Genomic DNA, 115,343 nt, shown 5'->3' on the forward strand with positions numbered 1-115,343 from the left:
CGTTTCGCGGCCGCTGTTCGCTGGGCAACGTCATCATCGCACCGAAAGCCCGCTCCAGAGGAGTAGGGCGCTTCATGATCACCACCATGATGGGGATTGCGTTCGACAAGCACGAGGCGAGTGAAATGATCGCGTCCTGCTACAACCACAACGTCCCGGGCTTGCTGTTCTATCCGCGAATGGGGTTTCGTCCTTTCCACATCGAAGAAAAGCGCGACAAGCGTGGCGAGCGTGTTGCGCTGATTCACCTGCGGCTGTCCGGCACCGACGCAAAAGAGAACATGCAAGACACACAAGAGTAAGTTTTCGAGCGGGGCACGCACGACTCTTTTAAAGGAGCGGGCGTGCCTTGCGAGCGCGGTAACCATTTTATGTTCAACCGTTCGTCGGTCTTTATTCCTTCCTTTCACGTGCCTTTTATACGCTGCGGTTCACGCCGAGTCCCATTCTGTTGAAGAACATGAGGGTGAATCGTTTTTTCTGTGGGGGCACTCAATAAGAAACCGCGTTAAAAGGGTGATCGATATTCAAGTATGGAAGTTGCCTGAAGTGCAGCGCGCAGTGTATAACGGGTTTAAGCATCAAGTGAGTGGCGACGGATAATTGGCGGGCTGGCGCGGGCCGTTTTTAAAAAGTCATCAACAATAAAAATTATCAAAAATTTGTCACTGTCGGGACATGCTTACACACATAAGGAGATAAAGAGATGATCGCGAGTGGACTGTCCGAGTTAGAACTCAGAAGCATCGTTGAACGTGCGTTCCTGCCGTTACGCTGCACCTGCACGATTGCCAATGATCAGATGAACGTGCAGATAAGCGACCCGGTATCGGGGCGTACCCAGCGCCAGATGAATCTGCCGCTCAGCCGTATCAATACGGTTCGGGACATCTCGGCACTGGTGGCCGAGTTACGCGAAGAACCGGTAATGCCCCGTGTGGCGAAAGCGTATTACAGCGCTGCCTGATACTGCTGCACCCCGCTGATGCCCTGGCATCACGTTACCTGGCCCTGATCATCGCTGATCGGGGCCTTGTCGTTTCTAAGGGCCGCTTTATCGACCGCATTCGGCGCAGGCAGAGAGGCTAGGCGGGTCTTCATGAACGCGAACCTCTGGTGGCGCAGAACCGCTTTATGCTCGTCAAATTAACAGCGTCGAAAGAATGCTGTTTTTAGCGCGGACTATAAAAAATAAGTTGAACGCATTGAATGCGTTAATGTCAGCGAAAACTGCTTTTTTGAAGGGGCATTCAACGATTAAACGATACAAGGTCATTCAAATCATCAGGTTATAAAGTGTTTCAAGCCATTGTCGCCGTCCGCAGCCCATTTGACACCCCCGATTTTCTTTGCAACTATTCAGTTGCCCGACTTATTTTGTAACGCATTGTCACTCTTTTCAGGCTGATAAAAGCGTTGTCTTAAAAAGGGCGGTAGCATGACGCCTTCTTCCTGTCAGGTCTGAACATTGGGCCTGTGTCTGTTGTACCTATTGTAATTTTTTGTGAAGAACACCTTCTCTAACCATGTCGTCTCATGGGCGCCGTGAATGAGCGCGTGTGTAGTGTGCTGCATGTGTTTCGCCTCGAATCGTGCAGGGACGCTGGTTCGCCTTATCAATCAGGTATTCGACATCCAGAACATCTGGACTGCACCCACGTATGAAAATGACGATGGAGCATCATTATGTTTGATAACTGTATGGAAACAGCCTGCGGTTGCGTGGTGGGAGGTGCCGGGCTCGCGGGCATGGGCTTTTTGTTCTACGCCCTGAAGAGCGGCGCGATGCCCGGGCTCGCTGCCAAAGGACTGATTGTCATTGATGCAAGCGACCAGCCCGGGGCGGGTGCGCTGGGAGATTACCGGATTACTGCCAACTCGGTAGGCGATGTATTCATCGACTGCCTTCGTGATCCGGCATTGCGCGAGGTGTTCGAACCCCTCGAGTACTCGGCAGCCTATTGGCGCATCAAGGCGCAGGCACAGAGCGCGCCACAGCTGTCGGATGTGGGCCTGCTCATGGCCGAGGCAGCCAGGCTGGTGCTGGACCACATCGTGCAACGTTATGGCGTAGAAGTATGGTCCGGCACGCGCCTTGATGAGGTGATTTGCGAGGGCGACGAGTTCTGTCTGCACGTTGACAGCGTGTACGGCAAAAGAAGCGTGCGCTGCCAGACGCTGGTACTCAACCTGGGCGGGCGCCAGGATCCACAACACCTGATCGATGATCTTGCCCGGCAAGGTCTGACGCTGCCGGACACCTGCACTAACCAGAGCGCTGACCGCTTGTTGCGCATGAACGCGGTGCAGTTACGCGAAGTATTTGCCCCGGCGCTGGCCGATAACGGGCGTATCACCATCGTCGGGGGATCTCACAGCGCTTTCTCGATGCTTGAGAATCTGGCGGATGCACTGGAGTTTGCTGGCTTGCAAGAACTGTCACTGGTTCACCGGAGCAGTATCAGGCTGTTTTACGAAAGTGCTGAACTGGCGCACGCAGCCGGCTACGCATTCGACGCGCAACTTGACGTCTGTCCGGTTTCAGGTCGGATCAACCGTTCCGGAGGCTTGCGTTACCGTGCCCTGGAGATCGGGCGCGAAGCGCTGCAAAGCGGCCGCGTAGGCAAAACCGGCGTGCACGTGCAGATGGTGCAGACACTGGGCGGACGCCCCGATGAACACGAGCAGGCACGACTTGTCCTGGCTGACTCGACTGTGATCGTGCAGTGCTCTGGTTATCAGCCCGTGTTGCCCAGACTGAAGGATGCCGATGGCAACCTTGTCAGCTTGCGCGAGGCCAAGGGGGGACTCGACTCGGACGCTGGCGGCTGCCCGTTCGACCAGCACGGTCGTCGAATCAAGGGCCTGCATCTTTTCGGTCTGGGCGCCGGACTGGGCGTCGACCCGCAATTGGGCAGCGAACCCGCCTTCGACGGCCGGATATATGGCGTCTGGCAGTTTCATCATGATGCCAGCCGAGTGGTACTGGAGGCGGTCACGCGCAGGCTTGCTCATCAACCTGTAGCTGCCGAGACGTTCATTTCGGAGGGGTTCATGCAGGCAGCTTTAGGCCTTCAGGCCGGTTAGGCCGGTGCAGCAGAGAAGCGCAGAATGGCGGCCATAAAAAACGGCGTCCCAGGGACGCCGTACGGCCGGTCTGCCAATAAACGGCAGATCAGCATTGAATAAGGGGGTGGTGCGGGAATTATTGTGGGTCCTGGTTGGGAGCCAGTTCTGCCTGGATACGTTTGTAGATTTCTTCACGATGCACTGAAACATTTTTAGGTGCATTGATGCCCAGGCGGACTTGAAGCCCTTGAACGCCAAGAATCGTGACGGTGATCTCGTCACCGATGTTTATGCTTTCGCCTACTTTGCGAGTGAGTATCAACATAATCTTTTCCTTGATGGCCTCTTGAAAACGCCTCTCTCAAGAGGCTGGCGTTTGCCTTTGCGTGGTGATTGTTGCCGAGTGCATCCAAATGCATCCGTCTTATGACGTCGCACAGGTGAATTAAATTCCCTCGGTTCATTTTCTTGTCATCGAGATTTGCATCCCGGATACGACGAGTGCGCCAATTCTGCCCGTTTCGACGTGAAAATGCCCGTATTTACTGGCGTCATATAAAAAGTAACGTCAGCCGCTGCACCCTTCAGGGTCGTCATCGTCTCGGTCGACGGTGCTGCTCAAATCATTTCGATATGAGTACAAGCGTAGGCACGACTTCACCAGATTGCCCGGGCTTTCTGAAAATTCAAATGAAAGTGGCGAACGAGTGTGTAGGAAGGGGCTGCGGATCACCGTAGTGTCCATGCTGATGCGGTGTATTGCGGGGGGGCTGGTAAGGGTGATGCACAGGTGTGAGGCGGGGCCAGGCGTTCGCGGGCTGCAGCTCCCGCGAAGGCCTGGTCCGGGGTTTACACCGCCATCGACAACAGCATGATGAAAATCAGGCCGACGACCGAGAGGATGGTTTCCATCACTGTCCAGGTCTTGAAGGTCTCGGCAACGGTCATGTTGAAGTACTGCTTCACCAGCCAGAACCCGGCGTCGTTGACGTGCGACAGGATCAACGAACCGGCACCGGTTGCCAGCACCAGCAGTTCGCGATTGACGCCTGGAATCAGGCCGACCACCGGCGCTACGATGCCGGCACCGGTAATGGTTGCCACCGTCGCCGAACCGGTTGCGATGCGGATGACCGCCGCTACCAGCCAGGCCAGCATGATCGGGTTGATCTGCGCCTGCACAGCCATGTGCCCGATCACGTCACCGACGCCACTGGCCACCAGCATCTGCTTGAAGCCACCGCCTGCGCCCACGATCAGCACGATTGCCGCCACCGGAGCGAGACTCTGGTCCAGCAGCTTCATGATCTTGCTGCGGTCAAACCCGCGCGCGGCACCAAAGGTGTAGAACGCCAGCAACAGCGCGGCAAGCAGGGCGGTGATCGGGTGACCGATCAGATCCATCCAGATGCGGAACATGTTGTTTTCCGGCAATACCACGTCGGCCAAGGTCTTGAGCAGCATCAGGAAGACTGGCAGCAGGATGGTCACCAGCGTGATGCCGAAGCCTGGCAGGTTGTCAGTGCTCGACTCCTTGGCAATCTGGTCCATCAGTTCCTTGGACGGCGTACCGGGGATACTTTTGGAAATCCAGTTACCGAAGATCGGGCCAGCGATGATGGCGGTTGGCAGAGCAACGATCAGTCCGTAGAAAATGGTCTTGCCGATGTCTGCACCGAAGATGCCGATGGCCAGCAACGGACCCGGATGCGGTGGAACCAGACCGTGCACGGCTGACAGGCCTGCCAGCAGCGGAATGCCGATCTTCACGATGGGCACGCCGGTGCGTCGCGCGACAATGAACACCAGCGGTATCAGCAGGACAAAACCGATCTCGAAGAACAACGGGATGCCCACCAGGAAGGCAGAGAACATCATTGCCCAGTGCACTTTCTGCTTGCCGAAGGTGCGTATCAGCGTTTGCGCAATCTGGTCTGCGCCGCCCGAGTCGGCCATCAGCTTGCCGAGCATCGTGCCCAGGCCAAGGATGATACCGACGAAGCCCAGTACGCCACCGAAGCCGTCCTGGAAGGATTTCATGACTTTTTCGACCGGCATTCCCGAGGTCAGGCCAAGAAAGCCTGCCGCCAGGGTCAGCGCGACGAAAGGGTGCACCTTGAAGGTGGTGATCAGCAGCACCAGGCCGACGATGGTCACCAAGGCATCGACGAGCAGGAACGTCTCATGGGTCATACCGAACATGGGTGTCTCTCCGGTTTATTGTTTTAAGGAACTGTTAACAGCGCCGACTTCAATCGTGTGTGCGCAAGACAGCGCTGTCTTTTGCACTCACACCTTTATCAGGCGTGAGAGCCTTTCCACCATGCTGCGGCTTGTTTGCCGATGACATCGATAGGCTGGGACGCGTCCACGATCAATGTCAGCGGTTCGCCATAGGGCGGTTCGAGGGTCGCGAACTGGCTGTCCACCAAGCTGGCGGGCATGAAGTGCCCAGGCCGGTGCGAGCAGCGTTCGCTGGCGAGTTCCTTGCTGAGTTCCAGAAAAACGAAACCCAGGCCAGGCACCGCATCACGCAGGCGCTGGCGATAAATGAGCTTGAGCGAGGAGCAGGTCAGCACCGGGTGTTCACCGTTGGCGAGGGCGGCAGCCATCTCTTCGCCCAGGCGGGTCAGCCAGCCGGCACGGTCTTCGTCGTTGAGGGGGGTTCCGGCGCTCATCTTTTCGATGTTGGCCGGTGGATGGAACGCGTCGCCTTCGATCAGACGGCCGCCGCTGTTCAGGGCAATCTCGGCACCCACGGCGCTTTTGCCGCAGCCAGACACACCCATCACCACAAGGGCGGAAATAGCAGTATTCGCAGTTGTCACAGTAGGCACCTCATCTGGAGACAGCGCTGTCTTCTTTCGGGTGGACATGAGTCCCAGCCCGGGCTGTTCCAGTTATTTGTCGTTGTTTTGGGCTCATCAATAAGCATGGGAGGCTGTTCTCCGCGGGACCCGAACCGGGCAACCCCTGTGAAACCAGCGATAAAGCATTGTCACGTTCCATGAGACAGCGCTACCTTATGGGGCAATCGACACATTTGGCAACCCTTATGTTAGTTGGCAACGCATGATACGCATTGGTTCCCGCTCTACCGGTCGCCCCACGCTCAATGAAGTGGCGAAGCTGGCTGGTGTCTCTCCGATCACTGCCTCGCGTGCGTTACGCGGTATCAGCACCGTGGCGCCTGAACTTGTGGAAAAGGTCCGTGCTGCGGCGCAGGGCCTGGGTTATGTAGCCAACCCGGCCGCCAGGGCACTGGCTTCTTCCTGCAGTCAGACCGTCGTGGTACTGGTGCCGTCACTGTCCAACCAGTTGTTCATCGAGACGCTGGAAGCCATTCAGGACGTGTTGCGCGTGCGGGGCCTGGACGTGGTCATCGGCAACTACCATTACTCACCTGACGAGGAAGAGAAGCTGCTGCGCAACCATCTGGTCAATCGCCCGCGCGGTATTCTGCTGACCGGTTTCGACCACACGGCAGCGTCTCGCCAGATGCTTGAAACCAGTGGCATACCCTGCGTGCACATGATGGAACTCGACACCCGCCTGGGCGCCTATTGCGTCGGGTTCTCGCAACAACAGGCCGGTGCTGAAGCCGCGCGTCACCTGCTCGGGCGTGGCCGCCGTCGGCTGGCGTACATGGCCGCCCAACTCGACCCTCGTGTACTGCAACGTGGCGCCGGGTTCCGTCGGGTGCTGGAAGACGCCGGGCTGTTCGACCCCGCGTTGCAGGTCTCGACACGCCAGGCCTCGTCGATCGGTCTGGGCGGGGAGTTGTTTGCGCGCCTGCTTGACCAGCATCCGGATGTCGACGGGGTATTTTTCTGTAACGACGACCTGGCACAAGGCGCCGCGCTGGAGGCCTTGCGCCTGGGCGTCACGATTCCCGAACGAGTCTCTCTGGTGGGCTTCAACGACCTGCCGGGGTCCGCGCACATGGTGCCGCGCCTGACCTCGATACGCACGCCCAGAGAAGAAGTCGGGCAGCGCGCTGCTCAGGTATTGCTGGGCCTGCTTGACGGGGTCACCCAGCAGCCTCTGGTGGATCTCGGCTTTGAGCTGGTGGTGCGGGAAAGCTCTTGAGGATTTTCCCCGGCCAATTCTCGCGAGCCTTCTCCGGGTCATTGCGCTGACCAATGGTAATGGCGCTCTGCGGGCTCGATGCCTTCGGGCTGGAGTGCCCGACCGCGCTGTCCTGCACTGCCAGCGATACCCTCATTCGAACGGTTCCGGCACATTTTGACTGTCATTTCTGACAGTACCCATCCCCCCGTGTTGAGTATTCAATGACCCTATGTTTTTGGCTCGGAGCGGCATAAGTGTCTTGGCCGCATCGTTGGATGACGGGGATATATCTTCTTATCTATTCCCCGTTCTGGCGGTCTTACAAGACCTATTGAAGGATCAGAGAAATGCAAAAAAAAGCATCTCAGAACGTTAGAGCCTTGACGCATATCGCTGACCCCGTCGGTTCGGGTGTGCCCTTGGACATCGCGTGGCTGACCGGCATTATCCCCCTGGGCTTTGTACCCGCACAGATCGCTATCAGCCCTGATGAAACCACGTTGTATGTCGCCCATGAAAGTGGCCGGGAAGTCAGCGTGGTCGACATCGCCAGTGCCAGCGTAACGGGCGCCATCAAGCGGGCAGGGGCCGGCGCGATTACCCTGAGCCCCGATGGTAAAAGGCTTTACACCATTGGCCAGAAAAGGTGCTACGTGGTCGATACGCGACTGCGCGAAGTGATCAGGATACTCCCGGCAGCCAACGTCAACAGGATCCTGTGCAGTGCCGATGGCCGTTTTATCTGCCTGTCCTTTCAGAATGCGCTCGGCGGTTTGATTCGTCTGATCGAGACCGAGAATTACACGGTCGAAAACGAGTTCGATCTGGGCGCCCTGACCAACGCATCGCTGGCCCTCGGGATCAGTCCGTTGAACGACAGGTTTTACGCGACCATGCTGGTTGATCGCACCGCGCCTACCGATGTTCTTGCGATCAGCAAGGTCGATTACCTGCAGCATGACATTACCGGGTTTTCCGACCCACGTTCGATGGCCTTCAGTTCCGATGGCGCCTGGCTGTATGTCGGCGGCATCGACGAGGTCTACATCGTCGATGCCGCGACCAATAAAACCTTCTATCGGGAAAAAATCGGCACGCAGGGTTACCCGGTGAAAGTCATCGGCGTGACACCGGATGACCGCTATGTCTACGCAATCTACACCTGTAATTACGACGTTTACCGGATCGATACGGTGAAGGGCATCGCCACCTGCATTGCCTACTTTCCGTCGGTAGGCGGCGCTGTACTCAACAAGACCGGCACGTATATCTATTCCAGCCATCCGGACATGAGCTGGATCTCGATCTACCGGCTATGAAGACTCCTGCAGTGGCCTGGCTTGCGTGTGACCAGCCGGGCCGCCCGTCAGTCGGCGTCAAGTGCTGCGACACCGGCCTTGGCGACCTGAGCATCCTGTTCGGCTTTCACGCCTGAAACCCCCAGCGCACCGATTACATGGCCGTCGACGATGACCGGCACACCGCCTTCCAGGGAAGTCAGCAGCGGAGCACTCAGGAATGCAGTGCGCCCGCCATTGACCATCTCTTCGTAACCCTTGGACTCACGTTTGCCGAGTGCCGAGGTGCGGGCTTTTTCGATCGCGATGTAGCTGCTGATCGGTGCGGCGTCGTCCAGTCTCTCGAATGCCAGCAGATGGCCGCCGTCATCAACGACGGCGATGGACACGGCCCAGGCATTGGCCCGTGCTTCATCGCGTGCGGCACCGAGCATCAGGCTGATTTCGGTCTGGGTCAGGACGGCTTTGATCTTCATGGGGTTCTCCGGAGCAGTGATTATTGAATAGGGTTCAGTGTGATTCAGGCGTGCCAAGCGCTGCATCGATCAGTTCGATCCAGTGCCGCACTGGCGTTCGGCCGGCGCTGGCCAGATGGGTCTGACAGCCGATATTAGCGGTGGCAATCACCTGCGGTTTGCCGCTCTCCAGTGCGTTCATGCGGTTGTCGCGCAGTTGACGGGCGATGGCAGGCTGGGTGATGGAGTAGGTGCCTGCAGAGCCGCAGCATAAATGACCGTCCGGCACTGTGGTCAGATTGAAGCCTAGACGAGTCAGGACACGCTCGACTTCGCCGCCGAGTTTTTGCGCGTGTTGCAGCGTACACGGGCAGTGAAACGCCAGGCGCTGATCGGTCTTGATGCCGAGGGTTTCCAGCGGTTCGTCGCGCAGCAGTTCGACCAGATCCTTGGTTCGCGCGCTGATCTGCCCGGCCTTGTCGGCATAGGCTGGATCATGGCGCAGCAGGTGGCCGTAATCCTTGACGAAGGCCCCGCAGCCGCTGGCCGTCTGGATCAGGCTTTCAACACTGCCCTGCAACGCGGGCCACCACGCGTCGATGTTGCGCCGTGCCCGGTCCAGCCCTGCCTCCTGTGCATTGAGGTGATAATCCACGGCGCCGCAGCAACCCGCCTGTCTGACCGCCGTAATGCCGATGCCCAGACGATCCAGCACCCGCGCCGTAGCGCTATTGGTGTTGGGCGACAGGCCCGGTTGAACGCAACCTTCCAGGAGCAGCACCTGGCGCACATGACCGGTGTGCGGACGAAGTCCGGCAGGATGGACCGTCTCCGGCAGCTTGGTGGCCAGGGTTTGTGGCAGCAACGGCCTGAACTTCAGGCCCATGCCGGTCAGGGATTTGAACAGCCCGGGGTGGGGGATGACGCGACGCAAGCCTTCACGCAGCACGCGTTCTGCGAGTGGCCGCGGCACCAGGGCCTCAACCGCCGCGCGGCCGATGTCCAGCAGGTTGTGGTAATCCACCCCGGACGGGCAGGTGGTCTCGCAGTTACGACAGCTCAGGCAGCGGTCCAGATGCACACGGGTTTTCTCGGTGACCGGCTGACCTTCGAGCACCTGCTTGATCAGGTAGATCCTGCCGCGTGGACCGTCCAGCTCATCACCCAGCAATTGATAGGTCGGGCACGTGGCGTTACAGAAACCGCAATGCACACAACTGCGCAGGATACGTTCGGCTTCTTCGGCGCACGGCAGGGTTCTGGCGTGTTCACTCAATGTGGTCTGCATGTTTCAAAGCTCCGCGTACAGTCGGCCGGGGTTGAAAATCCCCTGCGGGTCGAGTCGGGTCTTGAGTGCCTGATGGTAGCGCAGCACAGGTGCGGCCAACGGTTCAAACGGGCTGTCGACGACGCCCTGGCTGTAGCAGGTCGCATGGCCGCCAACCGCCATAGTGATCGCTCTAATGGTTTGTCCGTCAGCATCCGACTTGAGCCAGCGTTGCGCGCCACCCCAGTCGATCAACTGCTCGCCCGGCAGATCCGGCAGGCGGCTGTCAGCAGGTACACAGAGCCGCCACAGCGGCCGAGGGTCATCGAAGAAGGGCAGGCGGTGCGCATTCAACTGTTGCCAGTACGCGGCATCGAGCAGCTCGCCGCCGAGCCGGTCCCGGGCTGCGGCCACTGAACCTTCACCGCCTTCCAGGCGCAGACGCAGTACGTGGCCATCATGGCTGGCCGCGCTGATCGGTATCGGTTGCTGACCCCACTCGGCAAGGCGCGCCAAGGCCAGCGCGCTGTCCATTTCCAGTGCGATGCTGCTGCACAGACGTGGTTTGGGCAGCACCTTGAGCGACACCTCGGTCAGCAGCCCCAGGCAGCCGAAACTGCCTGCCATCAGGCGTGAAACGTCATAACCTGCAACGTTCTTCATGACTTCTCCGCCGAAACGCAGGTGTTTGCCAAGACCGGTGATGACCCGTGTGCCCAGCACGAAATCACGCACCGACCCACTCCACGGACGGCGCGGTCCCGAGAGCCCCGCAGCGACCATGCCGCCGAGCGTTGCCGCGCCGAAGTCCGGCGGTTCGCAAGGCAGCATCTGACCTGCGGCATCCAGCGTCTGTATCAGCTCGTTCAATGGCGTACCGGCGCGCGCCGTGATCACCAGTTCTGTCGGGTCATAACTGACGATGCCTCGGTGCTCGCGGGTATCGAGTATTTCGCCAGCCGTTTCACGACCGAGAGAAGTCTTGCTGTTGCCGCCCTGAATACGTAACGGCCGGTTGTCGCGGAGCGCCTGATCGACCCGCTGGAGCAGTGCCTGGCTGACGTCGTTGTCCATCGTGCTCATCAGAAGCGCTCCAGGTCGGGGAACGGCAATTGCCCGGCATGTATGTGCATGGCGCCAAATTCCGCGCAGCGATGCAGCGTCGGGATGTTTTTGCCAGGGTTGAGCAGACCGCTGGCGTCGAACGCCGCCTTGATGGCATGGAAGAAGGTCAGCTCGTCGCTATTGAACTGGGCACACATCTGATTGATCTTCTCGCGACCGACACCGTGCTCGCCAGTAATGCTGCCGCCGACCTTGACGCACAGCTCGAGGATTTTGCCGCCCAGTGCCTCGGCGCGCTCCAGCTCACCCGGTTGATTGGCATCGAACAGGATCAGCGGATGCATGTTGCCGTCACCCGCATGAAACACGTTGGCGACGCGCAAGCCGTATTGCTCGGATAGCTCCCTGATGCTGCGCAACACTCCCGGCAACTCACGGCGCGGGATGGTCCCGTCCATGCAGTAGTAATCCGGCGACAGGCGACCCACGGCCGGGAAAGCGTTCTTGCGCCCGGCCCAGAAGCGGACCCGCTCGGCTTCATCCTTCGCCTGGCGCACTTGGGTAGCGCCCGCCAGTGTCAATACCTCGCTGACCCGTTCGCAATCGGCGTGCACGTCGGCTTCGACGCCGTCCAGTTCACAGAGCAGAATGGCTTCGGCATCGACCGGGTAACCTGCGTGAATGAAATCCTCGGCGGCACGAATCGCCAGATTGTCCATCATCTCAAGTCCGCCGGGGATAATGCCCGCGGCGATGATATCGGCCACCGCGCGTCCGGCCTTTTCCACTGAATCGAACGCCGCCAGCAGCACCTTGGCCACTTGCGGTCTGGGTAGCAGCTTGACCGTGACTTCGGTAATGACGCCGAGCATGCCTTCGGAGCCGGTGAACAGTGCCAGCAGGTCGAAGCCCGGCGAGTCCAGCGTGTCGCTGCCCAGTGTCATCGGCTCGCCTTCCACGGTCAGGATCTCGACCTTGAGCAGGTTATGCACGGTCAGCCCGTACTTGAGGCAATGCACGCCGCCGGCATTTTCCGCCACATTGCCGCCGATGGAGCATGCAATTTGCGAGGACGGGTCCGGCGCGTAATACAGGCCGTGGGGCGCTGCCGCCTGAGAAATGGCCAGATTGCGCACGCCGGGCTGAACCCGCGCCAGGCGCGCCGAAGGGTCGATATCGAGGATCTGATTGAAGCGTGCCATGACCAGCAGCACGCCTTTTTCCAGCGGCAGCGCGCCACCCGACAGCCCGGTGCCCGCCCCACGAGCGACCACCGGTACGCGACGTGCGTGGCACAGCCTGAGCAGCGTCTGTACTTCTTCCACATGCCGCGGTAATGCCACCAGCATCGGTGTGCTGCGATAGGCCGACAATCCGTCGCACTCGTAAGGCCGCAGTTCTTCGGGCCGATGCAGGATGTCCAGGTCGGGCAACTGCTGTTGCAGCGCCTGCAACAGTTGTTGCTTGTCGACGGCGGGCAGCACGCCATCGATGCGTTCGTCGTAAAGGATATTCATCAAGCCACCCTGGGTTGTTTTTATCGGGTTAATGCATCCTAGCTCATTCGCTACGAAGCTTGAGTTGACAGCGAAGGTCTGATCACGCAATTTACGCATTACGTAATGCGGTTACGAAAATAAAAACACGCACCCATGCGTCAGGCAGGCGACTCCCGTGGACCTATTCACTTATTACCGCTCGACCTCCAGTTACCGTGTGCGTATTGCGCTGGCCCTCAAGGGGCTGGATTACACGGCGGTTCCGGTCAACCTGGCGCTTGAGGGCGGCGAGCAAAACAAACCTGATTGCACGGACTTGAACCCGCAGGGCAGGGTGCCTGCACTGCGGCTGGACGATGGAGTGGTCATCACTCAGTCACTGGCGATCATCGAATACCTGGAGGAGCGTTATCCGCAACCTGCGTTACTGGCGCAGGAGGCTGTGATGCGGGCTCGACAGCGTGCCGTGGCGGCGCTTATCGGCTGTGACATCCAGCCCTTGCACAACGTTTCGGCGCTTGACCGGTTGCGCACGCTTGGTCACGACGAGGCCGCTGTCGTGGCCTGGACCAGGCATTGGATCGGCCAAGGCTTGCAGGCCGTCGAGCAGTTGATCGGGGACCAGGGTTTCTGTTTTGGCTCGAGCCCCGGCCTCGCGGATATTTACCTGTTACCGCAGTTGTACGCAGCCCATCGTTACCACGTTGACCTGACTGCATTTGCGCGTATTCAGCGGGTCGAGCACCTGGCCATGCAGCACCCGGCCTTTCAGCAGGCACATCCTGATGCACAATCCGACAAGCCGGAGTAGGCTGCCTTCATGAAGATTCTTGGTCTGCAACTGATATTCGGTGATTTTCTCGCACGCAGCGTGCGAGGGATTCCGTGTGCGCCGCCCGCAGGACAGTGATTGCCAGGGTTACCCACTCTCACTTTCCTGCAAGGAGCCAGTCATGGCTGATCTTTACGAAAATCCAATGGGCCTGATGGGCTTTGAATTCATCGAGTTCGCGTCACCGACGCCCAACAGCCTTGAGCCCGTGTTTCAGATGATGGGCTTCACCAAAGTCGCAACGCACCGCTCCAAGGACGTGTCCCTGTTTCGTCAGGGCGCGATCAACCTGATCCTCAACAACGAGCCGCACAGCCTGGCATCGTACTTTGCCGCCGAGCATGGTCCTTCGGTATGCGGCATGGCGTTCCGCGTGAAAGATGCGCAGAAGGCTTATAACCGGGCACTCGAACTGGGTGCACAACCGCTGGAAATCGCTACCGGGCCCATGGAGTTGCGCCTGCCCGCGATCAAGGGCATCGGTGGCGCGCCGTTATACCTGATTGATCGCTTCGGCGAGGGCACGTCGATTTACGATATTGATTTCAATTTCATCGAAGGCGTCGATCGCCACCCGGTCGGTGCCGGTCTGAAATTCATCGATCACCTGACCCACAACGTGTACCGCGGGCGCATGGCGTATTGGGCCGGTTTCTATGAAAAGCTGTTCAATTTTCGCGAGCTGCGTTACTTCGACATCAAGGGCGAATACACCGGCCTGACCTCCAAAGCCATGACCGCCCCGGACGGCATGATCCGCATTCCGCTCAACGAAGAGTCGTCCAAGGGGGCGGGGCAGATTGAAGAGTTCCTGATGCAGTTCAATGGCGAAGGCATCCAGCATGTAGCGTTCTTTACCGATGACCTGATCAAGACCTGGGACGCGCTGAAAGCAACCGGCATGCGCTTCATGACTGCGCCACCGGACACCTACTACGAGATGCTGCAAGGCCGCCTGCCCGATCACGGTGAGCCGGAGGCCGAGCTCAAGTCACGCGGCATTCTGCTCGATGGCTCTTCCGAAGGGGGCGAGCGTCGCTTGCTGTTGCAGATATTCTCCGCCACGCTGATGGGCCCGGTGTTTTTCGAATTCATTCAGCGCAAGGGCGACGACGGGTTTGGCGAAGGCAACTTCAAGGCGCTGTTCGAATCCATCGAACGCGACCAGATCCAGCGTGGTGTACTGACGCCGGATTGAGCGATAACCGGAAGTGCCCGCCTTGCGCGATCAGACGAGCCTGCTCAGGCTCGTTCTGAGTCATTTGTGCTTGAGCACGTCAGCCTGCCGATTGTGAGACGAGATATAACGCTCGGTAAATTCATGCGCCGGCATGGGACGACCATACAGATAGCCCTGACCCTCGTCGCACACATAATGACGCATCAGACTTTCCTGCTCGCGGGTCTCTATGCCTTCTGCCGTGACCTGGAGATTGAAGCCGTTCGCCAGCCTGATAACGGCCTCGATGATAACTTCGTCTTTTTTGCTGCGCTCAACGCCACTTACGAATGAGCGGTCGATTTTCAGCCGTGTCACCGGATAGTCTTTCAGCAGGCTCAGGGACGCATAGCCGGTACCGAAATCGTCGAATGCAATGCCCACTCCCAATGAGCGAAGGTGGCGCAGCGGTTCCATGATGCGCTGTTCGTTTCGCAGGATGATGTTTTCCGTGATCTCCAGCTCAAGAGCGTGTGCTGGCAAGGAAAAGTCTTCAAGCGCACTTTCAACCATTTCCGCAAAGTCACGCATGCGAAACTGCGCGGCGAACAGGTTGACGCCGATGCGGAATTCGTCACAGCCGGTATTTCTCCATTGCGCTGCCTGCTCACAGGCTGAACGCAGGATCCATTCGCCCACCGGCACCGCAAGAAGACCTGCTTCCAGTGCAGGTAGAAAAACCGCCGGGGACACCACGCCCAGTGTCGGATGGTTCCAGCGAATAAGGGCTTCGGCTCCAGTAATACGACCGTCCGCAAGGCGTACCTGAGGCTGATAGTACAGCTCGAACTCTTTGTTGGCCCACGCCTGACGCATCGATGAGCTGAGCGCGCCTCTTCTTGACGCGGTCTGTCGATGCTCGGAGGTGAAGGTGCGAACAAGGGAACGTCCGTCAGACTTGGCCTGGTAGAGCGCCAGATCCGCATTGCCGAGCATTTGCTCCTCGTCGTAGTCGCAGCCGGACCTTACGGAGACGCCGATGCTGGCGCCGATGTAGATTGAATTGTCTTCAAACTCAATCGGTTCCTCGATGACCGCGATGAGCTCCAGGCCCAGCCTGGTCGCGTTGTCAGGGTCTGCCGTGTCTGACAGGAACACGACAAACTCATCGCCGCCCAGACGCGCGACCATATGGCTGGCCGGGACGTTTTCGCGAAGACGAAGAGAGGTCACCTGGAGCACAAAATCCCCCGCAGCGTGGCCCAGCGTGTCGTTGACGTCCTTGAAGCCGTCCAGGTCGATCAGCAGGATGGCCGCCGAAAGCTGTGCGCCGCACGCTTCCTTGATCCGCCTTTTGAGCGTCGATCGATTGGCAAGGCCGGTCAGATGATCGTATTCAGCCGCATGCTTGAGTAATTTGTCCGCCTCGACACGCTGGGTGATGTCACGAATGATCGCTCCGAATTGTGGCTCGCCGGCATACGTCCATTGTGAGAGCGAGAGCTCGATGGGGATTGTATGACCGTCGCGATGGATGGCCGTCAGGTTGATGGATTTTCCGATAATGGAGGCCGGGCCGCCTGCAGACACCCTCGACAGACCTGCATGATGTCTGGAGCGCATTTCGGGCGGAATAATGATATCGAGAGGCTTTCCCATGGCGTCCTCGGATCGATGCCCGAAAATGAGCTCGGCCGAATTGTTCCATGAGATGATCCGGTTTTTGCTGTCCGAGCAGATGATCGCGTCGGGTGAGGTCGAGGTGATATTCATGAAGCGGGCGTGGCTGTCTTCATTCTCGAGCTCGAGCCGACGCAATTCCATTCTTTCGATGACCATGACCGCCAGGTCCTGAAGAATCAGTTGGTCTCGCTCCGAGAAGGTCTCCCGAGGTTTATTGTCGATCAGGCACAGGCTGCCCAACACATGACCGCTGGGGGTTATCAGTGGCGCCCCGGCATAAAAGCGAATATAGGGAGCGCCTACCACCAGAGCGTTTGAGCGGAACCTCTCATCCTGCAATGCATCAGGCACCAGAAAAACGTTACGGCCCATCAGCGCAAAATTACAGAATGAGACGTCGCGGCCCGTTTCGCAGACATCGAGGCCAACGCGCGCCTTGAAGAATTGCCGGTCGCGATGAACCAGAGAAATCAGAACAATGGGCGCGTCGAAAATCCGCGATGCCATTTGCACGATCTGATCGTATTCATGCTCAGGTGGGGTATCCATCAACGAAAAAGCATTCAAAATCCGAATACGCTCTTCGTCGTCATCGCCGACTGGGTAAGTACTCATTTGAGGTCATCGATATAAGCTGATCGCGCCTGAAACGCGAAGCGATCGATGTACAATGCCGCTGTGCCGGCATCGGTGAAGACACCCTGCCAACACGCGCTTGCGCCATGCCGGAAAAGCAAAGTTTGATACATTGCAGCACCTCTCACAGTAGTGTATCGGTAGCTGTCTCTAGCAGCTTAGAAGCTGTATCGTCAAAAAACCGAATACCTGTAATGACTTCTTGAGCAACTAGCCTGCGGGGCATTCATTCAACTAAGCCCCGCGTGACCTCGGTGTAACAACGTGTTCGGGTGAGTGGCGCTAAGGTATGGAAACTGCATGGCGGGGTTCACTGCCAATTTGATGACAACCCTATGAAACGGCTTTCCTTTATTTCGACGAGGCTTACACCTTCGGCGCTCAGCAAAGCGTTGATCGGCTTCATTGCCCTGGTCTGTCTATCGCTGACCCTGGCTACCGTCTGGCAGATGAACCAGTCGAAGCTCGAGCGCGCGGCCACCGCCAGGATTGCGGTGTCCAATATCGTGCTTGCCGCTGAGCAGCAGGCTCAAGACACCCTGCAACAGGCTGACAATACGCTGCGTGACCTTGTCGAGCGTGTGGAACAGGACGGGGTCGCAGGCCAGCAGCAAAGCCGCTTGACCAGGCTGATGGCTCAAGACCTGATAAACGTCAAAGGGCTTCAGGGGCTGTTCATCTACGATGCTCAGGGCAACTGGGTCGCCAATTCCTTTGCCAATGGCGTGCACACCAGAAACAACGAAGACCGCGATTACTTCATTTACCATCGCGATAACCCTGACCCGTCCATTCATGTAGGGTCTATCGTAGAAAGCCGTAATACCGGGGACATGGTCATCCCGGTCAGTCGGCGTATCAATGCTGCGGATGGCAGTTTTGCTGGCGTTGCACTGGCCACCGTACCGGTGGCTTATTTCCAGGCGTTTTTCCAGCGCATGGATGTAGACGACAAGGGGGTAATCTTTCTCGCTCTGAGCAATGGCGACCTGCTGGCGCGACGCCCCACATTAACCGCACTGATGACCACCAATGTCGCCAAGGGCGATATCTTCACTCGCTATCTGCCCTACAGCGACAGCGGCACCGCGGTGATCAACTCCGTGGTGGACGGGGTGGAAAGGATCTACGCCTATCGGCGGGTGTCCGGGTTGCCGATCGTCGCCGCTGCAGGCGTCTCCTGTCAGCATGTGTTCGCGCCCTGGTGGGCTTATGCACACCGGTCCATGACCATCACCGGCATCATTATCCTTGCGCTGGTTTTGCTTGGCGTCCTGCTGTACCGGCAAATCCAGCAGTTGATCAATGCGGAAGGTGAACTGAACATCGCCAGGAACGAGCTGGAGATCATCGCTCACACGGACAGCCTCACGCACCTGGCCAATCGACGCTGCTTCGATGCGGCCTTGCAGCAGGAGTGGGGGCGGGCGAGCCGGAATACTGCAACTATCGCGATCATTCTGCTGGATATTGACTGGTTCAAACAATACAACGACACCTACGGTCATCTGCAGGGAGACGACTGCCTGAAGCAAGTGGCTGGGCTCATAGGCAACAGTCTTGACCGGGCTGGGGATATCGCGGCACGTTACGGCGGCGAAGAGTTTGTCATTCTGCTGCCTGAAACCGACCTGGCAGGGGCGCTGAAGATCGCGGAAAAAATCAGATCATCCGTTGAAACCACTCGTATAGAGCACTCGGCCAGCCCGCTGGGTAAACTGACCATCAGCTCGGGCGTGGTGTCGATCAACGCAGCAGAGAAGGATGGACATACCGCCGCGTTGGCGGAAGCGGATCGGCTGCTTTACCTGGCCAAAACCAAAGGGCGTAACCGCGTCGAAGGTCGGCTGATTCACGGCTGGCATGGAGCGAGCCATTTCGCCAGGGTATCAACCGCCTCTTCCTGAGTCAGTCTGACGGACGGCTACCGCCCATACGCTCGCTGATGGCCTGCGCCGTTTGCAAAAGCCGCCTGGCCGCCAGATTCTGCGTCTCGTCGTTCAACACCGATCCCGGCCCGACCACGGTGATCACCCCCACCAGCTTGTCACCCATGGCGAACAGCGGTGACGAGGCTGCATTGATACCCGGCATCAGCAGGCCCTGAATCTGGTGCACGCCGGTGGTACGAATCTGCTCGACATGCTGCTCGACCTCACGCAGCTGGCCGGTGCTCAGCAACGGCACTTCCTGCTCGCGAAGCGCAGCGGTTTCGCGCCCGTTCAGAAAACTGTCGAACACCAGGCCGGTGGACGAGCCAAGCAGCGGCAGCACCGAGCCGATCTGCGTGACCAGCGTCACCGCACCCATCGAGGGCTCGACATACACCACGGTCGGCCCCTTGTTGCCCCATACCGCCAGAAAACAGGTCTGATTCAACTCGTCGCGCAGGCTGGCCAGCCAGGGGGCCGATACCTTCAGGACATCCAGCTTGCCGAGCGAGGCCAGCCCGACCTGCAACGCCTCGCGTCCCAGCCCATAGTGATTGTTGACGGCATCCTGTTCGGCAAAGCCACTGGCAATCAGCGCCTGCAGATAACGATGGACCTTGCTGGCGGGCATGCCCAGGTGTTCGGCCAGTCTCGACAGGGACGTGGCAGGGGAGAGTTCGGCGAGCGCCTTGAGCACGCCCAGCCCGACTTCGGCGGCCTGGACCTTCTGCTGGCGTCCGCCTGCGGGGCTTTCGGTTTGCTGGGTCATGGGATGTTGTGCGCCGATCGGGAAAGGCAGCTTTATAGCTTGACCGGCTGGCAAACTCAAATTACGTTATGCGTAATCTGTTTACGTTAAATGATGTTTCCTCGTGTCTGTGTCCGACCCCACAACAACAAGAGGTCCAGATGGCTATCCACTCCAGTTCCGACGCACTGCTTTATCAGTCGGGCTTTGGCAACCAGTTCAGCAGCGAGGCGCTGCCTGGTGCCTTGCCGATTGGTCAGAACTCGCCGCAGAAGCATCCGCTGGGCCTGTATGCCGAGCAGTTCTCGGGCACCGCATTTACGGTTGCGCGCAGCGAAGCCCGACGTACCTGGCTGTATCGGATCAGCCCATCGGCAGCCCATCCGCGTTACCAGCGCATGGATCTGCAGATCGCCGGTCGGGAGCAGGGGCCGATCAACCCCAACCGGTTGCGCTGGAATGCCTTCGATATCCCGACAGAGCCGACCGATTTCATCGACGGCCTCATCCCTCTCGCCAGCACCTCGGCGGCGGAGCAGGCCGAGGGCGTCAGCGTTTACCTGTACACCGCCAACATCTCCATGCAGCGAGCTTTCTTTAGCGCGGATGGCGAATGGCTGGTGGTGCCCCAGCAGGGCCGGCTCAGAGTCGTCACCGAATTGGGCCTGCTGGACATCGAACCCCTGGAAATCGCCGTCCTGCCGCGAGGTTTGAAGTTCAGCGTGCACCTGCTCGATAGCAGCGCCCGCGGATACCTCTGCGAGAATCACGGCTGCGCCCTGCGCCTCCCGGAACTGGGCCCGATCGGCAGCAACGGGCTGGCCAACGCACGTGATTTTCTGACCCCGGTCGCCTGGTTCGAAGACAGTCGCCAGCCAATGCAACTGGTGCAGAAGTTCCTCGGTGAGCTGTGGTCGACGCAACTGGAGCACTCACCGTTTGACGTGGTGGGCTGGCACGGCAACAACGTTCCCTACAAGTACGATCTGCGGCGTTTCAACACCCTCGGTACCGTCAGCTACGATCATCCGGACCCGTCGATTTTCACCGTGCTGACCTCACCGGGGGCTATTCACGGCCAGGCCAATATCGATTTCGTGATCTTTCCGCCGCGCTGGATGGTGGCGGAAAACACCTTCCGCCCGCCGTGGTTCCACCGAAACCTGATGAACGAGTTCATGGGCCTGATCGACGGCGCGTACGATGCCAAGGCCGAAGGCTTCATGCCCGGTGGCGCTTCGCTGCACAACTGCATGAGCGCGCACGGCCCCGATAATGTCACCGCCGAAAAGGCTATTGCCGCCGAGCTGAAACCGCACAGGATCGACAACACCATGGCCTTCATGTTCGAGACCGGCAAGGTCTTGCGCCCCAGTCGTCACGCGCTCGACTGCCCGCAACTGCAAACCGATTACGATGCCTGCTGGAAGGACATGGCCAGAACGTTTACCAGGGAGCCACGCTGATGAATACCGCGTTCAAGCGTCGTAGCTGGGTCGAATCTGCCAACGGGCATGCCGATTTCCCTTTGCAGAACCTGCCATTGGGCGTGTTCAGTCACGGCCAGACCGGCCCGCGTGGCGGAGTGGCGATAGGCAACAGGATTTTCGATCTGCACGCGGCAACAGAATCCGGGGTGTTTCAGGGACAGGCCGCCGACGTTGCCGACGTTGCCAGCCGCGACCAGCTCAATGATTTTCTTGCGCTGGGTGCCGCAGCGCGTCAGGCATTGCGCACCGCCTTGTTGCAGTTGCTCGATGAAGACAGCCCGCAGCGCGACAGGCTGCAGGGTATGGCCGGTTTGTTGCTGCCGATGAGCGAGTGCACGTTGCACATGCCCGCTCGGGTAGGTGATTACTCGGACTTCTACGTCGGTATTCATCATGCGCTGAATGTCGGCAAGCTGTTCCGCCCGGACAACCCGCTGCTGCCTAACTACAAATACGTGCCGATCGGCTATCACGGCAGAGCGTCGACCTTGTGTCCCTCGGGTACGGCTGTGCGGCGCCCCAGCGGACAAACCCTGGCGGCAGGTCAGGAGTCGCCCGTTTTCGGTCCCTGCCAACGCCTCGATTACGAACTGGAACTAGGGGTCTGGATCGGGCCGGGAAATGTCCAGGGCGAGGCCATCGGGATCGATCGGGCCGCCGAGCACATTGCCGGGTTCTGCCTGCTCAACGACTGGTCGGCGCGTGACATACAGGCATGGGAGTACCAGCCACTGGGGCCATTTCTGTCGAAGAGCTTCGCCACCACGATTTCGCCCTGGGTGGTGACTGCCGAAGCCCTTGAACCGTTTCGTCGCGCCCAACCGCCGCGTCCGGACGGCGATCCGCAACCGTTGGCCTATCTGCTGGATGACCACGATCAGCAGGGTGGGGCGCTGGATATCGAGCTGGAAGTGCTGCTGCTGACTGCACGGATGAAAGCCGACGGGCTGGCGCCTCACCGGCTGGGTCTGAGCAACTCGCTGAACATGTACTGGACAGTGGCGCAGATGGTCGCGCATCACAGCGTCAACGGCTGCAGGTTGCAGCCGGGTGACCTGCTCGGCACCGGTACGTTGTCCGGTCCCGGAGAAGGTCAGTACGGCAGCCTGCTGGAGATGACCGCCGGCGGCAAACAACCGGTGACCCTACCCAACGGCGAAGTACGGATGTTCCTGCAAAGTGGCGACGAGGTGATTCTGCGTGCCCGTTGTCATCGCGACGGGTATGCCTCGATTGGCTTTGGTGAGTGTCGGGGCGTTGTGCTCGACTGAGAATACCGTGCTCGGCTCCTGCAACGTCAGCGGGTTATTTCGTACCAGCCAAGAAACATGTTCAGCGTCGATTCGACCACCGTGTGCTGCTCCTCGGGGGTAAGCAAGGCCGCACTGAACGTTACCTGCGGCCAGAACGCGAATGACTTGAGCAATGCATGCATCTGCGTCGCGGCAAAGGCCGGGTCGACCGGTTTCAGACGGCCATCCTTCTGCGCGGCGCGAATCCAGGCACTGAAGGTTTCTTCTCGTTCATTGATACGCGCCATCCACACCTGAGCCCGCTCGGGGGAGTGAATGGTCGCGCCGACCACCACGCGGGCCAGGTCGAGAAAATGGCTGTTGGTCAGGTTGCGCATCTTGCCCCAGAGCAATTCCCGTAACTGCTCGCGCAAGCCGATCTGTGGATGAAAAACCACTTCGGCCTGCGGTGGGGCGCAGCTCCAGAGGCGCTGCAGCATCTCGGCGAACAGTTCTTCCTTGCTGGGGAAGTGGTTATACACCGTACGTTTGGAAACCTCGGCCCGCGCGGCGATCCGGTCCATGCTGGTGATCTCGAAGCCACGATCGCCGAATTCGGCGATAGCCGCCTGGACGATGGATTCGCGTTTCTGATCGGTGAGGCGCATGGGTTCGGTCATAGGTTCGCTTCAAACGTGCGTTTAGAGAAAATTACACTCAGCAGTTTACTTGTCGCCGAGGATCATGCAAGCTTAAAACTACACCGTGTAGTGTAAAACACTGTTACATATTTTCCCTCGGACATCCTGCAACAGGATCACGTACGAAGTATGCACGGCTGGAGCCTCAACCTGCCCCCAGGAGTCAGCGAACCATGGCCTCGACACATCAGAAAAAGGACTCTTCTACACTGCCTGTCTTGTCCCGTCACGAAGGGCGATACCGCAATCACGCCACCATGAAGCCGTCGAGTCTGCTTCGCACGCTCGGTATTTTCTGGGATCAGGCGTTCAACAAACCCAAGGACACACGCCCGGCAGGCGAAATTCCGGTACAGCCGCTGTCGCGTCAGCAATTGCTGGCGGCACCGAACAACACGGTGTATCGCCTGGGGCATTCGACCGTTCTGCTCAAACTGCGCGATCAGTTCTGGCTTACCGACCCCGTGTTTGCCGAACGTGCCTCGCCCGTGCAGTGGGCGGGCCCGCAGCGCTTTCATCAGCCGCCGATCAACCTCGAAGAGTTGCCGCCGATCAAGGCGGTGATTCTTTCGCACAACCATTACGACCACCTGGATCGTATGGCTATCAAGGCGCTGACCGACAAGACCGAGCACTTTCTGGCACCGCTTGGCGTGGGTGATACGTTGATCGAATGGGGCGTGCCTGCGCACAAGGTGCGTCAGCTGGACTGGTGGCAGTCCACCGAAGTGGCGGGCATCGAGTTCGTCGCCACGCCTTCGCAGCATTTCTCGGGGCGTACGCTGCTCGACAGCAACCGCACGCTGTGGGCGTCGTGGGTGATGATCGATGGCGATCAGCGGATTTTCTTCAGTGGCGACAGCGGTTACTTCGATGGCTTCAAGACCATCGGCGAGCAATATGGGCCGTTTGACCTGACCCTGATGGAAACCGGCGCCTACAACGTCGAGTGGCCTGATGTGCACATGCAGCCCGAGCAGACGCTGCAGGCGCATCTGGACCTGCGCGGTCGCTGGTTGTTGCCGATCCACAACGGCACCTTCGACCTGTCGATGCATGCCTGGCACGAGCCGTTCGATCGCATTCTGGCCCTGGCCTGGGAGCAGAATGTCTTGATCACCACGCCGATGATGGGCCAGCCGTTTTATGTGCAGTACCCGTGTCGGGGTCTGACCTGGTGGTTGGGCGTGGATGAGGTGGTTGAGTCTGAAACCGCACAGACGGAGGGCGCAGAACCCTGCAACTGCCGTCGTCAGAACGCCTGAAAACCAACTCTGGTAACGATGAACTGATTTTTAAATAGCAGGGCCCAGATTTTGATTTGTCACCTGAGCACACGCCCGGCCTAATCGTGACCCTCGACAGGGAGGGTGAAGGTATGCAGATGCGTGGCTCGGTGGTTCAGAATATGGGGTTAATGATCAGTGTCATACTGGTGGCGCTCAACTTGCGTCCGTCGATGGCCGCTGTCGGTCCATTGTTGGTGGCGATTCGGCTGGACGTCCCGCTGGGTTTCGGGACGGCGTCGTTGCTGACCATGCTGCCGGTCATGGCCATGGGACTGGCAATGTTTTTCGGCATGGGCATCGCTCGCTACCTGGGGTCGTATCGCAGCATCATGCTTTCACTGGCGCTTATCGGTCTGGCAACCCTGACGCGTCTGTTTGTGGATTCTGCTGCCGAACTGATTTTCAGCGCTGTGTTGGCGGGGCTGGGTATTGCCTTGATTCAGGCGCTGATGCCCGCGTTGATCAAATCGCGCTTCAAAGCCAACGTCTCCTTGTGCATGGGCTTGTATGTGACTGCGATCATGGGCGGGGCCGCGCTGGCCGCTTCATTCAGCCCCGTGGTGATGGGTAGCAGTGGCAGTTGGCGCTTCGGCCTGGCGGTCTGGTCACTACTGGCTCTTCTGGCAATGTGCTTCTGGTTTGCCCAGCGGCGCGTATTGCGCTCCGATGCGTCAACCACTGCAGGGCTCCGGCAGACTTTCTTCCACACGCCTCGGGCCTGGATGCTGGGGGTTTTCTTCGGCCTCGGCACTGCGTCCTATACCTGCGTGTTGGCCTGGCTGGCCCCGTATTATTTGGAGAACGGCTGGAGTGAGCAGAGTGCAGGGCTGCTGCTGGGTTTTCTGACCCTGATGGAGGTCGTATCGGGTCTGCTGGTGCCGGTGCTGGCCAACCGCAGTCGCGATAAGCGCGTGGCGCTGGTTGTGCTGCTGCTGTTGATGATGACCGGCTTTGCCGGGCTGATTCTGATGCCGCAGCAGTTGGGACTGCTGTGGGCATGCCTGCTGGGGTTGGGGATTGGCGGTCTTTTTCCGATGAGCCTGATCGTGTCCATGGATCATTTCGATGACCCACAGCAGGCGGGCAGCCTGACGGCATTCGTGCAAGGCGTGGGTTATCTGATCGCCAGCCTGTCGCCGCTGCTTGCCGGAGTGATTCGTGACCTGACGGGCAGCTTTGCGGGTGCATGGTGTTCACTGATGGCGTTGGTCGCGGTCATGCTGTTGATGGTGGTGCGACTCGACCCCCGGCGTTATGCTGATCATCTGCGCGACGCACTCGACGAACCTGTCATCACTGGCAGATAGGCGGCATGATCGCATTTTGATGCTATCTTGTGCGCGTTGACCTGACCGCCTGGTCACAGCGCCAGCGAGATACCTTGATGCTTAACAGTAATGCCCTGAGAAAGCTGGACATGCAGGACCTGATGGTCTTTGTCTCGGTGTATGAGCAGCGCAACCTGACCCTGGTCGCGGAAGCGTTGCATGTCAGCCAGTCGACGGTCAGTTACTGCCTGAAAAAGCTGCGGGCGAACTTCGAGGACGACCTTTTCATCTGCACCCGCAACGGCATGCGCCCGACCCGCAAGGCATTGGCCATGCACGACCATGTGCAGCAGATTCTCCGCTCGGTCAATCATGTGCCATGACGGCCTCGATCTGTTCGACCCGACTCGCACACAAACGACCTTCACGGTCTGTGCGCCGGAGTATTTCGAGCTGCTGGTATTGCCGCATTTGATGCGTGACTTCGCTGCCGCTGGTTTCTCGGTGACGGTCAATGTGCAAAAACTTGAGAAGCAGTTGCCTGCCGAGCAGTTGAACGACGGTCGTTTTGACCTCGCCCTGTGCTTCGGGCCTGGCTTTCACCGAGTCCCGGACAGTCTGATTTCGCAGGTGTTGATGGAGGATGATCTGGTTTGCGTCATGGACTCCAGGTTCGCGCCGCTCAGCGCCCTGATCGACATTCAAACCTTCGTCCAGCATCGTCATGTCTACCCGACGCCGTGGACGTCCGACACCAACATGGTGGATGGCTGGCTGCAGCGACAGGGTCTGGAGCGCAACATTGTCGCGCGGGCCAACAGCTATCGGGCGGCCTTGCAATTGCTGGAAGGCACCGATTTCATGCTGGTTCTGCCACGGCGTATTCAGACGCTGCTGGGTAATGAACCGTGGATTTCCGTATTCGAACTGCCACCTGACCTGCCTGGCTTCAGCCTGGACATGCTGTGGAGCGCCCAGGCGGATCGAGACGAAGCCAGCGGCTGGCTGCGTGAACAAGTCGTGAAGGTGTGTGCCGAACGCGGCTTGCTCTGACGGGTTGTCAGTTGCCTGACTTGTCTTTCTGCGGGTCGGGTGAGGTGGCAGGTCGGGCCTGTTCGCCCTGCTGATTGAGCTGTTTGTTCTTCTCGCCCACCTTGCCGGCGTTTTCCGGTTTGTGATCGAGGTCTTCGCGTTTGGATTCATCTGCCATGACCGTATTCCTTTTTGTCGGGGGGTGTGGTTATTGGTCAGTGTGGCGGGTGCAAGATTCGATTTAAATGACGCGCGGTTCATTGCCCGGTGCTGTTAGCGTCGGACGCTGAACCGCGCACATCAATCAGCTCAACAGAGTGATCAAGTCTTTGGCCGCCTGCGCAGAGCTGGCCGGGTTCTGGCCAGTTACCAGCTTGCCATCGGTCAGCACGTAGACGCCCCAGTCGTCGCCCTTGGAATAGTCACCGCCCAGTTGCTTGAGCGTGTCTTCGACCAGAAAAGGCACGACATTGGTCAGGCCGACCGCTTCTTCTTCACTGTTGGTGAAGCCTGTAACACGGCGGTCCTTGACCAGCGGCTGGCCGTCCGGCGACTTTACGTGACGCAATACGCCAGGTGCGTGGCAGACCATCCCGTGTGGCTTGTCTGCCTTGGCAAAGGCCTCGATCAGCGCGATGGAGTCCTTGTCTTCAGCCAGGTCCCACAGCGGGCCGTGACCGCCCGGGTAGAACACGGCATCGAAATCGGCCGCATTGACGCCAGACAGAAGGCCCGTATTGGCGAGCGCTTTTTGCGCATCGGCATCTTTGGAGAAGCGCTTGGTGTCGTCGGTCTGAGCGTCAGGCTCATCGCTTTTCGGGTCCAGCGGTGGTTGACCGCCTTTCGGAGAGACCAGCGTAACGTCGGCACCGGCCTCTTTGAACGCGTAATACGGCGCGACGAACTCTTCGAGCCAGAAACCGGTTTTCTTGCCGGTGTCGCCCAGTTGGTCATGGGATGTCAAAACCATCAGGATTTTCATGTGCATGCTCGTCTTCGAAGGGGTGAGAGGGTGTAGACAGGCAAAAACCTCAAGTGTTGTGAGAATTTTTTACCACCGGAACGAGCAGGGCCGGATGTCGACACAATGACGTGCGTCGACATCCGGCCCTGTTTCACCGCTGCGTTTAAAAACGTCGGATGAGGATCATTGCTCCTTGGTCAGATCCACCAGCGGTTCTTTGCGCACTTCGGTCTCGCGACCGTCCTGAATGTGCTTGACCTGCCCAAGGGCTTTGTCGACAGCACCTTTGTCAGCCAGCAGACTGTAGCTGATCTGGAACTGGCGTTGCTCTTTCGGCGCAATGGTTGGCACCAGATTCAGCGGGCGCTGGAAGCGGCGGTTGTAGGAGAAGCTGGTCCCCGGTTCCAGTCCGGTGACGTAGCCCTGGCCTTTGGTGTCGGTGTTCTTCCACAGCGAGAACACCGGCAACTGCTTGGTATTGAAACCGACCGACACGCCCAGGCTGCCAGCCTTGTTGTGCAGCACGGTCAGCGTGTCACCCTTGGCATCGCCGTAGGGCACGATGTTGTAGACCGTCTCGTCGTAATCCGGCGTCGGTGCGCGGTAGGTCTGCCAGTCGCCCAGGTCACCCTTGGCTTTTTCATTGAACGGCGAGACCTGCTTGACCGGCGCTTCGAAACGCGCCCCCTGTTCGAGGAACGGCGTGCTGAAGTTGCTGTGGTACAGCGCCTGGTATTCTTTCGGATAGTCGCCATTGTTGGTCAGCGTATCGTTGAGCGAAAAGCTCGTGCTGCCTGGCTCGGTGACCAGTTCGGTCTGCACCGAGAAGTCGACCTTCTTGAACGCCTGCTCCTTCAATTCACCTTTGAGGCGGATCGCGTAGGGCGGTTTTTCGTCGATCTGCAGTGTCACCTTGCTCGCCGGAATGTTGGCCGCACGGCCGTGCAGGGTCAGCAGCTCGCCGTTGTCCATGCCTGGGTGGCCCACCCACTCATAGCCGCAGCGGGTCACTAACTCGTTGAAACCTTCCAGCCAGCCCAGGCCGCCGCGGCCATTGAGCTCGATGAAGGCCGGATTGACCACGTCCTTGACCGGAGAATCCCAGCCCATGCGCACATCGCCGACTGATGCCTGCAGCACGTTCATGCCACGGGTCGGGACGACTGACAGCTTCATCGTGCCATTATCGATATCGATAATGCTCACGCCTTCCTGACGACCGCCATGCAGCGTACGCATCGTGACAGTGAACGGCTTGTCGGTCTTCACGCCCAGCTGCTGACTGGTGATCTGCTGATTCTGCGCAGCCTTGTCGGTGTCGAGCAGCACATAATCCCAGGCAAACACACTGGAAGCGGCTGTAAGAGCGCCGAGGCCTACGAGCAGAGGAAGGGATTTCATGGTGATGGTCCTTCTGTAATTATTGGAATTATGGTGTTGCATACCGTCTGAACAGCTATTTAACGCCGAGTTAAACGATTCAGCAATGGGCAGAGTCCAGGCACAGCGCTTTTAACCACGATGGCACTGACGACGCAGAGTGCGACGTCAGTGACAGGGCGAAGGAACCCAACGAAGTCGGGCCGCAAGCAGGAGCGGGGACGTTGCTCACGTTGGTCCCTCAAAGTGAGTCGCCGAGGGGCGAAAAGGTGACCTGAGTCAAACCTCAATCCACCTGACAAAGAAAAACTGCTGTGTGACGCACAGCGTCACGAACTGCATTCACACGCGGAGCGTGAGGAACGAGAATCGGAGTCGAACCTGAATCCACCTGATACCACAGCCCCCTTCGTGAACAAGTTTGCTCCCACGGCCTCCGGCCAGCATCAAAAGCAGATTTGTGTATAACGATGAGCGCGGACGATGAGGAACGAGAGGTGCCTCGCCGAGTATAGCCAGGCACGTTAATCACCGGTCATCGAGATTCAGGTGACTGCCCCCGAACCTGATCGAGCCCAAGCCGCTCGGCTGCCGCCTCACCCAGCAACCGCTCGATCTGCGCATGCTCCCAACCGCTGAGCAAACTCACCGGATCAGTGCGCAGCCAGCTTTCGAACGAGCCTTCCCGACCCAGCGGACAGCGACATGCCCGACAGCGGGTCGGGCTGCCCTCGGTGACTTCCAGCGTCAGCAACCAGCCGTCAATCTCGACCTGTTGCAGCCCGAAGCCGGAGGATGTGCCGATAAGCTTCAGCGACCGAGTACCCATCGCAGCATCCCGCAGTTGCTGATACACCTCACGAGTCGTCAGAGCTTTCACAGGCGTCACTCAAATCCATTTTGCTGAGTAAAGCACGATTCCGAATCGTGCCGGTTAAAGCAGACGCTTCAAAACGTCGACGGCGCACCAAACAGGCTTTCGATCTCGGGCCGGGTCTGGTTGATCGCACCCAACTGACGGATCAGTTCGGCCTGCCTGCTGCCGCGCACACCGGCAGTGGTCATCAGCGCATCGCGCACGTAGGTGTAGACGCCGCTGACACCGAACGGCGTGATGTAGCGAACATGCTTGCTGATGCCTTGGGTGATCGTCTTGAAATGCTCGCTGGCGTAATAGGTTCTGCGCGTCCAGGCCGATTCGAACACCAACTCCATCATGACGATATTCAGGCGCGACTCTTCGACCTCATGATTAACGTCCGGCGCAGGCGGCGCAGGCTTGGCGTTATCGTAGGGTTGCGCAAGGTGCAGGCGCAGTTTCAGTACAGCCTCGGAACCGGCCATGTCACGGGCGAGCTGCTCAATGGCTTTGCGGGCTGCGGGCAGATCATCGCCGGCGAGATGAAAGTGCAGATGCATCTTGTCCAGTGTGGCGGTTTCGTTGGGGATCGGGTCAGGCAGGCGATCCACCAGGGTGCTGGAGCCATCCGGTACGTCGTAGGCGATGGTTTCTTCGAACATATTCTGCTCGTCGGAGAACAGCAGGGCGCTGGCATCCTTGAATTGTTTCTGCGCATCGGCGGACAGAAAGCCGATCTCCACACCACCATCCAGCACGTAGCCCGGTAATGCCTTAACGTCTTCGATGACTGGCCAAAGGTGGCCGTCCTTTTCGCGCGTCAGGTGATGCTGAACGTACCAGCCCAGGCCCTCAAGCCTGGCGCACAGCGGGCCATGAACGTCGCGCCAGTAGGTCGCGAACAGTTCATGGGGAACACCCGTCTTGCGCAGTACGGTGGTGTAGGAGTTGATGACGATGTTTTCATCGCGAGCGGCGTGATTGCCGGAAAAATGGCTGGCGGATACTGCTGAGTCAGGCATGAGAGCTCTCTGTCATGAAGATATTTCTCTCAGGCGTCTCGTCGTAGAAGTAAGTTCAAGGAAAGTTACCGGCGGACACCTTCTTGTGCCGCAATGCACGGCGAGACGAACAGGTAACCCCGGTAGGCGCCGGCCAGAGTACGTACCGCCACGACCGACCACATCAGTGCCAGCAGCGCAACGAGCCACGTGCCAAACACATCGAAGAAGCCCAGATGCAGGTTAGCGCCGAGTTTGAGCGTCGCCACTGCATACACGCCGAGCGGGAAGGTGAACGCCCACCAGCCCAGGTTGAAGCCGATGCCCTGTTTCACGTAGCGCGCCGTAATCAGCACGGCCAGCGCCATCCACCACAGACCCAGCCCCCAGAACAGCATACCGACCACCATACCGATGCCTGCTGCTACCGTGCCGATGGATGCGAGGCCGTGGGCGGCGAAGATGGCCGGGGCGTCGCTGCCCATCACCAGCATGCCTAGTGCGCCTGTACCGATGGGCCCGAGTGCCAGCCAACTGGAGGCGGCCATGCTTTCGTGGGGCAGTTTGTGCAACGCAAGGCGCAACAGCAGAATCACCAGAATGCTCAACGCCACGGGCACCGAGTAGGCCCACAGTACGTAGCTGGTGATCAGCACGGTGAACTGCGAGTCAGCGGTCGCAAGATGCGTTGTCAGCGATCCCCCACAGGCCGCTGCAACTTCGGCCGCCACCACCGGTAACAGCCAGACCGCGGTCATCTTCTCGATGCTGTGCTCTTGACGGGTGAACATCATGAAAGGGATCAGCACCCCACACGCCAGGGCCATCGCCACGTCCAGCCACCACAAGGCTTCGGCAACCGGAACAATGGCACTGCCCCAGCGCGCCGGGCCGAACACCAGCAGACCGTTGATGAGGGTGGCCAGGCCCATGGGAATGGTGCCGAAGAACATCGACACGGTGGAGTGCCCGAAGACCTGACGCGCCTCATGGAAAAACAGCAACCAGCGGCTGGCGTACATCACGCTGAACAGCGTGAACAGGGCGATGTTCAGGAACCACAGCGCTTCGCCCAACGCACGCAGCGGGGCAGGGCTACCCGGCAGTTGCGCCAGCGCCAGCGACAGAATGCCGGTGCCCATGGTCACGGCGAACCAGTTGGGGGTGAATTGCCGAATCGCCTCCAGCGGGCTGTTCAGCGCTGTGAAGGGGGCGTTGCCCTTGATGAGGATTGCGAGTCTGCTCATGGCAGTCTCCTGCGGGTGATTTCGGGATGTGCCATCAGTCTACGGATCGACAGTCAATCTTCTAAACGGGTAATCTCTCTCATCGTTACCTGTTTTTCAGGTAGATCTACCCGGCGAGAGAGACGGCCTTGAGAATCAACCTGCGGCAATTACAGATTTTTTGCGCGATCACCCGCTGTGGCAGCACCACCAGCGCAGGCAGCGCTCTAGCACTGTCCCAATCAGCCACCAGCGCAGCATTAAACGAGCTTGAAAGCGCGCTGGGTACGCGTTTGTTCGACCGGGTTGGCAAACGCCTGGTTCTGAATGACAGCGGCCAGACGTTGCTGCCGCGTGCCATGAAAATGCTGGAAAACGCCCAGCAGATCGAGGACAGCTTTCTATTGCCCGACGCGGCGTTGAAGGCTCGGCTGCGCATCGGCAGTAGCAGCACCATCGGCAATTACGTCGTGCCACAGATCGTCGGAGCATTGCGCAGCTCGACGCCTCAACTGCGAATCGATGTGGACATCGGCAACAGCGCGCTGATCGCGCGCAAGGTTGCGCAGTTTGAAATAGACATGGGGCTCATCGAGGCACCCTGTCATCTGCCGGAGTTGATCGCCGAGCCGTGGCTGGTCGATGAAATGGTCATCGTCGCCGGCTGCGCCCATCCGCTGGCCGAGCAGGAATACGTGTCACTGGGCGAACTGCAGGGCGCGGAGTGGCTGCTGCGTGAGCAGGGTTCGGGGACGCGCGAAGAGGTCGAACACTTGCTGCTCAGGCATTTGCATGACCTGCAGGACATGCGTCAGGTAGGCAGTTCGGAAGCGATTATGCGCACCCTCGCGCAAGGCATTGGCATCAGTTGCCTGTCCCGTCGTGTGGTCGCCGACCTGCTGGCGGGCGGGCAGTTGCGCACGCTCGCCAGCCCGTTGCCGCCGCTCAATCGCCGGTTCTTCATGATCAGGCATCGCGACAAGTTCATCTCGCCGAGCCTGGAGCGCTTCAGGGAGGCCTGCCGCCAGGCTGCCGATCAGGCTGACACGTTACGCCATGGCTTGAGCCACAACGCCAGCCCGACCAGCAGCAGCGCGCCGTAAACACAGCTCAGGCCCAGTTGCAGCCAGGTGTCGTGCAATGGATGCAGCAACAGGGCGGCGATAGCCATCAGCAGGCTGGCCAGTAACCAGTGGCTGCGCCACGGCAAGACATGCAGCAACGACTGGCGACGCATCAGCAGCACGCCGGTGACCAGCGCGCCGCCCAGCGCGGCGAGGGCAATGCCGGTCAGGCCGAAGGCAAAGGGCAGTGCGCCGAGCAGCAGTGCATTGCACAGGCTGCCCACTAGCTCGCAGTTGAGCGGCAGGCGCGTGTCGCCAGCGGCGTAGGCATAGCGCGCCAGCAAGGCATTCCAGGCACCGAACATCAGCGGCACGGCAAACCAGGCGAGCAGTTCCGGCAGCGGCCCGCCCTGGGTCTGGTTGGGCAGCAGCAGGGCCACCAGCACCCCGGCTGCACCGATCAGGCCGGCCACTGCCGGCAAGGTCAGCAAGGTCGCGCTGCCCAGCCCGCGCTTGAGCAACGACAGGCGCTGATCGCCGGCACTGCCGCTCATCAGGCCGAGCAGCACCTGATTCAGGCTCATCAAGGCAATCAACGGCAGGTTGATCAGTTTGCGCGCCAGGTTGACCCAGGTCACCGCGCCTTCGCCGAGCAGCGAAGCCACCATGCGCTCCAGCAGGGCAAGTCCCTGGCTGGCCAGGTTGCTACTCAGCAGCGGGCCGATACGCTGCAACAGCTCACGCATTGCGCCCGCTTCCGATTGCCACTGCCAGGGCCGCCAGCCCGAACGATACAAGGCGGGCAACAGCACACCCGGCATCAGCACGCTACCCAGCACGCACGCGCTGGTCAGCCCGGTCGACGTCGAGGCATGGCTGAATGTGGCGAGGTAGATGACCGGCGGCAGGTTGAACAGCAGCGAGCCGAGCCCGGCCAGCACGAAGCGCGAGCGAGCCTGTAGCGGTACGCAAAACAGCGCATGCAGCATGAAGCCCGGAGCGCACCATGCCAGCCAGCGCAAGCCACTGGCAGCCTGCGTGTAGCCATCGGCGTCCAGCCCCGGACCGATCAGCCGCACCAGTCCCTCTGCGCTCAACAGCAGAACGACGCTCACCGCCAGCCCGGTCAGTAACAGACGCGGTGCCATGCCTCCCAGCCAGCGCCGTTGCCGTTCAACGCTGCGCTGCTGATAAAGGGGCAGGGCAGCGGCGCTGAGCAAGCCCGCGGCCAGTGACATGCGCAGCGCCTCGGGCAGGAACATCGAAACCAGAAACGCGTCGCTCTGACCTCCGGCACCCCAGGCCGCCACCAGCAGCCATTCGCGGGCAAATCCGGCAGCCAGACCGGTAAGGGTGGCCAGTGTCAGCCAAAGTGTCGAACCCAGCATCGTCTGTGCTTCTGATCAGTGAAACAAGGTGAACAGGCCTTTGCCGCCCACCTTGTACTTGAGGCCGCGAGCGCGCTCGCCCTTGATCTCTGCGTTCGGGCCACTGACGATGGCGTAGGGCGGAACCGGTTTGGAGACCACGCTGTTACCGCCCACCACGGCACCTTCGCCGATGTCGGCGCCGAACGAGAGCAGCGCGCGGCTGCAGATCCATGCGTAGTCGCCGATGAACACCGGTCCGCCTACCGCCCAGAATTCGGGTTCGTTGAGATCGTGTCCGCCGGCGATGATCAGCACATGTGAAGCGATGGTGACGTGATCGCCGATCACCAGTCCACCGCGTGCGTCCAGTTGGCAGTGCCAGCCCACCGTGCTGTCATTGCCGATGCGCAGGCTGTCGACGCCGAGCACCTCGGTATTGCGCCAGACGGTCGAGCCCTTGCCGATCTTCGCGCCGCCGATGCGCAACCACAGCAGGCGCAGGGTGTGGCTGGGGATCTTGCAGATGAGGATGTTGTAAGCCTGCTCCCAAGTCCGCAACATGCGGTCGCGCAGGGTCGGCCAGTTGATCCCGTACAGCGGAATAAGCGCGCCTTTGGTTTCGCTGGCCAGCAGCTTGTAGAAGCGTCGCGCCAGCGGGTGTTCGATTCTCGGCTCGATATTCAGATAGCAGATGAACGACAGGGTGCGTTCCTTGATCCGCGTTTCAAAGCACACTTCGTTGTCCAGCATCCACTGATAGGCGGCTTCCAGCTCTTCGAGCGGCACCGCCATCTTGCGCGCGTAATCGGGCAGTGCCTCTCTGAGATTATGAGAATGCAGCATGCGGTGTTTCATGAGGAGGCTCCCGGCTCGGGTGAGGCGTCAAGGTGTCTGGATGTCATGTCGGGCCTGGCGCGCAGGCGTCTGGTTTCGTGCAGGCTGATGCCGAGCAAGAGCCAGAACAACGCAACCAGCACACTGGTGAAGCTGAAGTAATGGTCGAACAGACCGCTGAACAACGCAGCCAGTACACCGGTGGTGCAGCCCAGCGCAATGGCGTTTTCGCGAGTCAGCACGACCCGGCCGCTTCCGGGACGCACTTCCTTCCACCAACTGAGGGTGATAGCGATGAACAGCAGCATGCCGGGTATGCCGATCTTGTAGATGAAGTTCAGCCACAGGTTGGAAATGCCGAATTCTGTGTAGCCCAGCACCGGTGGGTCGGTCTTGAAACCGATGCCGAACGGGAAGGTGGCCACTGCGTCGGGGAAATGGCTGTATTCCAGGAAGCGAATCGCGGTACTGGCATCGTCATTGCTGAACAGCCCCATCAGCCGGTCTTGCAGGGGCGGGTAGAACATCAGCAGAAGAATGCCGGCCACCATGCCACCCATCAACAGCCGTCCCAGATGCGGAATACGTCGCCGGGCCATCAGCAGCATCACTGCGATCAGGCTCAACAGCGCGCCGCGTGAGCCGGTCAGCAACAGGCCGACCACGCCAAGGGCCGCCACCGCAAGGCCCAGCCTGCGGGCCGTGCCGCTGCGCGTCATGCCGAAGCAGAAGGCCAGCGGCAGTAGCATCGCCAGCGCACCCCCCGCCACGTTGGGGTGCATCCACGGCGAACCCATGCGGCTGGCGAACGAAAGCAGGCTCTCGCTCAACACGTCGGCACCGCTGTAGCCCAGGCTGCCGAGGATCGGAATGATTGCAGTGGCCGAGCCTTTGGTGACGTAGACCCCGATCGACAGCACCAGCAACAACAGCGTCCCGCCGAGCAGCGCGATGACTGCGTTTTCCAGCGTTTTGAGGTCGGTCAGCAGACGGGGCACCAGAAACAGGATCGACAGGTTGAACAGCCAGCGGACCCAGTTGATCGGGCCGTTGCCCTCGGCGATGACGGTCAACTGGCCGACCAGAAACGGAAACGCACTGAACAGCATCAATGCCACCAGCAGCCGTTCGGGGCGCAGCATATGGGGCACACGGTGGCGTTCCTGAAAGACTGCATGCAGCAGATAGCTGGCCCAGGTCAGCATGATCAGCGCTTCGGAGACCGTGGTGCGAATGCCGATCTGAATCGTCGAGTAGGGCAGGAAGGTTCCGATCAGGCAGAACAGCAGCAGCCCGCGTACCGGCCGGCGGATGATCGTGGCAACCGCCACGATACCGATTGCCGCCGCCACCACGAAGGGCGCCGGCAGCATCCAGATCATTACGCCGAACAGCAGGCTGAACAGCAGCCCCAAGGGCAAGGCCAGTGGCATCAGCGCAATTCCTCCAGCGCCACGTGCACGCGTTCGCAAAAGGCTTTCAACTGGTAGCGCTGCGTCCAGTCTGTGGCAATCGCCGGATCCTCTTCAGGCGCCTGCGACAGGGTCCCCATCAACCTGATCAGGTTACCGCTGTCGACCGGCGAAAAGCGTGGACTGTCGGGCGGTGCGACTTCGTCCAGCGAGGAGCCCGAGGCCACTGCAACCGGTGTGCCGCTGTTCAGTGCTTCAATCACCGGCAGCCCGAAACCTTCACTTTTGGAGGGTTGCCAGAGCCGTTCGGCATTTTTGTAGACGGCGTGCAGTTCGGCGTCGCTCAGGCCGCTGAGCACATGCAGACCCGGTAACTGGCGCTGCGCTTCGGTCAGCGGATCATCGCCACCGACCAGCACCAGTTCCGGGGTATCGACGAATTGCATGCGCGCGGTCTGCCAGGCATCCACGAACCATTTGATGTTCTTGCGCGGTTCGCGCGTGCCCACGCACAGCCAGTAACGCAGCGGCAGGCGCAGTTGCGCGATGTCGGCCGGCTCACCCTTGAAGGCTTCCACCAACAGCGGTATGACGCGCAGCTTGGCTTTGATCCTGGGGAACATCCGTGCAGCCTCGTTTGCAGTGAATTGCGAAGGCACCCAGATCTGGTCGGCAACCTTCAGCGACCAGGCAATCGACAGGTAGTCGGTCATCCGGTAGATCCTGGCTTTCAGTCGCGAACCGTGACTGTTGTGCTGCGTGAGCTGAAACAGATCGTGCAGTTGCAGTACGTAACGCATATCGGCCGGCTTGCGCCCCAGCGGCAGGCCCATGTTGATATTGGCCATGTAGATCTGAATGCCGGCATCGCGCAGGGCTGCAGGCAGGAACTGGCCTTCGAAGCGCAGGCGATCCGGCAGCCGATGAACTGAATTCAATGGGGCAGCCCAGCGCGGGGCATGCATCAGGCGGCGTACCGGATGATCGTAGGGGGCCACGCCGAACAGCTGCAATTGCACGTCCGGGTGTTCACGGAATGCCCGTTCCAGTGCCAGGTTCTGGCGTCCGATGCCGCTGGTGGGGTAACCGGCTGCGGCGCGGTAGTCGAGTCCTATACGCATGAGCGCAATCCTTGCTTGGAGAACGAAAAGCGGGTGTAAATCACTTCCAGCTGAGCGGCGGAAACGGACCAGTCATGCCGGGCGCGAACATAAATGCGGCCAGCTTCGCCAATCTGCTCAAGCTGCAGTGGTTTGTCGGTGTATTCGGCGATCAGGGTCGCCAGCCCTGAGGCATCCTCGCTGCCCAGGTAATGTTCGCCATGCCGCACCGCCAGCCCGGAAACACCCTGTGCGGTGGTCACCACTGGCAGGCCGGCGGCCATGGCTTCCAGGGTCTTGAGCTTGGAGCCGCCGCCCTGGCGCAGGGGTGCGAAGAACATCGAGGCAGTGGCCTGCAAGGCACGCAGGTCAGCTACATAACCCAGCCATTCAATGCGCGGGTCAGACCAGCGCTCGCGCCAGGCGGGCGGCATGCCGAAGCCGCCGATGGCAAAACGCACATGGGGTGCCAGGGCCCAGACCTTTGGCATGATCTCGTCCAGCGCCCATTCGATGGCGTCGACATTGGGGCCGTATTCATAGTTGCCGATAAACAGCAGGCGATGGCTGTGACGGTCCGCATGGACGCTGGCGTAGTAATCGCAGTCGACACTGTTGACCACATAGGACGTCGCCCTGCCGCTGAGACGCGAAAGCGCCTTAGCATCGTCCTCGGTGACCGCGATCAGCTCACCGGTCTGGCGAAACACGCGGGTTTCCCAGCGCCGGTAGCGCCAGCGGTCATAGACCGCGAAGGCATTGGCCCAGCGCGGCAGACGGTCGTAGCTGGCGGCACCCAGGTCCGATTCGACATTGTGCTCGGTCAGCACGAAGGGTTTGCCGGAGCGCTTGAGCGCATGCTCGAAGGGCTGAAAGGCATAAGTGTGCTGCAACTGAATAATGTCCCAGTCTTCCTCCAGCAACTGTTCGAAGGCCTTTTCCAGTTGCGGTGCGTAGCCGTTCACGCTGGCCAGCATCGGTGGCGGGGCAAACGCCACGGCCAGCAGGGTACGCAAGCTGAGCAACGGGCGTCGATCGATCACGATCAGGCGTTCCAGCCAAGGCTCCAGTGCCGCGCGGGCATCGTCGTCCAGCGGGTTCTTGGACTGCACCAGCAGCGTGATGCGATGACCACGTGCTGCCAGGTTGCGCAGCAAATGGTATTCCCGGGTTTTGCCGCCACTGGTGGTGGGCCAGGGCAGATAGGGGAGCGTCCACAGGATTCGCATGGCTCAGGGCTTCCATTCCAGAATTTGCAGAGTCGGCTTCAGCAGCAGGGTGATCCCCTGGCTGCCGGACAACGGGGTGCGGCTACCGGTCAATGGGTCGTGGACCACCGCATCGGTGATAGCCGGGAAAGTCAGCGATGTGCCCGCCGCACTCCAGAACATCAGCAATTGCGAGCCATCCGCGCGCGTCCATGGAATGGCATACAGGTCGTCCGGTACGCTGCTTACGGCGGGTGGTTCGGCGGGCAGCAGACGTGGCCCGGTGATTTTCAGAAAGTTCTGCAGCGCGGTGTAGGCCGGTTTGGGACTGGCTTGCAGGTCAAGCAGCCCGTAACCCTGATCGCGGGCCGAGGCGCGCTCGTCCAGATCGCTGAGGTTGAACAGGAAGATGCGCTGGAAATCCATGGCGCTCATCAGCGCCAGACGCCGCAGGGTGTAGTCAGCCTGGCCGGAGGTGCCAATCAGGTGCTGCATCTCTACCGGGCCTGCATAGCTCGACCAGCCCCATTCAGTGGCCCACACCTGCTTGACGCCATTGCTGTGCAACAACTGGTTCATGGCATTGGCACGCACCAGAAAATCGCGATCCGGTATGGAATCGCCTTCCGGGTACTCGGAGTAGGGGTGATAGGCCGCGACGATATTCTGCTGGCCCAGGCCATTATCGAGCAGCGTCTGCAGCATGTAGCCAGAGGTGCTATGCATCTGACTGTAGTAAGCCATGCCTGACGTGACAATCGTCTTGTTCGGCAGGACGGCGCGGATCGCATTGGCAGTGGTGGTCAGCAAGCGGCCATAGGCAGCCGGATCCTCTTTGGGCAGCCAGACGATGTTCGGCTCGTTCCAGACCTGCCAGTTGTTGACCTGCGGATAGCGCTGGGCCAGGGCGGTCATGCGTGCGGCGAACACGTTGAAATCCGTCGGGGGGTATTGATCGCGGCTCTTTGCATCGGCCGGCGCGCTGCTGGCGAAAGGCGCTGACCCGACCAGGTACGCCAGGGTGTTGTAATTGTGCGCCTTGATCGCGGTCATGGCGGCGTCCAGCTCGGTCAGGGCGTAGCGGTCCTTTTGCGGCTCGATCACCGGCCAGTGAATGGTCAGCCTAACCCAGTTCAGGCCCAGTTCGTCCAGACGGATCATCTGCTGTTGGTAGATGTCCGGGGCGAAGTACTGAAACTGTACGTTGACGCCCAGAAAGTCCGCCCAGACCACTTCGCGGGGCGCCTTGAGGACTGTTGCCGCCTGGGCGGCGCAGCTCATTGCTGCGCCGAGCAGTATGCTGGTGACGAGTTGCCCGAATCTGGATGGACGCTGCATGTCACTTCTCCTGGCAAGCCTGGCGAAATACATCCTGAAAATGTTCTGCGGTATGGCTCCAGACCCGGGCCTTGCCCATCTGCGCGGCGTTGTCGGCCCACTGCCTGACCAGCTCCGGTGTTGCGCAGGCGCGGGCGAGGGCTTGCGCCAGCCCGTCGACATCGCCTTGCGGATAGATCATGCCGTTGCCATGCGAGACTTCTTCGGCAAACGAGCGCGCATCCGAAGTGATCACGCCACGTCCGCAGGCTACCGCCCAGGACAGCGCGCCGCTGGTGCCGCGCAGCTTGCCGAGAATCTTCAGTTTGCTCGACTCGCGATAGGGCAGAACCATCACGTGGTGGGCCTGGATCACCTGCGCAATCTGTTCGGCAGGCAGGTCCAGTTGCCAGTCGATCAGATCGACAAGGCCCAGTTGGCGGATGCGCAGTCGTAGTTGTTCCAGATAACTGCCGGACGGGCCAAAGGCCATTTCCGGCTCGCTGCCGCCGGCCAGGGTCAGGCGTACGGTCGAGCGCAGCGCAGGCTGGGCGGTGAATACGCTGGACAGCGCATCGAGCAGGTCCTCGATACCCTTGCCGCGATAAATGAAACCGAAATACAACAGACGCAAGGGATTCAACGGCGGTAACGGCATGGGGGCGATGTCGAGGTTGCCGTGATTGATGACGGCCATCTGCGCTGCCGTCAGCCCCATGCGCTGGCGCAGGCTCTGACTGCCTGCCTGGGTCAGGGTCACCAGCCGGGTCATGTGCCGCGCCAGCTGCCGTTCTTCATGCAGGCACAGCGGATCGGCCAGTACTGTGGCGATTTCCGGCAGCGGCGAGCGCATGCCGCTGACCATCGATAATGGCCACGGCAGTTTCTCGCGTCGCCAGACCAGGCGCTCGGGATCGTGCACGGTCGCGGTCAACGGCAGCCTCGGGAAACGCCGACGCAATGCGCGCAGGGCTTGAAACTCCGCCAGTCGACCGCCGCCCAGTTCGGCGTGGACCAGATCGATGCCGCTCCAGTCGGTTTCGGCCACCCGCTGTTGTGCAGCGCGGGGATCGTTGCCAACACCCTGCAGCGGTGTACTGACCTGCAGACCCAGGCCTTCAAGCGCATGCCGCAGATGTCCGGCGTAATCGGCGATGCCGTTCTGTTCGGGCGGCAGCGGCGCAAGCAACGCTATTCGCATCAGCCTCGGCTCCCGATCCGCTTGAGGAAATTCAGGACCTTTTCAGGCACTTCGAAGCGCCGACGGTTGATGATGATGCCGTCGACTTTCTTGAACGCGGTGTTGAGGTTGTTGAGCGTGTCTTCCAGCATCGGCACGGTGGTGTCCTGGGCGCGAACCACCAGCACGATCAGGTCAGCCTTGCGCAAGAGCACGAAGGCGTCCTGATTCGCCGAAAGCGCCGACGCATTGATCAGCACGATTTCGCCAGGACTGGCCGGGCCGCGGCCCTCGGTACGCACCCGATGGCCCTGTTCGATCAGCAGCGCGCTTAACCGCGCGATCACGAACGATACGCCAGCTCCGTACTTGACCGAGGTAAAACCGATGGTCAATCCGCGCTCTTCTACCTGATCAAGCGGCAGAATGCCGTACACCCGATGCAGATTCGAGGTGAACGCTGCACTGCGTTCCTGAGCACGTTCCAGGTCGGGGAGGCTGGTCCAGACCGGAACACCGAAGCTGCTCTCGATCTTGTCGCCGTCGTGAATGCGCTGATCCAGCAGGTAGAAGAAGTACAGCGCCACGGCACCGACCACAATACTCAGCGGGAATGCCAGAAACAGCATCAGCAGGCTTTTCGGGAATACCCGGCTGGGGTTGAAAGTCGCGTCCTCGACGGTCGCGATATTGCTGATCTGGCTGTTGTCGAGCTCACGGTCGATACGCGATTTTTCCAGGCTGTCCTTGTACAGCGCATAGCTTTTCTCCGCTGCATCGAGTTCGTTCTGCAGGCGCGACAGTTCCGGTTCCAGATTCAGCGCCTGCTGGCGGTCGCTTTCCAGCTGGGCAATCTGCGCATTCTGTTGGGCAAGCTGGGTTTGCAAGCGCGCGTAGCTGGTCTGCTGGTCGGCATACACATTCTGCATGCGGTTGTAGATGGGGTTGGGCGTGATGCTTTCGGAACGCTGCACGGTGGCGTCCTGTTCCTTGAGCAGTTTTTTGAGGTTATTGATTTCCTCGTTGATGGCCCGAATCGGTGGCGCCTCTTCCTTGAACGAGCGAAGCATTTCCTGGCGCTCGACTTCCTTGCCGTTGATGCGGTTCTGAAGGTCCTGACGATTGGGGTTGAGGGCCAGTTCACGGCCTGCAGAGACGGTCTTGGGTTGTTCTGCCAGTTGTTTTTTCAGCAGGTCCAGACCTGCCTTGGTCGAGGCAATCGAGCGGGTGGTGTTGTTGCGCTCGGTGCGCAGATCGTTGAGCCCCTGCGAAGTGTCGGCCAGACGCTGGGAAATACTGACCGCGCTCAACTGGTTCAGGTAGTTCTGAATTTGCTTCTTGTACTCGATGATGTTCGCACCGGTCGTCTTCACTTCCCCTTCGTAGAACGCGTACAGGCTGACACGGCCCAGCGTTTTGGTGCGCTGCGTCTGGTACTCGGTGATCCAGGTCTTGAGTACGGTCTGCGCGATTTCCGGGTCGTTCCAGGTAAATCTCAGCTCCATCACCGACGAGCCCGGTTCATGGCTGACCTTGAAGTTTTTCTCCAGATCCTCGGCCAGACGTTCGACCTGAGAGCGGTTTTCCACCAGCCCGATGAACTGCAGAACGTTGCGCACGCCGTTGACGAGCGCTCCGACTACGGTCTTGATGCCGTTCTTCACCGAGGCCAGAACGCCGGTTTCAGGTGGCACCATGGACAGTTCGGCGAGGTATTTTTCGGACACTGCACGCATGATCGGCCGCCCGCTGAGCATGCGCTCCTCGTCGAGCAGCGGATCGCGCAGGCCGCTCGGAATCACAATGGCCTGACGATCAGACAACTCGATCGGCACCGTGCTGCTGTCGCGGCCCGGCTTGACCAGCAGCAGGGCGGTGGACTCATAGCGGTTGGGGAGCAGAAACGCGCCCAGAAGAATGATGACGAAGGTCGCCAGCACGGTAATCCTGACTTCGCGCTGGAAGATGAAGAGCAGGCGCAGAAGGTCGCGGAATGAGCGGATGTTGATCATGTCTGTTTCCCTGACAATTAATTGTTGTTGCGCAGCTCGTAATTCATGCCCAGGCCGATCGACTTCGCGAAGGGGATCAACTGGTTGAAATACAGGGACACGCCGTCAACCTTGTTGCCGACCGACGATTTGGGAACGAACACGATATCGCCGCGTTTCAACAGGACCGGTGCGCTGGGGCCACCGGCGCCGCCGGCCCAGAGAAACTTGCTGTAATCGAAGAAGTAAGTCTTGTAGAGGCCGTTTTCTTCCTGACGCAGCAGGGCGACCTGACCGGCATCGGCGTCAAGCGCCACGCCGCCAGCGCCGACAATCGCCTGGTCAAGGTTGGTAGCGACGTTGACCGGCAAAGTGACCGAGTTGCGCACCGCGCCGCCGACAAACACGGTATTGCCCGGTGACTGGGAAATGTTGATGGTCAGCGCGGTCTCGCGGTAGACGTTCTGCAGCTTGCTTTCCAGCAGGTCGTTGAGTTGCTGGAGGGTCAGGCCTGCGGCCTTGACGGTGCCGATGTAAGGGTAGGAAAAGGTGCCGTCGTTGAGCACCTGAAACAGGGTCAGTTCATAGATGGAGTTGGCGGTGAACGCCGAAATCGAAGGCGCCTCGCCACTGTTGCGCACGATGCGCAGCGTGTCGCCGGGGCGGATCCGCTCCGGTGGCAGCGGCTTGCCTGCCAGCGCGCGCCCCGCCGCCTGACCGGCCTCGATTTGCGCACGGTCATCGGGCAGGCCCACCCTGGAAGGGGTATTGCACGCACTTAACAGCAATAAGCTGGCGATCAGCATCATGCTTTTCATTGGTCCTGAGCTCCTGTCATGCACAAATACGGCTCCCTTGCGGGTAATAAATTCATGTTGGCGGGTCATGCGTGTTCCGGGTGCTGTCAATTGCGTGCCGCGTGAATCAAGCGGCGCTTGCTGCTGCGCCGATCAGCTCTTCTCGGCCTTGTCGGGTACACGTCCATAAATGTCGGTAAAACGTACGATGTCGTCCTCGCCCAGGTACTCGCCGCTCTGCACCTCGATCATCACCAGATCGATGACGCCAGGATTGACCAGACGATGCGTGTGGCCCGGCTTGATGAAGGTCGATTCGTTGGTATCCAGCATGAACTCGCGCTCGCCGTTGGTGACGCGGGCCATGCCGCTGACCACGATCCAGTGTTCGCTGCGGTGATGGTGCATCTGCAACGACAGTGACGCCTGCGGGCGAACCACGATGCGCTTGATCTTGAAGCGCTTGCCCTCTTCGAGGACGGTGTAAGTGCCCCAGGGGCGTGTGACTGTGCGATGCAGGCGGTAGGCATCATGGCCCTGACGTTTGAGCTCCTGAGCGATGATCTTGACGTCCTGACTGCGGCGACCGTCGGCGATCAGCAAGGCGTCGGGGGTGTCGATGATGATCAGATTGTCGAGGCCGATAGCGCCTACCAGACGCTTGGGAGAGTCGATGTAGCAGTTGCTGACGTCGTGCAGCACGGTTTCGCCATTGCAGTAGTTGCCTTGAGCATCGCCGGGAGACAGTTCACGCACCGCCTGCCACGAGCCGATATCACTCCAGCCAAGCTGGCAGGGCACCACGGCGACTGTGTCGGAGCGTTCCATCAGCGCGTAATCGATGGAAATGTCCGGTGTCAGGGCAAACGACTCACTGTCCAGCTCGACTTGCAGCTCACGGTTGCCTTCCTTGCGCGGGCTGGATTCCAGGCATGCGCTGACGGCGCTCAAGACGTCCGGCGCATGCGTGCGCAGCTCGCGCAGCACGGCGTCGGCGCGCATGCAGAACATGCCGGCATTCCAGAAATGCTGACCACTGTCCAGATAGCCTTGGGCGGTGATCGCGTCGGGCTTTTCGACAAAACGGGCGACCTGACATGCGTCGGCATTCAGTGCCGGGCCTTTCTCGATGTAGCCGAAACCGGTTTCCGGCGCGGTCGGCAGGATGCCGAACGTCACCAGCCAGCCCTCTGCGGCCAGCTTCTGTGCAGCGCTCACTGCTCTGGAGAATTCCGCCACGTCGGTGATCAGGTGATCGGCAGGCAACACCAGCAGTTGCGCTTCGTCGCCATACAGTTGGCTGACGTGCAATGCCGCGGCGGCAACGGCAGCTGCTGTATTACGACCGAAGGGTTCGAGGATGAAATCCAGACGTGCATTGCCTTTGTTCAACTGGCGGTAGTCGTCCACCGTGCGGAAATACACTTCCCGGTTGGTGACGGTCAGCAGACGCTCGACGCCGGGCAGACCGACCGCACGCAGAAAGGTCTTCTGCAGCAGGCTTTGGCCGTCTGGCAGGCGCATGAACGGCTTGGGCATCGCTTCACGGGAAACCGGCCAAAGACGGGTGCCGGAGCCGTCGGCAATGATGCAGGGAATGAGCGTGCTCATCAGTAAGCCTCACGGGTGAATAGCACTGCAGGCACAGTGCGCATAAGGATGTAGAGGTCGAACCAGACGGACCAGTTTTCTATGTACTCAAGGTCGAACTCGACGCGTTTTTCGATTTTTTCAACGGTGTCGGTTTCGCCCCGATAGCCGTTGATCTGCGCCAGTCCGGTAATGCCTGGTTTGACGCGGTGCCGCGAGGTGTATTCCTTCACCGCCTGCTCGAACAGAATCCCGGCTGCCTTGGTCGCCGTGGCGTGCGGACGCGGTCCGACCATCGACATGCTGCCCGCCACCACGTTGAACAGCTGTGGCAGTTCATCCAGGCTGGTTTTGCGAATGAAGCGACCGACCCGCGTTATTCTGGCGTCACCGCGGGTGGTTTGCCGTTCGGCCGTTGCATCGGCCTGGTGCTGATGCATGGAGCGGAACTTGAACACTTCGATCAGGCGATTGTTGTACCCGTAGCGCTTCTGACGGAAAAACACCGGTCCTGGCGAATCGAGCTTGATCGCCAGCGCGACCAGCAGCATCAAAGGTGATAGCGCAAGAAGCGCCAGCGATGACAGCACGATGTCTTCAGCGCGTTTGATGAACGGCGACCAGCCACTGAGCGGCAGATCCGAGGCATTGAACATCGGCAGCCGGGCGACTTCGGTGATGCGGTTGTGGGTGTGCCGAAAGGCGATCATGTCCGGCACCAGCAATACGTTGACCGGTAGCCTGCGCAGTTCGCGGATGATGTAGTCCATGCGGTTTTCCGCTGTCCAGGGCAGGGCGACCAGCACTTGGGTCACTTTCTCTTCGCGGATCAGCCGCTCCAGATCGCTGGTATTGCCCAGCAGTGGCAGGTTGGCTACGGTCTTGGGCATGCGCCCGATACGGTCGTCGATAAAGCCGGTCACCCCCGAACGAATGTCCTGATGTTCAAGCAGGTATTCGGCGAGGCGCTGGCCATTCTCCGTCGCGCCAAGAATCACGGCGTGCTGCAGGAACACGCCCTTGCGCATCTGACGCTTGAACAGCATCAGCAGCAGCAGACGAATGATGCCGAACAGCGCAAGGCTGGTCAGGTACCAGATCAGCAGTTCTTCCGGCGGGAGGTAGCCGAACAGGCCCATTGCCTGCTGCATGAACAGCAACAGTCCGAAGGCGGCCGTCCAGGCCAGCGCCATCGCGCCCATGCGCAGATCGTTGCTGAACAGTGCTTCGGAATAGACGCCCATGGCCTGGAACACCAGCACCCCGACAAAGCCGAAAAACAGCAGCATGGTCAGGTAACCCTGCTGTGTTTCCGCTCCGCCATCCTTGATCAGCAGAATGATCACAAGGCCCGGCAGTATGCAGGCGATGCCGTGAGCCAGGCGAATGCCGAAAAGAAAGTATTCGACCAGGCTGGTGCGGGTCAGCGAAAGGCTGTCGACGGGCTGCAACCTCATGGAAATCCCTTACTCCCTGTGCGCGCCTGAATTCTGCTGACCCAGGACGTATTTCTATTTTTTGTAAGACCCGAGAGGTGTTTCTACGGGGACTGTGTCCAAGCGTAGCCAGTTACAGGTCGTGCTGATGAGGAATCCGGACCGTCTTTTGTGAATATCACTTTATATATGTCGTCCCTTACCGGATTTTATTTAAGCCTTTTCAATCATTTGTGAAGGAAATTTCCCTCAAGTGAGGGTACTGCTGTCAGTAAAGCTCATGAAACGAATAGTGACAGGACAAAAGTGCTTCAGCCCTGACGCAGGCGTTGATCCGGACAGCCCGTTGCGAGGTTCTCCCCAGTACCTGCGGGGGCAAGCGAGCTGTTGCAGAGGTGAAAAAAATTTCCGCAACGGATGGGCTTTTTCCGGCTGCCCGGGGTCAGAGTCATGCGTCGTGCGAAATGTATGCGGGCGCCGATTACACCAAGAGCGTCGCTCGCAGGTTTCAATTCGTAGGGTTCGGCAGAGGAGGTGTCATGACACAACGCAGGGCAATGCTCATTCTTCACGGTAAACAGGCACTCAACGAAGACGTGCGTGACGCGGTGGCAGACAAGCGCAAGCAGGGTTGGGAGCTGGACGTGCGACTGACGTGGGAAGCCGGCGATGCCCAGCGCCTGGTCGGCGAGGCCCTGGCCGCCGGTCATCGGCATATCGTCGCAGGTGGTGGCGACGGCACCTTGCGCGATATCGCCGAAGCCTTGGCAATGGCCGAAACCAAGGCCAGCCTGACTATTCTGCCGCTGGGGACTGCCAACGATTTTGCCCGTGCGGCTGGCGTGCCTCTGGAAGTCTCCAGGGCCCTGCAACTGATGGACGTGGCTCCGCGTGCCGTCGATCTGGGTGAGGTCGGCGGCAAGCTGTTCCTCAATATGGCGACCGGTGGGTTTGGCAGCCAGGTCACGGCCAGCACGTCCGAAGACCTGAAGAAAGTGCTGGGTGGCGCTGCCTACCTGTTTACCGGCCTGACCCGATTCAGCGAGCTGCATGCGGCCCACGGCGAGCTCACCGGGCCGGATTTTCACTGGCGCGGCGACCTGCTTGCACTGGGTATCGGCAATGGTCGGCAGGCGGGCGGTGGACACGAGCTGTGCCCGACCGCGCTGGCCGATGACGGTCTGCTCGACATCAGTATCCTGCCGGCGCCTCAGGAAGTGGTCGGCACGCTGAGGAGTCTTCTGGAAGGCGGGCTGGGCATCGACAATATGTTCGTTCGAGCGCGTTTGCCGTGGGTAGAACTCAAGTCCGCCCAGGGCCTGGATATCAATCTGGACGGTGAGCCGCTGTCGGGCGAGTACCTGCGTTTCGAGGCCCGGCCGGGGGCACTTCAGGTACACCTGCCAACCGATTCGCCGGTACTGAGCGGCGCACCTGAGCTCAATCGTCCAGACTGATAATCCGTTCGCGAACGCAGAACAGCACCAACCCGGCCACGTCGAATATCTGCAGGCGCTTCATGACCTGGGCACGGTGAGTCTCGATGGTCTTGACGCTGAGTCCCAGGCCATCGGCAATCTCGCGTGTGGACTTGCCGCGCACGATCAGGCGCAGGATTTCAAGTTGGCGAGCGGTCAGGCGATAACGCTCCTTCGCCGCCTGAGCCCGGTCCGAGGGTGTACCGCGCAATGCGCACTCGATGACCATCTGAGCAATGGCCGGGCTCAGGTAGCGCTCGTTGCTGCGCAGCGCCCCGAGTGCCTGTTCGAGTTCCGCAGCCGTAGTGTCCTTGAGCAGATAACCATGCGCGCCGATGTCGAGTGCACGCATGATCATGTCCGGATCATTCTGCATCGACAGGATCAATACCTTGCAGTGCGGTAGCACCTGCAGCAGGTGCTCGAGTGCATCCAGGCCGTCGACACTTTTCATGCAGATGTCGAGCAGGATGATGTCGGGCCTGAGCTGCTGCGCAAGGTTTGCCAATTGCGCGCCGTCAGTCGTTTCGCCCACGATGGTATATCCGGGCATGTCTGCAACCAGCGCTCGCACGCCGGCTCTGATAAGGGAGTGGTCGTCGACCAGTAACAGATTGCAGGTCATTGTGATTTCTTGTGCAAATGGGACCGCTCAAGCGCGTGTGCAGTCTCTGGTCATACGTGAAGACGATGTCAACAGCAGTAAAGACAATGAACGGAAAATGCTGCTGTGACAACGCTGCCTCAATGACATCGCGATACGATTCTCAACGGCCGGGCGTGATCGAGCGTTATTGGCGGGTTGCATCTTTCGGCAAGGCCGATTGCGCGGAGGCGCTGGCCAGTTTTTCCAGCAGTTCGAGCTGTTCGTGGTCGTCCATCGTCAATTCGCCGGTCAGCGGATCGAGAAGCTCGACTTGCCAATACATCAGCGTCAGGCAGTTCTTGACGGCCAGCAGGGCTTCCTGGGAAAGCTCGTTGGTCTGACTGCCGGTTTTCAACAACTGGCACAGCTGGCGGGAAAAATCGGCAATGCACGGCACAGGAACGGCCTCTGCCTCCTGCGCGAGCTTGCGCAGGGTTGTCAGCAGGCAGCCGGTAGCGTCCTCGTCGTTGGGGATCAGCTCCAGATGCGAAAGACATTCTTCCGACTTGTGCAAAAGTGCCTGAGACAGGCTCAGGAACTGGTCGTGCTTGTGCTGCCAATCGTTGTGGCTCAGCATCCTTTGTCTCCACTGATCATGGATAGCGAACTTCCGCCCGCGGCGAATGGCTGACAGTTAATGTCGATTTCAAACAAAAGTATGTAGGACGTTTCTGAATGTCGCCAGCGCCACTCGATTGCAGGGATTGGGACGCGGACACAAATCGAACGCCATTTATGTAGTGAGAATGCCGTCACAATAGTGGCAATTAGATGTCGATCATATCAGGTTATCCCTGATTGACTTTTTGCGGATATATGATTTTGCTCTGGGCGCAAAGAGGCGCCGAGGCATTTTCGGCGCGGGTTTGAAGCTGTATTTGTGTGTGTTGAAAGCGACATCAGTAAAGCATGATGGTAAAATGACATCAATGCTTGAGAGTGGCCGTTCATCGCCATTAAGGTCCGGCTGATTTCAGCCGATACAGGCTCAACAGAATCAACGCGACCATCGCTTCAGGAGCTAATAATGGCAGGCATTCTCGACACAGTAGATCAGCGCACACAACTGGTGGGCGAGAATCGCCTGGAAATCCTCATGTTTCGCCTTGCCGGTCGGCAGTTGTTTGCGATCAACGTGTTCAAGGTCCAGGAAGTATTGCAGCTACCCAAGCTGACCCTCATGCCGCAACGCCATTCGTTCGTGTGTGGTGTGGTCAACCTGCGCGGCCAGACCCTTCCGGTGATCGACCTCTCCCAGGCCATCGGCATGCGCCCACTGGTACCGGGTCCGGGCAGCACGATCATCGTCACCGAATACAACCGGTCGGTTCAGGCCTTTCTTGTTGGCGGTGTCGACCGTATCGTCAACATGAACTGGGATGCAATCATGCCACCGCCGGTCAGCGCAGGTCGTCAGCATTACCTGACCGCCATCAGCAAGGTCGATGATCAGCTCGTAGAGATCATCGACGTTGAAAAAGTGCTCGCCGAGATCGTGCCTTACAATGCCAAGGTATCCCGCGAGAAGCTTGAAGATCCGGTGCTGGAAAATGCCCGTGGTCGGGAAGTGTTGCTGGTCGACGATTCCAAGGTCGCGCTGGCGCAGTTGCGCGATACGCTGTCTCAGTTGGGCCTCAAGCTGCACGTCGCCAGCGACGGCCTCAAGGCGCTGAACATGCTCAAGGCCTGGGCTGACGCAGGCGAGAACGTGCACGAGAAGCTGCTGATGGTGTTCACCGATGCGGAAATGCCGGAAATGGACGGCTACCGTCTGACCACTGAGATTCGCAACGATGCACGCCTGCGCGGTCTGTACATCGTCCTGCATACTTCGTTGTCCGGCAGCTTCAACGAATCGATGGTCAAGAAGGTCGGCTGTGACAACTTCCTCTCCAAGTTCCAGCCCGACAAGCTGGTCGAGGTCGTGCGCGAACGTCTTTTGATGATTGTCTGACACCGCGCTCGATTCTTCATCGCGAGTGCTGCCGGCTCCGGCTTCGGATAAGCTTTGCTGTCTGCATCAAAGCTTATCCAGCCCCCAAAGGAATCGGCGCACATGTTACGTCTCAGCTCGCTCTATCGTTTCCCCCTCAAATCCTGCAAGGCCGAGCCGATGCAGCGCGCCTCGTTCGATGCGTTGGGGTTGGCGGGCGATCGACGCTGGATGCTGGTCGACGCCAGTAATGGCCGATTCTTCACTCAGCGCGCCCTGCCGCACATGTCCCGACTGTCGGTATTGTGGAACGCCAGCGGTGGTGTAACCCTTTCGGCACCTGGCTTCGAGCCTCTGGACGTCGCGATTCCGCTGGATATCGACTCTAATTTGCGTGGCGTGACCGTCTGGCGTGACTCGCTGCAGGTTCCGGATGCGGGTGATGAGGCCGGCGAATGGGTCAGCCGGTTTATCGGCAAGCCCACGCGCATGGTCTACCTGCCAGCGGAGCGTGCGCGCTGGATCCCTGGCGGCTACCAGACGGTCAACGACCGGGTGAGCTTTGCCGATGGTTTTCCATTGCTGCTGATCGGCCAGGGATCGCTCGATGACCTGTCAGCGCGCATGGGCAGGCCGATGGAAATGCTGCGTTTCAGACCCAATCTGGTGATCGAAGGGGCCGAGGCCTTTGCCGAGGATGGCTGGAAACGCATCCGTATCGGCGACATCGAGTTCCAGTTGCTCACGCCTTGCGCACGCTGCATCCTGACCACTGTCGACCCGGCAACCGGCGAGCGCAGTGCAGATCGCGAACCGTTTGCCACGCTCAAGACTTATCGGGAAGTGGAAGGCAACGTGCTGTTCGGTCAGAACGTGGTCAACGAGGGGTTGGGCGAGCTTGAAGTGGGCATGTCCGTCGAAGTGCTGGAGTAGGGGCGGGCAGCGCTATTGTCCGGCAGGAGTGCTGTGCGCAGCACTCCTGCCGACACCGGTCACTGGTCGTCGAAAAACCGTTCGTGCCAGTCCACCAGAGGCTGCGGCGAGTTGAGCTTCTGGCCGTAGATCACCGAGTACGACAATACGTTTTGCACGTACTGACGGGTTTCATCGAACGGAATGCTCTCTACCCAGACATCGAAGGCCAGATGATTGGCACCTTTAAGCCATTGGCGCACGCGCCCCGGGCCTGCGTTGTAGGCCGCTGAGGCGAGCACCCGGTTGCCGTTGAACTGCGCATGCACCGAGCTCAGGTAGGCGGCGCCCAACTGGATGTTGGTGTCCGGGTCGAGCACCTGCTGAGGCGAGGCCAGCGGGATGCTGTACTTGCGCGCGGTCTCCTTGGCGGTGGCAGGCATCAATTGCATCAGCCCGCTGGCACCGACGCCCGAGCGGGCATCATCCATGAAGGCGCTTTCCTGACGCGTGATGGCGAACACCCAGCTCGAATGCAGGCCGCGCACCTTGGCTTCGCGTACCAGCGTGCCGCGGTGCGCCATCGGGAAGCGAATATCCAGATCGTCCCAGTATTGCGCCTGGCTGATGGTGCGGATTGCCGGGAAATACCACTGCATGTCGTAGGCCAGCTTGGCCTGGGCCACCATCTCGTCACGATTGAAAAGGCGGCTCACGTGATACCACTCACGCCGACCGTTGACGATCTCGCCGCGATCATGAAACTCCAGTGCGCGACGCACGCCCGGCGTGTTGCGTACCTTGTTGATCAGCGCCTGGCTCAGCACCAGCGGCTTATTGTTGAGCTGGTACGGGCTCTGGGTGCGATCGGCAGCCAGAAAGCCGTAGAAGTCACGCTCCTTGGCGACATCCTTGTACAGCGCAGCAATCAGCGGGCTGTTGGGTTGCGCCAGTTCCAGAGAGCGGGCTTCCCAGTAACGCCAGCGATTGGTCGCCGCCAGATCCTTGGGCAGCCGCCTCGCGAGCTCATAGGCGTCTTCCCAGCGACCCAAGCGCAGCAACAGGCGCAGGCGCCATTCGGTCACGGTGTCGTCACGCAATTCGGGGTCATATTTGGTCATGACCTCCAGTGCGCGGTCGTCATAACGACGCGCCAGGGTCAGGCCGATTTCCTTGGCAATCTCGACCTGCTCTTCGCGGGAGAAATGCATGGTCACGGCGTAGCCATCGAGCATCGACAGGGCTTTCTGCGGGTCCTGCTTGGCGAGCCGACGCAGGCCGAGACCGACCACGTCGGACATCGCTTCGTCTACCGGGGCAAATTGCGACGGGTTGTTGACCATCTCCGGTTTCTGCGCGACAGCCAGTAGCAGGCGTCCTTGCGGTGCCAGCGAGTTGAGGCTGTCCACCAGCGTGCTGGCCAGACTGTAATTACGCGTCTGCGCCGCCAGCTTGGCGCGCTGCCAGCGCTTCTGTTCGGTCAGCTGGCCGGCGGCCGCCCACTGGGCAAAGAAACCGTCACAGGCTGCGGGTAATGTCTTGCCGGTCATCCAGAGCTTTTCAGCACTGGCGAAGCCTTCGGCGCGTTTGTTGTTGTTCAATTGGTACTGCCCGTACAGGCAGTCCAGCTCGACGAACTTCATTTTCGGGTCGTAATACTTGACGAAGGTTTGCCAGTCGCCACGCTCGGCCAGCCAGCGCAACCAGCGCAGCTTCATCCAGTTGGCTTGCGGCAGGTCGCCGTGCTCGGCAAGGAACTTCTCGATTTCGGGATTGCTTGCCGTTTTCAGGCGCGCCGTCAGTTCGTCGTATTCGAGGTAAGGCTCCAGCGGATAGTCGGCCAGGGCTGTGGCGTACATCTGGTAGGGGCCGGAATCGCCCTTGGCCAGTGCGCGCTTTGCTTCGTCGTAATACTTGCGTTGTTGGTTGAGGTCTACCGCATGAGCAGTCTGGACGGCGGTGGTGGAGAGGAGCAGGCACGATAAAAAGCTGAACAAACGACTGCGCATGAGACTTCCGAGCAGATGAGTCGGTGAAAAGTATTGCTAGCTTAGCCTTTTGCCAGCTCTTGGTGAAAGCATTGCCGACGAGCTTGTCTCATATGGAAATAATTGGCGGTCATAAAGTCTTGTCGAGGCGCGCAGCGGTGCCATGAATGCCGACATCTGCCTGCTATCTCAGGTAGAATGCGCGCCCGGTTTTTGGAGAAGCTCATGACCCTGCTCAAATTCAGCGATGTGTCCCTTGCTTTCGGCGCCATGCCGTTATTGGACAAGGTGTCCTGGCAGATCGCCCGTGGCGAGCGGGTGTGCATCATCGGCCGTAACGGCACAGGCAAATCCAGCATGTTGAAGCTGGTAAAAGGCGTTCAGAAGCTTGATGACGGGGCTGTCTGGCGTGCGCCCGGCCTCAAGATCGGCGAATTGCCCCAGGAATTGCCGGTAGCCGACGGACGGACTGTGTTCGATGTGGTGGCCGAAGGTCTGGATGGCGTCGGTGCCTTGCTGGCCGAGTACCACCACCTGGCGCAGAACTGCGTCACCGAGGAAGACCTGAACAAGCTGATGCATGTTCAGCAGGACCTCGAAGCCCGTGATGGCTGGCGCCTGCAGCAGTTGGTCGAGAGCACTCTCAGCCGCTTGCAGTTGCCTGCCGACAAGACCCTGGCCGAACTGTCCGGTGGCTGGCGTCGTCGTGTTCTGCTGGCCCAGGCGTTGGTGTCCGAGCCGGACCTGCTGTTGCTCGACGAGCCGACCAACCACCTGGATATCGGCGCCATCGCCTGGCTTGAAGAAGCCCTCAAGGATTTCCAGGGTGCAGTGCTGTTCATCACGCACGACCGGGCATTCCTGCAAAACCTTGCGACCCGCATCCTTGAACTGGACCGCGGCGGCCTGATCGACTGGGATGGCGACTACGCCAGTTTTCTGGTCCACAAGGAAGCTGCGCTGGCTGCCGAAGAAACCGCCAACGCGCTGTTCGACAAGCGTCTGGCCCAGGAAGAAGTCTGGATCCGCCAGGGCATCAAGGCTCGTCGCACCCGTAACGAAGGTCGCGTGCGTGCGCTCAAGGAGCTGCGCGTAGAGCGCAGCGAGCGTCGTGAGCGTACCGGCAAGGCCAACATTCAGCTCGACACTGCCGAGAAGTCCGGCAAGCAGGTCATGGTGCTCGATAACGTCAGCTTCGCCCATCCGGGCGGGCCGACCCTGATCAAGGATTTCTCCATGGTCCTGCAGCGCGAGGACCGTATCGGTCTGCTCGGCGCCAACGGTACCGGCAAGACCACGCTGCTCAAGCTGATGCTCGACAACCTGCAGCCAACCGCAGGCAAGGTTGAAGTCGGTACGCGTCTGGATGTGGCCTATTTCGACCAGTTGCGTCACCAGCTCGATCTGGAAAAGACCGTAATCGACAACGTTGCCGAGGGACGTGATTTCATCGATATCGATGGCCAGAGCCGTCATGTGCTGAGCTACCTCGGCGACTTCCTGTTCAGCCCGCAGCGTGCCCGCACGCCGGTCAAGGCGCTGTCCGGTGGCGAGCGTGCCCGTCTGTTGCTGGCCAAGCTGTTCAGCAAGCCAGCCAACCTGCTGGTGCTCGACGAACCCACCAACGACCTGGACGTCGAAACCCTGGAGCTGCTCGAAGATGTTCTGCTGACCTTCAAAGGCACTGTGCTGATGGTCAGTCACGACCGGGCATTCCTCGACAACGTCGTCACCAGTACGCTGGTGTTCGAAGGCGAAGGCAAGGTTCGCGAGTACGTGGGTGGTTATCAGGACTGGCTGCGTCAGGGCGGGTCACCGCGTCTGCTGGGCGTCGCCGACACCAAGTCGGGCAAGGCCGAGCTGGCCAGCGCTGTGGTGCAGGCCGCATCGGTTGCCGCTCAGGACATGCCGGTGGCGAAGAAGAAGCTCAGCTACAAGCTTCAGCGTGAGCTGGAGGCATTGCCTGCGCAGATCGATGAAGTCGAAGGCAAGATGGCCGCGCTGAACGCGGAAATGGCCGAGCCGGGCTTCTACCGGCGCTCGTCCGAGCAGACTGCAGCCGTGCTGGCGCAGCTGGAAAACCTGCAGGCCGAACTGGACAAGCTGCTGGAGCGTTGGGCCGAACTGGACGAGTGATCGTCCGGCGCGTCTCAGGTTGCAGGAAAAGCCCGGGTCACCGGGCTTTTTGCTATAGCGGGCCCGGGATTATTCAGGCTTCTTGTCTTCCTGTTTGTTGAGGCGTACGGCCAGTACGTCACAGGGCGCGCCATGCACGACGTCGTTGGTGGTCGAGCCTAGCAGCAGGGCCAGGCCATGGCGGCCGTGGCTGCCGACAACGATTACGTCGCAACCCTTGTTCTTGGCCAATTGATGGATTTCCTGACGCGGCTGGCCATACACAAGATGGCTTTCGCCTTCGTTGAGCAGCGGGAATCTTAGCTTGAGCGAGTCCTGTACTTTCTTGAGTTTTTCCTTGGCCTGGTCGAATTGCTGCTGCTGCAACTGCGACAGGTCCATGGGTACATCACCGCCAAAGGCCATTGCCATGGGTTCGACGATGTGCACGATCGACAGCTTCGCGCCGCTGTCTTTGGCCAGCATGCTGGCGCGGTGGATGACCGATTCACACTCATCGGTGAGGTCGATGGCAACCAGAACGTGTTTGTATGGCATGAGGGTGTCCTCCGGGAGAATTGCAATGATGGGAGTATGGCTCTTTCGTTCGCATCTGGGCAGGCCCCCGTGCAAGTCATTGTTTTCAAGAATGTTGTAAAGAGCCTGAAATCGGCTGGGGGCAAGAAATATGACGGTCTGGATAGTCCTGTCAATCATTGGTGTAATGCTGAGTCCGCTGGTGTGGTTACGTCCCTCGCGCCAGCAAAGCGGCAGGATGGCGTTGCGCATGCAGGCGCGGCGGCTGGGCATGGGCATGCAACTGACCCCGCAGGAGTGGCCGCACTGGCTGAGCAAAGAGCCGCCCAGCCCTTGCGCGCAGTACCATCGTCCGCGTCTGGGCTCGCATGCAGATACCTGGGTGTACTGGCAAAGCGGACCGGGCGTATGGCTTAACCGCTGGCGCGAGCCTTGCGAGGACGCGAGGCTGCTGCCCCACCTGCAAACGTTGCCCGTGGATGCCTACAAGGTCGAGGCTGACGGGCAACTGATTGCGGTGTACTGGGCCGAGCGGGGCGAGGCAGAAGTGTTACAGCGTATTGATGCGGTGCTCAGGGCGCTGGCCTGACCCTGAATCGCAGGCATTAAAAAGCCCGATAACAACATCGGGCCGGGGTTGGCCAGGCAGGCCGATAATTCGTCGCGTGCCGACAGGCTTTCGCTGCCATGTCGGCTTTCGCTGTTGCGCACCCGCAAATCAGCTGCATTGCGAGCCTCTTGTGGCGCAGTGCTGCGACTCTAGACCTTTTGCTCCTTTTTGTCGCGATTCCTGCAAATATTTTTTGCATGTGCCCTCGTGCGGTGCGTTCCTGGCTGATTTTCCCCGCGCTTATCGATTGTCACGCATCGCGATTATTGTCATGCAAAGGCCCGTCGTCCCTGGCGTGGCGGCGTATTACCGCGCTCCGCGTCCAGCAACTGCAGGGCATTCAAGTGAGCACTATCATTACCGCGAATGATGGAAGATCTTAGGTTGCAGCGGGCATTATGGGGCCTCGGCATCTTCCTGTTAAAACGCGAATTTTCAGGCGTTTTGTCGAATTGACAATCTTGTGGTTATGCCTGATGGTGTGCGTACCCAAATCAAACGGGCGTATGAAATGAGCGTTTGGTCGTCAGAGGGCTCTCACAGAATCCCGACTACCACGTCGCGGCGGTAAGCGTGTGATTTGGCGTGTTCATCGACGGCGACGTCGTAGCCCCGTCGGACATTGAGGTCCGGCGGGTATTGTTCAGCTTCCATATTGTGGAGATCAGTTGATGATTTACGAAGGTAAAGCCATCACGGTTAAGGCTCTTGAAAGTGGCATCGTCGAATTGAATTTCGACCTCAAGGGTGAGTCCGTCAACAAGTTCAACCGTCTCACCCTCAATGAGTTCCGCCAGGCAGTCGACGCGCTCAAGGCCGACGCATCGGTCAAGGGCGTGATCGTCACCAGTGGCAAAGATTCATTCATTGTCGGCGCCGATATCACCGAATTCGTCGACAACTTCAAGTTGCCGGAAGCTGAACTGGTCGCTGGCAATCTGGAAGCGAACAGGATTTTCAGTGATTTCGAAGACCTGAACTTGCCGACTGTCGTCGCAATCAACGGTATTGCGCTGGGCGGCGGCCTGGAAATGTGCCTGGCCGCAGATTATCGAGTCATCGCCAGCAGCGCTCGCGTCGGTCTGCCCGAGGTCAAGCTCGGCCTGTACCCGGGTTTTGGCGGCACCGTGCGTCTGCCACGCATTATCGGCGCTGACAACGCGATCGAGTGGATCGCCTCGGGCAAGGAAAACGCCGCAGAAGATGCGCTCAAGGTTGGTGCTGTGGACGCGGTGGTTGCGCCCGACAAGCTGCAGGCTGCCGCCCTTGATTTGATCCAGCGCGCCATTTCCGGCGAGTTCGATTACAAGGCCAAGCGTCAGCCGAAGCTGGACAAGCTCAAGCTCAATGCCATCGAGCAGATGATGGCATTCGAAACCGCAAAAGGCTTTGTCGCAGGTCAGGCCGGCCCGAACTATCCGGCCCCGGTAGAAGCCATCAAGACCATCCAGAAAGCCGCCAACTTCGGTCGTGACAAGGCACTGGAGATCGAAGCTGCCGGTTTCGTGAAAATGGCCAAGACTGCTGCTGCGCAGAGCCTGATCGGCCTGTTCCTGAACGATCAGGAGCTGAAAAAGAAAGCCAAGGGCTACGACAAAATCGCCAAGGACGTGAAACAGGCTGCCGTACTGGGCGCCGGGATCATGGGCGGCGGTATTGCCTATCAGTCGGCAGTCAAAGGCACGCCGATCCTGATGAAGGATATTCGCGAAGAAGCCATTCAACTGGGTCTGAACGAAGCGTCCAAACTGCTTGGCGGTCGTCTGGAGAAAGGTCGTCTGACCGCTGCGAAGATGGCCGAAGCGCTTAACGCCATTCGTCCTACGCTGTCCTACGGCGATTTCGGTAACGTCGATCTGGTCGTCGAAGCAGTCGTCGAGAATCCCAAGGTCAAGCAGGCGGTACTGGCCGAAGTCGAAGCCAATGTGGGTGAAAACACCATTCTGGCGTCCAACACCTCGACCATCTCGATCAGCCTGCTGGCCCAGGCCCTCAAGCGCCCGGAAAACTTCGTCGGCATGCACTTCTTCAACCCGGTACACATGATGCCGCTGGTGGAAGTGATCCGTGGCGAGAAATCCAGTGAAGAAGCGGTCGCCACGACCGTTGCCTACGCCAAGAAAATGGGTAAGAACCCGATCGTGGTCAACGATTGCCCGGGCTTCCTCGTCAATCGTGTACTGTTCCCGTATTTCGGTGGTTTCGCCAGACTGGTCAGTGCAGGCGTGGATTTTGTGCGCATCGACAAGGTCATGGAGAAATTCGGCTGGCCGATGGGTCCTGCCTATCTGATGGACGTGGTCGGTATCGACACCGGACACCACGGACGTGATGTCATGGCCGAAGGCTTCCCTGATCGCATGAAGGACGATCGCCGCTCTGCGATCGACGCTCTGTACGATGCCAAGCGCCTCGGGCAGAAGAATGGCAAGGGTTTCTACGCGTACGAGACCGACAAGAAGGGCAAGCCCAAGAAGGTCAATGACCCGGCGGTGCTGGACGTGCTCAAGCCGATTGTCTACGAGCAACGCGAGGTCAGCGATGACGACATCGTCAACTGGATGATGATCCCGCTGTGCCTGGAAACGGTCCGCTGCCTGGAAGACGGCATTGTCGAAACCGCTGCCGAGGCTGACATGGGCCTGATCTACGGTATCGGCTTCCCTCCGTTCCGAGGCGGCGCGCTGCGCTACATCGATTCCATCGGTGTTGCCGAATTCGTTGCCCTGGCTGACCAATACGCCGAACTGGGTGCCCTGCATCAACCGACCGCGAAGCTGCGTGAGATGGCCGCCAATGGCCAGAGCTTCTTCGGTCAAGCGTCTTCCGAGGAATGAACCAATGAGCCTTAATCCAAGAGACGTCGTGATTGTCGACTTCGGTCGCACCCCTATGGGCCGCTCCAAGGGCGGCATGCACCGCAACACCCGCGCTGAAGATATGTCCGCGCACCTGATCAGCAAGTTGCTCGAGCGCAACAACAAGGTCGATCCGGCCGAAGTCGAGGATGTGATTTGGGGCTGCGTCAACCAGACCCTGGAGCAGGGCTGGAACATCGCGCGCATGGCGTCATTGCTGACCCAGATCCCGCACACCTCGGCCGCCCAGACGGTCAGCCGTCTTTGTGGTTCGTCCATGAGCGCGCTGCACACGGCTGCTCAGGCAATCATGACCAACAACGGTGACGTGTTCGTCATCGGCGGTGTCGAGCACATGGGGCATGTCAGCATGATGCATGGCGTCGACCCGAACCCGCACATGTCCCTGCACGCCGCCAAGGCCTCCGGCATGATGGGCCTGACCGCTGAAATGCTCGGGAAAATGCACGGCATCACCCGCGAGCAGCAGGACGCTTTCGGCCTGCGTTCCCACCAGCTGGCGCACAAGGCAACGCTGGAAGGCAAGTTCAAGGACGAGATCATCCCGATGCAGGGCTATGACGAGAACGATTTCCTCAAGGTCTTCGACTACGATGAGACTATTCGTCCGGACACCACCCTGGAAAGTCTGGCGGCACTCAAGCCTGCCTTCAATCCAAAAGGTGGCACCGTGACTGCCGGTACGTCTTCGCAGATCACCGACGGTGCGTCGTGCATGATCGTCATGTCGGCCCAGCGTGCCCAGGACCTCGGCATCCAGCCGATGGCGGTGATTCGTTCGATGGCGGTGGCCGGTGTCGACCCCGCAATCATGGGTTATGGTCCGGTTCCGGCCACTCAGAAAGCGCTCAAGCGCGCTGGTCTGAGTATTGCCGATATCGACTTCTTCGAGCTCAACGAAGCCTTCGCTGCACAGGCCTTGCCGGTGTTGAAAGATTTGAAAGTGCTCGACAAGATGAACGAGAAGGTTAACCTGCACGGCGGCGCCATCGCTCTGGGGCATCCTTTCGGGTGTTCCGGTGCACGCATCTCCGGCACTTTGCTCAATGTCATGAAGCAAAATGGCGGCACCTTCGGTGTGTCGACCATGTGTATTGGTCTGGGTCAGGGCATCGCGACCGTTTTCGAACGCGTCTGATTCCCGAGTGTGATGCGAGCCGGGGCTTGGTGCCCCGGCTTTTGTTTTTTGGAAAAATGGTTTCAGGCAAATTTTCTGGACGTGTTACAAGAGGACCGCGACATGCAATTGCAGCCAGGGCTCTATCGCCATTACAAGGGCCCGCACTACCGGGTTTTCAGCGTTGCAAAACATTCCGAAACCGAAGAGGAAGTCGTGTTCTATCAGGCTTTGTACGGCGATTTCGGCATGTGGGTACGTCCCTTGAGCATGTTTCTGGAGTCGGTCGAGGTTGACGGCGAGCACGTCCCGCGCTTTGCTCTGATTGAGGCTGAACCCAGCCTGTTTTCCCGAACGTGAGAGGCGATTGCACAACAGGCTGTGCTTGACCTCACCTTGTAGCCACTATATACAGCGTGGCCTTTACAAGCTCCTCACTGTCTTTCATCTAGTATTCAGGAATTTTCTGATCCATGGGCAAATCGCTGGTCATCGTGGAATCCCCGGCTAAGGCCAAGACCATCAACAAGTATTTGGGCAACCAGTACGTGGTGAAGTCGAGTATCGGCCATATCCGAGACCTGCCCACCAGCGGTTCGGCGAGTGCCGCCAAAGATCCTGCCGCCAATCGTGGCAAGGCCGCTGCGGGCGAAGGCCCGGTACTGACGCCGAAAGAAAAGGCGCAACGCCAGCTGGTCTCGCGCATGGGAGTCGATCCGGAACACGGCTGGAAAGCCAAGTACGAGATCCTCCCCGGCAAGGAAAAGGTCATCGAAGAGCTGCGCAAGCTCGCCAAGGATGCCGACACCATCTATCTCGCGACGGACTTGGACCGCGAAGGGGAAGCCATTGCCTGGCACCTGCGCGAAGCCATCGGTGGTGATGACAGCCGCTACAAGCGCGTGGTGTTCAACGAGATCACCAAAAAAGCCATCCAGGAGGCGTTTTCCAAGCCAGGCGAACTGGACATCGCCCGGGTCAATGCCCAGCAGGCGCGTCGCTTCCTCGACCGCGTCGTCGGCTACATGGTTTCCCCACTGCTCTGGCAGAAAGTTGCCCGTGGCTTGTCCGCCGGGCGTGTGCAGTCGGTTGCGGTGAAGCTGGTGGTCGAGCGCGAGCGTGAAATCCGCGCGTTCAACCCTGAAGAATACTGGGAGATCCACGCCGATCTGGGCACCGCCAAGGGCGCCAACGTGCGTTTCGAAGTAGCGCGTGAAAACGGCGAAGCGTTCAAACCGCTCAATGAAACCCAGGCCATGGCCGCTCTTGAAAAGCTCAAGGCGTCCAGCTACAGCATCGTCAAGCGTGAAGACAAGCCGACCAGCAGCAAGCCATCGGCGCCGTTCATCACCTCGACCCTGCAGCAGGCGGCGAGCAACCGTCTGGGTTTCGGCGTAAAGAAGACCATGATGATGGCCCAGCGCTTGTACGAAGCGGGCTACATCACTTACATGCGTACCGACTCGACCAACCTGTCGGCTGACGCAGTCAGCATGGCGCGTGACTACATCCAGACCGAATTCGGCAAGAAGTACCTGCCGGAGTCGCCCAACGTCTACAGCAGCAAGGAAGGCGCGCAAGAGGCTCACGAAGCGATTCGACCTTCCGACGTCAACACTCACCCGAGCAAACTGACCGGGATGGAGCGTGACGCCGAGCGTCTTTACGAGTTGATCTGGCGCCAGTTCGTGGCCTGCCAGATGCTGCCTGCGCAATACCTGTCGACCACCGTCACGGTCGCCGCCAGCGATTTCGAGCTGCGCGCCAAGGGCCGCATCCTGAAATTCGATGGTTATACCCGTGCGCTGCCGCAGATGGCCAAGCCGGGCGATGACGATGTTTTGCCGGACATGGCACAGGGCGAAACCCTGAAGCTGAACAAGCTCGATCCAAGCCAGCACTTCACCAAGCCGCCTGCGCGTTACTCGGAAGCGAGTCTGGTCAAGGAGATGGAAAAGCGGGGCATTGGTCGCCCGTCGACCTACGCAGCGATCATCTCGACCATCCAGGACCGTGGCTACGTGGCGTTGCATAACCGCCGCTTCTACTCGGAAAAGATGGGCGACATCGTCACCGGACGTCTGTCCGAAAGCTTTTCCAACCTGATGGACTATGGCTTTACCGCCGGGATGGAAGAAAACCTCGACGACGTGGCTCAGGGGGAGCGCGACTGGAAAAACGTGCTGGACGAGTTCTACGGTGATTTCCGTAAAAAGCTCGACGTGGCCGAGGCCGCTGATGGCGGCATGCGCGCCAACCAGCCGGTGATGACTGACATCCCGTGCAAAGTGTGCGGCCGTCCGATGCAGATCCGTACAGCCTCGACGGGCGTTTTCCTGGGTTGCTCCGGCTACAGCCTGCCACCCAAGGAACGCTGCAAGGCGACCGTCAATCTGACTCCCGGCGACGAAATTGCCGACGATGACGAGGGTGAGTCCGAATCACGGGTTCTGCGCGGCAAGCATCGCTGCCCGATCTGCAGCACGGCGATGGACGCCTACCTGCTGGACGAGAAGCACAAGCTGCATATTTGCGGCAACAACCCTGATTGCACTGGTTACGAGATCGAGGAAGGCACTTACCGTATCAAAGGCTATGAAGGTCCGAGCCTGGAATGTGACAAGTGTGGCAGCGAGATGCAGCTCAAGACCGGCCGTTTCGGCAAGTTCTTCGGCTGCACCAACCCGGACTGCAAGAACACCCGCAAACTGCTGAAAAGCGGTGACGCAGCGCCGCCGAAGATGGACCCGGTGAAGATGCCGGAGCTCAAGTGCGACAAGGTTGACGATACCTACATACTGCGTGATGGCGCTTCGGGCCTGTTCCTGGCCGCCAGCCAGTTCCCGAAGAATCGCGAAACCCGCGCACCGTTGGTCATCGAAATCGCCCCGCACAAGGACGAAATCGATCCCAAGTATCACTTCCTTTGCGAAGCGCCGAAGAAGGATCCGGACGGTCGTCCAGCAGTGATCCGCTACAGTCGCAAGACCAAAGAGCAATACGTCCAGACCGAAGTAGAGGGCAAGCCTACCGGCTGGCGTGCGTTCTACGACGGCAGCGCCTGGAAGGTTGAAGACAAGCGTTGATCGCAAGCGCGCGGCTCAAGAGGGCCGGGCGCTGTTTTCGATAGGCATCAGCCTGTTTCGCCGGCCTGTCCAGGCGCCGCAGGCTATGCTGTTCTCTATCCCATCGTTGTGGAGAGTGTCGCCATGGCCCATGAGCTCTATACCCGTACCAACCAGAAAATCTATTTCGCGGGGCTCTCGCTCGAGGCGTTGGGCAGGGCGGAGAAGGGGCAGGCGGTGAACTCTCCTGCGTTGTTGCAGGCAGAGCGCGAGTCCGCGCTGTTTCATCTGTACGGTGCGCTGCTGGGCCTGTGCCACGAGATCGCAGGCTACTACCGTCTGCCACAAGCCGGCACGCGTCGTGCGGAAGAATTGTTGACGCAGGAAGTGTTGGACGCCATCGCCATCCCCGAAATGGCCGAGCTGGTAGAGCTTGCCCAGAATCGCCAGACATGGCTTGCGCAACTGCTGTCGGCCTATAACGCGTTATATGAGCCGCCTCGTGCGCCGAAAAAGCTCAAGGGTGATGTCACGCAGCCGATGATACAGGCAGTGAACCTGGACGCCGAGCCGGAGTCTGAACTCTCACGTGAAGAGCTTGAAAATTGGCGTCAACAACTCAAAGGGTTGGCCATCCGTTTTCGTGAAGGCCTGAGCGAATGCTGAAAACCAATGAAGTAAGGGCTGGCAGGCTGTTACAATGCCGGCTTATCGCGGAGTAACTGTACCAATGCCTACCTCTTTCCTGGAAATTGTCGAACTACCTGACGGACGTATAGAGCTGCGTCGTGCCGATGACGAGGGTTCCCTGGTAACGCTTGATTTCTCTGCGGATGCCAAAGCGTTCATGCAAGGTCAGCATGTCGAAGTCGCCAAAGCCATGTTGAGTGTGGGTGTGCAGATGGCTGGCCGCCTGGCTGAAGGCGAAATCGAAAAGGATGATGTGCCTCACGTTCTGCACTGATCGACGACTGGGCCTCAGCCCAGCCGGATGTTCAGGCTCTGTGCTTCCCCGATTTTTGCTGCACTGATCAATTGCTGACGCGCTATGGCGCCCAGCGGGTTGATCCAGCTCACCACCGTATGACTACGGCCCAGTCGAAGTGCTTCGCGCGTCAGCTCCAGTACGCTTTGCGTGCCGCGTGGCTGCAGCAGAAGAATTCGCTCCCTGTTGAGCCCCGCATCGCGCAGCCATGTCTGGGTAAGGCTGGATGGCGGTGCGATCAGCGTCAGCCAGCGCGCATCCAGTTCCTCGCTCAATTCCCGAAGGATGGGTGCAAGAAGGTTGAGGCAGTTCCCGGCAGCGCCACGCAATGACAGTTCACTGAAGGGCTCTGGGTCGTTGCCCCACGGCGTTTCGACTGCATCTGTGAGCAGAGGGGCGATGGGCTGGGCCAGAAACGCCTCGAACAGCGGCAATTGCGAATGCGGTGCTTGATGGAACTGCATAACGTCTCCTTAGCGGCGAATGACGCCGACGCTTAAACCTTCGATCACCAGTTCCTGATCCTTGAGATCGACCTCGATGGGTGCGAAATCAGGGTTTTCCGCCAGCAGCCAGACCTTGCTACCTTCGCGCTTGAAGCGCTTGACGGTCACTTCATCGCCGATCCGGGCAACCACGATCTGGCCGTTGCGGGCCTCGCGCGTGGTGTGCACGGCGAGCAGATCGCCATCCAGAATGCCGACGTCCTTCATGCTCATGCCGTGAACGCGCAACAGGTAGTTGGCGCTCGGGTGGAAGAAGGACGGGTTGATGTTGCAGGACTCTTCGATGTGTTGCTGAGCCAGGATCGGTGCACCTGCTGCGACGCGGCCGATGACCGGCAGGCTGCTGTCATCGGGCCGCGCTTCGAAGCCGGGAATTCGAATGCCGCGTGAAGCACCCGGAGTCATTTCGATGGCGCCCTTACGGGCCAGGGCCTTGAGGTGCTCTTCCGCCGCGTTGGGCGATTTGAAGCCCAGCTCCTGAGCGATTTCCGCACGTGTCGGCGGGAACCCGTTGTCTTCCAGGCAGCGTTTGATGAAACCCAGGATTTCAGCCTGGCGTGGCGTCAGTTTGATCATGAGGGGCGCTCTGGCTTTTTATACAGTGACTGGGATTATATACAGTGAAGGCGCGTTGGCAATCATCCATTTCATTTTCGCCGCCAGGCGGTGGTCAACCCGCGTAGCGCTTCTCGTCCAAAACCTCGGCAACACCTGCGTTTTGTCATTTAACATCCATTACCGTGACTGTTCGGCCACAAAATGAACGGCCCGGCTTGACAACCGAGGCGTTTGATACGTATGTTTCAAACGTTCGTTTGTTAGGCAGAGAGCCATGGCCCAGTCGGAAACCGTTGAACGCATTCTTGATGCTGCCGAGCAGCTGTTTGCAGAGAAAGGCTTTGCCGAAACGTCCTTGCGCCTTATCACCAGCAAGGCGTCGGTCAATCTGGCAGCAGTAAACTATCACTTCGGCTCGAAGAAGGCGTTGATCCAGGCCGTGTTCTCGCGTTTTCTGGGACCCTTCTGCATCAGTCTCGATCGCGAACTGGAACGTCGCCAGGCAAAGCCCGAGCACAAGCCAAGCCTTGAGGAACTGCTGGAGATTCTCGTCGAGCAGGCGCTTGTGGTGCAGCCACGCAGCGGTAACGACCTGTCGATCTTCATGCGCCTGCTGGGGCTTGCCTTCAGTCAGAGCCAGGGCCACCTGCGCCGCTACCTCGAAGACATGTATGGCAAGGTGTTCCGTCGCTACATGACGCTGGTCAACGAAGCGGCCCCGCGCATTCCGCCCATCGAGCTGTTCTGGCGCGTGCACTTCATGCTCGGTGCTGCCGCGTTCAGCATGTCCGGCATCAAGGCCCTGCGCGCCATTGCCGAGACCGATTTCGGCGTCAATACCTCCATCGAGCAGGTCATGCGCCTGATGGTGCCGTTTCTGGCCGCCGGCATGCGCGCCGACACTGGCGTCAGCGACCCGGCAATGATCGCCGCTCAGCTCAGGCCGCGTACCAAGAGCAGCACCGGCACACCAGCGGTCGCCAAGGCCTGAAGCCTATGCCCTTGCCCTGAATCAAGCTGCACCGGCGTGTCGGATTGCGTCGGGCTTCAGGATCAAGCACCATGCCCGGATTGTGAACGAGCACTTGTGTGTAAGGGTTTTTCTATGAGTTCTGGCCTGCAAGGCTCCCTGATGGTCGATGTCGCCGGCACCTGGCTGACCAGCGAAGACCGTCAGTTTTTGCGTCAGCCCGAAGTGGGCGGTTTGATCATCTTTGCCCGAAACATCGAGCATCCCCGTCAGGTTCGTGAGCTGAGCGCCGCAATTCGGGCCGTGCGCCCGGACCTGCTGCTGGCCGTCGACCAGGAGGGTGGCAGGGTGCAGCGCCTGCGTGAGGGGTTCGTACGCTTGCCGCCAATGCGTGCCATTGCCGACAAGCCTGATGCCGAGCTTCTGGCTGAACACTGCGGCTGGCTGATGGCGACCGAAGTGCTGGCGGTCGGACTGGACCTGAGCTTCGCCCCGGTGCTGGACCTCGACTACCAGCGCAGCGCCGTGGTCGGCACGCGTTCGTTCGAAGGCGATCCGCAGCGCGCGGCGTTGCTGGCAGGGGCGTTCATTCGTGGGATGAACGCTGCAGGCATGGCTGCCACCGGCAAGCATTTTCCCGGCCACGGCTGGGCTGAAGCCGATTCTCATGTGGCTATTCCGAATGACGAGCGCAGCCTCGAAGAGATCCGCGCCAGTGATCTGGTGCCGTTTGCACGTCTGAGTCAGCAACTGGCTGCAGTGATGCCGGCGCATGTCATCTACCCGAAAGTCGATTCGCAGCCCGCAGGCTTTTCAAGGCGCTGGTTGCAGGACATTTTGCGCGACGAACTGCAATTTGACGGTGTTATTTTCAGTGACGACCTGTCGATGGCCGGCGCTCATGTGGTCGGGGATGCGGCGAGCCGTATCGAAGCGGCGCTGACAGCCGGATGCGACATGGGCCTGGTGTGCAACGACCGGGCGGCCGCCGAGCTTGCGCTGGGCGCTGCGCAGCGTCTGAAGGTCAAGCCTTCGCCACGTATCGCGCGCATGCGCGGTCAGGCATCGGCCAGTACCGACTATCGGCAACACCCGCGCTGGCAGACCGCGCTCCAGGCTCTGCGCGCTGCTCAACTGATCGATTAAGGATTTGCGATGACTGTTTACGCGATTATTGGCGGCACCGGCCTGACCCAGCTCGAGGGCCTGAACATTCGGCAATCCCTGCCGATGAACACCCCTTATGGCGCACCTTCCGGCGAAATCCAGATCGGCGACTATGCCGGTCGCGAGGTGATGTTTCTGGCGCGCCACGGCCACCCGCACCGCTTGCCGCCGCATCAGGTCAACTACCGGGCCAATATCTGGGCACTGAAGCAGGCGGGTGCCGAAGCGATTCTTGCGGTCAACGCAGTCGGTGGCATTCATCCGGCCATGGGCACCGGGCATTTCTGTGTGCCGCATGATCTGGTCGACTACACCAGCGGTCGCCAGCACACGTTCTTTGCCGATGATCTGGAAGAGGTCACGCATATCGACTTCAGCTATCCGTACAGCGAGCCCCTGCGCGCCCGGCTGATTGCAGCATTGACTGCCGAGGGATGCGCGTTCTCCGACCGGGGCGTCTATGCCTGCACCCAGGGACCGCGTCTGGAGACCGTTGCCGAAATCATCCGCCTGGAGCGCGATGGCTGCGACATCGTTGGCATGACTGGCATGCCCGAGGCCGCGCTGGCTCGTGAGCTGGAGCTTGAATACGCCTGCCTGGCGCTGGTGGTCAATCCGGCAGCGGGCAAGTCGACGACCGTCATTACCATGGCGGAAATCGAACAGGCCCTGCGTGAGGGGATGGGCAAGGTGAAGGCGACGCTTGCCCGGGTCCTGTCGGCGTCCTGAGTTACAGCATGCGCTTGAGGGTATTATCCTTGCGCACCAGGTGGTGCCAGAGCGCAGCGATCACATGCAGACCGATGACATAGTAGAAGATCGAGCCCAGCAGTTTGTGCACGTCTTCGAACGTCTCGGCCAGGTGGTCCGAGGTGGCCAGCGGCCAGGGAATCTGCAGATCGGTGAGGGGAATGGGCAGTGCGCCTTTTTCCACCATCACTGTCAGCAGGCCCAGTAACGGCTGGGCAAACAGGAACGCATACAGCGCGTAATGGGTCAGGGTTGCGACGATGCGCAACGCCCCTTCAAGCGGCGGTGTGATCCCGGGCGGACGATGACGTCGACGCTCGGCGACACGGAAAAACGCCATGATCAGAATCAGAATGCCGACCCAGTAGTGGCTCTGCACGACCAGCAAGCGGTATTCCGAGCCCTTGCTGAACTGGGTGCGGCTCAGAATCAGTGTGTACGCCAGCACGATCAGAATGGCCATGGCCCAGTGCAGCCATCTGGCTCGGGCGGTGTAGCGTTGAGAAGTCGATGCATCCACGGTTTGATTCCTTGTCTCTTTTTTTGCAGGACTGATAGACAGCTTAGGCTGTCTATCAGGCGCCTGCGTTTCATGTTGGCCTGATTTTTTTCACGTGTATCTCTGCGCCACTGCATATGGCAAATACACAGCACGTGAGATACGCGACGGAACCTGTGCTCACGGGTGGCTTCATATGCCGTGAATATTCACACGGGAGCAAGTCTTGACCAGTGCCAATCCGCCTGTCGGCCCAGCGACACCTGTGTCCGCCAGTGTTTCATTGAATGTACTGACCATGAACATGCACATGGGCTTTGGCATTTTCAATCGCCGCTTCATTCTGCCCGAGCTGCGTGAAGCTGTGCGCACTGTATCGGCCGATATCGTGTTTCTTCAGGAAGTGCACGGCGAACACCAGAGCCACGCGCGCAGGGTCAAGGACTGGCCGACGATTTCGCAGTACGAGTTTCTGGCCGACAGCATGTGGAGTGATTTTGCCTACGGCCGCAACGCGGTGTATCCGGACGGCGATCATGGCAACGCGTTGCTGTCCAAATACCCGATCATCCAGCATGAAAACCTCGACATTTCCATTCATGGCACCGAGCAGCGCGGCTTGTTGCACTGCATTCTCGAGGTGCCACACGCGGGCCGGGTGCATGCGGTCTGTGTGCACCTGGGACTGCGTGAAAGCCATCGACGTCAGCAGCTCAAACTGCTTAACGAGCTGATGGCGCGTATTCCCGAAGGCGAGCCGGTGATCGTTGCCGGTGACTTCAATGACTGGCGCCAACGCGCCGATGCGTCGCTGCAGGGCAGCGGGCTGCACGAGGTTTTCGTAGAGCGCTTCGGGGCGCCGGCGAAAAGCTTTCCTGCCCGTTGGCCATTACTCCGGCTGGACCGGATCTATGTGCGCAATGCAACGTCCCACCGGCCGAAAGTGTTGTCCAGCCGACCGTGGTCCCACCTTTCCGATCATGCACCGCTGGCGGTGGAGTTGACCTTATGAGCAATACGACAGGGCAGTGGCGCGACGGCAACTCGGTAGAGTTGCTGATCAATGGCGAGGATTTTTACGCCCGGGTATTCGAGTGCATACGTGCCGCGCGCAAAGAGGTGCTGATCGAGACCTTCATCATTTTTGAAGACCGAATCGGCGAGGGCCTGCAACAGGCGCTGCTCGAAGCCGCTGCGAATGGCGCTAAGGTGGTCGTCACGGTGGATGACTATGGCACCTCGGACCTGAGTTCGACGTTTGTCAAAACCATGATCGACGCCGGTATCCAGATTCAGCTGTTCGATCCGCGCCCAAGGTTCATGGGCATGCGCACCAACCTGTTTCGCCGGCTGCACCGCAAGGTGGTGGTGATCGACGGCGAATTGGGCTTTATCGGCGGCATCAATTACAGCGTCGATCACATGACTGACACGGGGGTGACGGCCAAACAGGACTATGCCGTTCTGGTCCGTGGCCCGATTGTTGGCGATATTCACCACAGCGCGTTGAATATGCTCAGCAAGGTCGTTCGTGACAAATTGCCGCCCGTTGCACTGAAGCTGGACCGCGCCGGTGACGCCAGCATGCTGCTCGCCGAGCGCGACAATGACGAGCACAGTACCGATATCGAAGAGCAGTACCTGAAGGCGATTCGCGCTGCGAAGCAACGGATCACCTTGGCCAATGCGTATTTTTACCCCAGCTACCGCTTTCTGCGTGAGCTGCGCAATGCATCACGGCGGGGCGTCAAGGTCACCCTTATTTTGCAAGGTCAGCCCGACATGCCGTTCGTACGGGTTTGCTCGCGGTTGACGTACACCTATCTGCTGCGCGACGGCGTGGTCATTCATGAGTACAAGCAACGTGCACTGCACGGCAAGGTCGCGCTGATCGATCAGGACTGGTCCACCGTGGGCTCCAGCAATCTTGACCCGCTGAGCCTCGCGCTGAACCTGGAAGCTAATCTGTTCATTCGTGATCGCGGGCTCAATGAGCATCTGCAAAACCACCTGATGGAGCTTGCCGCTGCGCACAGCAAGCAGATGAGCCTTAAGGGCGCGGCGCGTGGCCAGTGGTGGCGTGCGCCGATGATCGTCTTGAGTTTCTTTTTCCTGCGCCGTTTTCCGGCCATTGCCGGTTTGTTCCCGGTTCACGGTGTGCGCCTCAAGCCCCTGCGTGCCGGTGATGTAGTGCCCGAAGCGAAAGTGATCGAACAGCAGCAGAACAACCATCCGATGGACCAGGAGAAAACCCTATGACCCAAGCCACGCAGGCAGCGCCGCAAAGCGCGCAGGGAACCAAGTGGAAATGGGCAAAGCGGGCGTTCAATCTGTTTTTCTTTATCGCCGTCCCGGTTCTGCTGTTTATGCTGGTCAAGAAGCTTGACTGGCAAGAGGTGAAACAGGCGTTGGCGTCCTACAAGGCCAGCACCCTGGCTATCGCGGCTGTTGTGGCCTTTGCCAGCTACGCGACCTACTGCGGCTTTGACGTGTTGGCGCGTTATTACACCCGGCACACATTGTCGATCAAGCAGATCGTGCCGGTGACGTTTGTCTGCTACGCGTTCAACCTCAACCTCAGTTCCTGGGTGGGCGGCATTGCCTTGCGTTACCGCTTGTATTCGCGACTGGGGCTGGATGTTTCGACCATCACGCGGATTCTCAGCCTGAGCCTGATTACCAACTGGCTGGGCTACATGCTGCTGGCCGGTTTTGTGTTTTCGATGCGCTTTCTGGAGTTGCCCAAGGAGTGGTCGATCGGCACCACAACCCTGCAATTGATCGGCTTCGGACTGTTGGCGGTGTGTTTTGCGTACCTGCTGGCCTGCCGGTTTTCGAAGAAACGCTCATGGACCATCCGTGATCAGGAGTTCAATCTGCCGTCGATGAAGCAGGCGCTGATGCAGGCCAGTCTGGGCGCTCTGAACTGGTCGTTGATGGCCGCGGTGATTTACACCCTGCTGCCGGACAAGGCGTTTTATCCGGCGATTCTCGGTGTGTTGCTGATCAGCAGCATCGCCGGTGTGATCACTCACATTCCAGCGGGCCTCGGTGTGCTTGAGACCGTGTTCATCACCTTGCTGGCGCACCAGTTCTCCAAGGGCAGCCTGCTCGCAGCGTTGATCGGCTATCGCGCGATCTACTTCCTGCTGCCGCTGCTGCTGGCACTGATGGTGTATCTGGTGCTGGAAAAACGCGCGAAGAAAATGGGCGAGAAGAACCAGCAACGCATGGGCGAGGAAGCCAAATCCTGATGGCTCAGCCCTCAGTCATCAAACCCGACCTGCTCGTGTATTTCATCGACCTTGAGTTCCAGGCGATAGGCCACGGCAATGAACAGCGCCTGGCACAGGCATAGCGTGGCGCTCAGCGAGCGGAAGGCGAACGAGCTGCCTTCGTTGACCAGTAGCACCGAGTTGGCGCGCTTGGCCAGCGGCGACAGGTTGCTGTCGGTGATGATCAGCGTCTTGGCCTGGTGGTGCTGGGCGATGCGCAGGCAGTGCTGGGTCTCCTTGCCATAGGGCGTGAAGCTGATGGCAATCACCAGGTCATTGGCGCGCACACTGCGCATTTGCTCGCGATAGCTGCCCCCCAGGCCGGAGATGAGATGAATGCGCTTGTTGGTGTGTTGCAGGTTGTAGACCAGATAATCAGCCACCGCGAATGAGCGGCGCACGCCCACCACATAGATGTTGTCGGCGTTGACCACCAGGTCCACGGCTTTCTCGAATTCATCGTCATCCAGCTCGACACTCAGGCGTTCCAGGCCGGAGAGGGTGGCGCTGACGCATTCACGTGCCAGATCGCCTGCATTGGCCTTCTGTGACTTGTTGGCGATCAGGCTACGGATACGCTGCTGGTAATTCTGCACCGGCGTGGTCTTGTGCGTATAAGCCTCGCGAAACAACGCCTGCATCTCGCTGAAACCGCTGAACCCGAAACGCTGGGAAAATCGCACGATGGCCGAAGGGTGGACTTCGCACTCGCGGGCGATGTCACTGATCCGGTCAACCATGATCCGGTCGCTCTGCTGGCTCATATAGCTGGCAATCCGCTTGAGCTGACGCGGCAGGCCCTCGTATTCATCAGTGATCAGCCGCAACAAGCCTTCGGCACTGTTCGGCGGCATGTCGACGCTCGTCCCGGGCAGAGTGGGCTGATCGGCGCTGGTCATATTCAAATCCTTTCTGCTTGTTCTTCTTCAGGGCAACGGCGCGCACAGCACGACCGTTGTGGGCCTGACGGTGGAGGCTGCCTTGGGGCAGGAACGACGACTATATCCTACCCGCCTGCGCAGTGTGCCAGCACTTGAGTGGTGGTATGGAAAAAATATTCCACTAAAAATAATTATAGAAAAAATATTGATTGATGTGTCTTGACGTTTTACGCTGCATTCACAAAGCAGCGTGTACACCTGATGCAGGCGCTGCAGGCTGATAAAAATAACAGGAGCCACCATGGGCCAGACACGCTTTGCCACTGGGCGTCAGTTGGATCTGATTTGCCTCGGACGCCTGGGCGTCGACCTTTATGCGCAACAAGTGGGGGCGCGACTCGAAGACGTTTCCAGTTTCGCTAAATACCTGGGCGGCTCGTCGGCCAATATCGCCTTCGGCACGGCTAGGCTCGGTCTCAGGTCGGCCATGCTCAGCAGGGTCGGCGACGACCACATGGGCCGTTTTCTGGTCGAGTCCCTGGCCCGTGAAGGCTGTGATGTCAGCGCCATCAAGCGCGACCCCGAGCGTCTGACGGCGATGGTGCTGCTGGGGTTGAAGGATCGTGAAACCTTCCCCTTGGTGTTCTACCGTGAAAACTGCGCTGACATGGCCCTGCGCGCCGAGGACATCGACGAGCAGCAGATTGCCTCGAGCAAGGCGCTGCTGATCACCGGCACGCATTTCTCCACTGATCAGGTGTTCAGGGCCAGCAGTCAGGCGCTCGACTATGCCGAGAAGCACAACGTCAAGCGCGTGCTGGATATCGACTACCGCCCGGTGCTCTGGGGGCTGGCAGGCAAGGCCGATGGTGAGACCCGGTTCGTTGCCGATCAGAAGGTCAGCCAGCATGTGCAGCGCATCCTGCCGCGTTTCGACCTGATCGTCGGCACCGAAGAGGAATTCCAGATTGCCGGCGGTTCGACCGATTTGCTCGCGGCCCTGCGTAAGGTGCGTGAACTGACGGCCGCAACGCTGGTGGTCAAGCTCGGCCCGCAAGGCTGCACGGTGATTCACGGGGCCATTCCTGCGCGGCTGGAAGAGGGCGCCATCTACCCCGGCGTGCAGGTCGAAGTACTCAACGTGCTCGGTGCGGGCGACGCGTTCATGTCCGGTTTTCTCAGCGGCTGGCTCAAGGAAGCCAGTGACGAACGCTGCTGCCAGCTGGCCAATGCCTGTGGCGGGCTGGTGGTGTCGCGGCATGCCTGTGCGCCCGCGATGCCGACCCCGGCCGAACTCGATTACCTGTTCAACAGCCCTGAACCCATTACCCGTCCTGATCAGGATGTCGCCCTGCAACGGCTGCATCAGGTCAGCGTGCCGCGCAAGCAGTGGCGGCAGTTGTTCATCTTTGCCTTCGATCATCGCGGCCAGTTGGTCGAGCTGGCGCAACAGGCCGGGCGTGATCTGGGCAGCATCAGCCAGCTCAAGCAGCTGTTCGTGCAGGCGGTCGAGCGGGTCGAAGCCGACCTGCGCAAGCGCGGCATCGAAGCCGATGTCGGTCTGCTTGCCGACCAGCGCTTCGGTCAGGATTCACTCAACGCCGCAACCGGTCGCGGCTGGTGGGTGGCGCGTCCGGTGGAGGTACAGGGCTCAAGGCCGCTGGCCTTCGAGCACGGTCGCTCCATCGGCAGCAATCTGCTCGCCTGGCCGCAAGAGCAGATCATCAAGTGCCTGGTGCAATATCACCCCGATGACGAGCCGATGTTGCGTCTGGAGCAGGAAGCGCAGATCAAGGCGCTCTACGATGCTTCGAAAGTCAGCGGCCATGAGTTGCTGCTGGAAATCATTCCGCCCAAGGATCACCCGTCGCCTCACCCGGACGTGATGCTTCGCTCGCTGAAGCGCTTGTACAACCTGGGCATCTACCCGGCGTGGTGGAAGATCGAGGCGCAGAGTGCGCAGGTCTGGCAGCAACTGGACGAACTGATCCAGCAACGCGATCCGTATTGCCGCGGCGTGGTACTGCTCGGGCTCAATGCGCCTGTCGAAGAGCTCGCTGCCGGCTTTGCCGAAGCTCGCCACAGCCACGTCTGCCAGGGCTTTGCTGTCGGCCGGACAATATTCCGTGAGCCAAGCCGGGCCTGGATGGCCGGAGAAATAGACGATGCGACGCTGATCAGTCGGGTGCAGAGCACCTTCAACTGGTTGATCGAGTCCTGGCGCGAAAGCCGCGCCTGATTCGTTCCGGATTTCGACGCCACGACAACGTCGCGATAACAACAAAAAAGGTGCAGCCATGCCCGTTTCGACTTCCACACCCAGAATCCGCATCGGCATCAATCCGATCTCCTGGAGCAACGATGATTTGCCGGCCCTCGGCGGAGAAACCCCGCTGAGCACGGCGCTGAGCGAAGGCAAAGCCATTGGCTACGAGGGCTTCGAGCTCAACGGCAAGTTTCCGAAAGATGCCAAGGGCGTCGGCGATGTGTTGCGGCCCCATGGCCTGGCGCTGGTGTCCGGCTGGTATTCCAGCCGCCTGGCGCGGCGTTCGGTGGCCGAGGAAATCGAAGCCATCGCTGCGCATGTGAACCTGCTCGCCGAAAATGGCGCTTCGGTGCTGGTGTACGGCGAGGTGGCCGAATCGATTCAGGGGCAACGTATCCCGCTGGTCGAACGTCCACGTTTTCACACCGATGCCGCCTGGCATGAATACGCCGAAAAACTGACCGAGCTGGCACGTTTCACCCTGTCCCGAGGCGTGCGCCTGGCGTATCACCACCACATGGGCGCTTACGTCGAGTCGCCGCAGGATATCGACCGGCTGATGGCGCTGACCGGTGAGGAGGTCGGGCTGCTGTTCGATTCCGGGCATTGCTACATGGGCGGTGGCGAACCTCTTCAAGTGTTGAGCAAGCACATCCAGCGTATTTGCCATGTGCATTTCAAGGACGTGCGCAAGCCGGTGGTGCAACTGGCACGCAACAACCTGTGGAGCTTTCCGGACTGCATCATCAACGGCACTTTCACGGTGCCGGGGGACGGCGATATTGACTTCTCGGCGCTGCTCAAGGTCTTGCGGCAGGCCGGTTACAACGGCTGGCTGGTGGTCGAGGCCGAACAGGACCCTGCCGTAGCGCCCAGCTATGTGTACGCCAAAAAGGGCTATGACACGTTGCGCCAACTGCTGGCCGATGCACGATAAGGAGGACTGCAACATGAATCTGCTGACCAAGAGCAAATCCACTGGCCGCGACGTCGTAGCGCTGGCCCCCGGTTCGCTGGAATACGTGAACTTCGCCGCCTACCGCCTGGAGTCCGGAGAAAACCTGCCGCTGAGCGCAGGAGAAAACGAGCTGTGCGTGGTCCTGCTGACCGGGCACGCCAGCGTCAGTGGCGAAGCGCCGGGGCAGGGCGCTTTCAGCTGGGAAAACATAGGCGACCGGCAATCGGTGTTCGAAGAAAAATCGCCGTTCGCGGTCTACCTGCCGCCGCATAGCCAGGCGCAGTTTGTCGCACGCGGCGCGGTACAGCTTGCCGTATGCACGGCGCCGGGCGATGCCGGCAAACATTTTCCGGCACGCTTGATCATGCCGGGCAGCATGAAGCGCAGCGTACGCGGCAAGGGCGCCAATACCCGTTATGTGTGCGACATATTGCCGGACAGCGAAGCGGCGCATTCGCTGCTGGTGGTCGAGGTGCGTACACCTTCCGGGCATTCCTCCAGTTACCCGCCGCACAAGCACGACCGGGACAACCTGCCGCACGAGAGCTTTCTCGAAGAAACCTATTACCACCAGGTCAACCCGCCGCAGGGCTTCGTTTTTCAGCGGGTTTATACCGACGACCGCAGCATCGATCAGGCCATGGCCGTGGAAAACAATGACCTGGTGACCGTGCCCAAGGGCTACCACCCGGTCTCCGTCCCCTACGGCTACGAATCCTGGTACCTGAACGTAATGGCCGGCCCGACGCGCGCCTGGCAGTTCCACAACGATCCGCAGCACAGCTGGCTGCTGGATCTCTGATTTCCCATTTTTGTTCTGGAGGCATGAGATGAACGAGTCACCGGTGATCGGCCACTACATCAACGGACACCTGAGCAATGGCGAGGGTGAGCGTTACAGCGATGTCTTCAATCCGGCAATCGGCACGGTCCATGCGCGTGTTGCGCTGGCCAGCGTGAAGACTGTGGATGAAGCGGTTGCGGCGGCCAAGGCGGCGTTTCCGGCCTGGGCCGAGCAGTCCTCGCTGCGCCGGGCTCGGGTGATGTTCAAGTTCAAGGAACTGCTGGACCAGCACCATGACGAATTGGCGCAGATCATTTGCCGCGAGCACGGCAAAGTGTTGTCCGACGCGCGCGGAGAGGTGGTGCGCGGTATCGAGATCGTCGAATTTGCCTGCGGTGCCCCCAGTCTTCTGAAGAGCGATTTCAGCGACAACATCGGCGGTGGTATCGATAACTGGAACCTGCGTCAGCCACTGGGCGTCTGCGCCGGGGTTACGCCGTTCAACTTTCCGGTCATGGTGCCCTTGTGGATGATTCCCATGGCGCTGGTGACCGGTAACTGCTTCATCCTCAAACCCTCGGAGCGCGATCCATCGGCCAGCCTGCTGATGGCGCGCCTGCTCAAGGAAGCCGGTCTGCCCGATGGCGTCTTCAATGTGGTGCAGGGTGACAAGGTGGCGGTCGATGCGTTGCTGCAACACCCTGACATCGAGGCCATTTCCTTCGTCGGCTCGACCCCGATCGCCGAGTACATCCATCAGCAAGGCACTGCCCATGGCAAGCGCGTGCAAGCACTGGGCGGCGCCAAGAACCATATGATCGTGATGCCCGATGCTGATCTGGACCAGGCCGCCGACGCCCTGATCGGGGCGGCTTATGGCTCGGCCGGAGAGCGCTGTATGGCGATCTCGATTGCCGTGGTGGTCGGCGATGTCGGCCAGCGCCTCATCGACAAGCTGCTGCCGCGCATCGACCAGCTCAAGGTCGGCAACGGCATGCAGGCCGATTCGGACATGGGGCCGCTGGTCACCGCTGTGCACAAGGCCAAGGTCGAGGGCTTCATCGATCAGGGCGTCAAAGAAGGCGCGAAGCTGATCGTCGATGGCCGCAACTTCAAGGTGCCGGGTGCCGAGCAGGGCTTTTTCGTCGGCGCGACGCTGTTCGATCACGTCACGTCACGCCGCAGATGCAGATCTACAAGGAAGAAATCTTCGGCCCGGTGCTGGGTATCGTGCACGTCGCGGATTTCGCCAGCGCCGTGGCGCTGATCAACGCCCATGAGTTCGGCAATGGCGTGTCGTGCTTCACCAGCGATGGCGGCGTGGCGCGCGCATTTGCTCGCAGCATCAAGGTCGGCATGGTCGGCATCAACGTGCCGATCCCGGTGCCCATGGCCTGGCATTCGTTTGGTGGCTGGAAGCGGTCGCTGTTTGGCGATCACCACGCCTACGGCGAAGAAGGCCTGCGTTTTTACAGCCGCTACAAAAGCGTCATGCAACGCTGGCCGGACAGCATCGCCAAAGGCCCCGAGTTCAGTATGCCGACTGCCAAATAGTCTTCATCAATGGAATGTTTGCGGAGAATAAGAACAATGAACCACCCTCTGCGTTTCGCCCTTAATCGAATGGTCGCGCCGCGCCTGTCTCTGGAAAGTTTCGTCGACCTGGCGGTTGAGCTGGGTGCCGATGCCATCGAGATTCGCAACGACCTCAAGGGCATCGAGATCGAAGACGGCACTGCCCCCGAGGTCGTCCGTGATCTTTGTGCTGCCAGGGGGGTAGAGGTGTTGTCCATCAACGCCCTGTACCCGTTCGATGTCTGGAACCAGGAGCGCGCTGCCCAGGCGACGAAGCTGGCGCAGTACGCCCGCGACTGCGGTGCCCGCGGTCTGGTGCTGTGCCCGCTCAATGACCGTGCCGACCCGCGCAACGGTGCGCAGCGCGCTGCGGGATTACGCACCGCATTGACGGCCTTGGCCCCGATTCTTCGCGAGCACGGAATTCTCGGCTTCGTCGAACCCCTCGGCTTTGAGGAGTGCTCGCTGCGACTCAAGCGTCAAGCGGTGGATGCGATCAAAGCTGTCGGCGGGCTGGATGTTTACCGACTGGTTCACGATACCTTTCACCACCATCTGGCCGGCGAGGTCGAGCTGTTCCCGGAGCTGACCGGGTTGGTACATATCTCCGGTGTCGAGGATGCGCAGACACCGCTCAACAGCATTCGCGATGGTCATCGCGTGCTGGTCGGCGAAGGCGACATTCTGGGTAATGCGTCGCAGATCGAGCGCTTGCTGGACAGCGGCTATCAGGGGCATCTGTCGTTCGAACCGTTTGCTGAAAGCGTTCACGTGCTGGATGACATTCCTCAGGCAATAGCGGCAAGCATGACGCATTTGTCACGAGCCGTTTCGCAGCGTCACTGACTTCAGCCGTCAGGCCGGCTTAAACCCTGGCCACCTCAAACAAGAACAAGGTGCGAACATGAGTACAACCCGACTGACCATGGCCCAGGCCCTGGTGAAGTTTCTCGATAACCAGTACGTCGAAGTCGACGGCGTACAGAGCAAATTCGTCGCCGGCATTTTCACCATTTTCGGGCATGGCAACGTGCTGGGGCTTGGGCAGGCGCTGGAGCAGGACAGCGGCGACCTGGTGGTCCATCAGGGCCGTAACGAGCAGGGCATGTGCCATGCCGCCATCGGTTTTGCCAAGCAGCACCTGCGTCGCAAGATCTACGCGTGCAGTTCATCGGTCGGCCCTGGCGCGGCGAACATGGTCACCGCTGCGGCAACGGCCTCGGCCAACCGCATCCCGTTGCTGCTGTTGCCGGGCGATGTCTACGCCAGCCGCCAGCCCGATCCGGTGCTGCAGCAGATCGAGCAGTTTCACGACCTGAGTATCAGCACCAACGACGCGTTCAAGGCGGTGAGCAAATACTGGGACCGCATCAACCGGCCCGAGCAGTTGATGAGCGCAGCGCTCAATGCCATGCGCGTACTGACCGACCCGGCCGACACGGGCGCCGTTACCCTGGCGCTGCCTCAGGATGTGCAGGCTGAAGCCTACGACTACCCGGACAGCTTCCTGCAAAAGCGTGTGCACCGTATCGACCGGCGTCCGCCAAGCAAGGCCATGCTTGACGACGCATTGAGGCTATTGGCCGACAAGCGCAAGCCGTTGCTGATCTGCGGCGGCGGGGTGCGTTACTCCGGTGCGGCGGATGCCTTGCAAGCCTTTGCCGAGCGCTTCGATATCCCGTTCGCCGAAACTCAGTCCGGCAAAAGTGCCATCGTTTCGGCGCACCCGTTGAACATGGGCGGCATCGGCGAAACCGGCACGCTGGCGGCCAATCGGCTGGCCAAAGAGGCTGACCTGATCATCGGCGTAGGCACCCGTTACAGCGATTTCACCACCGCGTCGAAATGGCTGTTTCAGAACCCGGATGTGCAGTTTCTCAACCTCAATGTCGGTGCCTTTGATGTGCAGAAACTGGACGGCGTGCAGGTCCTGGCCGATGCGCAGATGGCATTGCAGGCGCTGACCGAAAGCCTCCAGGCCTGCGGTTATCGTGCGGCCTGGGGCGATGCACCGCGATCGGCGCGTGCCGAGCTGGATGCCGAGGTGGATCGCCTGTACGCGGTCGAGTACCAGCGTGAGGATTTTGTCCCGGAAATCAACGATCACCTGGACCCTGCCGTGCTGCGCGATTTCATCGAGCTGACGGGTTCGTGTCTGACTCAGAGTGGTGTATTGGGCATCCTCAACCAGAGCCTGCCTGCCGATGCGGTGATCGTTGCAGCAGCGGGCAGCTTGCCGGGTGATCTTCAGCGCGCCTGGCGCAGTACCGGAGTCGACACCTATCACGTCGAATACGGTTATTCGTGCATGGGTTATGAGGTCAACGCCGCACTGGGCGTGAAGCTCGCAGCGCCGCACCGCGAAGTCTTTGCGCTGGTCGGCGATGGCTCTTACATGATGCTCCATTCGGAACTGGCCACCTCGATCCAGGAGCGGCGCAAGATCAACGTGGTGCTGCTGGACAACATGACTTTCGGCTGCATCAACAATCTGCAGATGGAGCACGGCATGAACAGCTTCGGCACCGAGTTCCGTTTCCGCAATCCGGAAACCGGCAAGCTCGACGGTGACTTTGTGCCAGTGGATTTCGCCATGAGTGCTGCCGCCTATGGCTGCAAGACCTACAAGGTGAGTACTGCCGAACAACTGCGCCAGGCGCTCGCCGATGCGCAACGTCAGACCGTGTCGACGCTGATCGACATCAAGGTCCTGCCCAAGACGATGATCCACAAATACCTGTCGTGGTGGCGTGTCGGGGTTGCCGAAGTGTCGACCACCGGCACTACCGCTCAGGTGTATGAAAAGCTCAATCGCGAGCTGCTCAAGGCTCGTCAGTACTGATCACTTTTATCGTTCAGCGCCCGTGATCCGTTCACGGGTACATCCAATAACAAAAAAGGAACATGAAAATGGCATTGAAACTCGGCGTGATCGGTACAGGCGCAATCGGTCAGGATCATATCCGGCGTTGCAGCAAGACGCTGGTCGGCAGTCAGGTGGTGGCCGTCACCGACATCAATCTCGAACAGGCAGCGAAGGTGGTGCGCGATCTGGACCTCGGCGCCGAAGTGTATGCCGACGGGCACGCATTGATCGCCGCGCCGGATGTCGAGGCGGTCCTGGTCTGCTCCTGGGGGCCCAGTCACGAAGAATATGTGCTGGCAGCCATCGCTGCGGGCAAGCCGGTGTTCTGCGAAAAGCCGCTGGCAGTCACTGCCGAAGGCTGCCGGCACATTGTCGAAGCCGAGATCGCCAGTGGCAGGCGTCTGGTACAGGTGGGGTTCATGCGCCCTTATGACCAAGGCTATCGCGCGCTCAAGGCAGTGATCGACAGCGGCCAGATTGGCGAGCCGCTGATGCTCCACTGCGCGCACCGCAACCCGCGGGTGGGCGAGAATTACAAGACCGACATGGCCATCACCGATACGCTCATTCACGAACTCAACGTGCTGCGCTGGCTGCTTGACGATGACTACGTGTCGGTGCAGGTGGTATTCCCGCGCAAGACCAGCAAGGCCCTGGCGCACATGAAGGACCCGCAGATCGTGATGCTGGAAACGGTCAAGGGCACGCGCATCGACGTCGAAGTATTCGTCAATTGTCAGTATGGCTACGACATCCAGTGTGAAGTCGTCGGCGAGACGGGTATTGCCAGACTGCCGGAGCCCTCTCAGGTCCAGTTGCGCAGCGAGGCGAAGCTGTCCAACGCGATTCTGATGGACTGGAAAGACCGCTTCATCGCTGCTTACGACGTCGAGTTGCAGGACTTCATCGACGGCGTCAAAGCGGGGACCCTCTACGGCCCTTCGGCCTGGGACGGCTATGCCGCCGCTGTGGCCGCCGATGCCTGCGTGCTGGCGCAGAACACGGGTGCAGTCGTGCCGATCACGCTCGCCATGCGTCCGGTGTTCTATAACTGACCATCCTGCGGTTAAACAGGACATCTCTTGAAAGGAATAAAAGGGAGGCATCATGCGTATTGCACTGGACCCTTACATGTATCGCCATCTGTCACTGGGGGCGATGGTCGATAAAACCGCGGAGCTGGGCTATGACTATATCGAGCTGTCGCCGCGTGAAGATTTCATGCCATTTTACAAATACCCACGGGTGGATCGGGCGCGGATCAGGGAGTTTCGCAAGGCCCTGAGTGATGCCGGGGTGAAACTCTCCTCGTTGCTGCCGCTGTACCACTGGGCTGCGCCAGATGAAGACCTGCGTATTGCAGCGGTTCGCAACTGGAAACGTGCCATTCAGGTCGCCGTTGAGATGGACTGCGACCTTATGAATACCGAGTTCAGCGGGCAATCCGACCATGCGCTGGTCTGTGAAAACCAGTTCATGAAATCCATGGATGAATTGATGCCGCATTTCGAGCGTGAAGGTATAAAGCTCGATATTCAGGCGCACCCCTACGATTTCTGCGAGCGCAACAACGAGTCGGTGGATATTATTCGCGGGCTCGATCGGGACTGGATCAACTACCTGTACGCGGCACCACACACTTTCTTCTACGACGATGGCGTTGGTGATATCGCTTCGATGCTGCGCTATGCCGGCGACAAGCTCACGCATCTGATCATTGCCGACACCTATAATCACCGGGCTTCTTCCAACCTGCGCTACATCGTCAACCCGCCCGGCGTGACGGCGACGGTTCATCAGCACCTGGACATCGGCCAGGGCGAGGTGAACTGGGAGGCGTTCTTCTCGACGTTGCGGGACATCAAGTTCGACGGCATTGCCACAGTGGCGGTATTTGCCTGGGAGGAACGCGCAGATGAATCGAGCCGATTCATGCTGGAGCGGGTCAAAAGCGAGCTGCTCCGTTGAAACGGCGGCATCAACTACACAACCGACGGCTGCGGCCATGAGGTTCATGGAATACAGGAGACATGCATGCGAGCAGGGCTGGTGGGCTATGGCAAAGGCGGGCGTTACTTTCATGCGACGCTGATTTCAAGTTTGCCGGGTGCCACGTTTGTGGGCGTCGTCACACGCTCCGAAGAGCGCAAGCAGGAAGTGGCCAAAGACCTTCCCGGCGTGGCGACCTTCGATACGCTGGCCGATCTGGTCGCTGCCGGGGTTGATGTGGTGGTGATTTCCACACCGCTGGCCTCGCGACGAGCGTTGATCCTCGAAGCGATAGAGCTGGGTGTCGGGGTCGTCAGCGACAAACCCTTCGCCAGTGATGCAGCCCAGGCGCGCGAGCTGGTGGACGCGGCCGAGCGTCGTGGCGTGCTGCTCAGCGTTTATCAGAACCGCCGCTGGGATTCGGACTTCCTCACTGTGCGCAAGTTGCTCGACAGCGAGGCACTGGGCGCGGTCAGCCGGTTCGAGTCCAGCATCGAGCGTTATTCGCCACGGTCTGTCGGCAAGGCCAGCGGCGGTGGCGTGCTGCGTGACCTGGGCAGTCATCTGGTGGATCAGGCGCTGGTGCTGTTCGGCCCGGTCGAACGGGTGTATGCGGAACTGCAATTCGCTGCGCCGCACGACGAACTGGATCACACGTTCTTCGTTTCCCTGCGCCATGCCGGCGGCGTGACCTCGCACCTGTCCGGCAGCTGCCTGCAAAACAGTGCCAAGCCGCGTTTCAGGGTCAGTGGAGCGAAGGGTTGTTACAGCGTCGACGGGCTGGATGGTCAGGAAGAGGCCGCCTTTGCCGGGCTTACGCCAAGGTCCGAGGGCGAGCGCTGGGGTGTCGAGGAGCATCGGCGCTGGGGCTGGTTCGAGCAGGGCGAGCATCGCGAGCGTGTGCCGTCGGAGCGTGGTTGCTGGCTGGAGTTCTACCGCCAGTTGCAAAGCGCGGTTGACGAGCAGGGTATTAATCCGGTCAATCCGCATGATGCGATAGCCTCGGCGCAAATCATGGATGCCGCGCGCCTGAGTGCCAGAGAAGGGCGCGTTGTGGTGCTGTAGCCATTGCGCGCTGCAGCGCATCCAGCGGCCCGTTATCGAAGAGAGCCTGACGCTTGCCATGCGTCGGGCTTTGTCGTCTCTGTAACCGAATAAAATGAAATGGAATAAAATTCTAAAATCAGTTGAATTGGAAAATATTTTCCAATAGAGTCGTTTTCAGGTTGCCGACTATCGAATCCCTCGCGTTTTGAAGGTTTTTCAAAGCACGAGAAGCAAGCCCGACAAAAACAAAACAAAAGATAGGTACTGTCGATGAAAACCCCTACCTCTGGCGTCACCGCCAAGCGTTCTGCCACCTCGTCATTCTGGATCCGGACCCTGGAGCGATTTCTCACCGTCGTCGCCCTGAGCCTGTGCGTGCGCCACAAGGACGCGCAACTGTTCTGCATTCCCGGTGCCACCGGGATCCGCCTGTCACGCTGATTCGCTGCATCCGAACAACAACAATAATTTGGAGACAGATCCTCATGAAGACCAAGATTGCTTTGACCTCATTGGCGATGGCGCTGATGGTGGGCAGCGGTGCAGCTTTGGCCGATATCAAGATTGGTGTGGCCATGTCGCAGTTCGATGACACCTGGCTGACCTACCTGCGTGACGACATGAATGCCAAGGCCAAAGTCATGTCAACGACCGAGAAAGTGGACCTGCAGTTCGTCGATGCCCGCGCTGATGTCAACAAGCAGCTCGATCAGGTCAAGGACCTGATCAACAAGAAAGTCGACGCCCTGATCGTCAATCCGGTCGACACCGCCGCTACTGCGCGGATCACCAAGGAAGCGGTCGCCGCCGGTATCCCGCTGGTCTACGTCAACCGCCGCCCCGACGATCCGAAACTGCCTGCGGGCGTCGCCACAGTGACGTCGGATGACATGGAGGCCGGCCGACTTCAGGCGCAATACATCGCCGACAAAATGAAGGGCAAGGGCAGCGTCATGATTCTTCTGGGTGACCTGGCCAACAACTCCACGCAAAACCGCACCAAGGGCGTCAAAGAGGTGTTGGCCAAGTACCCGGACATCAAGATAGACCAGGAGCAGACCGGCACCTGGCTGCGCCAGAAGGGCATGGACCTGACCAACGACTGGCTTACCCAGGGCCGAAAATTCAACGCGGTGCTGGCCAACAACGATGAAATGGCCATTGGCGCGGCGATGGCGCTGAAGCAGGCAGGCGTGGATAAAGGCAGCGTTTTCGTTGCCGGTGTCGACGGTACACCGGACGGGCTCAACGCCGTGACCAAGGGCGATCTGGCCGTATCGGTCTATCAGGACGCGAAAGGACAGGCCGACGGGGCGATCGATGCCGCGGTGAAACTGGCCAGGAAGGAGAAGGTCGAGCCCCAGGCGATCATCATTCCTTATCGCCTGATCACCCCTGAAAACGTCGCCACCTTCAAATAACAACGATCGTCAGGCCTGGGAGGGCATGCCAATGCGCTCCCGCAGCCTGCCGCTTGAGGAGTTGTGATCATGTTCGGTTCTGCTACTGCCAATCCGCCCGCGCAACGCGATCTGCCGTCCGGCGACGGGGGCGGAGGGGCGCCTGATGCCCAGGCCCCGTATCTGCTGGAAATCAGCCATGTCAGCAAGGGCTTCCCCGGCGTCATTGCGCTCAATGATGTGCAATTGCGCGTTCGCCCTGGCAGCGTGCTGGCGCTGATGGGCGAGAACGGAGCCGGAAAATCGACCCTGATGAAAATCATTGCGGGCATCTATCAGCCGGACTCGGGCGAAATCCGCCTGCTTGGCAAGCCGGTCCGCTTCGATACGCCCCTGTCAGCGTTGCAGGCGGGTATCGCCATGATCCATCAGGAACTGAACCTGATGCCGTTCATGAGCATTGCCGAGAACATCTGGATCGGTCGCGAACAGCTCAACGGCCTGCACATGGTCGATCACCGCGAGATGCACCGCTGCACTGCCGAACTGCTGGAGCGTCTGCGCATCAAGCTCGATCCCGAGGAGCTGGTCGGCACGCTGAGCATTGCCGAGCGGCAGATGGTGGAGATCGCCAAGGCCGTGTCATACGACTCGGACGTGCTGATCATGGACGAACCGACCTCGGCGATCACCGAAACCGAAGTCGCTCACCTGTTCTCGATCATCAGCGACCTGCGTGCCCAGGGCAAAGGCATCATTTACATCACCCACAAGATGAACGAAGTCTTCGAAATCGCCGACGAAGTGGCGGTGTTTCGCGACGGCGCCTATATCGGCCTGCAGCGCGCCGAAAGCATGGACGGTGACAGCCTGATCACCATGATGGTAGGCCGTGAACTGACCCAGCTGTTCCCCGAGCGGGAAAAACCGGCAGGCGACGTACTGCTGTCCGTCAATCAACTGAGCCTGAACGGCATTTTCAAGGACGTGAGCTTCGACCTGCGTGCCGGGGAGGTGCTTGGCATTGCCGGGCTGATGGGGTCCGGGCGTACCAATGTCGCCGAGACCCTGTTCGGCATAACCCCCAGCGACAGCGGCGAGGTGCGCTTCGATGGCAAGACGGTGCACATCGGCGATCCGCATCAGGCGATTGAACTGGGTTTTGCGCTGCTCACGGAGGACCGCAAATTGACCGGCCTGTTTCCATGCCTGTCAGTGATGGAAAATATGGAGATGGCTGTGCTGGCCAACTATGCCGGTAACGGTTTCGTGCAACAGAAGGCCTTGCGCGCACTGTGCGAAGACATGTGCAAAAAGCTTCGGGTCAAGACGCCGTCGCTGGAGCAGTGCATCGACACATTATCCGGTGGTAACCAACAGAAGGCACTGCTCGCGCGCTGGCTGATGACCAACCCCAGGGTGCTGATTCTGGATGAACCCACACGCGGTATCGACGTGGGGGCCAAGGTGGAAATCTACCGCCTGATCTCCCTGCTGGCCAGTGAAGGCATGGCGGTCATCATGATTTCCTCGGAGCTGCCGGAAGTGCTTGGCATGAGTGACCGGGTCATGGTCATGCACGAAGGCGAAATGATGGGCATCCTCGATCGTGGCGAAGCGACCCAGGAAAAAGTCATGCATCTGGCCTCCGGCCACAAGGTTCATTGAGTTCGCACTACAGGGCTCGGTAGAAGAAGAACAAGAGGAAACGAACATGAGCGACGCGATTCTGCAAAATAAACCGGCCATGACGCCGACCCGAAGCAAACGGCGGCTGCCCACCGAACTGAGCATCTTTCTGGTGCTGATCGGCATCGGCCTGATCTTTGAACTGTTCGGCTGGATCGTCCGTGATCAGAGCTTCCTGCTCAATTCCCAGCGTCTGGTACTGATGATCCTGCAGGTGTCGATCATCGGCTTGCTGGCCATTGGCGTGACTCAGGTGATCATCACTACAGGCATCGATCTCTCGTCGGGCTCGGTACTTGCACTTTCAGCGATGATTGCCGCGAGCCTGGCACAAACCTCCGACTTCTCCCGGGCGGTGTTCCCGTCGCTGACCGACCTGCCGGTGTGGATTCCGGTCGTTGTCGGTCTCGGGGTCGGGCTGCTGGCGGGCGCCATCAATGGCAGCATCATTGCCATAACCGGCATTCCGCCGTTCATTGCCACGCTGGGCATGATGGTCTCTGCACGCGGTCTGGCACGCTTCTATACCGAAGGTCAGCCGGTGAGCATGCTCTCCGACTCGTACACGGCCATCGGCCAGGGCGCGATGCCGGTGATCATCTTTCTGGTGGTGGCGGTCATCTTTCATATTGCCCTGCGTTACACCAAGTACGGCAAATACACCTACGCCATTGGCGGCAACATGCAGGCGGCACGTACTTCGGGCATCAACGTCAAGCGCCATCTGGTGATTGTCTACAGCATCGCCGGGCTGCTGGCCGGGCTGGCGGGTGTGGTTGCCTCGGCGCGGGCGGCAACCGGGCAGGCCGGGATGGGCATGTCCTACGAGCTGGACGCGATTGCCGCTGCGGTCATCGGTGGCACCAGCCTTTCCGGAGGGGTCGGGCGGATCACCGGTACGGTGATCGGTGCGCTGATCCTCGGCGTGATGGCCAGCGGTTTCACCTTTGTCGGTGTGGACGCCTATGTTCAGGACATTATCAAAGGCTTGATCATTGTCGTGGCCGTGGTAATCGATCAATATCGCAACAAGCGCAAGACCAAGCGCTGATTCAATCACCTGCAGCAAAGGGCCTTTCAAGGCCCTTTTGTGCGTTGGAGTTTGCAGGAACCGATTCGCTGCCAGTGGGTCAGAGCCTCATCAAGCAACCTGCTGGTCAGGTCTTTCGCCCGCATTTCAAGGGTTTTACGGTATTCGCTGTACAAAAATCCTTCAATTGTGTTGCCGAGCCCGCTAGCCGGCCTTAGACTGCCGCCCCTCGTAAATTGAGTGCCAGGTGGCGCTTGGAGATTATTGGTTTGAACGGCAACGTCAGGCCGCTCCTCAATGCACGTTTTTTTATAGAGAAATAAATGACAAAGGAAAAGTTGCTGGCCATGCCGGCCGATGACTACATGAACGCCGAGCAGCACGCTTTCTTCGTCGAGCTGTTGCAGGGCATGAAGGTCGAGATCCATGAGCGTATCGAGCAGAGCCGCATTGCGATCGAGAGCCTGGACACGCCTGCCGACCCGGCTGACGCCGCTTCGGTCGAAGAAGAGCGTCACTGGCTGGTCAACGTGATCGATCGCGACCAGCGCATGCTGCCACAGTTGGAAATGGCCCTTTCGCGTATTGCTGACGACACCTTCGGCTGGTGCGACGACAGCGGCGAGCCAATCGGCCTCAAGCGCCTGCTGATCAGCCCGACCACCAAGTATTGCATCGAAGCGCAAGAGCGCCACGAGCAGATCGACAAGCACCAGCGCCAGGCCTGATACGCAGGCAACAGCGACTGAGTGACCAGACCGGGAGGCAAGCAATTGCCTCCCGGTTTTGTTGTGCCCGGGATTTGTCGAAAACGCGTTAATCGCCATCGCTCGGTCGCTACGACCAACAGCGCATGGCACAAGGCCGTTATCTGGCGTTTAATAGCGTCATAACGACAATGACAGACGGGGTGACGCAGCATGGCCGAGAACCTATCCATGGCAGCCGGATTACCGCTGGCCGATACGCCCGACGCTGCATCGAGGTGGTGGGTGCCAGCGGTGCAAAGCGTGGTCCTGTGCCTGCTGTTCGCCGCCATGAGCGTTGCAGGTCTGTCGCTGTATGTCGTCGTTCCCCTGGCGCTGCTGGTGGTCTGGTTGCCGCGCCTGGTGCGCAGCAGGAAAGTGCTGCCAGGCAGCGCGGTGGGCGACAGCGATATCGCCTTGCTGACTCGCGACCTGTCGCGCACCACCAGTCATAACGCGCTGTCCGCGGCCCAAGTGGCCTTTTCCGTTGGTCGGCTGGCTGGCAAGGTGCAATCGCAACTGGGGGCTGCCGAACAGATCGTCAGCAGTGCCGAGCAGATGATCGCCACCGAGCAACAGACGGCCCAGTTGAGCCAGCAGGCATTGGTTGCTGCCAGCGAGGCGCGGCAGCGCAGCGAATCGGGTAGCAGCGTGCTGAATGAGTCCATCGAGCGCATGCACCACCTGAGCAAGCGTGCCGTCGGCAGCCGTGAGCTGATCGAGGCACTCAGCCAGCGCAGCGAAGAGATCCAGCGTGTGACGCTGGTCATTCAGTCGATTGCCAGCCAGACCAACCTGCTGGCGCTCAACGCCGCCATCGAAGCGGCGCGGGCTGGCGAGCACGGACGCGGTTTCGCGGTGGTTGCCGACGAAGTCCGTGGTCTGGCCGGCCGCACTGCCAGTGCCACGGGCGAGGTCGGGCAGATGGTGGCGGATATCCAGCAGCGCACCGCACAAGTCGTGGAGCAAATTCGCGAGCTGTCGGCCGATCTGGACGTGGGTGTCGAGCAGGTCGAGCTGACCGGCGAGCACCTGGGCAATATCGCCCGGCTTGCGGTCGAGCTGGAAAGCCAGGTCGGCGAAATCGCGCAGGGCGCGAGGAGCAATCAGGATCAGTTGGCAAGCCTGTTCGACGCTGTCGAGCATATGCGCAGTGATCTTGCCGTCAGCGATGAGCAGACCCGGCAACTGGCCAAGGCCGCAGTGCAGATGGAGGGGCAGGCCGAGACCATCAGCCAGCGCCTGGCGCAGGTCGGTCTGGATGAATACCACCAGCGCATTTACGACCTGGCTCGTGAAGGCGCACGCATGATCAGCGAAAAGTTCGAGGCCGATATCGAACAGGGGCGGGTCAGCCTTGATGACCTGTTCGATCGCAATTACAAACCCGTTGCCAATACTTCGCCCACCCGCTTTACAACGCGTTTCGACCGTTACACCGATCAGGTATTGCCCGCACTGCAGGAACCGCTGCTGTCGCGCCATGAAGGTCTGGTATTTGCCATCGCCTGTACGCAACAGGGCTATGTGCCGACGCACAACAACGCCTTCAGCCAGCCTTTGACGGGTGATGCGACGGTGGATAACGCGCGTAATCGAAGCAAGCGCAAGTTCGATGACCGTACCGGCATTCGCTGTGGCAGTCACCAACAGCCGGTCCTGCTGCAAACCTACACGCGAGACACCGGCGAACTGATGCACGACCTGTCCGTGCCGATCATGGTCAACGGACGACACTGGGGTGGTCTGCGCCTGGGGTACAGGCCGCAAGGCCGTTGATACGGGTAACCGATCATTCGGGTTGGCAACGGGGCTGGCCTGTTAGTTGGTTTTCATTGAAAGAGTGCATCAGAAAGTTATCAGTGCGTGTGTGTAGGGTTTATTTATAAGTAATAAAGTCATGACTATAGAAGTCGTAGGAAAGGTCTGAAAAGGCGCAACATGGCTTGACTGCTCACTGTCTTTAAGCAAGCTGTTTAAATCAATGTTATTTACGTTTTGATTTAAGTGCGGCCTTTTCCTGGCTTGCCTCTAGGGACGGAAAAGTTATGAGCGATAAATGGAGTTTCCAACAGTCAGCAGCCCTTTCAGATGTGGTGACACGCCGCGTCACGGCGCGGGTAGGCATTTTCTTCGATGGGACGGGAAATAACCGGGTCAACAGTCAGATCGGTGCCGACTGCCGGGCATTGATGGAGATCAATGCGGGGCAGCACATTAAAGCGTGTGCGGGTCGTCATGTTCAGCCTGGCAGTAGTTACAGTAATGATCCGAGCAATATAGCCAGACTGGTCGATATCTACCGCCTGCAACCTGTTGCCGAAAATGACGGTGAAGGCCTGATGGTGTATTACCCGATCTATATAAGTGGCGCCGGCACTACTTCCGGTGGCCGTGATTCGGTATGGCCGGGGCAGAGTTTTGGCCGCGGGGCCACCGGCGTGATATCCAAGGTGGAAAACGCGTTCAAAAAGCTGGAATCGGTATTGAAGGCGTTCCCCCGCGACAACCCCGACTGTGTGCTGGACGCGCTGGAACTGGACGTGTTCGGCTTCAGTCGAGGTGCAGCGTCGGCCAGGCATCTGGTCAATGAAATCCTCAAGCAGCGTTCGGGCATGCTCGAGCCGATACTCGAAAGCCGCAGGGTCAGGTTGAGCGACAGTTTCAGCTGGAGCAACGGCAGCGTACGGCTCAAGGTTATCGGTCTGTTCGACACCGTGGCGGCCATAGGCAGCTTCAAGGACATGGGCAATACCCGCGATGCGAGCAACAGGAGGGTCAATCTGTACCTGCCTCCGGGGTGTGCGCAGCAGGTGTTGCATCTGGTGGCTCGCGATGAGTCACGGCGCAACTTTGCGTTGAACAGCGTCCTGCCCGTGTGGCCCAGAGAAATCGTTCTGCCCGGTGCACATTCCGATATCGGTGGGGGTTATCCTCCACAGATGGAAGAAAGCGTACTGCTCACGCGCCCCCGTAGCAGCGTGGTCAGCCGTGACAGTTCCTGCGAGGCGGCACCGAGCTGGACGGAGGCACAGGCTGAGTTAAAGCGGATGAACCGCGATCACTGGATCGACCCGCTCGATAGCCAGGCCTGGCTGAGGGTTCAGGCATGCGAGAGCAAGTATCCGTGCAGGAAAAGCTTGAATGGCATGAGTACGGTCATTGCTGCGGTAGGCATGAGCCGCCAGGTGTTTGGCCACCTGTCGAGGGTATCGTTGCTGGTCATGCACACACTGGCGTGTGATGAGGGCGTGCCTTTCAATCCGGTGCCACTGACACCTGAATTCCAGCTGCCTCCCGAACTCGAGAACATTTCTACCCGGTTGATCGACTATGCGCGAGGCGGGCCTTACCTGCTGGACAGTCATGAAGAGGCATTACTGCGTTGGCGCTACATCCATCAGTCCGCGCACTGGAATGCAGTGGTCGGCAGGGTAGGTACGTTAGGCGACGCTGTTTTCGTCCACGCACCCCAGCCAGGCGGCCGGATATTGCATCCCAATATCGGCCAGCCCGGTTATCCGCAATAGGCCTCAACGCCCGAGTGGCTCACTCGGGCTTTTTGTGAAGACGCACGTTCAGCTCGTCGACCACCATCGCCCATTCGGCATCTTCGTGCAGCTGTTCCTTGAGAAAGTCAGACTGACGCGGCGTCCAGAATTCTGCGTCGATCAGTTTGACGTCGTCGGGCAGAGGATGGCTGGCGATAAATTTTTCGATGCTTTCATCATCGGAATCCAGCGCCAATTGGGCGAACAGGTCGTTGATGGTAGTTGTAGTCTGTTCCATGTCATCTCCTCGCCGGGGGATATCCCCGTATTCATCAGTTCTTATGGGAGTGGTGGGCACAGGCAAGAGTTCGATGCATTTGGCTGTGGAGAAAAGATGGCTTTTTCTGCGACGGCTATAAATGATATATTTCTGCTATCGCAGGATGCACCCAACGCAGGCTGGAACCCGTCCAGCCTTTGCGCCGTGCCCGGGCTGACTGCAATTTTCAGGGCACCAGCGCTGCTGCGACACTGCTGTGTACAAAAGGTATATATCCCGTAGCTGCCATGAGCCGGTAGAATCCGCCACCCGCCTGCACAAGGTTTGCGGCGGCGCTGTCTGCGCTTCTGCGTGCAGCATGCCGGAAAATCTCCGGCCACATGAAGCGGTCTATGGACGAATCACTTTCTCGACTGCCCTGACATCAGGCAGCCTCATTTCATGTTTGAGGGTTTGTACTTTGGCTGTAAGTAATCTGGATACCCATGCCTTGTTCGTGCTCGGCGACCTCCGTGCACAGTTGGTCAAGCAGTTCCAATCCCGTTTTGTCTACATCACCGAACAATCAGCCGAAGGCATCTATATCGCTGAAATCGACACCGAAACCGCACTGGTAGTCGACGATAAACCTCGCCTTGAGCTCAAGGTGGGCGACCATTTCCGCGCTTCTGTTCTGCCCAGTCGCGAGGGCGGCAAGCTCGAATTGAAATTTCGTGAAATCAAGACCACCGTGTATGGGCTGGGCGAATATGCCTTCGTCGACGTCCCCGAAGGTCACGGTATCGTGTTCAAGGAAGGTCAGACCGTATTCATGGTCTTCGCTGCGCAAGAGCAACTGCAGATCGGCATGAGCAAGCTTCTCAAAGGCGCGGTCGGCAAGGCCGCCAAATGGCGCAAGGGCGAGCTGACCTTCAAGGCCAGCGAGTAACACTGGCCAGGCGTCGGTTCAGCCGCCTGTCGATTCTCCGTTGCCGGCACCGCTGCTGACTTCCGCGGGCACGTCGTCACCGGCCATGCGCTTGCGGAACAGCGCCGTGCGCGCCAGCAGCAGGGTGGTCACCGGTACCGTGATCGCCAGCAATACCGGGATCAGCCAGGCGTGGATCACCGGTTCCGACTTCAGCGCCGAGAAGTAGATGATCGACGCCAGCGCAACGCACCAGGCGCCCAGCGTCGATGCCAGGGCGGGCGGGTGCATGCGCTGGAAAAAGTCCTTGAGGCGCAGCAACCCCAGAGCACCGGTCAAGGCGAACAGGCTGCTGGCGATCAGCAGCCCGGCGGTCAGTATTTCCACCCAGAAGGGCACTGTATTCGGCAGTCCGGTCATTCGATTACTTCTCCGCGCAGCAGGAACTTGGCCAGAGCGAACGAGCCCACGAAGCCGAACAAGGCAATCAGCATGGCCGCTTCGAAATACGTGTCACTGGCGTAGCGAATGCCAAGCACCAGCATCATCAGCATGGCAATGATGTACAGATAATCCAGCGCCAGCACCCGGTCTTGCGCCGAAGGCCCCTTGAGCAAGCGCAGCAGGGTGATCACCATCGCCAGAGCGAAGATCAGCAGGCTGATCAGGATGGCGTTGTCGAGCAGTGCACTCATTGAAAGATCTCCATCAACGGTCGCTCATAGGTGGTTTTGAAGTGCTCGATGAATTGCGCTTCGTCCTCCAAATCGAAGACATGCATCAGCAGCACGCTGCGATCCAGTGCCAGCTCCGACCACACCGTTCCGGGTACTACCGTGGTGACCATCGCCAGCGCGGCCAGGCCGTGGGCGTCGTGCAGGTCCAGTGGAATGCGTACGAAGGCCGAGCGTGGCGGACGGCTTTCGAGCCGCCAGACGCTCAGGCCGACCTGCACATTGGAGACCATCACGTCGCGTCCCACCCGCCATAAGAACTTCAGGATCGTACCTGGTTTGCGAATACGTACCGGCAGCGGGCGCAGCGGGGCCATCAATACGGGGGCGAGAAACCCCAGCACCGCGCCCAGCAGCAAGTGACCGGGGCTGATCGACAGGTTCAATACCAGCCACAGCAGCCAGAGTGCCAACGAGAGGAGCGGGGCGGGAAACAGGCGCTTCATGGTTGCCCCTCCGGATCGACTTCCCGACTGGTGGGGCCGGGTATCGGGCGTGTGGCGAGCACTGACTGCACATACTGTTTGGGCTCATGCAGCGCTGCGGCGGTGTCCTGGGTATAGCGCAGCAAGGGCTCGGCCTTGAAGGTCAGCGCGATGCACAGACCCAGAAGGATGATGATCGGCAGGCATTCGTTGCGGCGCAGCATCGGCGAAGGGCGCTCGTGTGGCGTCCAGAAACGTTGCGTGCCGAGCCTCGAGAAAGCGATAAGCGACGCCAGCCCGGAAAAGATCAGCAGGCCGATCAGCATCCAGGCCTGGGTCGAAAGCGCTTCGTCCTGCGCGACGTCCAGCCCTAGCGGGTTCATCAGGGCGCTGAGCAATGTCAGCTTGCCGATGAACCCGGAGAGCGGCGGCATGCCGATGATCAGCAAGGCGCAGACGATAAAACTCAGGCCCAGAAAGGCCATGGTCATGGGAATGACCTGACCGACCACGACCTTCTGTTCGTCGTCCAGGTTGGTGCCGGGCGGCGGATGCAGAGACTCCAGGGTACGAGGCAATTGATCCACATCGTATTCCAGAGGGATCTCGTTGGCTGAACGGGAGCGTTCGATCAGCTCGCCCAGGAGGAACATGGCACTCAGCGCCAGCGTCGAACTGACCATATAGAACAGCGCACCCGAGGTCAGGCTTGGCTGGGCGAAACCCACGGCAGACAGCAGAATGCCCGCTGACACCAGTATGCTCAGGCTGGCGAGGCGTTCCAGACGCTGGGCGGCGATGATGGCGATGGCTGCAGTGAAAATCGTCGCCATGCCGCCATAGATCAGCCAGTCGCCGCCGAAGAATGCCGATGCACCGGCCTGGCCGGAAAACAGCAGCGTCCACAGGCGCAGCAGGGTGTAGATCCCCACTTTGGTCATGATCGCAAACATCGCCGCCACCGGCGCGCTGGCTGCCGAGTAGGCAGGGACCAGCCAGAAGTTAAGCGGCCACATGCCGGCCTTGGCCAAGAACGCCGTGGCCAGAATCGCAGCACCCGCATGCAGCAGGCCCAGATCGGACTCCGCCACCTGCGGGATCTTGATGGCCAGATCGGCGAAGTTCAGCGTGCCGGTCACCCCGTAAATCAACGCAGCACCGATCAGAAACAGCGACGAAGCCAGCAGGTTGATCGAAATGTAATGCAGGCCCGTCGATACTCGTGCCCGGCCGGAGCCGTGCAACATCAGGCCGTATGACGCTGCGAGCAGTACTTCGAAAAACACGAACAGGTTGAACAGATCAGCAGTCAGGAACGCACCGTACAGCCCCATGAGCTGGATCTGGAACAGCGCATGGAAACTGGCACCGGCCCTGTCCCAGCGAGCCAGCGCGAACAGCAGGGCGCAGACACCGACAATCCCGGTCAGCACCAGCATCATCGCTGACAGGTGGTCCACCACCAGTACGATGCCAAACGGCACGCCCCAGTTGCCCGGCAGATAGACACCGATCGAGCCGCTGCTGCCGCTGTGTTGTACCCAGAGGAACAGCACCACGGAAATACCCAGCCCGAAGATGCTGGAAAACAGATTGATACGACCCTTGAGCGGCCGGTGCTTTTCGCCCAGCCAGAGCATCAGCCCGGCGGTCAGCAGCGGCAGCAGGATGGGCGCGATGATCAGTTGGTTCATCCCGCTCATGCCTTGGGCTCCCGGCCATCTACATGGTCGGTGCCGGTCAGGCCTCTGGAGGCGAGCAAGACCACCAGAAACAGCGCGGTCATGGCGAAGCTGATGACAATCGCGGTGAGCACCAGCGCCTGTGGCAACGGGTCGGTGTAATTGAGCAGGTCCTGAGGAATACCGTCCTTGATGATCGGCTCTCTGCCGATGAACAGGCTGCCCATACTGAAGATGAACAGGTTGACCCCGTACGACAGCAGGCACAGCCCCATGACCACCTGAAAGGTACGTGGCCTGAGGATCAGCCAGACGCCGGAGGCGGCCAGCACGCCGATGGCGATTGCAATGACTTCTTCCATCAGAGGATTCCTTGCGGGTTGGCGACGGGCTTGGGCAGTTGCGTCGGCCGATGGCTGCGCACCGACTGGTGCGCCAGTGCGGTGAGAATCAACAGCGTCGAGCCGACCACCACGGCGTACACGCCGACATCGAAGAACAGCGCGCTGGCGATGTGAATATCACCCAGGATCGGCAAGTCGACATGAGCGGTGTGGGTGGTCATGAACGGATAACCCAGCAGCATCGAGCCCGCGCCAGTCAGCACTGCGCACAGCAGGCCTGTGCCCATCCAGCGTAACGGTCGCAGGCTCATTTGCGCCTCGACCCACTGGGTGCCTGCCACCATGTATTGCAGGATGAACGCCACCGACATCACCAGCCCGGCAACAAACCCGCCGCCAGGCTGATTGTGACCGCGGACGAACAGGTACATCGAAATAATGAAGGCAATCGGCAGCAGCAATCGAACCAGTGCCGCCGGCACCATCATGAAACCGAGCGCGGTATCGCTGGCGCTGCGCGGGTTGACCAGATCCGTCACCACGTCACGGGCCAGCAGGCGCTGCTGGGCGGGCAGCAGAATGCTTTCCTTCGGTGGGCGGAAGCGTCGCAACAGGGCGAACACTGTCATGGCGACCGCCGCCAGCACGGTGATCTCGCCAAACGTATCGAAGCCGCGGAAATCCACCAGCATCACGTTGACCACATTGGTGCCGCCGCCCTGGGGCAACGCGCGACTCAGGTAGAAGGACGAGATGGCGTTGGGCGTCTGGCGGGTCAGCATGGCGTAGGAGAGTATCGCCATGCCCAACCCCACGAGCACCGCCAGGCCGAAGTCGCGTATGCGCCGGGTGCGGGCACGCAGGCGTGCGCTGAGCGGAGCGACATCTTCGTTGCGTCGCGGCAGCCAGCGCAGACCGAGCAGGATCAGCACCGTGGTCACCACCTCCACGACCAGTTGCGTCAGTGCCAGATCAGGCGCCGAGAACCAGACGAAGGTGATGCAGGTCATCAGACCGCACACGCTGACCATCACCAGTGCTGCCAGACGGTGATATTTACCCTGCCATGCCGCGCCTATGGCGCAGGCAATCGCGATGAGCCATAGCGTGACAAACACCCCGGAGCCCGGAATCTTCGGTCGGTCGCCCCAGGTCAGGCCGCTGAAATACATCGGAATGAAACCGCCCAGTACCGCCGCGAGCACCAGCAGAAACAGTTGTGGCTGCAGGCGGCGAGTGCTGACCTTGCGTTCGAAACGGCGCGCCCAGTGCATCATCACAACCTGACTGCGCTCGAAAAAGCGCTTGCCGTTGAGGCGTCCCACCAGTGGCGGGGCGGTGATGCGCTCGTGCTTGAGCGGCTTGCGCAGCAACAGATACAGAATGATACCGCCGGCCATCGCCACCAGGCTCATGACCATTGGCAGGTTCCAGCCGTGCCAGATCGCCAGGCTGTATTCGGGCAATGTTCCACCGACTACCGGACGCGCAGCGGCGGCGAGCAGGGGGGCGACCGATTGCGCCGGGAAAATCCCCACCACCAGACACGTCAGGACCAGCAGTTCGACCGGTGCACGCATCCAGCGCGGCGGTTCGTGCGGCATGTGCGGCAGATCCTTGGCCGCCGGACCGAAAAACACATCGACCGTGAAGCGCAGCGAATAGGCAACGCTGAAGATCCCGGCAATGGTCGCGATCACCGGCAAGGCAATCTCGACCCAGGCAGTGGCGGAAATGAACACAGTTTCGGCAAAGAACATTTCCTTGGACAGGAAGCCGTTGAGCAGCGGTACGCCGGCCATCGACGCGCTGGCGACCATCGCCAGTGTCGCGGTGTAGGGCAGCAGCCTTACCAGGCCACTGAGACGCCGGATATCGCGGGTTCCGCTCTCGTGGTCGATGATACCGGCGGCCATGAACAGCGACGCCTTGAAGGTCGCGTGGTTGAGAATATGGAACACCGCAGCCACCGCAGCCAGTGGGCTGTTGAGGCCGAGCAGCAGGGTGATCAGGCCCAGATGGCTGATGGTCGAGTAGGCCAGCAGACCCTTGAGATCATTCTGGAAGATGGCGGCGTAGGCGCCGAGAATCAGTGTGCAGGCCCCCGCGCCACTGACGATCCAGAACCATTGCTCGGTGCCGGACAGCGCCGGCCACATACGCGCCAGGAGGAAGACCCCGGCCTTGACCATGGTCGCCGAGTGCAGATACGCCGACACCGGCGTGGGCGCGGCCATCGCGTGCGGCAGCCAGAAATGGAACGGGAACTGGGCGCTTTTGGTCAGCGCGCCGATCAGAATCAGGGTCAGTAACACCGGGTACAGGGCATGCGCACGAATCGCGTCGCCGGAGGCCAGGACACGGTCCAGGTCGTAACTGCCGGCCACATGGCCGAGGATCATCATGCCGGCCAGCAGCGCCAGACCGCCTGCGCCGGTGACCATCAGCGCCATGTACGCGCCGCGTCGGGCATCGGCCCGATGGTGCCAGTAGCCGATCAGCAGGAACGAGAACAGGCTGGTCAGCTCCCAGAAAAACACGATCTGAATCAGATTGCCGGACATCACCAGTCCGAGCATGGCGCCCATGAAAGCCAGGAAAAACGCGAAGAAGCGCGGCACCGGATCGTCCGGCGACATGTAATAGCGGGCGTACAGCGAGACCAGCGCACCGATGCCCAGCACCAGCATCGAGAACAGCCAGGCGAAGCCGTCGATGCGCAGCACGAAGTTCATGCCCAGGCTTGGCAGCCAGAAATACTCTTCACGAATCACGCCGCCGTCGGCGATCTGCGGGAACCACAAGGCCATCTGCACCGCGCCGATGAGGGCGATCAGACCGGCCAGAAACGATTCCGCGTTACGCGCGTTGTGCGGCAAAAAGGCCGCCAGACAGCTGCCGATGAAAGGCAGAAGCAGTAGAACTATCAGGGACATAGGCTTCTAATCTGCAGGGGAATGTCAAGCATCATACGTGCCAGACACTCCGATACCAAAGAGACGGTTTCCGAAATTTCCTACAAAAAGTGTCTGCTTTTTTAATTCGGTAAATAACTGCTTCTGATGCGGTGATATGTCGTTGGAACAGTTTCGAAGAAACAAGGTGGTTGACGGCCTGCAATTAAGCACGGTTCATTCAGCTTCGCGCACGCCTCGCTGTTGTTGCTCTTCGTCGACTACGTTCTGTTCGGCGCGCGGAGAACGCCGCTTCATTTCGCTGACGATCACCCCGGCCACAATCAATGCCGCGCCCAGCAGCGCGATGCCCGGCAAACGTTCGCCGGCGAGTCTTCCGACAATCCCGGCCCAGACCGGTTCACCGGCATAAATCACGGTGGCGCGGGTAGGCGAAACACTTTTCTGTGCCCAGTTCATGGCAATCTGGATCGCCGCACTCATGGTCCCAAGTCCCACGGCACTGAGCACCAGCAACCAGGAAAAATCCGGCAAGTGTTCCTCGGTTGGAACGATCATCAGAAATGCCAACGCTGAAGCAGTAGCCAGTTGCACCACCGTGACTCGACGCACATCGACCTCACCGGCATAGGCGCTGATCATGATGATCTCGGCGGCAATGGCCACCGTGCTGATCAGCGTCACGATTTCGCCGGAACTGAGTTGCAGGGATGCGCCTTGCGGCCCCGCTACCAGCATCAGCCCGGTAAAAGCCAGGATGATGCCCAGTGTCGGCATTAATCCTGGTCGTCGACCGAGTACCAGCCATTGCAACAAAGGCACGCAGGGCACGTAGAGTGCCGTGATGAACGCGGACTGGCTGCTGGGGATAGTCTGCAGTCCGATCGTCTGCAAACCGTAACCGAGCATGATCGCGGTGCCGATGAAGACGCCCGCCTTGAGTTCGAGGAAGGTAAGACCGCGCAGCACCTTTATTGAAAACAGCGCTACGATAAGCGCTGCGGCGGCAAAGCGCAGGCCGACGAAGAACATCGGCCCGCTAACGGTCATCGCATGCTGGACCAGCAGAAAGGTGCCTCCCCAGAGCATGGTGATCAGAATCAGTACGGTTTCTGCCTTGCTGATGCGGGGTATGCGGCTGATAGACTTCATGTCAGCTCCTGGTTGCTGTTAATTGCCATGCGCGCGGTGAAGGCGGAACAACCTGACAGTGTCCCTGGGCTGGGCAGTATAATGCGCAACGGTTTGATGTGAGCACCTGCATGCACAAAGAAAATTCCCAGCGCCCTCCGGTGCTGCAGCACGTCAGCCAGAACGTCCGGCGTCTGCGTAACAGTGCGGACCTCAGCCAGACGGCTCTGGCGGAAAAGTCCGGAGTCAGCCGACGCATGCTGGTCGCTATCGAGGCCGGCGAAAAAAACGTCAGCCTGGCGACACTCGACCGCGTGGCCGAAGCCTTGGAAGTGGCGTTCAGCGACCTGATCCAGGCACCTGAAAATCGTGATTACAGCCGCATTAACGAGCTGGCATGGGCCGGTACTATCGTCGGCAGCAAGGCGGTACTGCTGGCCAGGGCCGTTGCCCGGCGCGAGGTGGAGTTGTGGGAATTCTGCCTGCAGCCTGGGGACGCCTATGTCTCCGAGGCCGATCCCGATGGCTGGAGTGAACAGGTCTACGTCGTCGAAGGGCATCTGACGTTGCGCTTTGCCGACCCTGCGGCCGTGCAGCAGGTCGGGGCGGGCGAGTTCTTCATGTTTCCCAGCAACCAGCCGCACCGCTACTGCAACGACGCCGATGTGCCCCTGCGCTTCGTGCGTAATGTCGTGCTCTGACCTTTCCGATTCTTTATCGCAACTCGACCGAGGCGCTGTTCGATGACCGAAGATTCCCACCAGACGGCTGACATTCTGATCATCGGCGGCGGTCTGAGCGGCACCATGCTGGCGGCGCAACTGCTGCGCAGACCGGGCCAGCGCCGAATCCTGATTATCGAAACCCGCAGCGAACTCGGCAGGGGCGAGGCCTACAGTGCGACGGAGCCGGGCCATACGCTCAATGGCAACGCTGCGCGGATGAGCGTCGATCCGGATAATCCGGATGACCTCACCCAGTGGCTGACTGACTATCTGGCCGCCGGGGGCTGGCCTGAAGCTTATGAGCAGAGGGTCCCGGTCGCCGAACTGTTTCCGCCACGCGGTGTGTTCGGGCTTTATGTTCAGCAGCGACTGCGTGAAGCCCGAAGCGCTGCTGAAGCCTTTGGCTCGACCGCCGTGCATGTGCCTGGCGAGGCAGTCGACCTGCAGGTCCATGGAGGTGGGGTCAGTGTCTCGCTGGCTGACGGCCGTAAGTTGCGCGGTCGCCGTGCCGTGCTGGCGACCGGCATGTACGCGGCTTCACGCACCCCGCGACGCGATTCGAACGAGCTGAACACGGCAGCGCTGGACCCTTGGGATGTGGCGGTGATGAAAAAGCTTGATCCGCAGTCAAAGGTGCTGATCATCGGTTCGGGGCTGACCATGGTCGATGCGCTGGTCTCGCTGGAAACGGCGGGGCACCGCGGGCCCATTCAGATTTTTTCCCGGCACGGCCTGCTGCCTCACGCTCGGCGTCAGCCGCCGGAATGGTCTGATTTTCTTGCTCAGGACCCGAGTATCCGCAGCACTCGGCAACTGGTGCGCAAAGTGCGTGAACAGTGCGAACTGGCCATCGAGAGCGGCATTGACTGGCAGGCCCCGCTGGACACCGTGCGGGCCAACGTCGGCAGGCTGTGGAATCAGGCCAGCGACCAGCAGCGCCGCCAGTTCGTCCGTCATGTAAGGCCTTGGTGGGAGAGTCACCACCATCGCTCTCCGCCGCCGAGCGCTGCGCTGCTGGCGCGGCTGATCAGGCAAGGGCGGTTGAGTATTGATGCGGCCTCGTTGCAGGGCGTGGCCAGCCTGCCGTCAGGTCAGGTACAGATCAGCGTTCGTCGACGCGGGGAGAGTCAGCCGACGCAGATCACCGGCGATGCGTTGATCAACTCCACCGGTATCGAATACGACTGGCGGCGCGTGGACCGCTCGTTGCCCCGGCAACTGCTGGCACGCGGGCTGATCCAGCCCGGTCCGCTGGCACTCGGCATCGCCGCCGACGCCACTGGCGCAGTGCTCGACGCACACGGTCAGTACTCGGCACGTCTGTTCGCCATGGGCCCGCCATTGCGCGGCATGTGGTGGGAAAGCACTGCGGTGATCGACGTGGCAATTCAGGCCAAGGCGCTGGCGATGCGCTTGTCGTAAAGCGCCGCCTGCTCAGAAGAGGACGCAGAGCGTCCGGAACGGCATGCCCACGCGGAGCATGGGCACGATAGTGTTTTGCCGTGCAGTGATCGTTCCTCACGCTCCAGCGTGGGAATGCCGTTCATGACGCTCCGCGTCATCGGTCTTGACCTTCACACCGACAGGTGCAGCATCCGGTCGCCCTGGACATTTTCACCCGGTCTGCGTTTGTTGACCGCCAGCTCGCCAATCTTGATCAAACGCGTACGCGTGACGTTGCGGGTCAGGCCCAGCAGGCTGGCTGTGTGCACCTGGTTGTGGTGGCAGAAGCGATAGGCCGTTCTGAGCAGCGTATCTTCGACCTTCTCGTGCAAGGCTCCGGCCTGTTCTTCAAACAGCTTTTGAAACGCCCGGTTGAGCAGTTGCTCGGCTGATTCGTCAGACGGGTTCTGGTCATCCTGACGCTCGATTCTAAGGTTCGACAGGCGCAGGTCATCACGCTGAATAACGCCTTCACGGCAGACCAGCAGGGTGTGATGGATGACGTTTTCCAGCTCGCGAATGTTCCCCGGCCAGCTGTAGGTCTTGAGCTTGTGCTCGGCTTCGGGGCTGATCCGCACCGGACCATGCCGCAGCCGCTGGCCGTAGACCTCTATGAAGTGCCGGGCCAGGGGCAGGATGTCGCCCGGCCGGTCGCGCAGCGGGCTCAATTCCAGATTGACCACATCGAGCCGGTAATAAAGGTCTTCGCGAAAATGCCCGGCGTTGATGGCCTTTTCCAGCTGCACGTTGGTCGCCGCCAGGACGCGCACGTCAATCGGCACACTCTTGCGCGAGCCCAGACGCACCACTTCACGTTCCTGAAGCACGCGCAGCAATTTGACCTGCAGCGACATGGGCAGGTCGCCGATCTCATCGAGAAACAGCGTGCCGCCGTTGGCCTCTTCAAACCAGCCAGCCTTGGCGCTGATCGCTCCGGTGAACGCCCCTTTTTCGTGGCCGAACAGTTCGGCCTCGATCAGGTTTTCGGAGAACGCGCCGCAGTTGACCGCCACGAACGGCTTGTCGCGGCGGGCGCTCAGTTCGTGGACGTGGCGAGCAACCAGTTCCTTGCCGGTGCCGGTCTCGCCGATGATCAGCACGCTGGCATCGCTGGGCGCAACCTGCCGCACGTGAGCGAGCAGGGCCCGGGATTTGGGGTCTTCGAACACCTGCGCGGTGGCCCTGATCGAGGTGGCCAGCGCAGGCGAGTGGGGTAGGGTCAGCAGTTGTCCGGACATCACTTGGCCTGCGGGGGCAGATCGTTGGCGATCATTTCGCCGAACGGGCCCGTCAGGTTGGTGATGCCACGCCCGGCGAGGCTGGCGTAAGGCTCGGGCAGCAGCGGGAAGACCAGTTCGGCGAAGCGGTAGGCTTCTTCAAGATGCGGGTAACCCGAGAAAATGAAGCTCTCGATGCCCAGGTCGGCGTATTCCTTGATGCGTGCCGCGACGTCTTCGGGATTGCCGACCAGCGCCGTGCCTGCACCGCCACGCACCAGGCCGACACCGGCCCACAGGTTGGGCGCAATCTCCAGGTTGTCGCGGCGCCCGTCATGCAGTGCTGCCATGCGCCGCTGACCTTCGGAATCAAAGCGTGAAAAGGACTTCTGCGCTGCAGCAATGGTGTCATCGCTGATGTGTTCGATCAGCGTGCTGGCCGCTTTCCAGGCTTCTTCGCTGGTCTCGCGCACGATGACGTGCAGGCGAATGCCGAACTTCACGGTACGTCCCTTGCGCGCTGCCCGTTCACGTACATCGGCGAGTTTCTGCGCCACGGCTGCCGGAGGCTCGCCCCAGGTCAGGTACACGTCCACCTGATCGGCCGCAAGGTCATGCGCCGCGTCGGAGGAGCCACCGAAGTACAGCGGCGGGTAGGGTTTTTGAATCGGCGGGTAAAGCGCCTTGGCATTCTGTACGCGCAAGTGCTTGCCTTCGAAGTCGACCGCTTCACCTTGCAGGACGCGACGCCAGATTTTCAGAAATTCGTCAGTGACTTCATAACGCTCACTGTGGTCGAGGAAGCTGCCATCGCCACGGTTTTCGTCCGGGTCGCCGCCGGTCACCACGTTGATCAGCAACCGGCCGCCGGAAAGACGATCCAGCGTGGCTGCCATGCGTGCCGAGACGGTCGGCGAGATGATGCCCGGGCGGATCGCCACCAGGTACTTCAAACGCTCGGTCAACGGCACCAGCGCCGAGGCGATGACCCACGAGTCCTCGCAGGAGCGACCGGTAGGGATCAATACGCCGTAATAGCCCAGGTCATCGGCGGCCTGCGCCACCTGTTTCAAATAGTTGAGGGTGACGGGACGTGCGCCCTTTGTCGTGCCCAGATAATGGCCATCGCCGTGAGTCGGAAGAAACCAGAAAACGTTCATGACAAATCCTTGGAAGTAATCAGCCAGGTGAAAGCTGACGGGACCCGCTGTCGGTTGGCAGACACCTCACCAACAGCGTTCGGGGGTGGGGCCATTTATAGAACGTCTTTTTTATTCCGCAAAAGAACGTTAAACCATATTTTTAGATCCTAAGTGCATATGCGGAGTAAGCAACTCCTTAGAGTCCTGCGCAAACCCTTGCCATACGAGGCTTCGACGGTAATGCGACCCGGATCCCCATCCCGGCTATCAGAAGCCAAAACGTTGATAGTTGGTTCTTCACGATAAAAAACTCGCCCGGCTCAGCAGGTTTGCCGGCGCTCGTCAGCCTGTCGAAACTTTTCTCCGGCCGGCCCTGTCACTTTTCCAGGATCAACAGGAGTCAGACCATGGCAAGGGCAATCTGGAAGGGTGCAATCAGCTTCGGGCTGGTGCATATACCCGTCGCGCTGGTCTCGGCGACAACGTCGACCAGTGTCGACTTCGACTGGCTCGATAAACGCAGCATGGACCCGGTCGGCTACAAGCGGATCAACAAGGTCACCGGCAAGGAAGTCACCAGCGAAAACATCGTCAAGGGCGTGGCGTACGAGAAGGATCGCTATGTGGTGCTCAGCGAGGAGGAAATTCGTTCCGCGCACCCCAAATCGACGCAGACCATCGACATATTCGCTTTCGTCGACAGTCAGCAGATCCCCCTGCAGAACATCGACACGCCTTATTTTCTGACCCCCGACAAGCGCGGCGAGAAAGTCTATGCGTTGTTGCGCGAAACCCTGGTCGATACCAAAAAGGTCGCCTTGGCCAATGTGGTGCTGCATACCCGCGAACACCTGGCGGCGGTCATGCCGCTGGAATCGGCGCTGGTGATGGTAATCCTGCGCTGGCCTGCCGACGTGCGTGAGCTGGACGCACTGGAACTGAGCGATGCGGTTACCGACGCCAAGTTGAACAAGAGCGAACGTGACATGGCCAAGCGTCTGGTCAAGGACATGAGTGCCGACTGGCAGCCTGAGCTGTATCGCGACACCTTTCAGGACAAGATCATGCACCTGGTCAAGACCAAGGCAGACGAAGGCGAGATCGAAGATGTCGAGTCCGATCCGGCCGAAGAAGAACGCAAGAGTGCCGATGTCATCGACCTCACCGACTTGCTGCGGCGCAGTCTGGCGGGCAAGGGTGGTGCCAGTAAAGGCAAGGCGAGTAAGCCTGCGACGAAGGAAAAACCGGCCGACAAGGACGGTGCCAGACCCAAGCGGCCCGCCGCGCGCAAGAAAACCAGCAAAGCCTCTTGAGCCCTACGGAGTGACCGGTGATGGCCAAGCCCGCCAGTGAATACACCCGCAAGCGCAATTTCGCTATCACCTCCGAGCCTGCCGAAAGCAAGCGCAAGGGCAAAGGCAAATCGCAGCCCGGTGCGCTCGGTTTCGTGATCCAGAAGCATGACGCACGGAACCTGCACTATGACTTTCGACTGGAGCTCGATGGCACGCTCAAGAGCTGGGCCGTGCCCAAAGGCCCGAGCCTGGACCCCACGCAAAAACGCCTGGCAGTGCATGTCGAAGACCATCCGCTGGACTATGCCGGCTTCGAGGGCAGTATCCCGCAGGGTCAATACGGTGGCGGTGATGTGATCGTCTGGGACCGGGGTGTCTGGCAACCGCACGGCGATCCGCAAAAGACCTACGCGGAGGGCAAACTCAAGTTCACCCTGGTCGGCGAGAAGCTCAGCGGTGACTGGGCGCTGGTGCGTACCCGGCTCAAGGGCAGCGGCAGCAAGGAACAGTGGCTGCTGATCAAGGAAAAGGATGACATCGCGCGACCTGCTGCCGAGTACGACATTACCCAGGAGCAGCCGCAAAGCGTGATCAGTGGTGCTCATGTGGGCGAAGAGCGCAGTACTCCGAAAAAGTCCGCGGCCAGTGCTGCAAACGGAAAAGCCAAGGCCTCCACATCAAAATCAAAAGCGCCAAAGCCAGCGGCAAAACCGACGCGCAGGAAAGCGAAATCGGCTTTCCCGGACACGCTTTCGCCGCAACTGGCGACGCTGGTGGAGGCGCCGCCAGCCGGTGACTGGCTGTACGAAATCAAATTCGACGGTTACCGCATGCTGACCCGTATTGAGGGCGATGACGTGCGTCTGTTCACGCGCAACGGGCATGACTGGACCGAGCGGCTGCCGGAGCTGGTCAAGGCGCTCAAGGGCATGAAGCTGCGCGACAGTTGGTTCGACGGCGAAGTGGTGGTTCTCGACGAGCAAGGGCTGCCTGATTTCCAGGGCCTGCAGAATGCTTTTGACGCGGGGAACAGCAAGGACATTCTGTATTACCTGTTCGACATGCCGTTTTTGAGCGCGGAGGACCTGCGCGAAGTGCCGCTTGAGCAGCGTCGTGACGCCTTGAAACACGTTCTCGACGCACAGAAAAGTCGCTTGTTGCGTTATTCGGATGCCTTTCAGGCGGGTCATCAGGACATTGTCGCGAGTGCTGCGGCAATGGGCCTGGAAGGGGTGATCGGCAAGCGTGCCGGCAGTGCGTACGTCAGCAAACGCAATGCCGACTGGATCAAGCTCAAATGTCGCTTGCGACAGGAATTCGTGGTCGTCGGCTACACGGCACCGCAGGGTAGCCGATCGGCGTTCGGTGCCTTGTTGCTGGCGGTCAATGCCGGTGAGGACGGGCTGGTCTACGCCGGGCGGGTCGGTACCGGGTTCACTGAAGTGAGCCTTGAGCAACTGCATAAACAACTGAAGAAGTTGCAGCGCAAGGATTCACCGCTGGCCAAAAAACTCTCCGCGTCCCAGGCGCGTGGTGTGCAGTGGGTGGAGCCGAAACTGGTCTGCGAAACCGAGTTCGCCCAGTGGACCCGCGAAGGCATTGTCCGCCAGGCTGCCTTTGTCGGGCTGCGTAACGACAAGCCGGCCAAGGACGTGGTGCGTGAAGATGCTCAGCCTGCCAAAGTAGCCAGCCAGACCCCAACCAAAACGGCAGCGCCACAGGCGCGCAAAAAGGCCGCGCAGGGAAAAGTTGATGTGGCGGGCACCGGGGTCAGTCATCCGGACCGCATCATCGATAGCAAGACCGGCACCAGCAAGATCGAACTTGCGCAGTTTTACGAGTCCATCGCCGACTGGATTCTGCCGTACCTGAAGAAGCGTCCCGTGGCACTGTTGCGTTGTCCGGAGGGTATCGACGGTGAGCAGTTTTTCCAGAAGCATGCCGAGCATCTGGCGATCCCGCACATCAGACAACTGGATCGTGCGCTGGACCCCGGGCATACCGCGCTGATGGAAATAGATTCGTTGCCGGCACTGATCGGTGCTGCGCAAATGGGCGCCATCGAGCTGCATACCTGGGGGGCGACGCGTGACAGGATCGAAACGCCGGACCATTTCGTGCTGGACCTTGATCCCGATCCGGCCCTGCCCTGGCGCAGCATGATCGAAGCCACGCAAATGGTGCTCGCCGTGCTGGAAGAGCTGGGTCTGGAGGCTTTCCTCAAGACCAGCGGCGGCAAGGGTATGCACATCATCGTGCCGCTGGCGCGCCAGGCCGACTGGGACACCGTGAAGGCGTTCGCCAAGGCCATCGCCGAGTTTGCCAGCCGTCAGTTGCCGGAACGCTTCACCGCCACCATGGGGCCGAAAAACCGCGTCGGAAAAATCTTCATCGATTACCTGCGCAACAGCCGCGGCGGCAGTACCGTGACTGCCTATTCAGTCCGCGCCCGTCCAGGGTTGCCGGTCTCGGTGCCGATCGCGCTGGATGAGCTGGCGGGTCTGAAGTCCTCGGCACAGTGGGACATCACCAACCTTGAGCAGCGTTTGAAGCGGCTCAAGGACGACCCGTGGGCCGGTTACAGTAACCGGCGCAAGATCACGCAGAAGATGTGGAAACAACTGGGTGCCAAACGGCCTTGAGGCAAGGCCACTGTTCGGCGTTTGCCAGGGAATACGTGGCGCCGGCACGCCTGACCATGGCTGGCATGCCGGCCGCACGTTGAAGGCTCAGAGAATCCGGTACAACAGTCGCTCGACCCGCACGCGGCTGACACGCTTGAGAAACTTGCGTACGCCTTCGGGGTAGTTGGCGAGGGTGTCGAGTTCGTCATACTGGTTGACGCGCTGCGTGTTGCGCATCAAATGGGCGATTTCCTCTTCCCGTGGTTCGCTCCATCGGCCCTTTGGATCGTCGATCAGCAAGGCGTTTTCCAGGTCCAGGTTGAAGGCGCGAGGGTTCAGGTTGTTGCCGGTCAGCAGGGTATAGCGCTGGTCGACCCAGATGCCTTTGAGGTGGAAGGTGTTATCGCCGTGTTTCCACAGGTGCACATTGAGGCAGTGCTGGGCGATTGCCTTCTGATGCTTGTGGGCAAAGCGCCGCAGGCTGATTTCATACAGATAGGGCAGGGCCGAGATCACCTTGAACGGCTCATCCGGATCGATGAAGAAGTCGTTGGCAGTCTTGTCGCCAATGATGATGTCGACCTGCACGCCGCGCTTGAGCGCCCGGTTGATCTCGCGGGTTACGGCCACCGGCAGGTTGAAGTATGGCGTGCAGATGGTCAGCTGGATCTTGCTCGACGCGATCAGATCGCAGATGGCGCGGTTGAGATTGTTGCGCGGGCCGACGCCGAGCAGCGGAATCACTCGCATGTCGCCGTTTTCCTTTTCGCCCGCCGAGGTGTCGTAGGCGGCGCGTTTCAGGTCGCCACGAAACGCTCGGATCTCGCTGCGCAAACTGCGTGAGCTGGGTGGCGATTGCAGATCGAGGCGGTGCACGGCCGGCGAAGAGAGTATTTCCCGCTGCACCAGATTCTGGAAAGCGTCGGCCAGTGCCGCGTTTTCGATCAGGTGATAACGGTCCAGACGGTATTTGTCGAGCTTGTGCAGGTAGACGTTGTTGATGCTCGCGCCGCTGTAGATCACGCAGTCGTCGATCACACTGCCCTTGAGGTGCAGCACCCCGAACAGTTCGCGGGTCTGCACCGGCACGCCGTAGATCGGCACTTCTTCATCGTATTCGAGGTTCTGCGCCTGATACCAGGTCGAGTTGCCGGGCTGGCGTCCGGCGCCGATCAGGCCGCGTTGTGCACGGAACCAGTCGACCAGCACCACCACATCCAGCTCCGGCCTCGCGGTTTTGGCGGCGTACAGCGCGTCGAGAATCTCCTGGCCGGCTTCATCCTGTTGCAGGTACAGCGCGATGATATAGATGCGTCGGGTGGCCGAAGCGATCCTTTCCAGCAGGCAGCGTCGATAGTCGGCGGCAGAAGGAACAATGGAGATTGCATCGCTCTGCAAGGCAAAACCACGAAGTGCTGCCAGGGTCGAGCGTCGGAAAGTGGACTGCATAGGCCTCTCGATGGGAAAACCAATAGCCTGTGAGCTTACACGACAGTCGCCCTCCTGTGGCTGTCGCCAACCTGTTTCAAAGCATTGCGCAACGCCATGGAAGCTCATGCGTGCCGGGGGCCTGACACTCCGGCGCAGTAACGCTTGCATGGCGCCGCTCGATTATCACTTTTCACGTTTAAACAAATGATAAGCATTACCAGTAACATCTGATATCATTTCGCATCCACCCGATCGGCGATGTCCAGGACGGTTGCTTCCGATCTCGTTCAACCTGTCTTCAGGACCTATTGATGAACTCACCATCGTTGCCGATGCGCCTTACGTTGCTCGCGTTTTGCTGTTCCATTGGATCTCCGGCCTGGGCCGCTGCAGAGGCTGCCACTCGGCAGGACGGCCCTGTGGTGCTGGGCGATACCGATATCAGTGCCGACAAGTCCGACCCTCACGCGCTTGCGCCGGTTTATGCCGGCGGGCAGGTGGCGCGCGGCGGGCAACTGGGTGTTCTGGGCAATGCCGACATCATGGACGTGCCGTTCACCATCAGCAGCTACACCGAACAGTTGATCGAGGACCAGCAGGCCGAAACCGTAGGCGACGTACTGCTCAATGATGCATCGGTGCGTCAGTCGAGTGGCTATGCCAACGCCTCGAGTATCTTCGTCATTCGCGGCTTCAAGCTGACCACCGATGATATTTCCTATAACGGTCTTTACGGCGTACTGCCGCGCCAGATCATATCGGCCGATGCGCTGGAACGCGTTGAAGTGTTTAAGGGCCCCAATGCCTTCATCAACGGCGTGACACCCACCGGTTCCGGGATTGGCGGCGGCGTGAACCTGCAGCCCAAGCGCGCGCAGGATACGCCGACGCGTCGTTTCACCACCGACATCAGCAACGACGGCCGGATCGGCGAGCATCTCGATCTGGGGCAGCGCTTCGGCGAAGGCAATCGCTTCGGCGCGCGTCTCAACCTGTCGCAGCGCGAAGGCGAGACCGGTGTCGAGGACGAAGAGCATCGCAGCAAGCTGTTCGCGCTGGGGCTTGATTACCGAGGTGACAACTTCCGTCTTTCCGGTGATTTTGCCTACCAGAAGCAGCGCATCAACCAGAGCCGCAACACGGTGTTTGTCGACAGCGCTCTGACCAGCGTGCCGCATGCTCCGGACTCGGATACCAATTACGCGCCGAACTGGACCTGGACCGAAACCGAAGACACCTTCGGCATGAGCCGTGCCGAGTACGATCTCAACGAGGACTGGACGCTGTACGCCGCCACACCCGCGAGGTCGGCGTATATGGCTCGCCAACTGTCCACGATGCCGCAGGCAACACCACGGCCGCACCGTCTTTCATCCCGCACGACGAAGACAACAAGACCGCCATGGCCGGCATCAACGGCAAGCTGCAGACCGGTGCGGTCAGCCACAAGGTCAACTTCGGGCTCTCCGGCATCTGGACCGAGCAGCGCAGTGCGTATCTGTTCGGCGGCACCTCCAGCAACAACCTTTACGACCCTGTCTCCCAGGAGCGCCCGGCACTCGACAGTTTCACCGCAGGCGATCTGAATGATCCCGGCATTGTCGGCAAGAGCCGCATGCGCAGCGTCGCGCTCTCCGACACATTGGGTTTCTTCGATGATCGACTGCTGCTGACCGCAGGCCTGCGCCGCCAGCAATTGCGTGTCCAGGGGTATGAATACGGCAGCGGCCCGCGCAATGCGCTGTACGACGAAGCGATCACCACGCCGGTCTACGGGGTGGTATTCAAGCCCTGGCAATATGTGTCGTTCTACGCCAACCGCATCGAAGGTCTGGCGCAAGGTCCGACGGCTCCGAATACTGTCACCATCAACCCAGGCGAAGTTTTTGCGCCGTCGCGTTCAAAACAGGTGGAAGCGGGCGTCAAGCTGGACATGGGTACATTCGGCGCGAGCCTGGGCGTGTACCGCATCGAGCAACCGGCTGACGGCTACCAGGTTCTGGAAGGCACCGGGTCGCGTTATGTCCGTGACGGTCAGCAGCGCAACCGCGGCGTGGAGATGAACGTCTTTGGCCAGCCTGTCAGCGGCTTGCGTCTGCTGGCCGGTCTGACCCTGATGGACACCGAGGTGAGCGGTACGGACGGTGGCAGCAACGACGGCAATCGGGCTGTGGGTGTGCCGACCTTCCAGTTCAACGCGGGTGCCGATTGGGATATTCCGGGAATCGAAGGCGCGGCCATCAATGCGCGCATGCTGCGCACCGGTGGGCAATATGTCGATGCTGCCAACAACCTGAGCATCCCGACCTGGAACCGCTTCGACCTGGGCGCACGCTATACCTTCAACGTTGCACAAAAGGACGTGACCCTGCGCGCCAATGTCGAAAACCTGATGAACAAGGATTACTGGGAGTCTGCCTATGGCGGTTATCTGACTCAGGGCGAGCCTCGTACCCTCAAGCTGTCGGGCACTATCGACTTCTGATTGACTGGCCGCATCGCCGGATGCGGCCAGCCGCTGGATCAGTAGCCGTTACGCTTCAGAATCGTTTCAATGCTTTCTTTCGCTGGCCGCCCGTAGAACTTCAACAGTTCGGCGGTGCGGTTGGTGAAGAAGCCGTCCGCGCCATCATGGCTGATCCGCTTGAAGTCCTCTGCGTCGTCCACCGTGTACGGGTGGATCACCATGCCTTTCTCGTGGGTCAGGTTGTTCATCCAGGGTTTGACCAGGTCCATATAGCTCTGGTCGCCACCCTTGGCCAGTTGCGACGAAGGGCCGGTGCCGATGGCTCCGTGGGCCTTGGCCCAGTCAATCCACTGCTCGAACTCCTGCGGTGATTTGACTTCCTGGGTCGCGTAATAGCTGGCCTTGTCCTTGGCCC

The 115,343-nt window shown here is 59.9% G+C and carries 97 protein-coding genes and 3 pseudogenes (2 of these 100 only partly in view); 53 read left to right on the forward strand and 47 right to left on the reverse strand.

Annotated features, from left to right (window positions below; all coding sequences use genetic code 11):
* The 3 genes from PCPL58_RS12225 to PCPL58_RS12235 form a co-directional block, all read left to right on the forward strand.
* Positions 1-302 carry the 3' portion of a GNAT family N-acetyltransferase gene (locus PCPL58_RS12225; protein WP_003370401.1) on the forward strand. The gene continues 208 nt to the left of window position 1, outside the view, so only the last 302 of its 510 coding nucleotides appear in the window; its start codon lies off the left edge, out of view; its stop codon occupies positions 300-302.
* A gap of 404 nt (positions 303-706) precedes the next feature.
* Positions 707-967 carry a DUF1652 domain-containing protein gene (locus PCPL58_RS12230; RefSeq protein WP_003370403.1) on the forward strand — a complete coding sequence of 87 codons (261 nt, stop codon included), beginning with the start codon at positions 707-709 and terminating at the stop codon, positions 965-967.
* A 719-nt stretch (positions 968-1,686) separates the two neighbouring features.
* Positions 1,687-3,087, forward strand: coding sequence for a pyridine nucleotide-disulfide oxidoreductase (locus PCPL58_RS12235; RefSeq protein WP_065349503.1), 1,401 nt, complete (start codon positions 1,687-1,689; stop codon positions 3,085-3,087).
* A gap of 118 nt (positions 3,088-3,205) precedes the next feature.
* On the opposite strand, the gene csrA is transcribed toward PCPL58_RS12235, so the two are convergent.
* From csrA to PCPL58_RS12250, 3 genes are all read right to left on the reverse strand, one after another.
* A complete protein-coding gene (gene csrA / locus PCPL58_RS12240) occupies positions 3,206-3,394 on the reverse strand; it encodes a carbon storage regulator CsrA (protein WP_002554157.1) in 189 nt (62 codons plus the stop codon).
* Between the two features lie 524 nt (positions 3,395-3,918).
* Entirely contained in the window at positions 3,919-5,271 is a 1,353-nt protein-coding gene (locus tag PCPL58_RS12245) for a GntP family permease (RefSeq protein ID WP_003436276.1), read from the reverse strand.
* A 98-nt stretch (positions 5,272-5,369) separates the two neighbouring features.
* Entirely contained in the window at positions 5,370-5,858 is a 489-nt protein-coding gene (locus PCPL58_RS12250) for a gluconokinase (RefSeq protein WP_003344097.1), read from the reverse strand.
* 283 nt (positions 5,859-6,141) lie between these two features.
* Between PCPL58_RS12250 and gntR the strand changes: the two genes are divergently transcribed.
* Together gntR and PCPL58_RS12260 are read left to right on the forward strand one after the other, a co-directional pair.
* A complete protein-coding gene (gene gntR / locus PCPL58_RS12255; protein ID WP_054081606.1) occupies positions 6,142-7,158 on the forward strand; it encodes an HTH-type transcriptional regulator GntR in 1,017 nt (338 codons plus the stop codon).
* A 329-nt stretch (positions 7,159-7,487) separates the two neighbouring features.
* The gene (locus PCPL58_RS12260; RefSeq protein ID WP_003370412.1) at positions 7,488-8,459 is read left to right on the forward strand and encodes a YncE family protein; all 972 of its coding nucleotides are present in this window, start codon (positions 7,488-7,490) and stop codon (positions 8,457-8,459) included.
* A gap of 47 nt (positions 8,460-8,506) precedes the next feature.
* Here PCPL58_RS12260 and PCPL58_RS12265 read toward each other — a convergent pair whose 3' ends face one another.
* From PCPL58_RS12265 to glcD, 4 genes are read right to left on the reverse strand one after another with little or no spacing between them, the layout of a single operon-like run.
* Positions 8,507-8,914, reverse strand: coding sequence for a heme-binding protein (locus tag PCPL58_RS12265; RefSeq protein ID WP_065349504.1), 408 nt, complete (start codon positions 8,912-8,914; stop codon positions 8,507-8,509).
* 34 nt (positions 8,915-8,948) lie between these two features.
* Positions 8,949-10,181, reverse strand: a complete 1,233-nt coding sequence (gene glcF, locus PCPL58_RS12270) for a glycolate oxidase subunit GlcF (RefSeq protein ID WP_065349505.1) — start codon at positions 10,179-10,181, stop codon at positions 8,949-8,951.
* A gap of 3 nt (positions 10,182-10,184) precedes the next feature.
* Positions 10,185-11,243: a glycolate oxidase subunit GlcE gene (gene glcE, locus PCPL58_RS12275; protein WP_065349506.1), complete on the reverse strand. Its 1,059-nt coding sequence runs from the start codon at positions 11,241-11,243 to the stop codon at positions 10,185-10,187.
* On the reverse strand, positions 11,243-12,742 hold the full coding sequence (gene glcD, locus PCPL58_RS12280; protein WP_065349507.1) for a glycolate oxidase subunit GlcD: 1,500 nt from the start codon (positions 12,740-12,742) through the stop codon (positions 11,243-11,245). Before glcD ends, glcE begins: the two co-directional genes overlap by 1 nt.
* 157 nt (positions 12,743-12,899) lie before the next feature.
* Here glcD and maiA point away from each other — a divergent pair, with 157 nt between their 5' ends.
* Positions 12,900-13,535 carry a maleylacetoacetate isomerase gene (gene maiA, locus PCPL58_RS12285; protein WP_065349508.1) on the forward strand — a complete coding sequence of 212 codons (636 nt, stop codon included), beginning with the start codon at positions 12,900-12,902 and terminating at the stop codon, positions 13,533-13,535.
* 142 nt (positions 13,536-13,677) lie between these two features.
* On the forward strand, positions 13,678-14,754 hold the full coding sequence (hppD, locus tag PCPL58_RS12290; protein WP_003370421.1) for a 4-hydroxyphenylpyruvate dioxygenase: 1,077 nt from the start codon (positions 13,678-13,680) through the stop codon (positions 14,752-14,754).
* Positions 14,755-14,814: 60 nt separating this feature from the next.
* Here hppD and PCPL58_RS12295 read toward each other — a convergent pair whose 3' ends face one another.
* Positions 14,815-17,013 carry a putative bifunctional diguanylate cyclase/phosphodiesterase gene (locus tag PCPL58_RS12295; protein WP_044308535.1) on the reverse strand — a complete coding sequence of 733 codons (2,199 nt, stop codon included), beginning with the start codon at positions 17,011-17,013 and terminating at the stop codon, positions 14,815-14,817.
* Between the two features lie 356 nt (positions 17,014-17,369).
* Between PCPL58_RS12295 and PCPL58_RS12300 the strand changes: the two genes are divergently transcribed.
* Positions 17,370-18,941: a sensor domain-containing diguanylate cyclase gene (locus tag PCPL58_RS12300; RefSeq protein WP_024662292.1), complete on the forward strand. Its 1,572-nt coding sequence runs from the start codon at positions 17,370-17,372 to the stop codon at positions 18,939-18,941.
* A 1-nt stretch (position 18,942) separates the two neighbouring features.
* Here the strand turns inward: PCPL58_RS12300 and PCPL58_RS12305 are convergent, their stop codons facing one another.
* Positions 18,943-19,734, reverse strand: a complete 792-nt coding sequence (locus tag PCPL58_RS12305) for an IclR family transcriptional regulator (RefSeq protein WP_003370434.1) — start codon at positions 19,732-19,734, stop codon at positions 18,943-18,945.
* A gap of 140 nt (positions 19,735-19,874) precedes the next feature.
* On the opposite strand from PCPL58_RS12305, the gene hmgA reads away from it, so the two are divergent.
* Together hmgA and fahA are read left to right on the forward strand one after the other, a co-directional pair.
* Complete coding sequence (hmgA, locus tag PCPL58_RS12310) at positions 19,875-21,179, forward strand: homogentisate 1,2-dioxygenase (protein WP_058416937.1); 1,305 nt, start codon at positions 19,875-19,877, stop codon at positions 21,177-21,179.
* Positions 21,179-22,474, forward strand: coding sequence for a fumarylacetoacetase (gene fahA / locus PCPL58_RS12315; protein WP_065349509.1), 1,296 nt, complete (start codon positions 21,179-21,181; stop codon positions 22,472-22,474). Before hmgA ends, fahA begins: the two co-directional genes overlap by 1 nt.
* Before the next feature lie 26 nt (positions 22,475-22,500).
* Here the strand turns inward: fahA and PCPL58_RS12320 are convergent, their stop codons facing one another.
* Positions 22,501-23,115, reverse strand: a complete 615-nt coding sequence (locus tag PCPL58_RS12320; protein ID WP_065349510.1) for a TetR/AcrR family transcriptional regulator — start codon at positions 23,113-23,115, stop codon at positions 22,501-22,503.
* A gap of 194 nt (positions 23,116-23,309) precedes the next feature.
* Here PCPL58_RS12320 and PCPL58_RS12325 point away from each other — a divergent pair, with 194 nt between their 5' ends.
* From PCPL58_RS12325 to PCPL58_RS12335, 3 genes and pseudogenes are all read left to right on the forward strand, one after another.
* Entirely contained in the window at positions 23,310-24,401 is a 1,092-nt protein-coding gene (locus PCPL58_RS12325; RefSeq protein ID WP_065349511.1) for an MBL fold metallo-hydrolase, read from the forward strand.
* Positions 24,402-24,514: 113 nt separating this feature from the next.
* Positions 24,515-25,732, forward strand: a complete 1,218-nt coding sequence (locus PCPL58_RS12330; RefSeq protein ID WP_065349512.1) for a cyanate transporter — start codon at positions 24,515-24,517, stop codon at positions 25,730-25,732.
* 77 nt (positions 25,733-25,809) lie between these two features.
* Positions 25,810-26,746 (forward strand): annotated as a pseudogene (locus tag PCPL58_RS12335) (LysR family transcriptional regulator).
* 7 nt (positions 26,747-26,753) lie between these two features.
* On the opposite strand, the gene PCPL58_RS31505 reads toward PCPL58_RS12335, so the two are convergent.
* The 6 genes from PCPL58_RS31505 to PCPL58_RS12365 form a co-directional block, all read right to left on the reverse strand.
* On the reverse strand, positions 26,754-26,903 hold the full coding sequence (locus tag PCPL58_RS31505; RefSeq protein WP_002554136.1) for a hypothetical protein: 150 nt from the start codon (positions 26,901-26,903) through the stop codon (positions 26,754-26,756).
* 126 nt (positions 26,904-27,029) lie between these two features.
* The gene (locus PCPL58_RS12345) at positions 27,030-27,707 is read right to left on the reverse strand and encodes a type 1 glutamine amidotransferase domain-containing protein (RefSeq protein ID WP_002554135.1); all 678 of its coding nucleotides are present in this window, start codon (positions 27,705-27,707) and stop codon (positions 27,030-27,032) included.
* A gap of 165 nt (positions 27,708-27,872) precedes the next feature.
* Positions 27,873-29,090 (reverse strand): aldose 1-epimerase family protein, encoded by a 1,218-nt coding sequence (locus PCPL58_RS12350; protein ID WP_003436312.1) that lies wholly within the window; start codon positions 29,088-29,090, stop codon positions 27,873-27,875.
* 514 nt (positions 29,091-29,604) lie between these two features.
* Entirely contained in the window at positions 29,605-29,949 is a 345-nt protein-coding gene (locus PCPL58_RS12355; protein WP_003436314.1) for a DUF7693 family protein, read from the reverse strand.
* Positions 29,950-30,017: 68 nt separating this feature from the next.
* Positions 30,018-30,950 carry a hypothetical protein gene (locus tag PCPL58_RS12360; RefSeq protein ID WP_065349513.1) on the reverse strand — a complete coding sequence of 311 codons (933 nt, stop codon included), beginning with the start codon at positions 30,948-30,950 and terminating at the stop codon, positions 30,018-30,020.
* A 65-nt stretch (positions 30,951-31,015) separates the two neighbouring features.
* Positions 31,016-32,176 carry a TDT family transporter gene (locus PCPL58_RS12365; protein ID WP_065349514.1) on the reverse strand — a complete coding sequence of 387 codons (1,161 nt, stop codon included), beginning with the start codon at positions 32,174-32,176 and terminating at the stop codon, positions 31,016-31,018.
* Between the two features lie 128 nt (positions 32,177-32,304).
* Here PCPL58_RS12365 and PCPL58_RS12370 point away from each other — a divergent pair, with 128 nt between their 5' ends.
* Positions 32,305-33,258, forward strand: a complete 954-nt coding sequence (locus tag PCPL58_RS12370; protein WP_065349515.1) for a LysR family transcriptional regulator — start codon at positions 32,305-32,307, stop codon at positions 33,256-33,258.
* Here PCPL58_RS12370 and PCPL58_RS12375 read toward each other — a convergent pair.
* The 11 genes from PCPL58_RS12375 to PCPL58_RS12425 form a co-directional block, all read right to left on the reverse strand.
* On the reverse strand, positions 33,192-34,607 hold the full coding sequence (locus tag PCPL58_RS12375; protein WP_065349516.1) for a lipid II flippase MurJ: 1,416 nt from the start codon (positions 34,605-34,607) through the stop codon (positions 33,192-33,194). The genes PCPL58_RS12370 and PCPL58_RS12375 overlap by 67 nt on opposite strands.
* 15 nt (positions 34,608-34,622) lie before the next feature.
* The gene (locus PCPL58_RS12380) at positions 34,623-35,444 is read right to left on the reverse strand and encodes an acyltransferase (RefSeq protein WP_003436322.1); all 822 of its coding nucleotides are present in this window, start codon (positions 35,442-35,444) and stop codon (positions 34,623-34,625) included.
* Positions 35,441-36,856: an O-antigen ligase family protein gene (locus PCPL58_RS12385; RefSeq protein WP_058416948.1), complete on the reverse strand. Its 1,416-nt coding sequence runs from the start codon at positions 36,854-36,856 to the stop codon at positions 35,441-35,443. Before PCPL58_RS12385 ends, PCPL58_RS12380 begins: the two co-directional genes overlap by 4 nt.
* Positions 36,856-37,956 (reverse strand): glycosyltransferase family 4 protein, encoded by a 1,101-nt coding sequence (locus PCPL58_RS12390; RefSeq protein ID WP_003436327.1) that lies wholly within the window; start codon positions 37,954-37,956, stop codon positions 36,856-36,858. The genes PCPL58_RS12385 and PCPL58_RS12390 overlap by 1 nt, the downstream gene beginning before the upstream one ends.
* Positions 37,947-39,164: a glycosyltransferase family 4 protein gene (locus tag PCPL58_RS12395; RefSeq protein WP_003436329.1), complete on the reverse strand. Its 1,218-nt coding sequence runs from the start codon at positions 39,162-39,164 to the stop codon at positions 37,947-37,949. Before PCPL58_RS12395 ends, PCPL58_RS12390 begins: the two co-directional genes overlap by 10 nt.
* Positions 39,165-39,167: 3 nt before the next feature.
* Complete coding sequence (locus PCPL58_RS12400) at positions 39,168-40,481, reverse strand: cellulase family glycosylhydrolase (protein WP_065349517.1); 1,314 nt, start codon at positions 40,479-40,481, stop codon at positions 39,168-39,170.
* A 1-nt stretch (position 40,482) separates the two neighbouring features.
* Positions 40,483-41,661 (reverse strand): glycosyltransferase, encoded by a 1,179-nt coding sequence (locus tag PCPL58_RS12405; RefSeq protein WP_003370466.1) that lies wholly within the window; start codon positions 41,659-41,661, stop codon positions 40,483-40,485.
* Positions 41,661-43,652 (reverse strand): GumC family protein, encoded by a 1,992-nt coding sequence (locus tag PCPL58_RS12410; RefSeq protein WP_003436332.1) that lies wholly within the window; start codon positions 43,650-43,652, stop codon positions 41,661-41,663. Before PCPL58_RS12410 ends, PCPL58_RS12405 begins: the two co-directional genes overlap by 1 nt.
* Before the next feature lie 17 nt (positions 43,653-43,669).
* Positions 43,670-44,449 carry a polysaccharide biosynthesis/export family protein gene (locus tag PCPL58_RS12415; protein WP_003370469.1) on the reverse strand — a complete coding sequence of 260 codons (780 nt, stop codon included), beginning with the start codon at positions 44,447-44,449 and terminating at the stop codon, positions 43,670-43,672.
* A gap of 132 nt (positions 44,450-44,581) precedes the next feature.
* Positions 44,582-46,039 carry a mannose-1-phosphate guanylyltransferase/mannose-6-phosphate isomerase gene (locus PCPL58_RS12420; protein ID WP_065349518.1) on the reverse strand — a complete coding sequence of 486 codons (1,458 nt, stop codon included), beginning with the start codon at positions 46,037-46,039 and terminating at the stop codon, positions 44,582-44,584.
* Positions 46,039-47,475 (reverse strand): undecaprenyl-phosphate glucose phosphotransferase, encoded by a 1,437-nt coding sequence (locus PCPL58_RS12425; protein WP_003370475.1) that lies wholly within the window; start codon positions 47,473-47,475, stop codon positions 46,039-46,041. The genes PCPL58_RS12420 and PCPL58_RS12425 overlap by 1 nt, the downstream gene beginning before the upstream one ends.
* A 518-nt stretch (positions 47,476-47,993) precedes the next feature.
* Between PCPL58_RS12425 and yegS the strand changes: the two genes are divergently transcribed.
* Complete coding sequence (gene yegS / locus PCPL58_RS12430; protein WP_003436337.1) at positions 47,994-48,911, forward strand: lipid kinase YegS; 918 nt, start codon at positions 47,994-47,996, stop codon at positions 48,909-48,911.
* Here the strand turns inward: yegS and PCPL58_RS12435 are convergent.
* Both PCPL58_RS12435 and PCPL58_RS12440 read right to left on the reverse strand, forming a co-directional pair.
* The gene (locus tag PCPL58_RS12435) at positions 48,895-49,557 is read right to left on the reverse strand and encodes a response regulator (RefSeq protein ID WP_065349519.1); all 663 of its coding nucleotides are present in this window, start codon (positions 49,555-49,557) and stop codon (positions 48,895-48,897) included. The two genes, yegS and PCPL58_RS12435, sit on opposite strands and share 17 nt — an antisense overlap.
* Before the next feature lie 166 nt (positions 49,558-49,723).
* Positions 49,724-50,155: a hypothetical protein gene (locus PCPL58_RS12440; RefSeq protein WP_003370480.1), complete on the reverse strand. Its 432-nt coding sequence runs from the start codon at positions 50,153-50,155 to the stop codon at positions 49,724-49,726.
* A 450-nt stretch (positions 50,156-50,605) separates the two neighbouring features.
* Between PCPL58_RS12440 and PCPL58_RS12445 the strand changes: the two genes are divergently transcribed.
* A complete protein-coding gene (locus PCPL58_RS12445; protein ID WP_003315817.1) occupies positions 50,606-51,532 on the forward strand; it encodes a chemotaxis protein CheV in 927 nt (308 codons plus the stop codon).
* 102 nt (positions 51,533-51,634) lie between these two features.
* Positions 51,635-52,444: an MOSC domain-containing protein gene (locus PCPL58_RS12450; RefSeq protein WP_065349520.1), complete on the forward strand. Its 810-nt coding sequence runs from the start codon at positions 51,635-51,637 to the stop codon at positions 52,442-52,444.
* A gap of 59 nt (positions 52,445-52,503) precedes the next feature.
* On the opposite strand, the gene PCPL58_RS12455 is transcribed toward PCPL58_RS12450, so the two are convergent.
* Positions 52,504-54,432, reverse strand: coding sequence for a transglycosylase SLT domain-containing protein (locus PCPL58_RS12455; protein WP_065349521.1), 1,929 nt, complete (start codon positions 54,430-54,432; stop codon positions 52,504-52,506).
* Between the two features lie 204 nt (positions 54,433-54,636).
* Between PCPL58_RS12455 and PCPL58_RS12460 the strand changes: the two genes are divergently transcribed.
* Positions 54,637-56,547 carry an ATP-binding cassette domain-containing protein gene (locus PCPL58_RS12460; protein WP_065351041.1) on the forward strand — a complete coding sequence of 637 codons (1,911 nt, stop codon included), beginning with the start codon at positions 54,637-54,639 and terminating at the stop codon, positions 56,545-56,547.
* Between the two features lie 69 nt (positions 56,548-56,616).
* On the opposite strand, the gene PCPL58_RS12465 is transcribed toward PCPL58_RS12460, so the two are convergent.
* Positions 56,617-57,084 (reverse strand): universal stress protein, encoded by a 468-nt coding sequence (locus tag PCPL58_RS12465; protein ID WP_003370492.1) that lies wholly within the window; start codon positions 57,082-57,084, stop codon positions 56,617-56,619.
* Between the two features lie 130 nt (positions 57,085-57,214).
* Between PCPL58_RS12465 and PCPL58_RS12470 the strand changes: the two genes are divergently transcribed.
* From PCPL58_RS12470 to PCPL58_RS12500, 7 genes are all read left to right on the forward strand, one after another.
* Positions 57,215-57,652, forward strand: a complete 438-nt coding sequence (locus PCPL58_RS12470; protein WP_042930839.1) for a hypothetical protein — start codon at positions 57,215-57,217, stop codon at positions 57,650-57,652.
* A 692-nt stretch (positions 57,653-58,344) separates the two neighbouring features.
* On the forward strand, positions 58,345-60,510 hold the full coding sequence (gene fadB, locus PCPL58_RS12475) for a fatty acid oxidation complex subunit alpha FadB (protein ID WP_065349522.1): 2,166 nt from the start codon (positions 58,345-58,347) through the stop codon (positions 60,508-60,510).
* 4 nt (positions 60,511-60,514) lie between these two features.
* On the forward strand, positions 60,515-61,690 hold the full coding sequence (gene fadA, locus PCPL58_RS12480) for an acetyl-CoA C-acyltransferase FadA (protein WP_065349523.1): 1,176 nt from the start codon (positions 60,515-60,517) through the stop codon (positions 61,688-61,690).
* Positions 61,691-61,792: 102 nt separating this feature from the next.
* A complete protein-coding gene (locus PCPL58_RS12485) occupies positions 61,793-62,029 on the forward strand; it encodes a DUF1653 domain-containing protein (protein WP_003370499.1) in 237 nt (78 codons plus the stop codon).
* Positions 62,030-62,142: 113 nt separating this feature from the next.
* Positions 62,143-64,755: a type I DNA topoisomerase gene (gene topA, locus PCPL58_RS12490; RefSeq protein WP_065349524.1), complete on the forward strand. Its 2,613-nt coding sequence runs from the start codon at positions 62,143-62,145 to the stop codon at positions 64,753-64,755.
* Positions 64,756-64,878: 123 nt separating this feature from the next.
* Entirely contained in the window at positions 64,879-65,400 is a 522-nt protein-coding gene (locus tag PCPL58_RS12495) for a DUF6586 family protein (protein WP_065349525.1), read from the forward strand.
* A gap of 64 nt (positions 65,401-65,464) precedes the next feature.
* Positions 65,465-65,698 carry a hypothetical protein gene (locus PCPL58_RS12500; protein ID WP_003315798.1) on the forward strand — a complete coding sequence of 78 codons (234 nt, stop codon included), beginning with the start codon at positions 65,465-65,467 and terminating at the stop codon, positions 65,696-65,698.
* A gap of 14 nt (positions 65,699-65,712) precedes the next feature.
* Here the strand turns inward: PCPL58_RS12500 and sulA are convergent, their stop codons facing one another.
* Both sulA and lexA read right to left on the reverse strand, forming a co-directional pair.
* Complete coding sequence (gene sulA, locus PCPL58_RS12505; RefSeq protein ID WP_003436357.1) at positions 65,713-66,183, reverse strand: SOS-induced cell division inhibitor SulA; 471 nt, start codon at positions 66,181-66,183, stop codon at positions 65,713-65,715.
* Positions 66,184-66,192: 9 nt separating this feature from the next.
* Positions 66,193-66,801 (reverse strand): transcriptional repressor LexA, encoded by a 609-nt coding sequence (lexA, locus tag PCPL58_RS12510; RefSeq protein ID WP_003315796.1) that lies wholly within the window; start codon positions 66,799-66,801, stop codon positions 66,193-66,195.
* Positions 66,802-67,057: 256 nt separating this feature from the next.
* Here lexA and psrA point away from each other — a divergent pair, with 256 nt between their 5' ends.
* The 3 genes from psrA (at position 67,058) to PCPL58_RS12530 (ending at position 69,649) form a co-directional block, all read left to right on the forward strand.
* Positions 67,058-67,774, forward strand: coding sequence for a transcriptional regulator PsrA (gene psrA, locus PCPL58_RS12520; protein ID WP_003370508.1), 717 nt, complete (start codon positions 67,058-67,060; stop codon positions 67,772-67,774).
* 126 nt (positions 67,775-67,900) lie between these two features.
* Positions 67,901-68,899, forward strand: coding sequence for a beta-N-acetylhexosaminidase (gene nagZ, locus PCPL58_RS12525; protein WP_170846041.1), 999 nt, complete (start codon positions 67,901-67,903; stop codon positions 68,897-68,899).
* Between the two features lie 9 nt (positions 68,900-68,908).
* Positions 68,909-69,649: an S-methyl-5'-thioinosine phosphorylase gene (locus PCPL58_RS12530; protein WP_003436361.1), complete on the forward strand. Its 741-nt coding sequence runs from the start codon at positions 68,909-68,911 to the stop codon at positions 69,647-69,649.
* Position 69,650: 1 nt separating this feature from the next.
* On the opposite strand, the gene PCPL58_RS12535 is transcribed toward PCPL58_RS12530, so the two are convergent.
* On the reverse strand, positions 69,651-70,190 hold the full coding sequence (locus PCPL58_RS12535) for a cytochrome b (RefSeq protein ID WP_003370513.1): 540 nt from the start codon (positions 70,188-70,190) through the stop codon (positions 69,651-69,653).
* Between the two features lie 205 nt (positions 70,191-70,395).
* Between PCPL58_RS12535 and PCPL58_RS12540 the strand changes: the two genes are divergently transcribed.
* From PCPL58_RS12540 to PCPL58_RS12550, 3 genes are read left to right on the forward strand one after another with little or no spacing between them, the layout of a single operon-like run.
* Positions 70,396-71,181 (forward strand): endonuclease/exonuclease/phosphatase family protein, encoded by a 786-nt coding sequence (locus PCPL58_RS12540; RefSeq protein ID WP_003370515.1) that lies wholly within the window; start codon positions 70,396-70,398, stop codon positions 71,179-71,181.
* A complete protein-coding gene (clsB, locus tag PCPL58_RS12545) occupies positions 71,178-72,428 on the forward strand; it encodes a cardiolipin synthase ClsB (RefSeq protein ID WP_044308554.1) in 1,251 nt (416 codons plus the stop codon). Before PCPL58_RS12540 ends, clsB begins: the two co-directional genes overlap by 4 nt.
* Positions 72,425-73,423 carry a lysylphosphatidylglycerol synthase domain-containing protein gene (locus PCPL58_RS12550; RefSeq protein ID WP_065349526.1) on the forward strand — a complete coding sequence of 333 codons (999 nt, stop codon included), beginning with the start codon at positions 72,425-72,427 and terminating at the stop codon, positions 73,421-73,423. Before clsB ends, PCPL58_RS12550 begins: the two co-directional genes overlap by 4 nt.
* Positions 73,424-73,434: 11 nt before the next feature.
* Here the strand turns inward: PCPL58_RS12550 and PCPL58_RS12555 are convergent, their stop codons facing one another.
* A complete protein-coding gene (locus PCPL58_RS12555) occupies positions 73,435-74,343 on the reverse strand; it encodes a MurR/RpiR family transcriptional regulator (RefSeq protein WP_003315787.1) in 909 nt (302 codons plus the stop codon).
* Positions 74,344-74,626: 283 nt separating this feature from the next.
* Between PCPL58_RS12555 and PCPL58_RS12560 the strand changes: the two genes are divergently transcribed.
* The 16 genes and pseudogenes from PCPL58_RS12560 (at position 74,627) to PCPL58_RS12630 (ending at position 94,205) form a co-directional block, all read left to right on the forward strand.
* Complete coding sequence (locus tag PCPL58_RS12560) at positions 74,627-76,564, forward strand: bifunctional 5-dehydro-2-deoxygluconokinase/5-dehydro-2-deoxyphosphogluconate aldolase (RefSeq protein ID WP_065349527.1); 1,938 nt, start codon at positions 74,627-74,629, stop codon at positions 76,562-76,564.
* 58 nt (positions 76,565-76,622) lie between these two features.
* Positions 76,623-77,528, forward strand: coding sequence for a myo-inosose-2 dehydratase (gene iolE, locus PCPL58_RS12565; RefSeq protein ID WP_065349528.1), 906 nt, complete (start codon positions 76,623-76,625; stop codon positions 77,526-77,528).
* Positions 77,529-77,541: 13 nt separating this feature from the next.
* Positions 77,542-78,351 carry a 5-deoxy-glucuronate isomerase gene (gene iolB / locus PCPL58_RS12570; protein ID WP_054081624.1) on the forward strand — a complete coding sequence of 270 codons (810 nt, stop codon included), beginning with the start codon at positions 77,542-77,544 and terminating at the stop codon, positions 78,349-78,351.
* A gap of 28 nt (positions 78,352-78,379) precedes the next feature.
* Positions 78,380-79,887, forward strand: a pseudogene (locus tag PCPL58_RS12575) (CoA-acylating methylmalonate-semialdehyde dehydrogenase).
* Positions 79,888-79,923: 36 nt separating this feature from the next.
* Entirely contained in the window at positions 79,924-80,754 is an 831-nt protein-coding gene (locus tag PCPL58_RS12580) for a TIM barrel protein (RefSeq protein WP_065349529.1), read from the forward strand.
* Positions 80,755-80,812: 58 nt separating this feature from the next.
* Entirely contained in the window at positions 80,813-82,750 is a 1,938-nt protein-coding gene (gene iolD / locus PCPL58_RS12585; protein ID WP_065349530.1) for a 3D-(3,5/4)-trihydroxycyclohexane-1,2-dione acylhydrolase (decyclizing), read from the forward strand.
* A gap of 68 nt (positions 82,751-82,818) precedes the next feature.
* Positions 82,819-83,829: a bifunctional inositol 2-dehydrogenase/D-chiro-inositol 1-dehydrogenase gene (gene iolG, locus PCPL58_RS12590; RefSeq protein ID WP_044308560.1), complete on the forward strand. Its 1,011-nt coding sequence runs from the start codon at positions 82,819-82,821 to the stop codon at positions 83,827-83,829.
* Positions 83,830-83,881: 52 nt separating this feature from the next.
* The gene (locus tag PCPL58_RS12595; RefSeq protein WP_003349149.1) at positions 83,882-84,742 is read left to right on the forward strand and encodes a sugar phosphate isomerase/epimerase family protein; all 861 of its coding nucleotides are present in this window, start codon (positions 83,882-83,884) and stop codon (positions 84,740-84,742) included.
* Positions 84,743-84,808: 66 nt separating this feature from the next.
* Positions 84,809-85,828 (forward strand): Gfo/Idh/MocA family protein, encoded by a 1,020-nt coding sequence (locus PCPL58_RS12600; RefSeq protein WP_065349531.1) that lies wholly within the window; start codon positions 84,809-84,811, stop codon positions 85,826-85,828.
* A 252-nt stretch (positions 85,829-86,080) separates the two neighbouring features.
* Entirely contained in the window at positions 86,081-86,251 is a 171-nt protein-coding gene (locus tag PCPL58_RS30860; protein WP_003370533.1) for a hypothetical protein, read from the forward strand.
* A gap of 44 nt (positions 86,252-86,295) precedes the next feature.
* Positions 86,296-87,231: a sugar ABC transporter substrate-binding protein gene (locus PCPL58_RS12605; protein ID WP_003370534.1), complete on the forward strand. Its 936-nt coding sequence runs from the start codon at positions 86,296-86,298 to the stop codon at positions 87,229-87,231.
* Positions 87,232-87,300: 69 nt separating this feature from the next.
* Positions 87,301-88,878, forward strand: coding sequence for a sugar ABC transporter ATP-binding protein (locus tag PCPL58_RS12610; RefSeq protein ID WP_065349532.1), 1,578 nt, complete (start codon positions 87,301-87,303; stop codon positions 88,876-88,878).
* Positions 88,879-88,924: 46 nt separating this feature from the next.
* Entirely contained in the window at positions 88,925-89,950 is a 1,026-nt protein-coding gene (locus PCPL58_RS12615; protein ID WP_003370536.1) for an ABC transporter permease, read from the forward strand.
* Between the two features lie 302 nt (positions 89,951-90,252).
* Positions 90,253-90,657: a TraR/DksA family transcriptional regulator gene (locus tag PCPL58_RS12620; protein WP_002554078.1), complete on the forward strand. Its 405-nt coding sequence runs from the start codon at positions 90,253-90,255 to the stop codon at positions 90,655-90,657.
* A 192-nt stretch (positions 90,658-90,849) separates the two neighbouring features.
* Positions 90,850-92,454, forward strand: a complete 1,605-nt coding sequence (locus PCPL58_RS12625) for a methyl-accepting chemotaxis protein (protein ID WP_065349533.1) — start codon at positions 90,850-90,852, stop codon at positions 92,452-92,454.
* Positions 92,455-92,723: 269 nt separating this feature from the next.
* Entirely contained in the window at positions 92,724-94,205 is a 1,482-nt protein-coding gene (locus PCPL58_RS12630; protein ID WP_065349534.1) for a T6SS phospholipase effector Tle1-like catalytic domain-containing protein, read from the forward strand.
* Positions 94,206-94,224: 19 nt separating this feature from the next.
* Here the strand turns inward: PCPL58_RS12630 and PCPL58_RS12635 are convergent, their stop codons facing one another.
* Positions 94,225-94,464, reverse strand: coding sequence for a DUF2789 domain-containing protein (locus PCPL58_RS12635; RefSeq protein WP_003315766.1), 240 nt, complete (start codon positions 94,462-94,464; stop codon positions 94,225-94,227).
* A 442-nt stretch (positions 94,465-94,906) separates the two neighbouring features.
* Here PCPL58_RS12635 and PCPL58_RS12640 point away from each other — a divergent pair, with 442 nt between their 5' ends.
* Complete coding sequence (locus tag PCPL58_RS12640; RefSeq protein ID WP_003370542.1) at positions 94,907-95,374, forward strand: hypothetical protein; 468 nt, start codon at positions 94,907-94,909, stop codon at positions 95,372-95,374.
* 18 nt (positions 95,375-95,392) lie between these two features.
* Here the strand turns inward: PCPL58_RS12640 and PCPL58_RS12645 are convergent, their stop codons facing one another.
* The 7 genes from PCPL58_RS12645 to PCPL58_RS12675 form a co-directional block, all read right to left on the reverse strand.
* Entirely contained in the window at positions 95,393-95,773 is a 381-nt protein-coding gene (locus tag PCPL58_RS12645; protein WP_003370543.1) for a Na+/H+ antiporter subunit G, read from the reverse strand.
* A complete protein-coding gene (locus PCPL58_RS12650) occupies positions 95,770-96,048 on the reverse strand; it encodes a K+/H+ antiporter subunit F (RefSeq protein WP_002554071.1) in 279 nt (92 codons plus the stop codon). Before PCPL58_RS12650 ends, PCPL58_RS12645 begins: the two co-directional genes overlap by 4 nt.
* On the reverse strand, positions 96,045-96,533 hold the full coding sequence (locus PCPL58_RS12655) for a Na+/H+ antiporter subunit E (protein ID WP_065349535.1): 489 nt from the start codon (positions 96,531-96,533) through the stop codon (positions 96,045-96,047). Before PCPL58_RS12655 ends, PCPL58_RS12650 begins: the two co-directional genes overlap by 4 nt.
* A complete protein-coding gene (locus tag PCPL58_RS12660; protein WP_003436395.1) occupies positions 96,530-98,215 on the reverse strand; it encodes a monovalent cation/H+ antiporter subunit D in 1,686 nt (561 codons plus the stop codon). Before PCPL58_RS12660 ends, PCPL58_RS12655 begins: the two co-directional genes overlap by 4 nt.
* Positions 98,212-98,556: a Na+/H+ antiporter subunit C gene (locus PCPL58_RS12665; protein WP_002554068.1), complete on the reverse strand. Its 345-nt coding sequence runs from the start codon at positions 98,554-98,556 to the stop codon at positions 98,212-98,214. Before PCPL58_RS12665 ends, PCPL58_RS12660 begins: the two co-directional genes overlap by 4 nt.
* On the reverse strand, positions 98,556-101,474 hold the full coding sequence (locus PCPL58_RS12670) for a monovalent cation/H+ antiporter subunit A (protein WP_065349536.1): 2,919 nt from the start codon (positions 101,472-101,474) through the stop codon (positions 98,556-98,558). The genes PCPL58_RS12665 and PCPL58_RS12670 overlap by 1 nt, the downstream gene beginning before the upstream one ends.
* A 195-nt stretch (positions 101,475-101,669) precedes the next feature.
* Positions 101,670-102,605: a DMT family transporter gene (locus PCPL58_RS12675; protein WP_065349537.1), complete on the reverse strand. Its 936-nt coding sequence runs from the start codon at positions 102,603-102,605 to the stop codon at positions 101,670-101,672.
* Between the two features lie 110 nt (positions 102,606-102,715).
* Here PCPL58_RS12675 and PCPL58_RS12680 point away from each other — a divergent pair, with 110 nt between their 5' ends.
* Both PCPL58_RS12680 and PCPL58_RS12685 read left to right on the forward strand, forming a co-directional pair.
* The gene (locus PCPL58_RS12680) at positions 102,716-103,285 is read left to right on the forward strand and encodes a helix-turn-helix domain-containing protein (protein ID WP_002554065.1); all 570 of its coding nucleotides are present in this window, start codon (positions 102,716-102,718) and stop codon (positions 103,283-103,285) included.
* 42 nt (positions 103,286-103,327) lie between these two features.
* A complete protein-coding gene (locus PCPL58_RS12685) occupies positions 103,328-104,731 on the forward strand; it encodes an FAD/NAD(P)-binding protein (RefSeq protein ID WP_065349538.1) in 1,404 nt (467 codons plus the stop codon).
* 152 nt (positions 104,732-104,883) lie between these two features.
* Here the strand turns inward: PCPL58_RS12685 and PCPL58_RS12690 are convergent, their stop codons facing one another.
* Complete coding sequence (locus PCPL58_RS12690; protein ID WP_044308569.1) at positions 104,884-105,990, reverse strand: sigma-54 interaction domain-containing protein; 1,107 nt, start codon at positions 105,988-105,990, stop codon at positions 104,884-104,886.
* On the reverse strand, positions 105,990-107,129 hold the full coding sequence (gene ssuD / locus PCPL58_RS12695) for an FMNH2-dependent alkanesulfonate monooxygenase (protein ID WP_065349539.1): 1,140 nt from the start codon (positions 107,127-107,129) through the stop codon (positions 105,990-105,992). Before ssuD ends, PCPL58_RS12690 begins: the two co-directional genes overlap by 1 nt.
* Positions 107,130-107,518: 389 nt before the next feature.
* Here ssuD and ku point away from each other — a divergent pair, with 389 nt between their 5' ends.
* A complete protein-coding gene (gene ku, locus PCPL58_RS12700) occupies positions 107,519-108,424 on the forward strand; it encodes a non-homologous end joining protein Ku (RefSeq protein ID WP_003370557.1) in 906 nt (301 codons plus the stop codon).
* Positions 108,425-108,444: 20 nt separating this feature from the next.
* Positions 108,445-111,048, forward strand: a complete 2,604-nt coding sequence (gene ligD / locus PCPL58_RS12705) for a DNA ligase D (RefSeq protein ID WP_065349540.1) — start codon at positions 108,445-108,447, stop codon at positions 111,046-111,048.
* Between the two features lie 87 nt (positions 111,049-111,135).
* Here ligD and pssA read toward each other — a convergent pair whose 3' ends face one another.
* Positions 111,136-112,479: a CDP-diacylglycerol--serine O-phosphatidyltransferase gene (gene pssA / locus PCPL58_RS12710; RefSeq protein WP_065349541.1), complete on the reverse strand. Its 1,344-nt coding sequence runs from the start codon at positions 112,477-112,479 to the stop codon at positions 111,136-111,138.
* 293 nt (positions 112,480-112,772) lie between these two features.
* Between pssA and PCPL58_RS12715 the strand changes: the two are divergent.
* Positions 112,773-114,946, forward strand: a pseudogene (locus tag PCPL58_RS12715) (TonB-dependent receptor).
* A 38-nt stretch (positions 114,947-114,984) separates the two neighbouring features.
* Here the strand turns inward: PCPL58_RS12715 and PCPL58_RS12720 are convergent.
* Positions 114,985-115,343 carry the end of a glycerophosphodiester phosphodiesterase gene (locus PCPL58_RS12720; protein ID WP_065349542.1) on the reverse strand. 784 nt of this gene lie beyond the right edge of the window, so 359 of the gene's 1,143 nt are visible here — the last part of the coding sequence; the start codon falls outside the window, past its right edge — the gene reads right to left on this strand; it ends in the stop codon at positions 114,985-114,987.

The sequence above is a fragment of the Pseudomonas cerasi genome, from assembly GCF_900074915.1.
Classification (GTDB): Bacteria; Pseudomonadota; Gammaproteobacteria; order Pseudomonadales; family Pseudomonadaceae; genus Aquipseudomonas; species Aquipseudomonas cerasi.

What these genes read in the sequence shown, in the direction of transcription:
- PCPL58_RS12230 (WP_003370403.1), top strand. Translation starts at nt 707, where the DNA reads ATGATCGCGAGTGGACTGTCCGAGTTAGAACTCAGAAGCATCGTTGAA.
- PCPL58_RS12235 (WP_065349503.1), top strand. Translation starts at nt 1,687, where the DNA reads ATGTTTGATAACTGTATGGAAACAGCCTGCGGTTGCGTGGTGGGAGGT.
- csrA (WP_002554157.1), bottom strand. Translation starts at nt 3,394, where the DNA reads ATGTTGATACTCACTCGCAAAGTAGGCGAAAGCATAAACATCGGTGAC.
- PCPL58_RS12245 (WP_003436276.1), bottom strand. Translation starts at nt 5,271, where the DNA reads ATGTTCGGTATGACCCATGAGACGTTCCTGCTCGTCGATGCCTTGGTG.
- PCPL58_RS12250 (WP_003344097.1), bottom strand. Translation starts at nt 5,858, where the DNA reads ATGGGTGTGTCTGGCTGCGGCAAAAGCGCCGTGGGTGCCGAGATTGCC.
- gntR (WP_054081606.1), top strand. Translation starts at nt 6,142, where the DNA reads ATGATACGCATTGGTTCCCGCTCTACCGGTCGCCCCACGCTCAATGAA.
- PCPL58_RS12260 (WP_003370412.1), top strand. Translation starts at nt 7,488, where the DNA reads ATGCAAAAAAAAGCATCTCAGAACGTTAGAGCCTTGACGCATATCGCT.
- PCPL58_RS12265 (WP_065349504.1), bottom strand. Translation starts at nt 8,914, where the DNA reads ATGAAGATCAAAGCCGTCCTGACCCAGACCGAAATCAGCCTGATGCTC.
- glcF (WP_065349505.1), bottom strand. Translation starts at nt 10,181, where the DNA reads ATGCAGACCACATTGAGTGAACACGCCAGAACCCTGCCGTGCGCCGAA.
- glcE (WP_065349506.1), bottom strand. Translation starts at nt 11,243, where the DNA reads ATGAGCACGATGGACAACGACGTCAGCCAGGCACTGCTCCAGCGGGTC.
- glcD (WP_065349507.1), bottom strand. Translation starts at nt 12,742, where the DNA reads ATGAATATCCTTTACGACGAACGCATCGATGGCGTGCTGCCCGCCGTC.
- hppD (WP_003370421.1), top strand. Translation starts at nt 13,678, where the DNA reads ATGGCTGATCTTTACGAAAATCCAATGGGCCTGATGGGCTTTGAATTC.
- PCPL58_RS12295 (WP_044308535.1), bottom strand. Translation starts at nt 17,013, where the DNA reads ATGAGTACTTACCCAGTCGGCGATGACGACGAAGAGCGTATTCGGATT.
- PCPL58_RS12300 (WP_024662292.1), top strand. Translation starts at nt 17,370, where the DNA reads ATGAAACGGCTTTCCTTTATTTCGACGAGGCTTACACCTTCGGCGCTC.
- PCPL58_RS12305 (WP_003370434.1), bottom strand. Translation starts at nt 19,734, where the DNA reads ATGACCCAGCAAACCGAAAGCCCCGCAGGCGGACGCCAGCAGAAGGTC.
- hmgA (WP_058416937.1), top strand. Translation starts at nt 19,875, where the DNA reads ATGGCTATCCACTCCAGTTCCGACGCACTGCTTTATCAGTCGGGCTTT.
- fahA (WP_065349509.1), top strand. Translation starts at nt 21,179, where the DNA reads ATGAATACCGCGTTCAAGCGTCGTAGCTGGGTCGAATCTGCCAACGGG.
- PCPL58_RS12320 (WP_065349510.1), bottom strand. Translation starts at nt 23,115, where the DNA reads ATGACCGAACCCATGCGCCTCACCGATCAGAAACGCGAATCCATCGTC.
- PCPL58_RS12325 (WP_065349511.1), top strand. Translation starts at nt 23,310, where the DNA reads ATGGCCTCGACACATCAGAAAAAGGACTCTTCTACACTGCCTGTCTTG.
- PCPL58_RS12330 (WP_065349512.1), top strand. Translation starts at nt 24,515, where the DNA reads ATGCAGATGCGTGGCTCGGTGGTTCAGAATATGGGGTTAATGATCAGT.
- PCPL58_RS31505 (WP_002554136.1), bottom strand. Translation starts at nt 26,903, where the DNA reads ATGGCAGATGAATCCAAACGCGAAGACCTCGATCACAAACCGGAAAAC.
- PCPL58_RS12345 (WP_002554135.1), bottom strand. Translation starts at nt 27,707, where the DNA reads ATGAAAATCCTGATGGTTTTGACATCCCATGACCAACTGGGCGACACC.
- PCPL58_RS12350 (WP_003436312.1), bottom strand. Translation starts at nt 29,090, where the DNA reads ATGAAATCCCTTCCTCTGCTCGTAGGCCTCGGCGCTCTTACAGCCGCT.
- PCPL58_RS12360 (WP_065349513.1), bottom strand. Translation starts at nt 30,950, where the DNA reads ATGCCTGACTCAGCAGTATCCGCCAGCCATTTTTCCGGCAATCACGCC.
- PCPL58_RS12365 (WP_065349514.1), bottom strand. Translation starts at nt 32,176, where the DNA reads ATGAGCAGACTCGCAATCCTCATCAAGGGCAACGCCCCCTTCACAGCG.
- PCPL58_RS12375 (WP_065349516.1), bottom strand. Translation starts at nt 34,607, where the DNA reads ATGCTGGGTTCGACACTTTGGCTGACACTGGCCACCCTTACCGGTCTG.
- PCPL58_RS12380 (WP_003436322.1), bottom strand. Translation starts at nt 35,444, where the DNA reads ATGAAACACCGCATGCTGCATTCTCATAATCTCAGAGAGGCACTGCCC.
- PCPL58_RS12385 (WP_058416948.1), bottom strand. Translation starts at nt 36,856, where the DNA reads ATGCCACTGGCCTTGCCCTTGGGGCTGCTGTTCAGCCTGCTGTTCGGC.
- PCPL58_RS12390 (WP_003436327.1), bottom strand. Translation starts at nt 37,956, where the DNA reads ATGCGTATAGGACTCGACTACCGCGCCGCAGCCGGTTACCCCACCAGC.
- PCPL58_RS12395 (WP_003436329.1), bottom strand. Translation starts at nt 39,164, where the DNA reads ATGCGAATCCTGTGGACGCTCCCCTATCTGCCCTGGCCCACCACCAGT.
- PCPL58_RS12400 (WP_065349517.1), bottom strand. Translation starts at nt 40,481, where the DNA reads ATGCAGCGTCCATCCAGATTCGGGCAACTCGTCACCAGCATACTGCTC.
- PCPL58_RS12405 (WP_003370466.1), bottom strand. Translation starts at nt 41,661, where the DNA reads ATGCGAATAGCGTTGCTTGCGCCGCTGCCGCCCGAACAGAACGGCATC.
- PCPL58_RS12410 (WP_003436332.1), bottom strand. Translation starts at nt 43,652, where the DNA reads ATGATCAACATCCGCTCATTCCGCGACCTTCTGCGCCTGCTCTTCATC.
- PCPL58_RS12415 (WP_003370469.1), bottom strand. Translation starts at nt 44,449, where the DNA reads ATGAAAAGCATGATGCTGATCGCCAGCTTATTGCTGTTAAGTGCGTGC.
- PCPL58_RS12420 (WP_065349518.1), bottom strand. Translation starts at nt 46,039, where the DNA reads ATGAGCACGCTCATTCCCTGCATCATTGCCGACGGCTCCGGCACCCGT.
- PCPL58_RS12425 (WP_003370475.1), bottom strand. Translation starts at nt 47,475, where the DNA reads ATGAGGTTGCAGCCCGTCGACAGCCTTTCGCTGACCCGCACCAGCCTG.
- yegS (WP_003436337.1), top strand. Translation starts at nt 47,994, where the DNA reads ATGACACAACGCAGGGCAATGCTCATTCTTCACGGTAAACAGGCACTC.
- PCPL58_RS12435 (WP_065349519.1), bottom strand. Translation starts at nt 49,557, where the DNA reads ATGACCTGCAATCTGTTACTGGTCGACGACCACTCCCTTATCAGAGCC.
- PCPL58_RS12440 (WP_003370480.1), bottom strand. Translation starts at nt 50,155, where the DNA reads ATGCTGAGCCACAACGATTGGCAGCACAAGCACGACCAGTTCCTGAGC.
- PCPL58_RS12445 (WP_003315817.1), top strand. Translation starts at nt 50,606, where the DNA reads ATGGCAGGCATTCTCGACACAGTAGATCAGCGCACACAACTGGTGGGC.
- PCPL58_RS12450 (WP_065349520.1), top strand. Translation starts at nt 51,635, where the DNA reads ATGTTACGTCTCAGCTCGCTCTATCGTTTCCCCCTCAAATCCTGCAAG.
- PCPL58_RS12455 (WP_065349521.1), bottom strand. Translation starts at nt 54,432, where the DNA reads ATGCGCAGTCGTTTGTTCAGCTTTTTATCGTGCCTGCTCCTCTCCACC.
- PCPL58_RS12460 (WP_065351041.1), top strand. Translation starts at nt 54,637, where the DNA reads ATGACCCTGCTCAAATTCAGCGATGTGTCCCTTGCTTTCGGCGCCATG.
- PCPL58_RS12465 (WP_003370492.1), bottom strand. Translation starts at nt 57,084, where the DNA reads ATGCCATACAAACACGTTCTGGTTGCCATCGACCTCACCGATGAGTGT.
- PCPL58_RS12470 (WP_042930839.1), top strand. Translation starts at nt 57,215, where the DNA reads ATGACGGTCTGGATAGTCCTGTCAATCATTGGTGTAATGCTGAGTCCG.
- fadB (WP_065349522.1), top strand. Translation starts at nt 58,345, where the DNA reads ATGATTTACGAAGGTAAAGCCATCACGGTTAAGGCTCTTGAAAGTGGC.
- fadA (WP_065349523.1), top strand. Translation starts at nt 60,515, where the DNA reads ATGAGCCTTAATCCAAGAGACGTCGTGATTGTCGACTTCGGTCGCACC.
- PCPL58_RS12485 (WP_003370499.1), top strand. Translation starts at nt 61,793, where the DNA reads ATGCAATTGCAGCCAGGGCTCTATCGCCATTACAAGGGCCCGCACTAC.
- topA (WP_065349524.1), top strand. Translation starts at nt 62,143, where the DNA reads ATGGGCAAATCGCTGGTCATCGTGGAATCCCCGGCTAAGGCCAAGACC.
- PCPL58_RS12495 (WP_065349525.1), top strand. Translation starts at nt 64,879, where the DNA reads ATGGCCCATGAGCTCTATACCCGTACCAACCAGAAAATCTATTTCGCG.
- PCPL58_RS12500 (WP_003315798.1), top strand. Translation starts at nt 65,465, where the DNA reads ATGCCTACCTCTTTCCTGGAAATTGTCGAACTACCTGACGGACGTATA.
- sulA (WP_003436357.1), bottom strand. Translation starts at nt 66,183, where the DNA reads ATGCAGTTCCATCAAGCACCGCATTCGCAATTGCCGCTGTTCGAGGCG.
- lexA (WP_003315796.1), bottom strand. Translation starts at nt 66,801, where the DNA reads ATGATCAAACTGACGCCACGCCAGGCTGAAATCCTGGGTTTCATCAAA.
- psrA (WP_003370508.1), top strand. Translation starts at nt 67,058, where the DNA reads ATGGCCCAGTCGGAAACCGTTGAACGCATTCTTGATGCTGCCGAGCAG.
- PCPL58_RS12530 (WP_003436361.1), top strand. Translation starts at nt 68,909, where the DNA reads ATGACTGTTTACGCGATTATTGGCGGCACCGGCCTGACCCAGCTCGAG.
- clsB (WP_044308554.1), top strand. Translation starts at nt 71,178, where the DNA reads ATGAGCAATACGACAGGGCAGTGGCGCGACGGCAACTCGGTAGAGTTG.
- PCPL58_RS12550 (WP_065349526.1), top strand. Translation starts at nt 72,425, where the DNA reads ATGACCCAAGCCACGCAGGCAGCGCCGCAAAGCGCGCAGGGAACCAAG.
- PCPL58_RS12555 (WP_003315787.1), bottom strand. Translation starts at nt 74,343, where the DNA reads ATGACCAGCGCCGATCAGCCCACTCTGCCCGGGACGAGCGTCGACATG.
- PCPL58_RS12560 (WP_065349527.1), top strand. Translation starts at nt 74,627, where the DNA reads ATGGGCCAGACACGCTTTGCCACTGGGCGTCAGTTGGATCTGATTTGC.
- iolE (WP_065349528.1), top strand. Translation starts at nt 76,623, where the DNA reads ATGCCCGTTTCGACTTCCACACCCAGAATCCGCATCGGCATCAATCCG.
- iolB (WP_054081624.1), top strand. Translation starts at nt 77,542, where the DNA reads ATGAATCTGCTGACCAAGAGCAAATCCACTGGCCGCGACGTCGTAGCG.
- PCPL58_RS12580 (WP_065349529.1), top strand. Translation starts at nt 79,924, where the DNA reads ATGAACCACCCTCTGCGTTTCGCCCTTAATCGAATGGTCGCGCCGCGC.
- iolD (WP_065349530.1), top strand. Translation starts at nt 80,813, where the DNA reads ATGAGTACAACCCGACTGACCATGGCCCAGGCCCTGGTGAAGTTTCTC.
- iolG (WP_044308560.1), top strand. Translation starts at nt 82,819, where the DNA reads ATGGCATTGAAACTCGGCGTGATCGGTACAGGCGCAATCGGTCAGGAT.
- PCPL58_RS12595 (WP_003349149.1), top strand. Translation starts at nt 83,882, where the DNA reads ATGCGTATTGCACTGGACCCTTACATGTATCGCCATCTGTCACTGGGG.
- PCPL58_RS12600 (WP_065349531.1), top strand. Translation starts at nt 84,809, where the DNA reads ATGCGAGCAGGGCTGGTGGGCTATGGCAAAGGCGGGCGTTACTTTCAT.
- PCPL58_RS30860 (WP_003370533.1), top strand. Translation starts at nt 86,081, where the DNA reads ATGAAAACCCCTACCTCTGGCGTCACCGCCAAGCGTTCTGCCACCTCG.
- PCPL58_RS12605 (WP_003370534.1), top strand. Translation starts at nt 86,296, where the DNA reads ATGAAGACCAAGATTGCTTTGACCTCATTGGCGATGGCGCTGATGGTG.
- PCPL58_RS12610 (WP_065349532.1), top strand. Translation starts at nt 87,301, where the DNA reads ATGTTCGGTTCTGCTACTGCCAATCCGCCCGCGCAACGCGATCTGCCG.
- PCPL58_RS12615 (WP_003370536.1), top strand. Translation starts at nt 88,925, where the DNA reads ATGAGCGACGCGATTCTGCAAAATAAACCGGCCATGACGCCGACCCGA.
- PCPL58_RS12620 (WP_002554078.1), top strand. Translation starts at nt 90,253, where the DNA reads ATGACAAAGGAAAAGTTGCTGGCCATGCCGGCCGATGACTACATGAAC.
- PCPL58_RS12625 (WP_065349533.1), top strand. Translation starts at nt 90,850, where the DNA reads ATGGCCGAGAACCTATCCATGGCAGCCGGATTACCGCTGGCCGATACG.
- PCPL58_RS12630 (WP_065349534.1), top strand. Translation starts at nt 92,724, where the DNA reads ATGAGCGATAAATGGAGTTTCCAACAGTCAGCAGCCCTTTCAGATGTG.
- PCPL58_RS12635 (WP_003315766.1), bottom strand. Translation starts at nt 94,464, where the DNA reads ATGGAACAGACTACAACTACCATCAACGACCTGTTCGCCCAATTGGCG.
- PCPL58_RS12645 (WP_003370543.1), bottom strand. Translation starts at nt 95,773, where the DNA reads ATGACCGGACTGCCGAATACAGTGCCCTTCTGGGTGGAAATACTGACC.
- PCPL58_RS12650 (WP_002554071.1), bottom strand. Translation starts at nt 96,048, where the DNA reads ATGAGTGCACTGCTCGACAACGCCATCCTGATCAGCCTGCTGATCTTC.
- PCPL58_RS12655 (WP_065349535.1), bottom strand. Translation starts at nt 96,533, where the DNA reads ATGAAGCGCCTGTTTCCCGCCCCGCTCCTCTCGTTGGCACTCTGGCTG.
- PCPL58_RS12660 (WP_003436395.1), bottom strand. Translation starts at nt 98,215, where the DNA reads ATGAGCGGGATGAACCAACTGATCATCGCGCCCATCCTGCTGCCGCTG.
- PCPL58_RS12665 (WP_002554068.1), bottom strand. Translation starts at nt 98,556, where the DNA reads ATGGAAGAAGTCATTGCAATCGCCATCGGCGTGCTGGCCGCCTCCGGC.
- PCPL58_RS12670 (WP_065349536.1), bottom strand. Translation starts at nt 101,474, where the DNA reads ATGTCCCTGATAGTTCTACTGCTTCTGCCTTTCATCGGCAGCTGTCTG.
- PCPL58_RS12675 (WP_065349537.1), bottom strand. Translation starts at nt 102,605, where the DNA reads ATGAAGTCTATCAGCCGCATACCCCGCATCAGCAAGGCAGAAACCGTA.
- PCPL58_RS12680 (WP_002554065.1), top strand. Translation starts at nt 102,716, where the DNA reads ATGCACAAAGAAAATTCCCAGCGCCCTCCGGTGCTGCAGCACGTCAGC.
- PCPL58_RS12685 (WP_065349538.1), top strand. Translation starts at nt 103,328, where the DNA reads ATGACCGAAGATTCCCACCAGACGGCTGACATTCTGATCATCGGCGGC.
- PCPL58_RS12690 (WP_044308569.1), bottom strand. Translation starts at nt 105,990, where the DNA reads ATGTCCGGACAACTGCTGACCCTACCCCACTCGCCTGCGCTGGCCACC.
- ssuD (WP_065349539.1), bottom strand. Translation starts at nt 107,129, where the DNA reads ATGAACGTTTTCTGGTTTCTTCCGACTCACGGCGATGGCCATTATCTG.
- ku (WP_003370557.1), top strand. Translation starts at nt 107,519, where the DNA reads ATGGCAAGGGCAATCTGGAAGGGTGCAATCAGCTTCGGGCTGGTGCAT.
- ligD (WP_065349540.1), top strand. Translation starts at nt 108,445, where the DNA reads ATGGCCAAGCCCGCCAGTGAATACACCCGCAAGCGCAATTTCGCTATC.
- pssA (WP_065349541.1), bottom strand. Translation starts at nt 112,479, where the DNA reads ATGCAGTCCACTTTCCGACGCTCGACCCTGGCAGCACTTCGTGGTTTT.